At 61.7% G+C, this 113193-nt stretch carries 109 protein-coding genes and 3 tRNA genes (1 of these 112 only partly in view); 61 read left to right on the top strand and 51 right to left on the bottom strand.

What is annotated here, in order from left to right; translation table 11 throughout:
- On the top strand, positions 1-264 hold the end of the coding sequence (locus Q0743_RS13915; RefSeq protein WP_298242106.1) for an APC family permease. Its footprint begins 1098 nt before the window's first position; the window shows 264 of its 1362 coding nt (coding positions 1099-1362); its start codon lies off the left edge, out of view; it ends in the stop codon at positions 262-264.
- 2 nt (positions 265-266) lie between these two features.
- Positions 267-1481, top strand: coding sequence for a hypothetical protein (locus Q0743_RS13910; RefSeq protein WP_298242105.1), 1215 nt, complete (start codon positions 267-269; stop codon positions 1479-1481).
- On the opposite strand, the gene Q0743_RS13905 is transcribed toward Q0743_RS13910, so the two are convergent.
- Both Q0743_RS13905 and yidD read right to left on the bottom strand, forming a co-directional pair.
- Positions 1482-1610: a hypothetical protein gene (locus tag Q0743_RS13905; RefSeq protein WP_298242104.1), complete on the bottom strand. Its 129-nt coding sequence runs from the start codon at positions 1608-1610 to the stop codon at positions 1482-1484. It lies immediately after the preceding gene.
- Positions 1611-1783: 173 nt separating this feature from the next.
- A complete protein-coding gene (gene yidD, locus Q0743_RS13900; protein ID WP_298242103.1) occupies positions 1784-2122 on the bottom strand; it encodes a membrane protein insertion efficiency factor YidD in 339 nt (112 codons plus the stop codon).
- A 229-nt stretch (positions 2123-2351) separates the two neighbouring features.
- Between yidD and Q0743_RS13895 the strand changes: the two genes are divergently transcribed.
- Positions 2352-3245, top strand: coding sequence for a hypothetical protein (locus Q0743_RS13895; RefSeq protein ID WP_298242102.1), 894 nt, complete (start codon positions 2352-2354; stop codon positions 3243-3245).
- Positions 3246-3377: 132 nt separating this feature from the next.
- Here the strand turns inward: Q0743_RS13895 and Q0743_RS13890 are convergent, their stop codons facing one another.
- Positions 3378-3845 carry an iron-sulfur cluster assembly scaffold protein gene (locus Q0743_RS13890; protein ID WP_298242101.1) on the bottom strand — a complete coding sequence of 156 codons (468 nt, stop codon included), beginning with the start codon at positions 3843-3845 and terminating at the stop codon, positions 3378-3380.
- A 253-nt stretch (positions 3846-4098) separates the two neighbouring features.
- Here Q0743_RS13890 and folE point away from each other — a divergent pair, with 253 nt between their 5' ends.
- From folE to Q0743_RS13870, 4 genes are all read left to right on the top strand, one after another.
- Positions 4099-4779 (top strand): GTP cyclohydrolase I FolE, encoded by a 681-nt coding sequence (gene folE, locus Q0743_RS13885; protein WP_298242100.1) that lies wholly within the window; start codon positions 4099-4101, stop codon positions 4777-4779.
- Positions 4780-4807: 28 nt separating this feature from the next.
- A complete protein-coding gene (hisI, locus tag Q0743_RS13880) occupies positions 4808-5230 on the top strand; it encodes a phosphoribosyl-AMP cyclohydrolase (RefSeq protein WP_298242099.1) in 423 nt (140 codons plus the stop codon).
- A 160-nt stretch (positions 5231-5390) separates the two neighbouring features.
- Positions 5391-6416 (top strand): lytic transglycosylase domain-containing protein, encoded by a 1026-nt coding sequence (locus Q0743_RS13875; RefSeq protein ID WP_298242098.1) that lies wholly within the window; start codon positions 5391-5393, stop codon positions 6414-6416.
- Between the two features lie 320 nt (positions 6417-6736).
- Complete coding sequence (locus tag Q0743_RS13870; RefSeq protein ID WP_298242097.1) at positions 6737-7912, top strand: DUF2336 domain-containing protein; 1176 nt, start codon at positions 6737-6739, stop codon at positions 7910-7912.
- 203 nt (positions 7913-8115) lie between these two features.
- On the opposite strand, the gene Q0743_RS13865 is transcribed toward Q0743_RS13870, so the two are convergent.
- Together Q0743_RS13865 and Q0743_RS13860 are read right to left on the bottom strand one after the other, a co-directional pair.
- Positions 8116-8694 carry an Hpt domain-containing protein gene (locus Q0743_RS13865; RefSeq protein WP_298242096.1) on the bottom strand — a complete coding sequence of 193 codons (579 nt, stop codon included), beginning with the start codon at positions 8692-8694 and terminating at the stop codon, positions 8116-8118.
- Between the two features lie 29 nt (positions 8695-8723).
- Complete coding sequence (locus Q0743_RS13860; protein ID WP_011088265.1) at positions 8724-9269, bottom strand: response regulator; 546 nt, start codon at positions 9267-9269, stop codon at positions 8724-8726.
- 170 nt (positions 9270-9439) lie between these two features.
- Here Q0743_RS13860 and Q0743_RS13855 point away from each other — a divergent pair, with 170 nt between their 5' ends.
- Genes Q0743_RS13855 through Q0743_RS13845 form a run of 3 tightly spaced genes read left to right on the top strand, consistent with a single transcriptional unit; the run spans position 9440 to position 10892 of the window.
- On the top strand, positions 9440-10003 hold the full coding sequence (locus tag Q0743_RS13855) for a DUF2975 domain-containing protein (protein ID WP_298242095.1): 564 nt from the start codon (positions 9440-9442) through the stop codon (positions 10001-10003).
- Between the two features lie 2 nt (positions 10004-10005).
- Positions 10006-10260, top strand: coding sequence for a helix-turn-helix transcriptional regulator (locus Q0743_RS13850; RefSeq protein ID WP_298242094.1), 255 nt, complete (start codon positions 10006-10008; stop codon positions 10258-10260).
- A 47-nt stretch (positions 10261-10307) separates the two neighbouring features.
- The gene (locus Q0743_RS13845; RefSeq protein WP_298242093.1) at positions 10308-10892 is read left to right on the top strand and encodes a hypothetical protein; all 585 of its coding nucleotides are present in this window, start codon (positions 10308-10310) and stop codon (positions 10890-10892) included.
- On the opposite strand, the gene Q0743_RS13840 is transcribed toward Q0743_RS13845, so the two are convergent.
- Positions 10886-11665 carry an NAD kinase gene (locus tag Q0743_RS13840; protein ID WP_298242092.1) on the bottom strand — a complete coding sequence of 260 codons (780 nt, stop codon included), beginning with the start codon at positions 11663-11665 and terminating at the stop codon, positions 10886-10888. The genes Q0743_RS13845 and Q0743_RS13840 overlap by 7 nt on opposite strands.
- Before the next feature lie 243 nt (positions 11666-11908).
- Between Q0743_RS13840 and Q0743_RS13835 the strand changes: the two genes are divergently transcribed.
- Positions 11909-13474 (top strand): peptidase S10, encoded by a 1566-nt coding sequence (locus Q0743_RS13835; RefSeq protein ID WP_298242091.1) that lies wholly within the window; start codon positions 11909-11911, stop codon positions 13472-13474.
- On the opposite strand, the gene Q0743_RS13830 is transcribed toward Q0743_RS13835, so the two are convergent.
- On the bottom strand, positions 13464-14849 hold the full coding sequence (locus Q0743_RS13830) for a serine hydrolase (RefSeq protein WP_298242090.1): 1386 nt from the start codon (positions 14847-14849) through the stop codon (positions 13464-13466). The genes Q0743_RS13835 and Q0743_RS13830 overlap by 11 nt on opposite strands.
- A 111-nt stretch (positions 14850-14960) precedes the next feature.
- A complete protein-coding gene (locus Q0743_RS13825; RefSeq protein WP_298242089.1) occupies positions 14961-15503 on the bottom strand; it encodes a tetratricopeptide repeat protein in 543 nt (180 codons plus the stop codon).
- A gap of 244 nt (positions 15504-15747) precedes the next feature.
- Here Q0743_RS13825 and Q0743_RS13820 point away from each other — a divergent pair, with 244 nt between their 5' ends.
- The 4 genes from Q0743_RS13820 to Q0743_RS34275 all read left to right on the top strand — a co-directional run bounded on the left by Q0743_RS13820 (position 15748) and on the right by Q0743_RS34275 (position 18258).
- Entirely contained in the window at positions 15748-16116 is a 369-nt protein-coding gene (locus Q0743_RS13820; protein WP_298242088.1) for a hypothetical protein, read from the top strand.
- A 215-nt stretch (positions 16117-16331) separates the two neighbouring features.
- The gene (locus Q0743_RS13815; protein ID WP_298242087.1) at positions 16332-16766 is read left to right on the top strand and encodes a hypothetical protein; all 435 of its coding nucleotides are present in this window, start codon (positions 16332-16334) and stop codon (positions 16764-16766) included.
- Positions 16767-17053: 287 nt separating this feature from the next.
- A complete protein-coding gene (locus Q0743_RS13810) occupies positions 17054-17761 on the top strand; it encodes an outer membrane protein (RefSeq protein ID WP_298242086.1) in 708 nt (235 codons plus the stop codon).
- Positions 17762-18015: 254 nt separating this feature from the next.
- On the top strand, positions 18016-18258 hold the full coding sequence (locus tag Q0743_RS34275; RefSeq protein WP_367184898.1) for a hypothetical protein: 243 nt from the start codon (positions 18016-18018) through the stop codon (positions 18256-18258).
- A 28-nt stretch (positions 18259-18286) separates the two neighbouring features.
- On the opposite strand, the gene Q0743_RS13800 is transcribed toward Q0743_RS34275, so the two are convergent.
- Positions 18287-18541: a hypothetical protein gene (locus tag Q0743_RS13800; RefSeq protein ID WP_298242085.1), complete on the bottom strand. Its 255-nt coding sequence runs from the start codon at positions 18539-18541 to the stop codon at positions 18287-18289.
- A gap of 316 nt (positions 18542-18857) precedes the next feature.
- The gene (locus Q0743_RS13795) at positions 18858-19232 is read right to left on the bottom strand and encodes a hypothetical protein (protein ID WP_298242084.1); all 375 of its coding nucleotides are present in this window, start codon (positions 19230-19232) and stop codon (positions 18858-18860) included.
- Positions 19233-19986: 754 nt separating this feature from the next.
- On the opposite strand from Q0743_RS13795, the gene Q0743_RS13785 reads away from it, so the two are divergent.
- The 5 genes from Q0743_RS13785 (at position 19987) to Q0743_RS13765 (ending at position 25991) form a co-directional block, all read left to right on the top strand.
- On the top strand, positions 19987-21684 hold the full coding sequence (locus Q0743_RS13785; protein ID WP_298242082.1) for a methyl-accepting chemotaxis protein: 1698 nt from the start codon (positions 19987-19989) through the stop codon (positions 21682-21684).
- A 241-nt stretch (positions 21685-21925) separates the two neighbouring features.
- Positions 21926-22645 (top strand): bifunctional 2-polyprenyl-6-hydroxyphenol methylase/3-demethylubiquinol 3-O-methyltransferase UbiG, encoded by a 720-nt coding sequence (locus Q0743_RS13780; protein WP_298242081.1) that lies wholly within the window; start codon positions 21926-21928, stop codon positions 22643-22645.
- A gap of 59 nt (positions 22646-22704) precedes the next feature.
- Positions 22705-23418 carry a class I SAM-dependent methyltransferase gene (locus Q0743_RS13775; protein WP_298242080.1) on the top strand — a complete coding sequence of 238 codons (714 nt, stop codon included), beginning with the start codon at positions 22705-22707 and terminating at the stop codon, positions 23416-23418.
- A gap of 95 nt (positions 23419-23513) precedes the next feature.
- Positions 23514-25346: a PQQ-binding-like beta-propeller repeat protein gene (locus tag Q0743_RS13770; RefSeq protein WP_298242079.1), complete on the top strand. Its 1833-nt coding sequence runs from the start codon at positions 23514-23516 to the stop codon at positions 25344-25346.
- Positions 25347-25577: 231 nt separating this feature from the next.
- On the top strand, positions 25578-25991 hold the full coding sequence (locus Q0743_RS13765) for a GFA family protein (protein WP_298242078.1): 414 nt from the start codon (positions 25578-25580) through the stop codon (positions 25989-25991).
- Between the two features lie 13 nt (positions 25992-26004).
- On the opposite strand, the gene Q0743_RS13760 is transcribed toward Q0743_RS13765, so the two are convergent.
- Both Q0743_RS13760 and Q0743_RS13755 read right to left on the bottom strand, forming a co-directional pair.
- A tRNA-Thr gene (locus tag Q0743_RS13760) sits at positions 26005-26079 on the bottom strand.
- Between the two features lie 166 nt (positions 26080-26245).
- Positions 26246-26740 carry a hypothetical protein gene (locus tag Q0743_RS13755; RefSeq protein WP_298242077.1) on the bottom strand — a complete coding sequence of 165 codons (495 nt, stop codon included), beginning with the start codon at positions 26738-26740 and terminating at the stop codon, positions 26246-26248.
- A 283-nt stretch (positions 26741-27023) separates the two neighbouring features.
- On the opposite strand from Q0743_RS13755, the gene Q0743_RS13750 reads away from it, so the two are divergent.
- Both Q0743_RS13750 and Q0743_RS13745 read left to right on the top strand, forming a co-directional pair.
- The gene (locus Q0743_RS13750; RefSeq protein WP_298242076.1) at positions 27024-27509 is read left to right on the top strand and encodes a hypothetical protein; all 486 of its coding nucleotides are present in this window, start codon (positions 27024-27026) and stop codon (positions 27507-27509) included.
- Between the two features lie 43 nt (positions 27510-27552).
- Positions 27553-28026, top strand: coding sequence for a hypothetical protein (locus Q0743_RS13745; RefSeq protein WP_298242075.1), 474 nt, complete (start codon positions 27553-27555; stop codon positions 28024-28026).
- 68 nt (positions 28027-28094) lie between these two features.
- On the opposite strand, the gene rlmB is transcribed toward Q0743_RS13745, so the two are convergent.
- Positions 28095-28925, bottom strand: coding sequence for a 23S rRNA (guanosine(2251)-2'-O)-methyltransferase RlmB (gene rlmB, locus Q0743_RS13740; protein WP_298242074.1), 831 nt, complete (start codon positions 28923-28925; stop codon positions 28095-28097).
- 217 nt (positions 28926-29142) lie between these two features.
- Between rlmB and Q0743_RS13735 the strand changes: the two genes are divergently transcribed.
- A tRNA-Tyr gene (locus Q0743_RS13735) sits at positions 29143-29228 on the top strand.
- A gap of 95 nt (positions 29229-29323) precedes the next feature.
- Positions 29324-29566, top strand: coding sequence for a GIY-YIG nuclease family protein (locus Q0743_RS13730; protein ID WP_298242073.1), 243 nt, complete (start codon positions 29324-29326; stop codon positions 29564-29566).
- Between the two features lie 37 nt (positions 29567-29603).
- Here the strand turns inward: Q0743_RS13730 and ppk2 are convergent, their stop codons facing one another.
- From ppk2 to Q0743_RS13715, 3 genes are all read right to left on the bottom strand, one after another.
- Complete coding sequence (gene ppk2 / locus Q0743_RS13725; RefSeq protein WP_298242072.1) at positions 29604-30731, bottom strand: polyphosphate kinase 2; 1128 nt, start codon at positions 30729-30731, stop codon at positions 29604-29606.
- Between the two features lie 71 nt (positions 30732-30802).
- Entirely contained in the window at positions 30803-31855 is a 1053-nt protein-coding gene (locus Q0743_RS13720; protein WP_298242071.1) for an LLM class flavin-dependent oxidoreductase, read from the bottom strand.
- 96 nt (positions 31856-31951) lie between these two features.
- Positions 31952-32932: an NADPH:quinone oxidoreductase family protein gene (locus tag Q0743_RS13715; protein WP_298242179.1), complete on the bottom strand. Its 981-nt coding sequence runs from the start codon at positions 32930-32932 to the stop codon at positions 31952-31954.
- A gap of 134 nt (positions 32933-33066) precedes the next feature.
- On the opposite strand from Q0743_RS13715, the gene Q0743_RS13710 reads away from it, so the two are divergent.
- Together Q0743_RS13710 and Q0743_RS13705 are read left to right on the top strand one after the other, a co-directional pair.
- Positions 33067-34266, top strand: a complete 1200-nt coding sequence (locus Q0743_RS13710; protein ID WP_367184896.1) for a DNA cytosine methyltransferase — start codon at positions 33067-33069, stop codon at positions 34264-34266.
- Complete coding sequence (locus Q0743_RS13705) at positions 34263-34679, top strand: very short patch repair endonuclease (protein ID WP_298242069.1); 417 nt, start codon at positions 34263-34265, stop codon at positions 34677-34679. Before Q0743_RS13710 ends, Q0743_RS13705 begins: the two co-directional genes overlap by 4 nt.
- Here Q0743_RS13705 and Q0743_RS13700 read toward each other — a convergent pair.
- Entirely contained in the window at positions 34641-35483 is an 843-nt protein-coding gene (locus Q0743_RS13700) for a hypothetical protein (RefSeq protein WP_298242068.1), read from the bottom strand. The genes Q0743_RS13705 and Q0743_RS13700 overlap by 39 nt on opposite strands.
- 100 nt (positions 35484-35583) lie before the next feature.
- Positions 35584-37641, bottom strand: a complete 2058-nt coding sequence (locus tag Q0743_RS13695; RefSeq protein WP_298242067.1) for an ATP-dependent helicase — start codon at positions 37639-37641, stop codon at positions 35584-35586.
- 127 nt (positions 37642-37768) lie between these two features.
- Here Q0743_RS13695 and Q0743_RS13690 point away from each other — a divergent pair, with 127 nt between their 5' ends.
- Positions 37769-38353 carry a TMEM175 family protein gene (locus tag Q0743_RS13690; RefSeq protein ID WP_298242066.1) on the top strand — a complete coding sequence of 195 codons (585 nt, stop codon included), beginning with the start codon at positions 37769-37771 and terminating at the stop codon, positions 38351-38353.
- Positions 38354-38362: 9 nt separating this feature from the next.
- Here Q0743_RS13690 and Q0743_RS13685 read toward each other — a convergent pair whose 3' ends face one another.
- Positions 38363-38743: a YciI family protein gene (locus tag Q0743_RS13685; protein WP_298242065.1), complete on the bottom strand. Its 381-nt coding sequence runs from the start codon at positions 38741-38743 to the stop codon at positions 38363-38365.
- 211 nt (positions 38744-38954) lie between these two features.
- Here Q0743_RS13685 and Q0743_RS13680 point away from each other — a divergent pair, with 211 nt between their 5' ends.
- Both Q0743_RS13680 and Q0743_RS13675 read left to right on the top strand, forming a co-directional pair.
- Positions 38955-39152 (top strand): hypothetical protein, encoded by a 198-nt coding sequence (locus Q0743_RS13680; protein WP_298242064.1) that lies wholly within the window; start codon positions 38955-38957, stop codon positions 39150-39152.
- A 27-nt stretch (positions 39153-39179) separates the two neighbouring features.
- Positions 39180-39383 carry a hypothetical protein gene (locus Q0743_RS13675; RefSeq protein WP_298242063.1) on the top strand — a complete coding sequence of 68 codons (204 nt, stop codon included), beginning with the start codon at positions 39180-39182 and terminating at the stop codon, positions 39381-39383.
- A gap of 11 nt (positions 39384-39394) precedes the next feature.
- On the opposite strand, the gene Q0743_RS13670 is transcribed toward Q0743_RS13675, so the two are convergent.
- Positions 39395-40108, bottom strand: coding sequence for an ABC transporter substrate-binding protein (locus Q0743_RS13670; RefSeq protein ID WP_298242062.1), 714 nt, complete (start codon positions 40106-40108; stop codon positions 39395-39397).
- Positions 40109-40393: 285 nt separating this feature from the next.
- Between Q0743_RS13670 and Q0743_RS13665 the strand changes: the two genes are divergently transcribed.
- The 3 genes from Q0743_RS13665 (at position 40394) to Q0743_RS13655 (ending at position 44662) form a co-directional block, all read left to right on the top strand.
- Complete coding sequence (locus tag Q0743_RS13665; protein ID WP_298242061.1) at positions 40394-42826, top strand: ATP-binding protein; 2433 nt, start codon at positions 40394-40396, stop codon at positions 42824-42826.
- A gap of 330 nt (positions 42827-43156) precedes the next feature.
- A tRNA-Gly gene (locus Q0743_RS13660) sits at positions 43157-43230 on the top strand.
- Between the two features lie 121 nt (positions 43231-43351).
- The gene (locus Q0743_RS13655; protein ID WP_298242060.1) at positions 43352-44662 is read left to right on the top strand and encodes a tyrosine-type recombinase/integrase; all 1311 of its coding nucleotides are present in this window, start codon (positions 43352-43354) and stop codon (positions 44660-44662) included.
- Positions 44663-44878: 216 nt separating this feature from the next.
- Here the strand turns inward: Q0743_RS13655 and Q0743_RS13650 are convergent, their stop codons facing one another.
- The gene (locus tag Q0743_RS13650) at positions 44879-45367 is read right to left on the bottom strand and encodes a hypothetical protein (protein WP_298242059.1); all 489 of its coding nucleotides are present in this window, start codon (positions 45365-45367) and stop codon (positions 44879-44881) included.
- A 203-nt stretch (positions 45368-45570) separates the two neighbouring features.
- Between Q0743_RS13650 and Q0743_RS13645 the strand changes: the two genes are divergently transcribed.
- Positions 45571-46284, top strand: coding sequence for a hypothetical protein (locus Q0743_RS13645; RefSeq protein ID WP_298242058.1), 714 nt, complete (start codon positions 45571-45573; stop codon positions 46282-46284).
- Between the two features lie 329 nt (positions 46285-46613).
- On the opposite strand, the gene Q0743_RS13640 is transcribed toward Q0743_RS13645, so the two are convergent.
- The 5 genes from Q0743_RS13640 to Q0743_RS13620 all read right to left on the bottom strand — a co-directional run bounded on the left by Q0743_RS13640 (position 46614) and on the right by Q0743_RS13620 (position 48611).
- The gene (locus Q0743_RS13640) at positions 46614-46976 is read right to left on the bottom strand and encodes a hypothetical protein (RefSeq protein ID WP_298242057.1); all 363 of its coding nucleotides are present in this window, start codon (positions 46974-46976) and stop codon (positions 46614-46616) included.
- Positions 46973-47164, bottom strand: a complete 192-nt coding sequence (locus Q0743_RS13635) for a hypothetical protein (protein ID WP_298242056.1) — start codon at positions 47162-47164, stop codon at positions 46973-46975. Before Q0743_RS13635 ends, Q0743_RS13640 begins: the two co-directional genes overlap by 4 nt.
- A 201-nt stretch (positions 47165-47365) precedes the next feature.
- Positions 47366-48025, bottom strand: coding sequence for a hypothetical protein (locus Q0743_RS13630; protein WP_298242055.1), 660 nt, complete (start codon positions 48023-48025; stop codon positions 47366-47368).
- Positions 48022-48240 carry a hypothetical protein gene (locus Q0743_RS13625; protein ID WP_298242054.1) on the bottom strand — a complete coding sequence of 73 codons (219 nt, stop codon included), beginning with the start codon at positions 48238-48240 and terminating at the stop codon, positions 48022-48024. Before Q0743_RS13625 ends, Q0743_RS13630 begins: the two co-directional genes overlap by 4 nt.
- 11 nt (positions 48241-48251) lie before the next feature.
- The gene (locus Q0743_RS13620) at positions 48252-48611 is read right to left on the bottom strand and encodes a DUF2958 domain-containing protein (protein WP_298242053.1); all 360 of its coding nucleotides are present in this window, start codon (positions 48609-48611) and stop codon (positions 48252-48254) included.
- 456 nt (positions 48612-49067) lie between these two features.
- On the opposite strand from Q0743_RS13620, the gene Q0743_RS13615 reads away from it, so the two are divergent.
- Positions 49068-49286 carry a hypothetical protein gene (locus Q0743_RS13615; protein ID WP_298242052.1) on the top strand — a complete coding sequence of 73 codons (219 nt, stop codon included), beginning with the start codon at positions 49068-49070 and terminating at the stop codon, positions 49284-49286.
- Between the two features lie 14 nt (positions 49287-49300).
- On the opposite strand, the gene Q0743_RS13610 is transcribed toward Q0743_RS13615, so the two are convergent.
- The 3 genes from Q0743_RS13610 to Q0743_RS13600 all read right to left on the bottom strand — a co-directional run bounded on the left by Q0743_RS13610 (position 49301) and on the right by Q0743_RS13600 (position 51414).
- On the bottom strand, positions 49301-49768 hold the full coding sequence (locus Q0743_RS13610; protein WP_298242051.1) for a TspO/MBR family protein: 468 nt from the start codon (positions 49766-49768) through the stop codon (positions 49301-49303).
- Between the two features lie 182 nt (positions 49769-49950).
- The gene (locus Q0743_RS13605; protein ID WP_298242050.1) at positions 49951-50388 is read right to left on the bottom strand and encodes a hypothetical protein; all 438 of its coding nucleotides are present in this window, start codon (positions 50386-50388) and stop codon (positions 49951-49953) included.
- A gap of 123 nt (positions 50389-50511) precedes the next feature.
- Complete coding sequence (locus tag Q0743_RS13600) at positions 50512-51414, bottom strand: zincin-like metallopeptidase domain-containing protein (protein ID WP_298242049.1); 903 nt, start codon at positions 51412-51414, stop codon at positions 50512-50514.
- 318 nt (positions 51415-51732) lie between these two features.
- Here Q0743_RS13600 and Q0743_RS13595 point away from each other — a divergent pair, with 318 nt between their 5' ends.
- Positions 51733-52743: a hypothetical protein gene (locus tag Q0743_RS13595; RefSeq protein WP_298242048.1), complete on the top strand. Its 1011-nt coding sequence runs from the start codon at positions 51733-51735 to the stop codon at positions 52741-52743.
- 163 nt (positions 52744-52906) lie between these two features.
- On the top strand, positions 52907-53893 hold the full coding sequence (locus Q0743_RS13590; RefSeq protein WP_298242047.1) for a hypothetical protein: 987 nt from the start codon (positions 52907-52909) through the stop codon (positions 53891-53893).
- Here the strand turns inward: Q0743_RS13590 and Q0743_RS13585 are convergent.
- Entirely contained in the window at positions 53875-54387 is a 513-nt protein-coding gene (locus tag Q0743_RS13585; RefSeq protein WP_298242046.1) for a hypothetical protein, read from the bottom strand. The two genes, Q0743_RS13590 and Q0743_RS13585, sit on opposite strands and share 19 nt — an antisense overlap.
- Positions 54388-54831: 444 nt before the next feature.
- Between Q0743_RS13585 and Q0743_RS13580 the strand changes: the two genes are divergently transcribed.
- The 5 genes from Q0743_RS13580 to Q0743_RS13560 all read left to right on the top strand — a co-directional run bounded on the left by Q0743_RS13580 (position 54832) and on the right by Q0743_RS13560 (position 67469).
- Positions 54832-55911, top strand: a complete 1080-nt coding sequence (locus Q0743_RS13580; protein WP_298242045.1) for a hypothetical protein — start codon at positions 54832-54834, stop codon at positions 55909-55911.
- A gap of 438 nt (positions 55912-56349) precedes the next feature.
- Complete coding sequence (locus Q0743_RS13575) at positions 56350-60366, top strand: hypothetical protein (RefSeq protein WP_298242044.1); 4017 nt, start codon at positions 56350-56352, stop codon at positions 60364-60366.
- 88 nt (positions 60367-60454) lie between these two features.
- A complete protein-coding gene (locus Q0743_RS13570) occupies positions 60455-64342 on the top strand; it encodes a hypothetical protein (RefSeq protein WP_298242043.1) in 3888 nt (1295 codons plus the stop codon).
- An 18-nt stretch (positions 64343-64360) separates the two neighbouring features.
- Positions 64361-65896 carry a hypothetical protein gene (locus Q0743_RS13565; protein ID WP_298242042.1) on the top strand — a complete coding sequence of 512 codons (1536 nt, stop codon included), beginning with the start codon at positions 64361-64363 and terminating at the stop codon, positions 65894-65896.
- 145 nt (positions 65897-66041) lie between these two features.
- Positions 66042-67469 carry a HEPN domain-containing protein gene (locus Q0743_RS13560; protein ID WP_298242041.1) on the top strand — a complete coding sequence of 476 codons (1428 nt, stop codon included), beginning with the start codon at positions 66042-66044 and terminating at the stop codon, positions 67467-67469.
- Here the strand turns inward: Q0743_RS13560 and Q0743_RS13555 are convergent.
- From Q0743_RS13555 to Q0743_RS13545, 3 genes are read right to left on the bottom strand one after another with little or no spacing between them, the layout of a single operon-like run.
- On the bottom strand, positions 67437-67691 hold the full coding sequence (locus Q0743_RS13555) for a hypothetical protein (RefSeq protein ID WP_298242040.1): 255 nt from the start codon (positions 67689-67691) through the stop codon (positions 67437-67439). The genes Q0743_RS13560 and Q0743_RS13555 overlap by 33 nt on opposite strands.
- A 15-nt stretch (positions 67692-67706) precedes the next feature.
- Positions 67707-69410: a type I restriction enzyme HsdR N-terminal domain-containing protein gene (locus tag Q0743_RS13550; protein ID WP_298242039.1), complete on the bottom strand. Its 1704-nt coding sequence runs from the start codon at positions 69408-69410 to the stop codon at positions 67707-67709.
- 41 nt (positions 69411-69451) lie between these two features.
- Entirely contained in the window at positions 69452-69805 is a 354-nt protein-coding gene (locus Q0743_RS13545) for a hypothetical protein (protein WP_298242038.1), read from the bottom strand.
- 242 nt (positions 69806-70047) lie between these two features.
- On the opposite strand from Q0743_RS13545, the gene Q0743_RS13540 reads away from it, so the two are divergent.
- From Q0743_RS13540 to Q0743_RS13530, 3 genes are all read left to right on the top strand, one after another.
- Positions 70048-70629 (top strand): hypothetical protein, encoded by a 582-nt coding sequence (locus tag Q0743_RS13540; RefSeq protein WP_298242037.1) that lies wholly within the window; start codon positions 70048-70050, stop codon positions 70627-70629.
- Between the two features lie 96 nt (positions 70630-70725).
- Positions 70726-72474, top strand: coding sequence for an SIR2 family protein (locus Q0743_RS13535; protein ID WP_298242036.1), 1749 nt, complete (start codon positions 70726-70728; stop codon positions 72472-72474).
- A gap of 173 nt (positions 72475-72647) precedes the next feature.
- A complete protein-coding gene (locus tag Q0743_RS13530) occupies positions 72648-72929 on the top strand; it encodes a hypothetical protein (protein ID WP_298242035.1) in 282 nt (93 codons plus the stop codon).
- A gap of 466 nt (positions 72930-73395) precedes the next feature.
- Here the strand turns inward: Q0743_RS13530 and Q0743_RS13525 are convergent, their stop codons facing one another.
- The 8 genes from Q0743_RS13525 to Q0743_RS13490 form a co-directional block, all read right to left on the bottom strand.
- On the bottom strand, positions 73396-73977 hold the full coding sequence (locus tag Q0743_RS13525) for a hypothetical protein (RefSeq protein WP_298242034.1): 582 nt from the start codon (positions 73975-73977) through the stop codon (positions 73396-73398).
- A 6-nt stretch (positions 73978-73983) separates the two neighbouring features.
- Positions 73984-74625 (bottom strand): hypothetical protein, encoded by a 642-nt coding sequence (locus Q0743_RS13520; RefSeq protein ID WP_298242033.1) that lies wholly within the window; start codon positions 74623-74625, stop codon positions 73984-73986.
- A 125-nt stretch (positions 74626-74750) separates the two neighbouring features.
- Entirely contained in the window at positions 74751-81137 is a 6387-nt protein-coding gene (locus Q0743_RS13515; RefSeq protein WP_298242032.1) for a hypothetical protein, read from the bottom strand.
- Positions 81134-81796: a hypothetical protein gene (locus tag Q0743_RS13510; RefSeq protein WP_298242031.1), complete on the bottom strand. Its 663-nt coding sequence runs from the start codon at positions 81794-81796 to the stop codon at positions 81134-81136. The genes Q0743_RS13515 and Q0743_RS13510 overlap by 4 nt, the downstream gene beginning before the upstream one ends.
- 217 nt (positions 81797-82013) lie before the next feature.
- Positions 82014-83144 carry a hypothetical protein gene (locus tag Q0743_RS13505; protein WP_298242030.1) on the bottom strand — a complete coding sequence of 377 codons (1131 nt, stop codon included), beginning with the start codon at positions 83142-83144 and terminating at the stop codon, positions 82014-82016.
- A gap of 2 nt (positions 83145-83146) precedes the next feature.
- Complete coding sequence (locus Q0743_RS13500) at positions 83147-84586, bottom strand: MBOAT family O-acyltransferase (protein WP_298242029.1); 1440 nt, start codon at positions 84584-84586, stop codon at positions 83147-83149.
- 136 nt (positions 84587-84722) lie between these two features.
- A complete protein-coding gene (locus tag Q0743_RS13495; RefSeq protein WP_298242028.1) occupies positions 84723-85013 on the bottom strand; it encodes a helix-turn-helix transcriptional regulator in 291 nt (96 codons plus the stop codon).
- Complete coding sequence (locus tag Q0743_RS13490; protein ID WP_298242027.1) at positions 84991-85716, bottom strand: site-specific integrase; 726 nt, start codon at positions 85714-85716, stop codon at positions 84991-84993. Before Q0743_RS13490 ends, Q0743_RS13495 begins: the two co-directional genes overlap by 23 nt.
- Positions 85717-85857: 141 nt before the next feature.
- Here Q0743_RS13490 and Q0743_RS13485 point away from each other — a divergent pair, with 141 nt between their 5' ends.
- Positions 85858-86319, top strand: coding sequence for a hypothetical protein (locus tag Q0743_RS13485; RefSeq protein ID WP_298242026.1), 462 nt, complete (start codon positions 85858-85860; stop codon positions 86317-86319).
- A gap of 14 nt (positions 86320-86333) precedes the next feature.
- Here the strand turns inward: Q0743_RS13485 and Q0743_RS13480 are convergent, their stop codons facing one another.
- The 5 genes from Q0743_RS13480 to Q0743_RS13460 form a co-directional block, all read right to left on the bottom strand.
- Positions 86334-87560, bottom strand: coding sequence for a hypothetical protein (locus tag Q0743_RS13480; protein ID WP_298242025.1), 1227 nt, complete (start codon positions 87558-87560; stop codon positions 86334-86336).
- Entirely contained in the window at positions 87550-88131 is a 582-nt protein-coding gene (locus Q0743_RS13475; RefSeq protein WP_298242024.1) for a hypothetical protein, read from the bottom strand. The genes Q0743_RS13480 and Q0743_RS13475 overlap by 11 nt, the downstream gene beginning before the upstream one ends.
- Positions 88132-88275: 144 nt before the next feature.
- Positions 88276-89532 carry a relaxase/mobilization nuclease domain-containing protein gene (locus Q0743_RS13470; protein ID WP_298242023.1) on the bottom strand — a complete coding sequence of 419 codons (1257 nt, stop codon included), beginning with the start codon at positions 89530-89532 and terminating at the stop codon, positions 88276-88278.
- Positions 89529-89903: a hypothetical protein gene (locus Q0743_RS13465; RefSeq protein ID WP_298242022.1), complete on the bottom strand. Its 375-nt coding sequence runs from the start codon at positions 89901-89903 to the stop codon at positions 89529-89531. Before Q0743_RS13465 ends, Q0743_RS13470 begins: the two co-directional genes overlap by 4 nt.
- A 146-nt stretch (positions 89904-90049) precedes the next feature.
- Positions 90050-91333, bottom strand: a complete 1284-nt coding sequence (locus Q0743_RS13460; protein WP_298242021.1) for a MobA/MobL family protein — start codon at positions 91331-91333, stop codon at positions 90050-90052.
- 166 nt (positions 91334-91499) lie between these two features.
- On the opposite strand from Q0743_RS13460, the gene Q0743_RS13455 reads away from it, so the two are divergent.
- Complete coding sequence (locus Q0743_RS13455) at positions 91500-93941, top strand: type IV secretory system conjugative DNA transfer family protein (RefSeq protein ID WP_298242020.1); 2442 nt, start codon at positions 91500-91502, stop codon at positions 93939-93941.
- 42 nt (positions 93942-93983) lie between these two features.
- Positions 93984-94766, top strand: a complete 783-nt coding sequence (locus Q0743_RS13450) for a hypothetical protein (RefSeq protein WP_298242019.1) — start codon at positions 93984-93986, stop codon at positions 94764-94766.
- A 336-nt stretch (positions 94767-95102) separates the two neighbouring features.
- Here Q0743_RS13450 and Q0743_RS13445 read toward each other — a convergent pair whose 3' ends face one another.
- Positions 95103-95582 carry a Fic family protein gene (locus tag Q0743_RS13445; RefSeq protein WP_367184895.1) on the bottom strand — a complete coding sequence of 160 codons (480 nt, stop codon included), beginning with the start codon at positions 95580-95582 and terminating at the stop codon, positions 95103-95105.
- A 667-nt stretch (positions 95583-96249) separates the two neighbouring features.
- On the opposite strand from Q0743_RS13445, the gene Q0743_RS13440 reads away from it, so the two are divergent.
- The 5 genes from Q0743_RS13440 to Q0743_RS13420 all read left to right on the top strand — a co-directional run bounded on the left by Q0743_RS13440 (position 96250) and on the right by Q0743_RS13420 (position 99287).
- A complete protein-coding gene (locus Q0743_RS13440) occupies positions 96250-96627 on the top strand; it encodes a hypothetical protein (RefSeq protein ID WP_298242018.1) in 378 nt (125 codons plus the stop codon).
- 134 nt (positions 96628-96761) lie between these two features.
- Positions 96762-97091, top strand: a complete 330-nt coding sequence (locus Q0743_RS13435) for a hypothetical protein (protein WP_298242017.1) — start codon at positions 96762-96764, stop codon at positions 97089-97091.
- A gap of 150 nt (positions 97092-97241) precedes the next feature.
- Positions 97242-97694 (top strand): DUF2231 domain-containing protein, encoded by a 453-nt coding sequence (locus Q0743_RS13430; protein ID WP_298242016.1) that lies wholly within the window; start codon positions 97242-97244, stop codon positions 97692-97694.
- Entirely contained in the window at positions 97691-99025 is a 1335-nt protein-coding gene (locus tag Q0743_RS13425; protein WP_298242015.1) for a sorbosone dehydrogenase family protein, read from the top strand. Before Q0743_RS13430 ends, Q0743_RS13425 begins: the two co-directional genes overlap by 4 nt.
- A gap of 58 nt (positions 99026-99083) precedes the next feature.
- On the top strand, positions 99084-99287 hold the full coding sequence (locus Q0743_RS13420; protein WP_298242014.1) for a hypothetical protein: 204 nt from the start codon (positions 99084-99086) through the stop codon (positions 99285-99287).
- Positions 99288-99290: 3 nt separating this feature from the next.
- Here Q0743_RS13420 and Q0743_RS13415 read toward each other — a convergent pair whose 3' ends face one another.
- Positions 99291-100226 carry a sugar kinase gene (locus Q0743_RS13415; RefSeq protein WP_298242013.1) on the bottom strand — a complete coding sequence of 312 codons (936 nt, stop codon included), beginning with the start codon at positions 100224-100226 and terminating at the stop codon, positions 99291-99293.
- Positions 100210-101256, bottom strand: a complete 1047-nt coding sequence (locus Q0743_RS13410; RefSeq protein ID WP_298242012.1) for an SPFH domain-containing protein — start codon at positions 101254-101256, stop codon at positions 100210-100212. The genes Q0743_RS13415 and Q0743_RS13410 overlap by 17 nt, the downstream gene beginning before the upstream one ends.
- 102 nt (positions 101257-101358) lie before the next feature.
- Between Q0743_RS13410 and Q0743_RS13405 the strand changes: the two genes are divergently transcribed.
- The 7 genes from Q0743_RS13405 (at position 101359) to Q0743_RS13375 (ending at position 107934) form a co-directional block, all read left to right on the top strand.
- The gene (locus tag Q0743_RS13405; RefSeq protein ID WP_298242011.1) at positions 101359-102087 is read left to right on the top strand and encodes an NUDIX domain-containing protein; all 729 of its coding nucleotides are present in this window, start codon (positions 101359-101361) and stop codon (positions 102085-102087) included.
- Positions 102088-102413: 326 nt separating this feature from the next.
- On the top strand, positions 102414-103616 hold the full coding sequence (locus tag Q0743_RS13400) for an MFS transporter (RefSeq protein ID WP_298242010.1): 1203 nt from the start codon (positions 102414-102416) through the stop codon (positions 103614-103616).
- Between the two features lie 177 nt (positions 103617-103793).
- Entirely contained in the window at positions 103794-105023 is a 1230-nt protein-coding gene (locus Q0743_RS13395; protein ID WP_298242009.1) for a CaiB/BaiF CoA-transferase family protein, read from the top strand.
- Between the two features lie 215 nt (positions 105024-105238).
- On the top strand, positions 105239-106117 hold the full coding sequence (locus tag Q0743_RS13390) for a 3-keto-5-aminohexanoate cleavage protein (protein ID WP_298242008.1): 879 nt from the start codon (positions 105239-105241) through the stop codon (positions 106115-106117).
- A gap of 106 nt (positions 106118-106223) precedes the next feature.
- A complete protein-coding gene (locus tag Q0743_RS13385) occupies positions 106224-106439 on the top strand; it encodes a hypothetical protein (RefSeq protein WP_194402831.1) in 216 nt (71 codons plus the stop codon).
- A gap of 99 nt (positions 106440-106538) precedes the next feature.
- Positions 106539-106931, top strand: a complete 393-nt coding sequence (locus Q0743_RS13380; RefSeq protein WP_298242007.1) for a RidA family protein — start codon at positions 106539-106541, stop codon at positions 106929-106931.
- A 148-nt stretch (positions 106932-107079) separates the two neighbouring features.
- Positions 107080-107934 (top strand): outer membrane beta-barrel protein, encoded by an 855-nt coding sequence (locus Q0743_RS13375; RefSeq protein WP_298242006.1) that lies wholly within the window; start codon positions 107080-107082, stop codon positions 107932-107934.
- Between the two features lie 69 nt (positions 107935-108003).
- Here the strand turns inward: Q0743_RS13375 and Q0743_RS13370 are convergent, their stop codons facing one another.
- Positions 108004-108666 carry a TetR/AcrR family transcriptional regulator gene (locus Q0743_RS13370; protein WP_298242005.1) on the bottom strand — a complete coding sequence of 221 codons (663 nt, stop codon included), beginning with the start codon at positions 108664-108666 and terminating at the stop codon, positions 108004-108006.
- A 215-nt stretch (positions 108667-108881) separates the two neighbouring features.
- On the opposite strand from Q0743_RS13370, the gene Q0743_RS13365 reads away from it, so the two are divergent.
- Together Q0743_RS13365 and Q0743_RS13360 are read left to right on the top strand one after the other, a co-directional pair.
- Positions 108882-110117: an acyl-CoA dehydrogenase family protein gene (locus tag Q0743_RS13365; protein WP_298242004.1), complete on the top strand. Its 1236-nt coding sequence runs from the start codon at positions 108882-108884 to the stop codon at positions 110115-110117.
- Between the two features lie 144 nt (positions 110118-110261).
- On the top strand, positions 110262-111320 hold the full coding sequence (locus Q0743_RS13360) for a phosphotransferase family protein (RefSeq protein ID WP_298242003.1): 1059 nt from the start codon (positions 110262-110264) through the stop codon (positions 111318-111320).
- A gap of 123 nt (positions 111321-111443) precedes the next feature.
- On the opposite strand, the gene argE is transcribed toward Q0743_RS13360, so the two are convergent.
- Positions 111444-112631: an acetylornithine deacetylase gene (gene argE / locus Q0743_RS13355; protein ID WP_298242002.1), complete on the bottom strand. Its 1188-nt coding sequence runs from the start codon at positions 112629-112631 to the stop codon at positions 111444-111446.
- Positions 112632-113193 lie beyond the last annotated feature (562 nt).

Below are 113193 nucleotides of genomic sequence, written 5' to 3'. Positions count from 1 at the left end.
CTGTTCTGCTCGTTCTTCACGGTCGCCGGCGTCATCAAGCTGCGCATCACCGATCCGGATTTGCCGAGGCCCTATCGCGCCTGGGGATACCCGTTCACGCCGCTGGTTTTCCTGCTCGTGACCGGGTTCATGATGTACTACCTGTTGACCGAGCGGCCGGTGCAGTCGCTCTCGGGGATGCTGGTCATGCTCTCCGGCCTGTTGATTTATGCTGTTTTCCGCAGGCGGCCGGTCGCCGCTGATACGTCACACAATCGCGAATAGACATGGTCCGAGCCCTGAGAATTGCGGCCGCCGCCCTTGCCCTGCTGGCCGTGGCCGTTTCCTCCGCACGCGCCGCCGAAATCACCTTCGACGATACCGCGCGCTTCCTCGCAGGCATGCAGCCTTCGGCGGACTCGCCGCTGGTGCCGCTCACGAAGGATCCAGCCTGGCAGCGCCACGCAAAATTCTTCGATGGCGCCTTCGCCCAGCTCGAGCAGCGCCAGCTCGCGAAGATCCGCGATTGGGCCGACGTCAATCTGGCAGCGCCCCGGCCGACCATGTTCTACATGTTCAGCGGTCCCGATTTCCTCTACGCCAACGCGTTCTACTCCAAGGCCAGCACCTACGTGCTCGGCGCGCTGGAGCCGGTCGGCGCCGTGCCCGATTTGACGCGGCTGCCGCGCGGCTCGGTCGGCGCCGCGCTCTACAACGTCGAGCGCTCACTCGGCTCGATCCTGAGCTTCTCCTTCTTCATCACCAAGCAGATGAAGGTCGACCTGCACGCCAACCAGGTCAACGGCACCTTGCCGATCCTCTATGTCTTCCTGGCGCGCTCGGGCAAGACCATCCGCAACGTCGAGATGGTCGCGCTCGACGACAAGGGAGGGCTCCATGTCGGCGAGGACAATCCGGGGCGCAACGCGACGCGCGGCGTTCGCATCACCTTTGCCGGCTCCGACGGCGAAGCGCGCACGCTGTATTATTTTTCGACCGACCTCTCCAATGCCGGGGCGCGCAATACCGGCTTCCTGAAATTCTGCGAGACCCTGGGGCCCGGCAACAGCCTGCTCAAGAGCGCATCCTATCTGCTGCACAAGAGCGACTTCGCGGTGGTCCGCGACTGGCTGCTCGCCAACAGCGCCACCATCATCCAGGACGATTCCGGCATTCCGCTTGCCAACTACGGCGCAAGGCAGTGGCGGTTCTTCCCGTTCGGCCGTTATCTCGGGCCGATCGGCGAATTCCCGGGCCGCTACCAGGAGCGCTATGCCGAACTGTTCACGCGCGCCCAGCCGATCGATTTCGGCGTCGGCTACCGGTGGCGGATGCACGAGTCGAACTTGCTGCTTTCGGTGAGAGTGCCAGGCACCGAGACGGCCCCGGGTGGGGAGGCCACTTCGTCGGCCGAGCCGCCGCCGAGAGCGCCGCGTCCGAAACGGCTGCGGCCGCCCGAGCCAATCCCGCCGCCGCCCGGGCGCTTCTACTGGTTCCGCTGATTACCAGTGCACGCTCTGGCTCGGCACGATGAACGCAGTCGTGCTTGGCGCCGTCGCAAGGCTCGAAGCCAGATACCAGCCAGAACCCAGCACGAGCGTCAGCAAGGCGACGATCGCGAGCAGGTCCATGGTGCGGGGGTCGTGGTGCCGCCTGGGGCTCGGGGTGGGCCCAGGCTTGAGCTGCAGATGAGGGCTGATTTTCCAGCGCATTGTTGTTTCCTCCCGGGGGAGCACCGAAACAACGCGGGAGGAACCTCTAAGGTTCCGCAGAGCTCACCGAGGCGCAAGGCAACGCTACAATCTCAAGATGCGTTGACGCCGCGCCAGCGGCCGTAGCGCCAGGGCAGATACCAGCGCGCTTCTTTCGGTGCGGCGAGCGGTACATTGTCGATGCCCGAGGTGCCGAAAGGGTTGCAGCGCAATATCCGCGCGAGTGTCATCCAGCCGCCGGCCCAGAGGCCGAAGCGTTCGATCGCCTCGTCGCCGTATACCGAGCAAGTCGGTAGATGCCGGCAATTGTAGCCGACGAGGGGAGAGAGCGTGTGTCGGTAAAGCCAGATCAGCGCGCGGCCTAATCGGCGCGGGAGTCGAAGCGCCCCCTCGACTGAACCGGAACAATGCCCGCAGGCTGAATGCTTCATGTGCGCGGTGCCGCCAGGTTACGCGATGAGTTGCACGGTTCCGATGCAGGGAACTGTAAGGTGTTGTTTGCACGCCATATTTTGCATGCTTTTTGGGAGCAGTGCAGCAAGTACCTATGGACGATCTGTATTCCCCCGGATACCATTTTTGTGACGTCCATGTGTAGACTCAACGGACGCAAAACGGGGCTTGCCTGAATCGCCTCTGGGGCTTGGGGAAGGGACCAGTTTGAAAGTTCTGAAGTCGCTCAACCTTCGCGGCTGGTTGCTTGTGGGAACCGCCGTCTGTGGAGTCGTGCTGGCTGGCGCCGTCGCGACGTTCGGGTCATCGGCCCGCGCCGGCGGCGCGCTCGAAGAGCGCAAGCTTCCGATGAAGTTCAACTGGATTGCCTGCGAGCCGAATTGCCGCGGCTGGGTTAGCGCGGTCGGCATCATCACCGCCGATACCCCGAAAGACTTCGAAGAGTTTTCTCGCGGCCGTCAGCTCGGCGGCGCCACCGTGGTGCTGGATTCCAGCGGCGGTTCCGTCAATGACGCGATCACGCTCGGCCGGCGCTTCCGCAATCTCGGTCTCCTGACCACGGTCGGCGTCAGCCTGCGCGGTGGCCAGTCGGCCCGCCCGGCGGTCGCGCCCGAGGCCTATTGCGAATCCATGTGCGTGTTCCTGCTGCTGGCCGGCAAGAAGCGCTACGTGCCGGAAGCGGCCCATGTCCGCGTCCACCAGATCTGGATGGGTGACCGCGCCGACGATGCCAAGGCGGCGAGCTACAGCGCGCAGGATCTGATGATCGTGGAGCGCGACATCGGCCGGCTCGCCAAATACACCTTCGACATGGGCGGCGCCGGCGACCTGCTGTCGCTCGCGCTCAGCGTGCCGCCCTGGGAAGACCTGCACGAGCTCGATGTCGGCGAGCTCAAGCTCACCAATCTCGTGACGACGGATCTCGTCGCCGACGTGCTGCCGCACGTGGACATCTCCGCGCCGGCGATGGCCGAGCTCGCTCCGAAGACGCAGGCAAGGTTCGGCGTAGAACCGGAGCAGCCGGCCAAGTCGACCAAGACGGCGGAAGCCCTGGTGCCGACCGGCGGCGTGGCCACGCCGGCGGCGGCCGCTCAGAAGTAAGAATCCCCCACGGTCATTCCGGGGCATCGCAAAGCGATGAACCCGGACCCCACATGTCGGCGCGCGCGATTCCCAGGTGCGCAGTTGCGCACCCGGTTCGCGCCGGCGCGCGTTTCGGAATGACGGCGAGGTTCAGCCCTGCGCTGCGGCCGGCTGTTTTGTGTCGGACTTCGTCTTGGCCTCGATCTGGCCGATGGCGTCGACCACGGCATCGAACGTCAGCAGCGTCGAGGCATGGCGCGCCTTGTAGTCGCGGACCGGCTCGAGGAACTTGAGCTCCTCCCATTTACCTTGAGGAGGCGCACCATTCTCCTTCAGCATCTTGCGAACAGTTTCGCGTAACTCGCGGAGTTCGCTCGCAGTCGAACCGACAACCTGACTTGCCATGATGGATGAAGAGGCCTGTCCGAGTGCGCAGGCCTTCACGTCATGGGCGAAGTCGGTGACGGTGTCGCCGGTCATCTTGAGATCGACCTTGACGGTCGAGCCGCATAGCTTGGAGTGGGCCGTGGCGGTGGCATCGGGGTCGGACAGCCGTCCGAGACGCGGAATATTGCCCGCCAGCTCGATGATCCGCTTGTTATAAATGTCGTTCAGCATGTGATGGAGTCCAACACTTCCATACCCACTTCCGCCCCCGATCGGCCTTGGCGGGCGCCGTCCACGGTCCTATATAGGGTCGGAACTGGCGGAAAAACAGTCCAGCGGTGCGGCGGCAGCGATCCAGATCTGCGCGTCCGGCGTTTTACCCAAGGCCCTTTTTCGTCAAAACTGTTCTCTTCAGGCGTCCGGCGGCTTGCCGCCCCGTCTGCCGGTGACACTCCGGCCGTTGAGGCCGTCGAACGGAGTAGACATGGACGCGACCATCAAGCCGATCCGCCCCAACAAGCAGCCCGAGACCCGTCCGGCCGAGCTTGATCCCGCCGAATTCCTCGCGGCCGCCGTCCGCGCCGACCAGCCGCGCCCCGCGCGCGCCGAGGCCGAAGCGGCGGTGAAGACGCTGCTCGCCTATATCGGCGAGAATACCGAGCGCGAGGGCCTGCTCGACACGCCGCGCCGCGTGGTCGAGGCCTTCGACGAGCTCTATCAGGGCTATCACCAGTGCCCGGCCGAGGTGCTCGACCGCACCTTCGGCGAGACCGCCGGCTACGACGATTTCGTGCTGGTGCGCGACATCGAGTTCACCTCCCAGTGCGAGCATCACATGATGCCGTTCTACGGCAAGGCGCACATCGCCTACACGCCGGTGGAACGCGTCGTCGGCCTGTCCAAGCTCGCCCGCCTGACCGACATCTTCGCCCGCCGGCTCCAGACCCAGGAGCATCTGACGGCGCAGATCGCAGCCGCCATCGACGAGGTGCTCAAGCCCCGCGGCGTTGCCGTGCTGATCGAGGCCGAGCATACCTGCATGTCGGTGCGCGGCGTTGCCAAGCATGGCGCCTCCACCTTCACCAGCCGCTTCACCGGCATGTTCCGCGACAATCCGGCGGAGCAGGCCCGTTTCCTGTCCCTGGTGCGAGGCCTGCAGCGCTGACCTCGCGAATAGATCGGCGAGGTCGCCCGTGTCTGCTCACTCCCATGAGATCGAGGAAGGCTTGTCCTTCCTGCCGCGCTTCGATGCGAACGGCCTCGTGACTGTCGTCGCGACCGACGTCGCCAGCGGCGACGTGCTGATGGTTGCGCACATGAACGACGAGGCGCTGCGCAAGACGATCGCGACCGGCGAGGCCTGGTACTTCAGCCGCTCCCGCAATGCCTTGTGGCGAAAAGGTGAGACCTCAGGTCAAACCCAGCGCGTGGTCGAGATGCGCACCGATTGCGACCAGGACGCGGTCTGGCTTCGGGTCGAGCAGATCGGGGCCGCCTGCCACACCGGGCGGCGCTCGTGCTTCTACCGCAAGGTCGAGGCCGAAGGCGGAGGAGCGAAGCTGGTCTTCGCCGATGCCGAGCGGCTGTTTGATCCCAGTGACGTCTACAAGAAGTAGCTCGCTGTCGTTCCGGCTCATCACTTCGCGATGCCCCGGAATGACTCGTTGAGGGGTGCCCCGGGAATTAACCCCGCATTAACCATACCTGTCCCACGGTGAGACGACAGGCGCCGAATTGCCGGCGCCGCTCAACGCCGCGCGAGGCGGGCACTTCATCATGTCGGTCGACAATTCCAGTGCCACGCAGACGGCCGCTCTCGACCCGACGCGGGCGCGCGTCGCCGGTGCGATCAAGCAGGCCTCGAACGTCACCGGCGTCAGCTTCCACTACATGCTGACCACCGCCAAGATGGAATCGGATTTCGATCCGACGGCAGGGGCCTCCACCTCGTCCGCGCATGGGCTCTACCAGTTCATCGACCAGACCTGGCTCGGCACGGTGAAGGAGGCCGGCACCCAGCTCGGCTACGGCAACTATTCCGACGCCATCACCCGGACCTCGTCGGGCGGCTACACCGTCGACGATCCCGCGATGAAGCGCTCGATCATGAAGCTGCGCGACGATCCGGAAGCCGCGTCCAGCATGGCGGCCGCGCTGACGCAGTCGAACAGCTTCAAGCTCACCGGTCTGCTCGGGCGCCGGCCGAGCGACAGCGAACTCTACATGGCGCATTTCATGGGCGTCGGCGGCGCAGCCAAGCTGATCGCCAATGCCGAGGACAATCCGCAAGCGGTCGGCGCGCGGCTGTTTCCCAATGCGGCCTCCGCCAACCGCTCGATCTTCTACGCCAAGGACGGCCGCGCGCGCAGCGTCTCCGAGGTCTACTCCGTGCTGGACGCGCGCTATACCAGCGCGGCCAATTCGAAAGTCACCCGCAGCGCGATGGCGATGTATGGCGGCACGCCGTCGACGACGCAGGTGGCGAGCGCGAATGGCGTGCAGCCGACCGCACCTGTTGTCGACAACGCGGCTTATCTGCAGACTTTTCCCAACACCAACACCAACACTGTGACGCCGATCAGCGCGACGTCGTCGACGACGGTCGCCGACAATACGCCCGTCGCGCCGGCCTTCCGCTCGATCTACCAGCCCGGCGATGCCACGCAGCCGGTCTCGACCACGGTGCAGAAATTGTGGGGCAACAACGCCTCGCTCACTTCGGTCGCCTCGGCCACGCCCGACGTGCGTCCGCCGCAGCCGCTCGATCTCTTCAGCGATCGCAGCGGCACGTTCTCAAGCTAAGAACTCACTCTCGTGTCCCGGACGCACCGCAGCGCGTAGCGCTGCTGCGCAGAGCCGGGAACCATGCCGCAAGCACTGCTCTCGAACATGATGGGCCCCGGCTCTGCAGCGGATCACTCATCCATTGAAGACGCGCGTGAATGCGCTTTTGGTGCTGCGCAGCGTCCGGGGCACGCCATCTGAAACGGCTTTTCTCCCTTAACAAATCATCAATAAAACCAGCCAGTTATGGTGAACGCTTTGTTAAGCGTCGTGGTTTATTTTGTGTTGCAGGTGACGAGCCGTCACCATTTTCGTTTGTTGTGTAAGCCGGAAGCAGCATGATTGTTCGGCAGTTCATCAATTGGATCAGAACCGCGCCCGCAGGCGAGCGGGCCGAGGCGACACGGGCGTTGGCCCGGGCCTGGCTGATCTCGGATCTTTCGACAGACGACCGCATCGCCGCCGAAGGCGCGCTGCTGATGCTGCTCGACGATCCCTCGCCGCTGGTGCGCCAGGCGATGGCCGAGGCCTTTGCGCGCAGCGCGGAGGCGCCGGCGTCGATCGTGCGGGCGCTGTCGGCGGACCAGCCGACCGTCGCGCTGCCCGTGCTCGAACATTCTCCCTTGCTGATCGACGCCGATCTCGTCGACATCGTCGCCACCGGCAATGACGACGTGCAATGCGCGGTCGCCCGCCGCATCGCGCTGCCGGTCTCGGTCTGCGCCGCCATCGCCGAAGTCGGCTGCGCCGCCGCCGCGCTGGAGCTGATCGAAAATCCCTACGCCGAGTTGGCGCCGTTCTCCTGGAATCGCATCGTCGAGCGCCACGGGCATCTCGCCGCGATCCGCGAGGCGATGCTGGTGCTGGATGATCTGCCGTCCGCAACCCGCGCCGCGCTGGTGGCGAAGCTCTCCGAGACGCTGGCGCAATTCGTCGTGGCCCGCAACTGGCTGAGCGCCGATCGCGCCGATCGCATCACGATCGAGGCGCGCGACCGCTCCACCATCAACATCGCGGCGCGCTCGCGCGGCGAGGACATGCAGGGCCTGGTGCATCATTTGCGCGTCACGGGCCAGCTGACTGCGGGCCTGATCCTGCGCGCGCTGCTGTCGAGCAATCTCGACCTGTTCGACGCAGCGCTGGCCGAGCTTGCCGACCTGCCGCTGGCGCGTGTCACCGCGCTGCTGCACGACCGCGGCGGCAACAGCCTGCACGCGCTGCTTCGCCGCGCCGGGCTGCCCGAGGCGACGTTCGCGGCGTTCCAGGTCGCACTCGATGCCTGCCACGAGCAGGGCTTCGTCGGCAGCGACGACGGCGCGGCGCGGCTGCGCCGGCGCATGGTCGAGCGCGTGCTCACCCATTGCGAGACCGACCGCGGCGCCACCGAGCCGCTGATGGTCCTGCTGCGCCGCTTCGCCACGGAATCGGCGCGGGAAGAGGCAAGGATGTTCTGCGACGAGATCGCCGCGGACGAAGCGATCGATCCGCTTTACGACGATCTGATCGCGGCATAACGAGCTGCCGTAAGGTATGCAAAGGCGCGAAGCGCCGTGCCCACGATCTCGGCATGATCGAGAGAGGTGGTGGGCACGCTACGCTTTGCCCACCCTACAATTCCGATCGTGTTGATAGAGCCGGGCCTTCCAGCCCCGTCATTGCGAGCGCAGCGAAGCAATCCAGAAATCCCGCAGCGGGGACAGTCTGAGAGGAGAGGGCCTTACTCCGCCGGCGCGATGCTCGGCGCCAGGATCACCTCGAGATGTTCGGGGCGGTCGCGGTTGACCTGGGTCAGATAGTCGTCGGCGACCTTGCGCAGGCGGCGGCTGAGCTCGGCCGAGACGCTGATGGTGTCGAGCTTGGTGTTCTCGTGCACGATGGCGAGGATGGCGTTGATGTGGTGCGTGAACAGTTCGGCCGGGACTTTTTCCAGATCGGGCGCGTGTTCGATGACGCGGCACAGGCTCTCGGCGATTCCCGACGCTGCCGGATAGCCGAACGTCGCGGCGTCGCCCTTGATGTCGTGGGCGGCGTGAAACAGCTCGTCGCGTCGTTCTCTGGTGAAGCCGTCATTGCGGATGGCGACATAGGCGGCCGACAGGCGGTTGACCTCGATCGTCATCCAGTCCTTGAACTCGCCGGAGAGGCTAGCTAGCGCCTGCTCGGCGCGGCCGACCGGATCGTCCAGGTCCTTCTCGTCGACGCGGCGCAGGACTTTGCGCAGCGGGTTGGGCTGCGTGATGATCTGGTGCGTGGCGAAGGCCTTGACCTCGATGTCCTTTGCGCTGTTCTTCGCCATGATACCTGCCTCGTCTGAAGACGCCTGCGCTAGATGGTGGAGCGGGCCTTGTCGAGCAGCGAGGGCTGCTGCAGCACCTCGTGCTTTTCGCCGACGCGGCGCTCGGGGCCCATATAGGCGGAGTTGGTGTTGCGGCGCCGGTCCGGACCGAAATAAGTCTTGGTCTTGATGAAGGGCCGCGGATTGGCGACGACGTTGAGGATGCGCTGATAGAGCCCCTTGGCCGAGATCGGCTTGGCCAGGAATTCGGTGACGCCGGCATCGCGCGCGACCGTGACGCGGCGCTTCTCTGAATGACCTGTCAGCATGATGATCGGCGCGTAAGGGTTGCCCTTGGATTCCGGCTGCCGAATCATTTGCGCGAGCTCGAGCCCGTCGAAGATCGGCATCGCCCAGTCCGTGATGACGATGTCGGGCACGTAATGGCTGTACATCTCCAGCGCCGTGGCGCCGTCCTCGGCTTCATAGACCTCGCGCGCGCCGAACGAATGCAGCAGCGTGCGCAGGATGCGGCGCATGTGCGGATTGTCGTCGCAGACGAGGAAGCGCAGCTTGTTGAAGTCGATACGGAACATGACGCCCGGGCCAAAGCGGTCAACCTTCGTTAACCATATCGTGGCGGGGGTTAACGAAGGGTTGCTGCTGCCCTTGCGAGAGGTTTCGAAGTATCGACGATGAATATCGTAATTCCGCCATTTTTTATCGTAAAACAATAAAAATACTCAGCCGGACGGGAGCTAATCCGATGAGCGTGATCGCGTTTCCTTACCCCGCACCGGTCCAGCCGCGGCTGCGCCGCATCGGACGGATCGTGGCGATCGGCGCGCTTGTCTGCATCGCAGGGGCAGTGCTTGCCGTCCCGCTGCTCTGGTCGAGCGACGAGCTGCTGCGGCACTGGATCGCGACACAGTCCCCGCTTGGGGGGCGGCCGTTCACGCTTCACCTCGGCACGCGCTTCATCGGCGCGTTGATCAGCCTGATTGGCCTCGCGCCCGGTCTCTACGCCTTGTTGCAGCTCTCGATGCTGTTCTCGCACTTTGCGCGCGGCGAGGTGTTCGTGACCGAAAACGCCTGGCGGATCCGCCGCATGGGCCTTGCGCTGATCGCCAATGCGTTGCTCTCGCCGCTGGTCCAGATGCTCACCACGATCAACCTGACGCGGGCAAACGAGCCGGGGCAGATCGTGGTGATGTTCGGCATCGAGCAGGCACAGGTGCTGTCGGTGCTGAGCGGCCTCGCGCTCGTCGCCTTCGCCACCGTGATGGCCGATGCCGTCCGGCTCTGGCACGAGAACAGCGAGATCATCTGACCATGCCGATCATCGTCAATCTCGACGTCATGCTCGCCCGGCGCAAGATCAGGTCGCGCGAGCTTGCCGCGCGCATCGAGCTCACCGAGGCGAACGTCTCCCTGCTGAAGTCGGGCAAGGTGAGGGGCATCCGCTTCGACACGCTGGAGCGGATCTGCGCCGTGCTGGACTGCCAGCCCGGCGACATCCTGGAATATGTCCCCGAGAGCGCGGCCGACGCGCAGGATGCGCGCGCGGCCGGCCGCAAATCGGCCTAGCCGAACCCCTTCAACTCAAGCTCCTTGCAACTCTGGAGACGTCTGCGATGAACCGCCTCGTGCGCGTTCTTGTGAGCGCGGCTGCGCTCGCGCTTGCCGGTTGCAGCTCGGTGCCGCTGACATCGATCCCGCGGCTTGCCCGCATCGATGCCAAGACGACGGACCTGTCGCTGCTGCGCGTTGCCGTGCAACTGCCCGATGGGCTGCGGCCGCGTTCTGGCGGCGTCAAGCTCGATGTCGTCACCAAGGTGACGGGCGAGGCCGAGACGAAAACGAACTTCGCCATGATGGAGATGAGCGAGGCGCGGGATCGCGCCGGCCTGCCAGCACCGCCGCAGGGTTCGGCAACCTATGCTTATCGCTTGTCTCCAGCCGATGCGGCGCGCTTCGAGGCACTGCGCGCCGCCATGGTCGAGCAGGGCAGGCAAGGCAAGCGCGGGTCGATGGGGCTCGGCGTGGCGGCCAAGGAACTTTGTCGCGCCAACGCGGCGCCGCAGGCCTCGCTGCCCGTCACGATCTATCTGATGACCTCGGAGACGAAGAGCTTCGTCCCCGTCGTCAGGGATTTCGATATGCTCTCCGATCCCGCTTTAGCCGGCGGCCTGGACTCGATCCAGCCTTGCGCTCAGTAGCCGAACTGCTCGCGCAAAATACGCTCTTCCAGACTGTGGCCGGGGTCGAACATCATCCGCATCGAGATGGTCTTGTCGGAGAGCACCTCGACGCGGCGGACGTCGCGCACCTCGTCGTGGTCGGCGACCGCCGCCACGGGGCGCTTGTCGCCCTCCAGCACCTCGATCACGACATAGGCCGTGTTGGGCAGCAGCGCGCCGCGCCAGCGGCGCGGGCGGAAGGGGCTGATCGGGGTCAGCGCCAGCAGCGCTGCGTTGATCGGCAGGATCGGTCCCTGCGCCGACAGATTGTAGGCGGTCGAGCCGGCCGGCGTTGCCACCATGATCCCGTCGGCGATCAGCTCCGGCATGCGCTCGCGTTCGTCGATCATGATCCGCAGGCGCGCCGCCTGGTAGGTCTGCCGGAACAGGGCGACTTCGTTGATGGCGTGGTGCAGGTGGACGCGGTCGTTGACGTCGGTCGCGCGCATCAGAAGCGGATTGATCTCGGATTCATGCGCGGCTTCGAGCCGCGCGCGCAGATCGTGCGTCGAATATTCGTTCATCAGGAAGCCGACGGTGCCGCGATGCATGCCGTAGATCGGCTTTCCCGTGTGCATGTTCTGGTGCAGCGTCTGCAGCATCAACCCGTCGCCGCCGAGCGCGACCACAATGTCGGCCTCCTCGGGGGCGCAATTGCCGTAGTCCCGGGTGAGCTGGACATAGGCGGCCTGCGCTTCGCTGCTCGGGCTGGCGACGAAGGCGATCCGGTCGTATCGCGTGGGCTTGGTCATGGCTTGTCGGGCAGGGCCGCTGGCTGGAGAAAGTTCCGCCGGGCTCGTCTATACGAGGTGGGCCTCCATTGTCGAGGATGACCGCCTCTCAAGGCAAACGGGCGATTGTCGTCTTCGGAGAACAAAACGGGTTGATTTGAGCCAGCCGAGGCCGCGCCATCGACCAAGGATCCCGCAAACCGTCGCAATTCCTCGCTAGCTTCGCCGTGCATCGGCTATGACAGCCGGGCAGGGAGACCAATCATGCTCATGATCTTGCCGACGCTGCGACGAACCGGGCTCGTGCTGGCCGTGTCCGCGGTCGCGCTCGCGAGCGTCGCGCGCGCAGACGATCCGCAGCCGCGCGCCGAGGCGGCCTCGCCCGCGGGACAGAAAGGTGGGCGGGCCGGCAACGCGCAAAGCGCGGCGCAGGCTGCGCCGTCGGCGGCCGAGCTGCATCGTCTTCCGCCTGACACGACCACGCAGCAGACGCTGGATCTGCCCGGCCGTACCCTCAACTTCGCCGCGACCGCCGGCTCCATCCGCGTGTTCGACGGCAAGGGCGAGCCGCTCGCCGACATCGCCTATACGTCCTACCAGCTCGACGGCGCCGACCGCGCCACGCGGCCGGTCACGTTCCTGTTCAATGGCGGGCCCGGGGCGTCCTCGGCGTGGCTCCAGTTCGGCGCGGCAGGGCCTTGGCGGCTGCCGCTCGATGGCGATGGGCTGTCGCCGTCGGCTTCGCCCGAGGTGAAGCCGAACGCGGAGACCTGGCTCGACTTCACCGACCTCGTCTTCATCGATCCCGTCAGCACCGGCTACAGCCGTTTCGTCGCGAGCGGCGAGGAGGCGCGAAAATCGTTCTATTCCGTCGACGGCGACGTCAACACCATCGCGCTGGTGATCCGCCGCTGGCTCGAGAAGCACGATCGCCTGACCTCGCCGAAATACGTCGCGGGCGAGAGCTATGGCGGCATTCGCGGGCCGAAGGTCGTGCGCCAGTTGCAGATCCAGCATGGCGTCGGCATCAAGGGCCTGATCCTGGTGTCGCCGCTTCTGGACTTCCGCGAATTCACCGGCACCAGTCTCCTGCAATATGTCGCGACGCTGCCGAGCTATGTGGCGGTGGCGCGCGACGCCAAGGGTCCGGTCAAGCGCGCCGATCTCGCCGACGTCGAGGCTTACGCGCGTGGCGAATTCCTGGCCGACCTCGTCAAGGGCGAGGCGGACAAGGAGGCCACCAATCGTCTGGCTGACAAGGTCGCCGCGCTCACCGGCATCGACCAGGCGGTGAGCCGCAGGCTCGCCGGCCGTTTCGACGTCGGTGAATTCCGCCGGGAATTCGACCGCAAGAACGGCAAGGTGACGGGACGTTACGACGCTTCGGTGCGCGGCTTCGATCCCTATCCGGATTCCAGCAGCTCGCGGTTCGGCGATCCCTCGGGCGATGCGCTCCAGGCGCCGCTGACGAGCGCTGCCGTCGACGTGCTCACGCGCAAGCTCAATTGGCGGCCCGACGGCTCCTATGAAGTGCTGAACGGCACTGTCGAAGGCCACTGGGATTTCGGCCGCGGCATCAACCCGCCGCAATCGGTGTCCGAGCTGCGCCAGATCCTCGCGACCGACGCCAAGCTGAACGTCCTGGTCGCGCACGGCCTGTTCGATCTGGCCACGCCCTATTTCGGAACGAAGCGGGTGCTCGACCAGATGCCGGCCTTCGCGACGCAGCGCGTGAAGTTCGTCGTCTATCCTGGCGGCCACATGTTCTATTCGCAAGGGGGCTCGCGACAGGCGTTTCGCAGCGAGGTCGAAGCGCTGATCAGGGAGTAGGGCGGCGCTTGCGTGGCGGATAGCGGCGCGCGATTTCCTTCGCGACGACGCTTGCGGGCTTGATGTTGGCGCCGGCGATCCAGATGTCGCTGACCTTGCCGCGCTTGTCGCGGATGCGGCGCACGGGCTCGCCATGGCTGGAATAGCCGGCCGCCCAGGCGAGCTTGCCGGTGTCGCGGCCGGTGACCTCGATCTCTGCGGCATCCATGAACGGATTGATGAATTGCGGATTGGCGACGAGCACGCGGTTGCCCGCGGGGACGAGATCGGTCGCGCCCCAGATCGTCCACCAGCGGCCGGTCCAGTCGCGCACGCGGCGCTCGGGTGCGCCGCGTGTCTTGAAGACGCGCAGGATCTGCATCGCGCCGTCCATCCAGAACGGTGCACCGCCATCGATGGAGTTGCTGATGATGCTGATCGTGAGGTCGCAGGCCGGGATCGCGCAGGTCCGGGAGATGTAGCCCTGGAAGTGCCCGCCATGGCCGAACCAGTCCCAGCCGTCAGTCTTGCCGACGTTGATGCCGAGGCCATAATAGGCCTCGAAGCTCTGCGGGATGCGCCAGTGATGTCGCGTCATCTCGCGGCGGCTCGCCGCGGACAGCACACTCCGTCTGGCATTGGGCGCCAGCTGCGCGAAGAAGCGGGCGGTATCGCCGGCGGTAGCGGCGAAGCCCGTCGCCGATGCCATCGCGTTGGTGGGATTGTCGCCGGGGATCACGCAGCGCTCGCCCAGCGGGACTTTGCGCGTGTGGCCGCGCGCGAACCGCACGTCCTTTGGAAGCGGCGCGTCCGGTGCAGTCTCGCGAAGGCCCGCGGCCTCGACGATCTCGCGCTTGATCCAGACTGCGTAGGGCTCCCTGGTAACGGCCTCGATCACGAGGCCGAGCAGACCAAAGCCGTGATTGGAATATTTGAAGCGCGTGCCTGATGCGATCGCGGTCGGCAGCTTCAATTCCGCCAGCAGCTCCTTCGCGTTGAGATAGGGGCGCCGGTCGATGAACTGGCCGGAATCGGCGCCGTCGCGCGTCAGCCCTGCGCTGTGCGAGAGCACCTGCGCGATCGTCGCCTCGGCGACGCGCGGATGGAGGCCGCCGACGAATTGGCCGACTGCATCGTCGAGCCGAAGCTTGCGTTGCTCGCGCAGCTTCATGATGCCGGCCGCGGTAAAGCTCTTCGAGTGCGAGGCGATGCGGCAGAGATGGCGCGGGGTGAGCTTCTCGCCGGTGTCGAGATTGGCAAGACCGAACGCATGCTCGGCGACGATCTCGCCGCGATGGGCGAAGGCGACGATGACGCCAGGCTGCTGGATCGTCGTCAGTTGAAAGTCGATCCAGGAGCCGATGTAGTCGATCGCGGATCGCAGCCACTTGTCCATTGCGCACCAATTTGCGGGGGGGAGATTTGGTGCGCAAAGCTAGCCGAGAAAGCAGAACGGGCACAACCCCTGGGGGTGTGCCCGTTCGCGTCGTTCAAAGATGCGTTGTCGTCAGTAGACGAGTGTCGCGCCGGTCGGCTTGTCGAGCGCTGCGGCGAGCGAGCGATACTCGGAGCTGTCGGTGCCGGCGAGCGAGGCGATCTTGTTCAGGTGGTACTGCGCCTGTTCGCGGTTGCCCTGCTCGAGCTGCCAGAGGCCGTAATACTGCCAGGTACGGACGTGGTTCGGATCGTCCTTCAGCGCCAGCTCGTAATAGGCCTTCGACGACTGGTAGTCGCCGAGCTTGCGATAGGAGTAGCCGATCAGGTTGGCGACGTCGGCGACGTCGTCGCGCTTCAGCGATTTCAGCTGGCCGATCGCGCCGGTGTAGTCGTGGTTGTCGTAGATCGTGGTGTAGGCGGTGCGATAGGCAGCGAGGAATTTCGGATCGTTGACGGAAGAGCTCTTCTTCTTGCCCTTCTTGGACGAGGAGTCGGACTTCGGCGGCGAGGAGGGCTCGTCACTGCCGGCGGCATAGGCGCTGGACAGCACCGGTGCGACCGCCAGCGACATGGCGACGAGTCCCGGCACGACAAGCATTGAGAGTTTGCGCATCTAAGTTCTCCCGTATGGAACGTGGCGATCCTACACGATTGCCCGAAGACCGGAACACCCGTCCGGCAAAAACATTCCCGCATCGCACGATCCCCCGGCGCAGATGACAAACTTGTCATCGAGATGAACGGAAGCCAGCCGTCGGCTTCAGATCGGGTTCAGAGCCCGCCCCCTAGGCTCCCACCTACGATCGAAGAGGTAGCGAGAGGGCGCCGCCTCGAGATCCTTCCAAGAGGAGACCACCATGCTGAAGACCATTTCCGCAGCCTTGCTCGCCGCTTCCGTGATCGCAGCCCCGGCCTTCGCCGCCGAGGCTGGCAAGACCACCGCGACCGCCCCGGTGATCAAGGCGGACCAGAGCCAGACCAAGGCCTCGACCGCCGCCGCGAAATCCGAAGCCGGCGTCAAGGCCGATGCGAAGGCCGCCGACGTCAAGGCGGACGCCAAGGTGGATACCAAGTCGAAGGCGATGAATGCCAACGCGGCCGTGACGCCGGACGAGCACAAGACGGTGCGCAAGCATCGCCATCACCACAAGCATCTGTCGGCCAAGAAGTCGCTGAAGGCGCAGCCGGACCTGACCAAGCCGGCGACCATCGAGAAGCGCAGCTAACGACTGATCCGGCGCGGCGGCATCCCAAGCATTGCCCCGCCGCCGCGTCGGGATCTCAGGCCCGGCCCGCCGTCTCGGCACTTTCCGCGAGAGCGGAAGACGCCGGCGGCGCGTCGGTGCGCGCGTTGTAAAGTCTCCTTGAGGACGCGAATTCCCTTTGCGCAACCGAGCGGCTAGAACGGCTTTCGAGTCTGTTCGAGCGGAGCGCGTGACCTGTGGGGCGATTGGCGAAACAAACGGTACGCCTGGTGTTGATCCTGGCCTTGCCGCTGGCGCTTGCGGCCTGTTTCGGCAGCGACAGTGACCGTCCGACCTTCATGGGCGGGACCCAGGCCGGCGGGCCGCAGCCCTTTCCGGACAATTTCCGCAGCGACACGCTGGCGCTGATGCGCACCTATCTGAACAACCCGGTCGGTGTGCGCGAGGCCAGCATGGCCGAGCCGGTCCAGCGCGAGGTCGGCGGCCGGCAGTTCTATGTCAGCTGCCTGCATTTCACCCCGCGCGAGAGCGACGGCAGCTACAAGGCCATGCGCGAGCGCGCCGTCATCTTCGTCAACGGACGGGCGGACCGCGTCGTCGACCGGACCAACGAGCTCTGCGCCGGTGCGGTTTACGCACCCTTTCCGGAACTCGAAAAGATGGCGCGGTAGCACAAAGCCCGCCTTCATCGGCTGGTGCTAGAACGATCGGCGCCGGAGCTGCCGGATCACATTTCGGGGAGCTTTGAACGGGGCGATTTCGTCGTGCGACAAATCGTTACGGAGAGCCGCGCGCAGGCGACAAAAACAGCCGGCGCGGGGCAACGTGACGGAACAAAATCGCGATGTTGCCACTCCGTCACAGTAACGAACGATCAACGTTCCGGCATCGCCGCGAAGCAACCCAATTCACGCCACGTTGTTTCCTGAGTGTCGTAAATGAAAGAACGGGGATGATCATGAAGTCGATTTTGCTGGGTGCAGCCGCTCTGCTTGCGCTGGTCGCGCCGGCTGCAGCCGCGGACATGCAGCCGCGCACCTACGCCAAGGCTCCGGCCTATACGCCGCCGGCGGTGATTTATAACTGGACCGGTTTCTACATCGGCGGCCATGTCGGCGGCGCGTTTGCCGGCGACAGCAGCTTCCAGTCCAGCGACGCCCGCTTCCTGGGCGGCGTGCAGGGCGGCTTCGACTACCAGTTCGCGCCCAATTGGGTGATGGGTATCGAGGCCCAGTATTCCTGGCTGCCGACCAACAATAACGGTGTCACGTTCCCGCTGGGCACGCAGGTGACCTCCAACACCGACCAGCTCGGGTCGGTGACCGGCCGCATCGGCTACACCTGGGGTCCGACGCTGCTCTACGCCAAGGGCGGTTACGCCTGGCGCAATGGCGGCCTCGGCGTCAACGTTGCCGGGGTACCGCAGGCCTTCACCACCACCGGCAACAGCAAGGACGGCTACACCGTCGGCGCCGGCCTCGAGTACATGTTCGCGCCGAACTGGTCGGCCAAGGCCGAATACCAGTACTATAATTTCGGCAGCACCACCTTCACCTCCGGTCCGGCCGACATCGTCGGTGTCCGCGGCCGGGAGGACGAGCATACCGTCAAGGTCGGTGTGAACTACCGCTTCGGCTGGGGCGGTCCGGCAGCCTCGCGCTACTGACCCTCCATCGCGACCAAACTCTGACAAAGGCCGGCTTCCCGCCGGCCTTTCGTTTGTCCGCTGTCGCCCGCCAGCCCGCCTGCGTTTGCAATGCGTGAACCATCTGGCGCGTCATTTGCAGGCAAACATTCCGGCGCGCGCCTTCTCACGCGCGTCATGGGATCGGGGTAAAGCAAAAATAATTTTTGCCGCTTACGGAACTCGCGCTCCGGAAAGCGTTATATGAGAATTACCGGGCTGGTGGGACGACGGACATGCGTATCTTGGTGTCGGCAGTGGTGCTCTCGTGCTTCTTTTCCCTGCCGTGCTCTGCACAGACAATCCTCAAATCCGAGCCTCTGATGCTGGCCCCCTACGAGGTGGCCTTCGTCAAGGACGCATCCTGTCCGTCGGGCAAGGTGCTGAAGGTCACCGGCGCCATCCGCGGGCTGCATCGCCGCAAGGCCTGCGTGCCCATGCCGGGTGAGCAGGCCTCCCTCGCGGCTGCGACGCCCTGATCCTCTGTAGCGTCCACCGGCACCACCCTCACGAATTCAGCTGCAGCTCCACCCGGGACTGGCGCTCGGCCTCGGCCTTGTTCTTGGCGGGGTCCTCGCCCTGGGCGGCCCGGCAGGGTTTGATCTCGTAATCATTGTCGAGCACCCGGCGCGGCCCCGGACGGTCGTCGTCGGCGCTGACATCCACGACCAGGCCGCTGCGCTGGGCGACCTTCCAGACGTCGGACTCGCTCGGATAGGCCTTGCTGATCTGGGCGTCGTTACAGAACAAGGCGTAGGGCATTTCGTGCCGCTCCCGGAAAGCCCGTCAACGATCTCGCCGGCCGCCCGGTTCCAGGCTGTGACTGATCACGGGGGCGTGATCAAAGCCCTGATCGAGGCCATGAAAGTCGCCGGGCCCTGAGTCCTTAACGAGTCCTGAATCCCGGAAAAAAGAATCCCTGGGACTCGTTTGGCGGAATCAGCGGATGTTTCCGGCCATGACGAGCGACCTGAAAACCTCCTGCGGGCACATGCTCCTGCCGCTGACGCTGGCGCTATTCGGCGCCTGCACGGCCAATCTTTTGCTGGTCTGGTCCTGGCTGTAGAGGCCGGTCGGCCTATTTCTTGACCAATGGGCCCGAGGCGTCGCGGATGGCGGCGCGCAGTTTGGTCAGGGTTTCCGCACAATACTCCTCCCGCTCGCGCTCGAACCGCTCCTGGTGCTTGCGGAAATTGGCGATGCGGGCCTGCATCTCGGTGCGGAAGTCGCCGATCGCCCGTGGTGGCGGGAGAGGCGCGGGCGGCGGCGGCGGGGGAGCCTTCACGGGCTCCAGCTCGACGGTGACGGTCTCGACCGCAACAACCTCCGTCGTCACGGTCGACGCAGCCTGGGTGCCCTCCAGCAGAAGGACATCATCCTTTTTGCCGGTTACCGATTGGACGAAGGCCAGTGTCTGCGCGATCAGTGCGTCGCGTTCCCTGATCCATTTCATGATCCACCTCAGCCACCCCCATTCCAGCAAAGCGGCTGCGTCGAATCAAGACGGTTGACAAGGGATTGCATATTTTTCCCGGTCACCCGAAGGTAGGCAAATGGATTCCGGAACTGAACGTTCGGACGAAGTGGAGGGCCTGAGGCTCATCCGCGCGTTCCTGTCGCTACCGCCCGACAAGCGGGCGGAGGTGATCGCGTTCGTGGAGGAATTGGCGCGTGCGCAAAGCCGGCCCGAGGAGGGCACGGAGGCATCGCCAAGGTGAGCGCACGAGCCGTTCCGATTCCATCGGTACGGGAGAGACTCTAGCGCTGGCGCGGGTTGACGTTGGGCTCGAACGGGGCGCCCACCACCCGAACCGGCGTCAGGTCCGACGTCCGGGGGACGTCGGTCAGCGATCTCTCGGCGACCAGCCTTTCGGGCTGCGGTCGAAGCACTGGCTCAAGCAGTGTCAACGTGCCGGCCACGGCGCTACAGCACAGTGCCACCGTCGCCAGCAGAAACATGTTTCGGTTTTCTTCTCTGATCCGCATGGGCCGACAACGGCCGAAGGCTCGCCGCGGTTCCGCAGCCGCGAGGCTCCGGATTGCGTGAGCGTAAGCGGGCCAAGCTTACGCGAAGCTTACGTCGAGAGCGCATAAGGGTTATTTTTCCGTAAGAGGACGCATTCGATTTGCATTAAATCTTAACGACCGCGGGTTCCAATGCACGGTGCTGGGCTTATTGCTCGACAGGACATTGGTGGGCGGCGGAAATGAGCTTTTTGAACAATCTGAAGATCGTCTGGAAAGTGGCGCTGATCGTGGCAGTGATGGGCTGCGCGATGATCGCTGTCGCAGGCTTCGGCGCGCGCGAACTGTCCGCAACTGTCGACGGCTTCGGCGAACTCGCCGCCGCCCAATCCTCCTCGCTCAATCTCGCGCGCGCCCAGCGTCGCGCCGAGACTTATCATGCCGCGCTCTATGCGGTCCTCACCGAGGCAACCGAGGCCGGCAATGTCGCTCGCCTGAAGACCGCCAACCAGAATCGCGACGAGATCCGTCAATTCCTGGACGCGGCTGAGCAGGATGATCCGCAGCGCGCCAGCCAGATCAAGAGCATCGGCGACCAGCTCAAGGCAGCGTTCGCGGGCTGCGATCCCGTGCTGAAGGCGGGATCGCAGGCCAGCAGCACGGAAGAGAATGCCAAGGCCGCCGACCGGGCGCATAAGGAGTGCGATCCGCTGCTCGATGCGGCCTTGGCTCGCATTGCCCAATTCACCACCGAAACCGGTCAGGCCGTCGCCAAGCGCAAAGAGGCCATCAACCGCGACGCGCGCGCCGCGACCTGGACCGTGGCCGGCGTCAGCGCCGGCGGCCTGATCCTGGGCATTGCGATCGCGCTGTTCATCGGCCTCAAGGCGATGTCGCAGCCGATTGCCCGGCTCAAGCTCGCGATGGAGGGTCTCGCCCGCAACGATCTCAACACCGATGTGCCCGAGAAGGACCGTCGCGACGAGATCGGCGAGATGGCGAGAACGGTCGAGGTGTTCAAGACCAACGGTCTCGAGGTCGAACGCCTCAAGGCCGCGCAGCTCGAAGCGGAGAAGCAGGCCGCCGAGCAGCGCCGCCGGGACATGGTCAACCTCGCCGACGGCTTCGAGCGTGCGGTCGGCGAGATCATCGACACCGTCGGATCCGCGTCCACCGAGCTGGAAGCATCGTCCTCGACGCTGGCCACCACCGCGCAGCGCGCGCAGGAGCTGACCTCGGTCGTCGCGGTCGCCTCGGGCGAAGCCACCGGTAACGTTCAGTCGGTCGCGACCGCCACCGAAGAGCTGTCCTCGTCGGTCAACGAGATCAGCCGTCAGGTGCAGGAATCCGCAAGGATGGCGGGTGAAGCCGTCGCCCAGGCTCGCACCACGACCGAACGCGTCAGCGAGCTCTCGGTCGCGGCGACGCGGATCGGCGACGTCGTCGAGCTGATCAACACCATTGCCGGCCAGACCAACCTGCTGGCGCTGAACGCGACCATCGAGGCGGCGCGCGCTGGCGAAGCCGGCCGCGGCTTTGCCGTGGTTGCCTCCGAGGTGAAGACGCTGGCCGAGCAGACCGCGAAGGCGACCGGCGAGATCAGCCAGCAGATCACCGGCATCCAGACCGCGACGCAGGAATCCGTCAACGCGATCCGCGACATCTCCGTGACGATCGAGCGGCTGTCGGAAGTGTCGTCGACCATCGCTGCGGCCGTCGAGGAGCAGGGCGCCGCGACGCAGGAGATCTCGCGCAACGTGCAGCAGGCCGCGCACGGCACCCAGCAGGTCTCCACCAACATCACCGACGTGCAGCGCGGCGCGGCCGAGACCGGCTCGGCGTCCTCGCAGGTGCTCTCGACTGCCAAGATGCTGGCGAGCGACAGCAACCGGCTGAAGGACGAGGTCGGGAAATTCCTGCGCACCGTGCGCGCCGCCTGAGGCCCGCGCGGCGGCCTGTTCCGCCGCGCCCTCGGTCAGGCCAGCAGGAAGCCGAGCACAAACACGAACAGCATGGCCGTCATGACGACGGCCGTCAACGCGCCGGCGGCGATCCTGGCCTTGTCTCGGGGCGTGGTGGGGTGCATGACATGCGCACGTTACCCCGTGTTGAAATCCGATCCAATCTGTGGTTGTTGACCGTCCCCACGCGGGTGCGCGGCAGACACCACAGGTCCGGGACATGAATGAGGACGTCGGCGACGGCTGGGCCACCTCCGCGGCTGCATGGATCGCCGAGCAAGGCGAAGACGGCGACTATGGCCGCCGCTTCGTGCTGGATACGCCGATGCGGGCGCGGATCGAGGGCCGCGGATTCCGCAATGCGCTCGATGTCGGATGCGGGGAGGGGCGCTTCTGCCGTATCATGCAGCGCGCCGGCATCCGCACCACCGGCATCGATCCGACCGAGGCCCTGCTGGCGCGCGCCAGGGAGCTGGACCCGGACGGCGACTATCGGCTCGGCCGCGCCGAGACGATGGATTTTGGGGCCTCCCATGATCTCGTCGTCAGCTATCTCAGCCTGATCGACATGCCCGATCTCGGCGCGGCGATCGCCGGCATGGTGAGGGCGCTGCGGCCCGGCGGCACGCTGCTGATCGCCAACATGACCAGCTTCAACACCGCAGGTCCGCCCGAAGGCTGGACGCGCGACCACGACGGCACCCCGCGTTTCACCATCGATCACTACATGGAGGAACGCGCGACCTGGGTGAGCTGGCGCGACATGCGGATCCTGAACTGGCATCGGCCGCTCAGCACCTACATGACGCTGCTGCTCGATCACGGCCTCCAGCTGCGCCTGTTCAGCGAGCCCCAACCGACGGGCGGCACCCCCGAGCAGATCGCCCGGCATCGCCGCGTGCCCTACTTCCACATCATGGAGTGGCAGAAGCCGGATTGAGCGGTGGAGGTTCGCGGCTTGCTGTAGTGTGGTGGTGCGACTTGATGTGAGGCTTGCCGATGATCTCCAACCGTCCTCCCGTGCTCGCCCATGAACGCTTCGTCGCCGACCGCGACAATTTCACGGGGCTCGATCTGGCCGCGCGGTTCGAGCGGATCGAGCGGACCAACCTCTGGGGTGCGGCCAGCTCGGTCTCGGGCCTCGGCTCGGAGGACATGGCCACCGCCGCGATCCGGGACGCGCTTCCGCCGCTGTTGCAGCGGCTCGGCGTGCGCGCGCTGCTCGATGCGCCCTGCGGCGATGCCGGCTGGATCGGCCGGGCCAAGCTCGAGCTCAACTATATCGGCATCGACATCGTGCCCTCGCTGATCGCCGCCAACAACCGCCGCGTGGCGGACGGCGAGCTCGCGGGCCGATTCCTGCTGGCCGATCTCACGCGTGATGCGCTGCCGCGCGCCGATCTGATCCTGTGCCGGGACTGCCTGGTGCATCTGAGTTTTGACAACATCGCCCGTGTCATCAGCCGCTTTCGCGCGAGCGGCGCGCAATATCTCCTCGTCACGACGTTCCCCGAATGGGAGGGCAACAGCGATTGCGAGGATGGCGACTGGCGCGCGCTCAACATGACGAAGGCGCCGTTCGGCTGGCCCGCGCCGCGCGAGTTGATCGACGAGCGCTGCGAGGAGGGCGACGGCGGCTGGCGCGACAAGAGTCTCGGGTTGTGGCGGCTCGACGAGCTGCCGGATCCTGCTCGCGCGGCCACGGATGTGTGACGGCCGCAGGCACAACCTTCCATTGCGGACTCGATCGCGTCGGCGATAGACTTCGGCTTGTGTGAACGATCTCCCGTCGCATGCCGGAGACCACCATGAGCCTACGTGCCGTCCTGGCCGCGTTGTTGATCGGGTTCAGTTCGCCGGCGCTGGCGCAGCAGGACGGGGCTGCGCTCTACGCCGCGCATTGCGCGCAATGCCACGACACCGATGCGCAGACCCGCGTGCCCGGCCGCAGCGCCTTGCAGGCGATGTCGTTCGACCACGTGCTGGGGACGTTGACCACAGGCAGCATGACCGCGATGGCGAAGGACCGCAGCGACGCCGAACGCCGCGCGATCGCGTCCTTCGTCACCGGCAAGATGCCGACGGGCGGTGCCGCCGCCGAGGCGGACGGCCGCTGCGCGCAGCAGGCGAGCGGCTTCCCGCAAGCGCTCGACGGTCCGCGCTGGAACGGATGGGGCGTCGACGCTGCTAACAGCCGGTTCCAGCCGGCCGACATGGCCGGGCTGACGGCGGAGCAGGTGCCGCATCTGCGCTTGAAATGGGCCTATGCCTTCCCCGGCGCCTCGGTGTCGTTTGCGCCGCCGACGATCGTCGGCGGGATTCTGTTCATCGGCGGCACCGACCGCAAGGTACATGCGCTCGATGCGCGCAGCGGCTGCACGCTGTGGACGTTGGCGATCGATGCGGCGGTGCGTGCCGCGATCAGCTTTGCGAAGCTTCCGGGCTCCGATCAGGACGCGATCTTCTTCGGCGATCTGCGCGCCAACGCCTATGCGGTGAATGCGCTGACCGGCGCGCTGATCTGGAAGACGAAGGTGGAGGAGCATGCGGCCGCGCGCGTCACCGGTGCGCCGACGCTGCATGATGGCGTGCTCTACGTGCCGGTGTCCTCGCTCGAGGAGGCCGCCGGCTCGCAAGCCTCCTACGAATGCTGCACCTTTCGCGGCAGCGTGGTGGCGCTGGAGGCCGCGACCGGCAAGATCATCTGGCAGGCCTACACCATCCCCGAGATCCCGCACCCCACGACCAGGAATGCGAAGGGCACGCAGCTGTTCGGCCCGTCGGGCGCTGCGATCTGGTCGGCGCCGACGATCGATGCGAAGCGGGGCGCGCTCTATGTGGCGACCAGCAATTCCTATTCGAACCCGCCGGCTGCGACCGCCGATTCGATCCTGGCGTTCGAGCTCGGAACCGGGAAGCTGCTGTGGAAGCAGCAGGCAACGCCGAAGGACGCCTTCGTCGTGGCGTGCTTCATGGCAGACAGGACCAACTGTCCTGACGAGCCCGGGCCCGATCACGATTTCGGCCAGTCGCCGATCCTCGTCACCTTGCGGGATGGCAGGCGCATCCTGGCCATCGCGCAAAAGTCCGGCGTCGTGCACGCGCTCGATCCCGACGACGGCGGCAAGATCTTGTGGCAGACGAGGATCGGGAAGGGCGGTCCGCTCGGCGGCAGCGAGTGGGGCTCGGCCGCGGACGGCGAGCGCATCTATGTCGCCAACTCCGACGTGCGCTTTGCGCGCGATGGCACGCGTCAGCTCGATCCCACGCAAGGCGGCGGCCTGTTCGGCCTCGATCTCGCCAGCGGGAAAGTCGTGATGGAGGTGCCGCCCATCGCTTGCGGCGACCGTCTTCAGTGCAGCCCCGCGCTCTCGGCGGCGGTGAGCCTGATCCCGGGCGTCGTGTTCTCCGGCGGCGTCAGCGGTTTCCTGCGCGCCTTCGCCACTGACGGCAAGCTGCTCTGGGAGTTCGACACTGCGCGGGATTTCAAGGCCGTGAACGGCATCCCCGCCCATGGCGGCGCGATCGACGGTCCCGGCCCCGTCATCGCCGGCGGCATTCTCTACACCAATTCCGGCTACGGCCAATGGAGCGGCGTCGCCGGCAACGTGCTGCTGGCGTTCGAGGCCGGCACGGAGTGAGCCTCACGAGCGCGCGCTGGTGTCCCGGACGCGCTGCAACGCGTGTTGGCGGGCCCCGCTGCCTCCCCGTCACTGCGAGCGGAGCGAAGCAATCCAGAGTCTTTCCGTGGGGGCGGTCTGGATTGCTTCGTCGCATCAGCGCAAAATTGCTCCGCAATTTTGTCGCGAGCTCCTCGCAATGACGGAGGGCACCGCTCTTTTTCATCCCGCCAACGCGAGGAGTGCATTTCAATGATCGATGCCAGATGCCGCTGCGGCGCGCTTTCGCTGTCGCTGCCGGGACCATCGCAACTCGTCGTCGCCTGTCATTGCCTCGACTGCCAACGCCGCACCGGCGCGCCGTTCGGCGTCGGCGCGTTCTACCCGGTGGAAGCCGTCACGATTTCAGGGCCGTCAAAGCAGTACGTCCGGACGGCCGAGAGCGGCGGCCAGGTCCGCAGCCATTTTTGTCCCGACTGCGGCGCAACGGTCTATTGGCAGGCCGAGAACCTGCCCGGGATGATCGGCATCGCCGTCGGCGCGATCGCTGATCCCGATTTTCCGCGGCCGGTCAGATCGGTATTCGAGCAGTCGAAGCATGGCTGGGTGGAGGTGTCAGGCGCCGAGCATTTTCGGGAAGGCAGCGTGGTGAAGCGTTTGTGCTGACGGTGTCAGAAGCTGGTGCCGGCTGAGGGGATTGAACCCCCGACCTTCGGTTTACAAAACCGCTGCTCTACCGCTGAGCTAAGCCGGCGACGCCTGGGGAAGCGGAGCAGGGGCCCAGAGATGCACCGGGTTGTCCGCCCGCGCGTCGCAATATCAGACTTGGTGGGAAAGTGCCAGAACCCGCGATGATGGTTGCGGGCATGGATCAGGCGGCCCGAAGGCCGCCTGATCCGATGCGCTAGCTCTCGATCGCCTTACTGGCAGATGTGCCGGCGGCCGTCTTGCCCCTTGAACCAGGTGCCGGGCGTACAGACGAAGCCGTTGCGCTGGGCATAGGTGCGGGTGTCCCAGCCACGATTGTCCCAGCCGCGGTTGTCCCACGAATTGTCGTAGGCGTAGGAATTGTCCCAGGCGCGGAACGGTGCTGAGGCGATCGCACCGGCGGTGCCGATCGCGGCGCCGGCGACGCCGGCCGCAACGTCGGTTGGCCAGAAGCCGGTGCGGCTCCTGTTCCAGTCATTGTTCCAGCCGCCATTGGCCTGACGATAGGAATTGGTCTGGCGGTAGGACGCGCGATGATGACGGTAGCCGCGATCGGTGTAGGGATTGCCGGGACCGAGATTCTGGCAATTCGCGTTGGGGAATTGCGCCGCGCAGCGGCCGGGTTCGTTGACGACGGCCTGCGCCATGGCAGAGCCTGCCAGCATCGTCGCCGCAATTGCCGTGGCTCCAAAAAGTTTGATGTTCATGGTTGTTGGCTCCCAATTTGTTGACGGGGGCTAAACGCTTGCGGCGCCGGACGTTCCGAAAAAGCCCATGGATTTTCGCGAGGCGGCGCTCAAACCGCTGTGAGCGGAGCGCGGGTTCCGCGCGGTCGGCGCCACGCGCCGTTAACGCTTCGCTAGCTTGCCGTGCAGCATTTGAGCGGCGCGCAATCCCTACACATTAGGCTTACCGGAATTTGGTGAGCGGGCCTTAACCCTCTTCTCTCAGGGATCGGTTAGGTTGCGGCCGCATAACCGGGGTCCCCTCATGCGTGCTGTGGCGCTCGCTGCCTTTCTGATCGCACTGCCCGCGACGGCATTTGCCGGCAGCGGCTTCGATATCGTCGTGCCCGGCCGTCCCGGCGTGCCGATCATCATCAACAATATCGATGCGTCCTACGCCGCGGTCGAGGGCGTCTGGGGCCTCGGCAAGAACCAGCAGGTGCAGCCCACGATCTATGGCGGGCGCTATATCGCCGAGCGGCAGCCTGCCGACGTCGGCCATTATTATCCGACGCTGGGCCTGCGGCCCGGCTACGGCCGGCTCGAGGTCGAGCCGCCCGCGAACCGCAAATTGCCCAAGCCCGCCGAGAGCTACCATCAGAGCTGGGGCGCGCAATCGGCGCCGCTGCCGGCGCAAATGGATCCGCCCGTCGATCCGCCGCCGGTGATCTACGCGCCCGAGATCAACGATCGTCCGCGGCCGCCGCGACCGCGGCCGCATGTCCAAGTCCCCGGCAAGCCGCCGGGTTAAGAAACGTCAAAATCCAACAAACGGAAATCAACAGGAGAGAGTAATGCGTCAGATGATTTCGGGACTGGTCGCGGCGGCAGCCGTGATGTTCGTCGCCACGGCACCCGCCGCGGCGTGCGGCTTCAATCCGTGCCAGCCGGTCGCGCCGGTCTATTCCGGCTGCAACACCGGTTGCGGCGGTTACGGCTACGGCTATGGCGCCTATGAGCGTCTCGCCGAGCCCACCACGCAGTATTACTATGTCAACCAGGGCCCGACCTATACCGGCCCCGGCGCCTTCGCGCCCTATCCGACCTATCGTGAGGACGCGGTCGTTGCGCCCGCCAATTACGGCTATGGCTATCGCGCAGCCGTGGCGCCGTATCACCGCCCGTACTACCGTCCGTATCGCTACGGCTACGGCCCGCGCGTCGGCTATCTGCCGCGCGTGCATTACGGCTACGGTCCGCGCTATGGCTACGCCCACCGCCATGCGCCGTATTACGGCGGCCATCGTGTGCTGCGCCGCTACTACTGATCGCCTGATCGATTGAGTGACGAGACGCCCGTTCGCAAACATGCGGACGGGCGTTTTGCTTTGCGTGATTATCGCTTCATCAGCCCAAGCCGGCTGGCGCCGACATAGAGCGACAGCACGGCAGCGTTCGACACGTTGAGGCTCTTGATCTCGCCGGGCATGTCGAGCCGCGCCACGATGCTGCAGGTTTCGCGCGTCAACTGCCGGAGGCCTTTGCCTTCGGCTCCGAGCACCAGAGCGAGCGGCTCGCGCAGCGCGACGTCCGAGAGATCCTCGCTGCCTTCGCTATCGAGGCCGACGGTCTGGAAACCGCGGTCGTTGAGCGCCGTGAGCGCGCGGGCGAGGTTCTGCACGGTGATCATGGGCACCAGCTCCAGCGCGCCGGAGGCGGCCTTGGCCAGCACGCCGGTGGCCTCGGGGCTGTGGCGTGCGGTGGTGACGATCGCCTTGACCGCGAACGCCGCGGCCGAGCGCAGGATCGCGCCGACATTGTGGGGGTCTGTGATCTGGTCCAGCACCAGCACCATGCCCTCCTGCGTCAAGGTCTCGATGTCGGGCGAGGGCAGGGGATCGGCCTCCGCCAGCAGGCCCTGGTGCACGGCGTCGGGGGACAGCAGCCGGTCGATCTCCTGAGGCCGAACGATCTCGGGGGTGACGCGGGTTTTGATGTTCTCGTCTGCCAGTCGCTTGGCCGCGTTCTCGGTCAACGTCAGCTTGCGAATCCGTCGCTGGGGGTTGGCCAGCGCCATGGAAACGGAGTGCCAGCCATAGAGGATGACCGGCCCGTCGGTCGCCGAATTGCGGTCGCGCCGGGCCGGGCGGCCGGCCGATTTCTCGGCCTTCTTGAAGGGCTTACCGTCCCGGCGGCGGCCCTTGGGTGGGAATTTTCGATCGTTCATGGCTGCGCTTGTGTCACGGGTTCCGGAATATGGCAATTTGGCCGTCTCCTGAGGCCATTATGGGCCATTTTCCCCGAACGCGTCGGTTGACTTTGCCCCACCGCTTCGCCCATAAACGCGCCCGGTCGCGCCCCCATCCGGGCTGTCGCGGCCTTCACGTTCCATGGCCGTCTTCGGTCCGCCGGCAAGGTCCGGCCCGATTGTGCTGCCGTCGAACGGGGGAGTGTCCCGAGTGGCAAAGGGAGCTGACTGTAAATCAGCCGCCTCATGGCTTCGCAGGTTCGAGTCCTGCCTCCCCCACCATCCTGCTTCGCGCTGACGCGCTTCGCAGGATTTGCAGCCTCCAACTGCGCGAAGCAGGATGCCCTCCGAAGCCTTGGCGAAGGAGGGCAGCATCCATGCATTATGTCTATCTTCTGGAAAGCGAAGTGGTCGTCGGTCAGCGCTACATAGGCCTGACGACGGATCTTAAACAGCGCCTCCGGGATCACAACGCAGGAAAATCGTCGCATACATCCAAATACCGACCATGGCGCCTTGTCACGTATGTGGCCTTCTCAGACATCGAGAGGGCGCGAGCTTTCGAGCGCTACCTGAAATCTGGTTCAGGTAACGCTTTTGCGAAGAAGCGATTTTGGTAGCCGATACGACAGGTCGTCCGCTTCCTTTGCTCCCCTCCTACTTCCCGTGCTCCTCACGCTCGTGGATCACGTTCGCGCGCCCGACCAGGAGGTCGTCGACCATGCCGATGCGCTTGCTGTCCTTGCCCGCATAGGGCATCGCGTGCAGCACGTAGCGCATCGCGTTGAGGCGCGCGCGCTTCTTGTCGTCGGACTTGATGGTGATCCAGGGACAATCCGCGGTGTCGGTGTGGAAGAACATGCCTTCCTTGGCGCGCGTATAGTCATCCCACTTGTCGAGCGAGGCGAGGTCGATCGGTGACAGCTTCCACTGCTTCAGCGGATGGCCTTCACGCTCCTTGAAGCGCCGCCGCTGCTCTTCGCGGCTGACCGAGAACCAGAACTTGATGAGATGGAGCCCGCTGCGGGCGAGGTTGCGCTCGAATTCCGGGACCTGGCGCAGGAACTCGTCGTACTCGGCCTGCGAGCAGAAGTTCATGACGCGTTCGACGCCGGCGCGATTGTACCAGCTGCGGTCGAACAGCACGATCTCGCCTGCAGTCGGCAGGTGCTGGACGTAGCGCTGAAAATACCATTGCCCGCGCTCGACGTCGCTCGGCTTTTCCAGCGCGACGACCCGGGCGCCGCGCGGATTGAGATGCTCCATGAAGCGCTTGATCGCGCCGCCCTTGCCCGCGGCGTCGCGGCCCTCGAACAACAGGACGAGGCGTTGCCGGCTCTCCTTCATCCAGTTCTGCAGCTTCAAGAGCTCGGTCTGAAGAACGAATTTCTGCTCCTCGTAATCGCGGCGATACATCCGCGACTTGTAGGGATAGCCTCCGAACCGCCAGCCCTCCGCCAGCTCGTCGCTGGTGGTCCGTTTGGCGCGCTTGGCCGCCTTGCCGGTCAGCAGCGCCTGCATGTGCTTGGCATCGTCAGGCGCGGCCCCGGTGAGCATGGCCTGGACCGGCTCGCTGTCCGGGGCAAGCGCCGGCGTCCCGTTGAGGACGCTGTCGAGTGCCGCCATCTCGCTCTGCAGTGCGCCGGCGGACGATTGCTCGGCGAGCGAGCGTTCGACGGCAGTGAGCTCGACCGCACGAGCCCGCGCGTTCGCCCCTTTGCTCCGTCTGACCGGCTTTGCGCTACGCGTTCGGGTTTGCCTGGACTTCCGGGGAAGAGATGCCATTCGCTGCCTGTCCTGAAATGCGCCGAAAATTCAATTTTCGCGCGATTCAGCGCCATGCGACTTGACGCGGATCAAACCGAGACGGCGGACTCCTCAGAGAGTAAACGCTTAACCATCGGCACCACCTTGCGCCCGTAGAGCTCGATGCTCTTCATCAGCTTCGCGTGCGGCAAGGGCCCCGCCGAATACTTCAACTGAAACCGCGAAATACGAAGCGTCTTTGCCGTCTTGGCGATCTTGCGCGCCACCGTTTCCGGCGAGCCGACATAGAGCGAGCCGTGCTCGGCCTCATGGACGAACTCGTCGCGGCCCATCGGCGGCCAGCCGCGCTCCTTGCCGATGCGGTCGCGCATCGCCTTGTAGTCGGGCCACAGCTCCTCGCGCGCCTCTGCATCCGTCTCGGCGACATAGCCGGGCGAGTGCACGCCGATCGGCTGCGCGGGGCGGCCGAACTCCTTGGCGGCGCGGTGATGGAGATCGACGAAGGGCGCAAAGCGCGCGGGATCGCCGCCGATGATCGCGAGCATCAGGGGTAAATCGTAATGCGCGGCGCGCACCACCGATTGCGGGCTGCCGCCGACGCCGATCCAGGTCTTGAGCCGGCCGTTCTCGACGGGCGGATAGACCAGCTGATCCCGCAGCGGCGGACGCAGCTTGCCTTCCCAGCTCACCGGCAGCTGCGACAAGAGCGCGGCGAACAGATCGAGCTTCTCCTCGAACAGCTCTTCGTATTTGCGCAGGTCGAAGCCGAACAGCGGAAAGGATTCGGTGAACGAGCCGCGGCCGAGGATCACTTCGGCACGTCCGTTGGAGAGCGCATCGAGCGTCGCAAAACGCTGGAACACGCGGATCGGATCGTCCGAGGACAGCACCGTCACCGCCGAGCCGAGATGGATTTGCTTGGTGCGCGATGCGATCGCCGCGAGCACGGTCTCGGGCGATGAGATCGCAAAGTCGGCGCGGTGATGCTCGCCGAGGCCGATGAAGTCGAGGCCGAGCTCGTCGGCCAGCACGGCCTCGTCGACGACGTTGCGGATCACCTGCGCGTGGGGAAGCATGGCGCCGGAGCCGTCCCTGGTGACGTCGCCAAAGGTATCCAGTCCGAATTGAAGCGGTGCGGTCATTGATGGGGTCTCTGCGGGGAGGATCGGTCAGATTTAATGGACCGCGGCCGCGCGACAAGTCGACTTTCGGAAATGCTCGGTTTCCGATTGCGCGTCCTACTTCGCGATGCGCACGACCATCTTGCCGAGCGCCCCGCGCGTCTGCATGGTTCTGAACGCGTCCCGGAAATCCTCAAGCGCGAAGACACGCCCAACCACGGGCTTGAGCTGGCCGTCGGCGAGCCAGCCCGTCAATTGCGACATCAGGCGCTTCTGCACCTCGGGCTCGCGTGTTGGAATCTGCGCAAGGTCCACGCCAAGCAGGGCGCCGCCTTTCAGCAGCGGCAGGTTGAACGGCAGCGCGGGGATCGAGCCTGCGGCAAAGCCGACCACGAGATGACGGCCGCGCCAGGCGATGGAGCGAAAGGCCTGCACCGAGATCTCGCCGCCGACCGGATCGAAGATCACGTCGGCGCCGTGTCCGCTCGTCGCCTCCTTCAGCGTGTCGCGCCAGCCGGCCTGCGTGTAGTCGATCACCGCATCCGCTCCATGCGCCTGTGCGAATGCGCGCTTGTCCGGGGTCGATGCCGCCGCGATCACACGCGCGCCGAGCAGCTTGCCGATCTGGACGGCCGCGATGCCGGTGCCGCCGGCTGCTCCCAGCACCAGCAGCTGTTCGCCCGCGACGAGCGAGGCGCGTGCGCTCAGCGCATAGAGCGCCGTCAGATAATTGGCGCGGAACGAGGCCGCGACTTCGGCCGCGACGCCCTCGGGCGGAGGATGGAGCGCTTCGGGCCTGACGACGATCTCCTCGGCCAGCGCGCCCGACCGCGTCATGCCCATCACGCGCATGCCGGGCTGATAGCCGCCGGATGCGCCGGGCGCGTCCGTCACCACGCCCGCGAACTCCGTTCCCGGAATGAAGGGAAGGGGATCCTTGGTCTGATAGAGGCCTTGAATTTTCAAGCCGTCGACAAAGCCGATGCCGGCGGCTTCCACGCGGATGCGCAACTGGCCCGGCTCCATGGACGGCGGCGGGATATCCTTCAGTTCGATTTGATCGATGGGCGCATATTGCTCGACGACGACGGCTTTTATGTCGGATCCCTGTTGTTCCAGTCATCCTGACAGGTCCCGACACCCGATCGGATGAAACCTACATTTTCCCTGTGAGCTAACACAAATAGCGATTGAGAACAAAATAAGAACATGCTAGGCGTTTATCGTCTAGCGTGTTTCGAATCGTTTGGGGTTGGGAAGTGAAGGTCGCGGGCTTATTCGCTGGCATCGGAGGACTGGAGCAAGGATTGGCTGCGGCTGGACATCAGCCGAACTTGCTTTGTGAGATCTGGGAGCCGGCTCGCGCGGTTCTTGCTGCCAGAATGCCGGATGTTCCCTGCAAACGGGACATTCGCGAGCTCAAATCCCTTCCACGAGAAACCGAGCTGCTAACGGGTGGTTTTCCTTGCCAAGACCTGAGCCAAGCGGGTCGAACCGCGGGTATTGGTGGCGCGCGCTCCGGACTGGTCGGTGAGATCTTTCGATTGCTCGATCGTCGGCGAGTGCCTTGGGTTGTCTTGGAGAACGTGTCGTTCATGCTACAACTCGACAAGGGAAGCGGAATGCGAACCCTCGTCGAGGCATTTGAAGAGCTTGGCTATCGCTGGGCCTATCGAGTAGTGAATAGTCTCTCGTTTTTGCCCCAACGCCGAGAGCGGGTGCTTTTTGTCGCGACCACCACCGAGATTGACCCCGCATCGGTGGTTCTTACTGACGAGGCAGAGCCAGCGTTGGCACTGACCGATCTCAATGCTCATGCGCACGGATTTTACTGGACCGAAGGGATTCGTGGGCTTGGTTGGGCGCCAGATTCAATTCCCACCTTGAAGAACGGTTCTACCGTTGGGATCGCGTCACCCCCGGCTATCCTGCTTCCTACAGGGGACGTGATCACACCGGATATCCGAGACGCTGAGCGCCTCCAGGGCTTTCCGGAGAACTGGACCAGTCCGGCCGAAGGGGTCTCGCGGGCGTCGCTTCGTTGGTCTCTCGTGGGCAATGCAGTTACGGTGCCCGTCGCCAAATGGCTGGGTTCGCGCTTGGCTCGTCCAGGCGTTTACGAGCATGGTAGGGACGGGCAATTGCCGGCGAATGGCCGATGGCCCAAGGCCGCGCGCTTTGATGGTAAGCGGCGACATGCCGTTGAAATCAATGCTTACCCGAAGTGGGAACAGCGTTCGTCTCTGACCACATTTCTTCGATATGATGGAAAGCCCCTTTCAGTGCGAGCGACGCGTGGCTTTCTGTTGAGAACCGAAAGAGCCAAGCTTCGATTTGCAGATGGTTTTCAAGATCGGCTTCGCGAGCACCTTGCCCGAATGGAGCTTGATGTTAGTTCGAGCAGGGCCAACTTTTCTATCGCTGCGGAATGAAGATCAATCGTCCCGACGCCGAAACATCCGCGCGAATGGCGCGGATCAGACAAAAGGGTACGAAGATTGAGGTGGCGGTTGCGTTGGCGTTGCGTGATCTAGGCCTGCACTATCGCAAGAACGTCAGAAAGCTTCCTGGTAGTCCAGATTTTGCCAACAAATCGAAGCGGTGGGCGATATTTGTTCATGGTTGTTTTTGGCATCATCATACGGGCTGTCATCGGGCGACGGTCCCGAAGTCCAATCGCAGGTTTTGGCTCAACAAGTTCCGCGATAATATGCGCAGAGATGCTCGGAGCGTGCGGCTCCTCCGAAGGGAAGGATATCGAGTCGTCGTAATCTGGGAATGCCAGGAGCCGCGCATCCGAGACAAGCTAGCCAAGATCCTTGAATCGGGTAGCGTAAATTCCTGAGAGCCGGGCTATCATTCCCTCGTAATTGTAAATGTCGCCCTTCGGTGGTGCAGGTGGGATCTCGGTGAGTAGAACCGGACTGCCATCGTTTGCCATGTCGATAACGACGATGGAAATTGCATCATAACCGACGTCGCCCACTCTCGATCGGCGTGGCAGCTGCCTAATTTTGTCGATTGCAAGCTGAGCATCTCGTGGCTGTTTGTGCCGACTCCATTCCGGGTCGGATGCTCTGTTCTTCTTGTTTAGATCGGGGCTGAGATAGGTCTCTGCGACGTTCACCATCGTGAAGGCGACTGCGATGGCTTCGTCGGTCGCTCCGTGCACGGTGAGATGGGAAGAGTTGAGCTCGTCGTATAGTCGAGGAAGAGCTCGTTGATGAGCTGTCATGCAGGCCTTGGCTTCCAGAGCCATCAATACGGCACCGACTGGAGCCTGAGGAAGTAGCGGAAGTCTCTCGAACGTCGCTTGTTCTTGGGGCGTTAGGTCAATGCCGTATTCTGCTGAGATGCTGGCCAAGGTCTCTGAAGTTGCCGGCCCACCTGGTGTGCAGAGTACCAGATCGAGGTTCTTCTTGCGGTCATGGACGAAGTCGCGCATCTCGTGGTTGATGCCAAAGCAGACTGTCCCGTCTGCAACATGTCGCTTCAGAAGCGGCGTCGATGCCAATAAATCGAAAATCACTCCCCAGCAGGCAATCTTGGAATGACGGTCACTCCTAGAATGATACTGCCACGAGTTTTGGTAGCGATCGCTAATATTCGTCTTCGATAACGTTCGTACGAGGATTGTGGGCCCGTGCATTCACGCCTCGATTGTTCTGATTATCTACCTGTTTACACGTACGGCGAGGGAGATCACAAGGCCAACAGCGGCCGAAATACTTGGCGTTCTCTTTGTCGGTCTACCGCCACATCCCCCGCATCTTCGCCCCGATGTCGATCTTCGGCCCTTGTGCCGCGGAGCGCGCCGCGCCGGCCGCAGCCTTTGGCCAGGCGGTGCGCTCGAACAGATAGACGAGCGGCTCCGGGATGAAGCGGGTGCGCGAGGCGTAGACGTGACGGTCGCCCTTGGCAGCCTGGCCGTGGGTGAAGAAGCGCTGGGGAACGACGAGGTGCAGATCGTCCTTGGCCCGGGTCATCGCGACATAGAGCAGGCGGCGCTCTTCTTCGAGCTCGGCGGAGGTACCTGCGCCGAGATCGGACGGCATGCAGCCGTCGACGACGTTGAGCACGAACACCGATTTCCACTCCTGCCCCTTGGCGGAATGGATGGTCGAGAGGATCAGATAGTCCTCGTCGCGCAGAGGCGGGCCTGATTTGTCGCTGGTCGCATCGGGCGGATCGAGCGTGAGCTCGGTCAGGAATTTCTCGCGGCTGGCATAGCCGCTCGCGATCTGCTCGAGCTGCATCAGGTCGGCGCGCCGCGTCTCGGAATCCTCGTGGAGGCGATCCAGATGCGGCTCGTACCAGAGCCTTACGCGCTCGAGATCGACCGGCCATTCCGAATAGCGCAGGTTCTCGACCGTGCGGACGAAAGCGGTCCAGTCGTCGCCGGTGCGTGCCGGGACGGGAAGCTGGCCGAGCGCATGCAGCGGATCGGTGCTCTCCGCCATCTGGTCGAGCACGCGCTGCGCGGTTGCGGGGCCGATGCCGGGCAACAGATGCAGGATGCGGAAACCGGCGACGCGGTCGCGCGGGTTTTCCGCAAAGCGCAGCAAGGCCAGCACGTCCTTGACGTGGGCGGCGTCGAGGAATTTCAGCCCGCCGAACTTGACGAAGGGAATGTTGCGGCGGGTCAGCTCGATCTCGAGCGGGCCGGAATGCGAGGACGTCCGGAACAGCACCGCCTGATGCTTGAGCAGCGCGCCTTGCTCGCGGTTTGCCAGCACGGCCTCGACGATGTAGCGCGCCTGGTCGGCCTCGTCATGTACGGTGACGAGCTGCGGCTTATGCCCCGAGCTGCGGTCGGTCCAGAGATTTTTGGTGAAGCGTTCGCGGGCGAGGCCAATGACGCCGTTGGCCGCCGCCAGCACCGCTTGCGTCGAGCGGTAATTGCGGTCGAGCGTGATCATCTCCGCGCGGGGCGAGAAGCTCTGCGGAAACTCCAGGATGTTGCGCACGGTGGCGGCGCGGAACGAATAGATCGACTGCGCATCGTCCCCGACCACGGTGAGGCCGCGTCCGTCCGGCTTGAGCGCCAGCAGGATCGAGGATTGCAGGCGGTTGGTGTCCTGGTATTCGTCGACCAGGACGTGGTCGAAGCGGCCGCCGATCTCCTCGGCGATCAGCGCATCGCTCATCATCTGCGACCAGTACAGCAGCAGATCGTCGTAATCGAGCACGTGCTGGGCCTGCTTGGCCTCGACGTAAGCGGCGAACAGCCCCTTCAGCTCGGAGGCCCACCCGGCACACCAGGGATAGTGCGCGCCCAACACCTTCTCGATCTCCATCTCGGCGTTGACGCAGCGCGAGTAGATCGAGAGACACGTGCCCTTGGCGGGAAAGCGGCTCTCGGTCTTCGACAGGCCGCGCTCGTGCCGGACCAAATTCATCAGGTCGGCGGAATCCTCGCGGTCGTGAATGGTGAAGGCGGGATCGATGCCGATCCGCTCGGCATATTCGCGCAGCAGGCGCGCGCCGATGCCGTGGAAGGTGCCGGCCCAGGTCAGGGCGTCGCGCATGATCGTGGCGTTGTTCTCCCCCAACACCTTGCGGGCGATGCGCTCGACCCGGCCGGCCATCTCGGCTGCCGCGCGGCGGGAAAAGGTCATCAAGAGGATGCGGCGCGGGTCGCTGCCTGCGACGATCAGATGCGCGACGCGATGGGCCAGCGTGTTGGTCTTGCCGGAGCCGGCGCCGGCAATGACGAGCAGGGGGGCGCCCACGGTCGCACCATCGGCCACGCCATGCTCGACGGCGCGGCGCTGCTCCGCATTGAGCGTGTCCAGATATGTCGCCACGAATCGCCCCGGTGAAAGGGTGAGAGTCGGCGATCTCGCCGCGAATCGCAATGCGGCTGGACCGAACCGATGCTAAGACCTAGGGGGAAAGATGGTCCCAAGTTCCAGCCCAAAAAGTGCACCCGGCATGACCGAGCTCAAGCCCGACCAGTTCGAGATGCGGCGGCTGGAATCGCTCAGCAATACCATTTTCGGCGTCGCCATGACGCTTCTGGCCTACGACCTGCCGAAGGCAGCCGTGTTTACCGGCGCACCCGACTGGAACGATCTGGCCCGGGTCTATTCGGGCAAGTTGATCGGCTTTGCGCTCAGCTTCATCATTGCCGGCGTATTCTGGATCAGCCATCACCGCCGGCTGGCGCGCCAGCCGGTGGGCAGCCGCGGGGCGGTGATGCTCAATCTGTTTTTCCTGCTTTCGATCGTGCTGCTGCCGGTCACCAACGGCCTCTACACCAACTATCCCTCGAGCAGCGCGGTCGCGGTGCTCTATGGCCTGCATCTGAGCGCGATCGCCGGCCTCAATGCCTGGCTGTGGTGGAGGATATTGGGCGGCTGGAGCCATGAGATCATGGCTTCTTTGTTTCCGCTGCTCGTGTTCATTCCGGGCACGATCGTGGCGGCCTTCGCGCCGCACGCCGCGCCCTTCCTGTGGTTCATGGCCTTCGGCGGGCTCCTGATCCAGCGCTTCTACGGCGCGGGAAGCAAGGCGTGAGGTGAGGCTTCACCCGGACGTCGCGCCGAACCCATCGGCCGGCACGTAAAGCTTGACCGGGCGGATCTCGTAGACCGCGGTCGGATTGACCGCACGCAGCTTCCGCGCCGCCGCGATCGCTTCGTCCTCGCTGGCGCATTCCATCAAGTGGAAGCCGAGAAGCTGCTCCTTGGTCTCTGCAAACGGCCCGTCCAGCACCATGCCCGCGCCGGGGCCGCGCAAGGTGCGGGCCTTTCGGGTCTCATCCAGGCGGGCGGCTGGCCCGAACTGTCCGCTTGCCCGCAGGGGCGCCTGAACCTCGATGACTTTGGCCACGACCGCGGCGTCCTGCTCCGGCGTCCAGGACAGGATCTCGTCTTCCACGTGGTAGGCCAGGATCGCGTAAAGCATCGTTCCCTCGTTGTTTTTCTGCACAGATCCAAAGGACGTAGCAGCACGGGCGGTACCGACAATCCCCGGGAAGAGATTCCAGCACAAAATATTGCGTGCTCCGGCCGCGACGAAACCGTCCTGAAACCCGATTGCGCCCTTGCCGTGTGAACGCCGCCGAAAGCGGTTGCGACTGATGACCACAACAACAAGATGTCTGCTGGAGGCGGCTATGTCGGGTCACATCATCAAGTCCGTTTGCAAGATCATCTGCGACGCGCGTCGGACCGGACAATCGGAGACGGCCGATCTGCACGACCAGAGCGGCCATCACCGCTATTACGGCAGCTCGGCCGAGAACGGCGGCGAGCGCATCGTGGAAACCAGGCGCGGCAAGCGCCCCCGCGCCACCAATGTCTGCGGCTTCTGAAGCCTTCAAGCCGAACGTCGAGTCGACATGAATGTCCTGCAAATATCGATTGCGGCGATGCCGTTCCTGCTCGCGCTGACGAGCCGGATGGGCAAGGCCATCGTGCCTTGTCTGCTGACGAGTATCGTCACGGTGCTGCTCGGCGCGGAGCCTCACCGCGCCGTCGTGGCCTGGTGCGTCGGCATGCTGATTGCGGCCGTTGCGCTACGCGAGCGGCTTCGCGCGGGCTGACACGGCGGTCGTCACTTCCCGCTCAAGACCTGCTTGACCAGGGCCTCGCGCAGCGCCGCCAGCTCGCCGCTCGCCTCCATCTGAGCGATCACCTTGCCGACTTTCGGCACCAGATCGCGATGGCGTTCGTGCAGGTAATGGTAGATGTAAATGCGCTCCAGCGGCGGCGAGAGCGGGTAGATCCTGTCCTGCAGATTGAGCTTCCTCACCGCGGCGAGCCCGCTGAAGAGGTCCGTGACCATCACGTCGAAACGGTCGGCGTCGAGCATCTCGACCATGTTGTCGAGGCCAGTGGTGGCCGTGACGCGGGCCATGCCGCGCGTGCCCGCTTCCGAGGAGCCGACGCCGCGGACGATGCCGATGCTGTAGTCCTTGATCGAATCCCAGCCTGCGACCTCGAACCGGAGCCTGGTCGCGAACACTGCCGGCTCGATGTAGTTGATCGCCGGCGTGACCTGGACCAGCGTCGGGTAGTCCCGCGAGAGCGTGCCGATCCGCTGGATCTCGCCATCGACCTCGCCGGCGCTCGACAGCGCGAGCGCGCGCTTGCCGGGGACGTCCTCGAACTCCAGCCTGATGTTCAGCTTGGCATAGACGGCGCGCAGCATCTCGCCGCCGACATATTGATCGGGGATGTCGGCGATCCGCGCCAGCCGGATCGTGTCCTGCGCCTGGGTTGGACCGGCTGCGAGCAGCGACAGGCAGGCGACGACTAGCCGCCACATCAGGCGTCTCCCTCGGTCGTGCATTGCTACCCCTGGATTCGGACTCCGGCGCGATCTACCGGAAGTTGGCGCCTCAAGCGCTGGCCGCAACGAACCCGCTCGCTCGTCCTGCGAGTCACACCGGACTTTCACCGATGTCATTCTAGCACGCGCGGTGCTAGTTTGCGCGGGAATCCTGCTGCCGGGCGGAAGACATGACCGGTTGACCTCAAGCCGCCTGCGGGCCGGCAGGGTGATTGCGCATCGGGCCGGAGCAGAGAGCCGCCATTTCGGGGGACGTGGTGCATGGCCAACGCAGGTGACGAGGACCCCAAGCGCAGCCGCGTCGTTGCGCCGGCGGCTGCGAAGCCGGGCCTGGCCGGCATCGGCGCCGCGCTTGCGCCTCCGATGTCCGCATCTCTGCTGGCGCGGCTGTTCAACTGGACGCGCAGCGGCGTCGGGCCACGGCTTCTCGCCGCCGTGCTGCTGTTCTCCTCGGTCGTGACGCTGACGCTGACTGCGCTCCAGCTCTATCTCGATTATGATCGCGAGGTCGGGCTGATCGAGACGCGGCTCGACGAGATCGGCCGCAGCACGACCGGCAGTCTCGGCGAGAGCCTGTGGAATCTCGACCAGAACCAGCTCAAGCTCCAGCTCGACGGCATCCTGCGGCTGCCCGACATCCGCGCCGCCGAGGTGCGCGAGATTGCCGATCGTCCCAATCCGATCCGCATCGCGGTCGGCGAGCCGGGCACCCGCTCGATTGTGACGCGCGACTATCCCTTGAATTACGGCGTGCAGGGAAGCGTACGCGAGATCGGCGTGCTCCACGTCGAGGCCACGCTGACCGACGTTTATCAGCATCTGCTCAACCGGGCCCTGGTCATTCTGGCGAGCCAGGCAGCAAAGACGTTCCTCGTCTCCTTGTTCATCATCTACATGGTCCATCTGCTGGTGACGCGGCATCTGGTCGCCATCGCCGAGTTCGTCAGCAAGTACAACCTGGCGCGGCCGCCGCCGCCTTTGCGCCTGGAGCGCCGGCCGCCCTACGACGCCGACGAGCTGGACAAGGTGATCGAGGCCTTCAACGCCATGTGCGCGAACCTCGAGCGGGCCTATGGCGAGCTGCGCGAAGCCAATGCCAATCTCGAACGCGACCTGACCATCCGCCGGCGCGCCGAAGCGGACGCACGGGCGAGCGAAGAGCGTTTCCGCGACTATGCCGAGACCGCCTCCGACTGGTTCTGGGAGACCGGGCCGGACCACCGGTTCACCTACCTCTCCGACCGGGTGGTCGCCTTCGGCATGGATCCCAAGGTGCGGCTCGGCACGCGCCGCATCGATACCGCGCTCGACCGCGAGACCGAGGCGGAGAAATGGCGCGCGCATTTGGCGACGCTGGACCGTCACGAGCCGTTTCGCAAGTTCGAATACCGCGGGCGCGACACTACCGGGCGGACGCATCATTTCAGCGTCAACGGCAAGCCGGTCTTCGACGCCGACGGACGCTTCACAGGCTACCGCGGCTCCGCGACCGACCTCACGGAGCAGCACGAGACCGAGGAGCGGCTGCGCCAATCCCAGAAGATGGACGCGATCGGCCAGCTCACCGGTGGCGTCGCGCACGACTTCAACAACGTGCTCACGGTCATCACCGGCACCATCGAGATCATCCAGGACGGGCTTGTGGACAAGCCCGAGTTCGCTGCGATCGCGCAGCTGATCGACGATGCGGCCGCGCGCGGCGCGGAGATCACCTCGCAGCTCCTGACCTTCGCGCGCCGCCAGCCGCTGGAGCCGCGCGAGATCGACGTCAACGCCCTCGTGGTCGAGACGGCGAAGCTGCTCAAGCCGATCCTCGGCGAGCATATCGAGATCGAGACCCGGCTTGCCGACGACGTCTGGTCCGCGATGGCCGATCCCTCGCAACTGTCCTCCGCGATCGTCAACCTCGCGGTCAATGCGCGCGACGCGATGCCGGGCGGCGGCAGGCTCACCCTGGAGACGGCGAACCGCGAGCTCGACGGCACGAGCAGCTCCGGCGACGGCGTGGGCCGCGCCGGCGATGGCGATGTCCTGCGCGGCGCCTTCGTGATGGTCGCAGTCAGCGACACCGGTCACGGCATTCCGGCCGACATCCGCGAGCGTGTGTTCGAGCCGTTCTTCACCACCAAGGGTGTCGGTCGCGGCACCGGGCTCGGGCTCAGCATGGTCTACGGCTTTGCCCGCCAGACCGGCGGCACCGTCGCCATCGAGAGCGAGGAGGGGCAGGGCACGGCGATGCGCCTGTTCCTGCCGCGGTCGAAAGGCGAGGCGCCGACGAGGACAGTCCCGGTCCAGCCGCTCGCCACGACACGCGGACACGAGACGATCCTCGTGGTCGAGGACGATCCGCTGGTGCAGGGCTATGTCATCGCCCAGCTCGGCAGCCTCGGCTATCGCACGCTGGTGGCCGGGGACGGCGCGTCCGCGCTGGCGCTGGTCGACCAGGGCGCCAGGTTCGATCTGCTGTTCACGGACATCATCATGCCCGGCGGCATGAACGGGCGGGCATTGGCCGATGCGGTCAGGCAGCGCCGGCCGGGCGTGCGCGTGCTCTTCACCTCCGGCTACACCGACAACGCCATCGTCCACGAAGGGCATCTGGATCCCGGCGTGGCGCTGCTCGGCAAGCCCTACCGGAAGTCGGAGCTGTCGGAGAAAATTCGCGAGGTGCTGGCGGGCGAGCCGCCGGGTTGAGCTGCGCGAGCAACAAAAAGGCGCGGCGGGGAGGCCCCGTCGCGCCCGATTCTTGCTCGCTGGTCCAGGGCTGAGAGCGCCCCGATGCCAGGCCCTTATTCAGAGCTTAGCGGGCGATCCCAGCGAGGTGACAGCGCTTGGTAAAAGACACTGGATCACCTCCTTTCGTTGGTTTCGGAAGACCTCAATATAGGCGGCATTGCCGCCGCTGTTAAGGGGCAGTGGCTTTCCGGAGGAACCAGGCCGTCCGCAAAGGCCGCCGATGACGCCGGAAAGCTGTGTCCTGAACAGTTGAGACCGCCGCCCGGCCGTGTTAGGGAGCCCCCTGACGCGGGTGTAGCTCAATGGTAGAGCAGCAGCCTTCCAAGCTGAATACGAGGGTTCGATTCCCTTCACCCGCTCCACTTCTAAGAGTGAATTCTTAGAAAAACGCAGAAATATCTGCTATTCTAGGCGATGTGCAGTGTCGACGTACGGAAAGCGTGCAACTTTTCGTCCAACAAAACGTCCAACACGGTCGCCCAAATGCCCGATTTTCTCACCCGCCGCCACAACACCTGGCACTTCGTCCGCCGCGTGCCGATTGAGTACGCTGCCCTTGATCCACGCCGCATAATCAAGCACTCGACAAAGGTCCGAATAGCCGAGGATCGTGCCGGTCGACGGGCGACGCGCGTGGCGATGAAGCTCAATGAAGAGCTGGAGGCTTACTGGCGCACCCTGTCCGAAGGGAAGTCCAAATCCAAGTCCGACGCCTATGACGAGGCCAAGCGCCGAGCCCGCGCCTTGGGCCTCGATTTCCTCGACAACTCTCAGATCGTCGTGATGCCGCTCGCCGGCCAGGTCGAGCGGGTCGAAACCCTCGTCGGCAAAGGAGGCATGAAAGACGACGGCGTAACCGCGGCCGTCCTTGGAACTCAACAGCGTCCGGTGCTGATGCTCTCGGAGATATTCAGGGAATACGAAGCGGTCACCAAGGACGAGGTGCAAGACTACTCTCCACACCAACTGCGCATATGGCGGAACGCGCGCGATCGCGCGGTCAAGCGTTTCGTCGACCTCATCGGAGACAAACCCGTCACCCAGCTCACGGACGAAGACGCCATGACCTATACTGATGATTGGCGTGATCGGGTCGTTGCCGGCGAAGTGACGGCCAAGACCGCGAACAGGGATATTGGTCAGCTCAGCGGCATGCTGAAAACACTTAACAGGCGGCGCCGGCTCAAGCTGCGGAACCTGTTTGAGGGTCTGAAACTGCGCAACGAGATCGAGCGATCCCGTAAACCATTCGACCCGGAATTCATTCAAAAGAAGCTGCTCGCCACAGGCGCGCTGGACGAACTCAATGAGGACGCCCGCCACATCTTCTACATCATGGTCGAGACCGGCCTACGCCTGTCGGAGATCGCCAACCTTCGCGCGAAGACTATTCATCTCGATGCCAAAATTCCGTACGTCAGCGTGGAGGCAGACGAACGCAGGCTGAAGACCAAGGATTCACAACGCGAGATACCGTTGGTCGGTGTTGCGCTGATGGCGATGCGAAAGCATCCGGATGGCTTTCGGAGATACCGCGACAACACGTCTAGCCTTTCAGCTAATGTCAACAAATACCTCAAGAACCATGGCTTGCGTCCTAGTCCGCAGAATACGGTCTACTCATTGCGACACAGCTTCAAGGATCGTCTCGTCGCAGCGGAAGTGCAGGATAGCATGATCGATGCGCTGATGGGTCACAAGCCGCGTGGTTCTAAATATGGTGACGGGCCCACGCTATCGCTCAAGCTCAAGGTGTTGGAGCAAATCGCTTTCAAGCCGCCTTCGCGGGTATAGGCCAGCAGTCGCTTCCTCGCTCGGGACTTGGTGTCTTCTTTTTTCTTGAGCTCTTCTAGATTCCGCTCAAGGCTTTCGTAGAGCGGAAGATGCACGTCACCGTCGCGTTCAATCAAAAAAGCAAGCACGAGCAACGCGCGCTCGGCGCGTTCTATCATAGAGAGTTGCTCGTGCTCGCGTTCTGACATGGTGGGTGTCGGGACAGATCGACAGAACTCAGGATGGGTCTGCGGGTGGTTGACGCAGGCGGCGCGACCTTTGATTGCGGCGACGTCTCGGAGTGATCTGAGCCGTCTCGCCGTCTGCGTCGGCGGTCTGGCCTCGCACTACCAATGCAAGCAGCGGCTCTGGCGCGGTCAGCATAAGCTTGCTCTGGTTGTTTCCCTCATCGTCGTTCCAGGCCATCCGACTGAGAAACTGCTTGCTTGGTTTGAAGCTCTCCGTTGGCGCGAAGAGCTCGACCCGGAAGGCGATGTTTGGATTGACACCGACCCGGTCAGCCTCGATCCACCGGAAGCCATGGGCCTTCGTTAGATCCTCCGGTGTTTCTTCGGACAAGACGCTTACGCGGTCGCGCAGGACGATCCGGGTCTTGAATTCTTTCTGCGTATTGAGTGGTTCGCCCGATGATGGTGCAAAGGGTTCGAACAATGTGATGCGCTCGATGGGCAGTAGGTGCTTCGAGACGCGAACGACGTTTTCCATGCTTGGCCTCCTTGAGTGATATCCGCAATCACACCTCGGCGAAGGCATCGCGAGCAACTGAACGCTTTCTTGCAAAAGTTTTTTCTGATGAAGAATGTCGATGCCGGCGACGATGTTGCTTTTGCAAAGCTGAGTAATTGCCGTAGGCTGTAAGAGAGAAAGTGTTTCGGCGAGAAGTCGCTTACAGAGATCGAGGTGCGTGCGTGGCAAAGCCAGCAACGTCGGGCCGATCAACTGACGCGTTCGCTGCTGATGTGCGGACGGTCTATGAGGCGCTCATTGCGAGCCGTAACCGGCTTGCCGATCTTCCGCCGCTGACGACACAGGACCTTGAAGACGTCGCCCTGGCCATGAACGAACTTGTCTGGCTGGTGATGACGCCGCCGGGCAGGGCAAAGCCAGCTCTTGATGTCGGCGGTTCGGTGCTCGCCAACCTCACGGAAGCTGCCCGGGATCGTGACCTCGATCTCTATGCCACGACGGTCGCGGTCGTTGCCCGGAAGCTCGGTCAGAGGAGCCGGTCCGGACCCTTGAAGGTGGACCAGCTGGCCGTCGTCGGAGAAGCGCTCGACGCCCTGACCTTTGACTTTGCGGAGCCCAAGAAGGCGACCCTCTCGGCGCTCCGCGAACTCCGATCCGACCTCGATGCCCGCATCGCCTACGTCACTGCCTTTCGGGAGAAGGGTTACCGGTTTCAGGCGAGGCCGGAACTATACGCCGACCGCAAGGACAAGTCGGAGGGACCGGACCGCTTCTTCCGGCGGGTGTACGGCGACCACGCCCGGCGGGGCCTGACCCAGGCGGATGTCAGGGGCGTTGACCCGGCCTACTACAACGTCCTCCACGTCTGGTGTACTCGCCACAAGCGGAAGCTTTCAACGTTCCTCGCGCCCAGCCGGCGGTCGCGAGGCCGTTGAGGCGGCGGCGCGAAACGGCCCGAAATCGAGCCCAAACCCCCGGTTTTCCCAAACCCATAAGTGCGCCTACCCGGATTTTTCCCAATCCATCCCGGATTGGCCGTTTTCCCCCGCGCCGCCGCTCCCCCCCGCTTTCACCCGCCGCTATTCCGCCTGCTGCCACCCTGATGGTTTGCCGTTTTGCGGTGTCCGTTCACCGGATCGTGGCGCTTGTGAGCTTTGACCCCGGACGGTTGTTGCGCGAGGCAGGAATGGCCAGCCCCGCCTTGGTGAGCGGGCACAAAAAAACCCGCGACGTTGCCGCCGCGGGGTTGAGGTGGGTGGCGGTATCAGGCCGCCATCTGGTCCAGCGGATAGGGCTGGAACTGCATGTCGTCGGTGACCGCGATGAACAGCGGCTTGAACGTCATGTGCTCGCCTTCGCCTTCGCTGAGGGCGATCAGCGAGCAGGACTTGCCGTCCTTCAGGCAATTGATGAGGACGAAGGGTTCGCCGGTCTCGCTGGCGTGCTTGACGCCGCGGAAGGCCTCCACGACCCACGGCTCGAACGGCTTGGCGGACCCGTCGGCTTCGACCGGAACGAGGACGCTATGCGCCTTGATCGCCGGCCTATCGCCACGCCTTGAGGTTGGCCGGTTGAGGAACCGGCAGGTTGCTTCCATCTGGCGGAGGAGGTCGTGCAGCGAGATCATGACGCGTCTCCGTCGCTTTCAGATGGCGGCAGAAGCACGAGCCTGCCGGTGGTCGGCAGTGCATCGAGCTCGATCGACAAGCCGCCGTCGCGATGATGCGACCAAGCGGCGCCGATGCGCGTCCAGACCGCTTTTTGCTGCCCGTCGCGCTGACGCACGGCATAGGCGATGAGTGTTGGTTTCTTCATGAGAGTTTCCTTTTCGGTTTGCGCCGCGCAGGGATTGCGTGGCGACTGAAAGTCGATTGGCCGGGGCGCGCCCTTAAGGCGGGCTCAAGGCTGGCGTCAGCCACCCGCGCCAGCGGGTTGCCTTGAACCCGCCTTAGCGCTCCGGCACGATCTTTCAGTGCAGCCACGCCCGAACGCCGCCGCGAACCGAAAAGGAAACGATCATGTCGAGCCCCGCGCAGGTCCTGACCGCGCACGGCGTGACATGCGGTACTCGGGCTTGATTGCGACGAGCTTGCCTTTCATCGCGCGCTTGATGTGCTGCTCCACGACCGCGCGCGCAAACGCATCGGGCGTGAGGCCAGGCACAAGATCGCCGCCAAGCCCGAGAAAACTCCTGTAGCCGGTCTCGCTGATGAAGGGCTCGTCGCGGCGAACGGCATGCGCGAACAGACCCGGCCAGACGCAACAGCTTCCCGCGATCCCGTACAGGCCCTCCATGTCGATCCGCACGCGCGTGGTACCGATGGTGATCTCGAAGGAGCCGCTTTGTCCCCAGAGCGGGACAGTGTCTTTCGGGGCGCGCGTCAGCCGGTCGAGCATGCAGCCGGATGAATCAACATCGGCAAGGTAGCCGTACTCAAAACCGTTGAGCTTGAGCGCGAGAAGCTCCGCTTCGTCCTTGATGGCGGTAATGGATGCCAGATCAGCCGCCAGCATCGCAGCATGATGCCGCTTGAGCAGGCCCCGGAAGAACGGCACGCCTTCATGCATTGATGTGGGAAGATGGGCGGCCTTTCTCTCAAGCGTGCGGACGCTGTTGGCTTCGTCGGTTTTGACGAGCAAGGCTTCGAAGTCGAGCTGTGCGGACGCGCGCTTCATGTCTGCTCTCCCGCCCGTTCGAACAGGCGCACCGTGCCGACAAGGCCGCAGCCGGTGCAGATGGCAGGGCTTTGCGGGCAGAACTCGTGGTCACCGTTGGTGGCAAGATCGGTATCGGTGCCGTCTTCGGTCACGCGGGCCCAGACATGCATCGCAATTTCAATGCGGTCATCTGCCCCGCATTTGGGGCAGATGAGATCGAAGAAATTAGACATGGCGCCTCCTTCTACGTGACAATTTGCTGATGGATGCGTGCCAGTTCGGCGTATTCGGAGAGCGTCTTGTCCGGGTCGAAATGCAGATCGCGCTCGATGCCGATGCTGAGGGGCCCTGTGTATTCTTCAAGCTCGGAAATCCGCACTGGCCCTAGTTCTGGCGATCCCATGCCGAGATCGCAGAGGCCGAATGCGATGTCATTGTCTTCGGGATCAAGTTCGGTGAGCAGCCACGTTGCCGCGCCGCACGGGTTGAAGAGCTTGACCACCGGCTTGTAATCGACGGTGTCTTGATCCTTGGCGGACAGCTCCCAGTTCGTGCGCCCGTTCTCAAGCATGATGCGCTTGAGCTCTTCAGGAATGAGGGACATGGTTTTTCCTTTCGTCTATGGTTTTGAGCGCGAGCAAGGCCGCGCTTAAAACCATGGACAGCCCCTTGCGGAGGAACGCCGCACGGGCTCAAGCCTTCGCGGGGGTGGGTCCGCACGAGGGGCCCCATTCGAAAGAAACAAAAAAACAAGCATGGGGATGCGTGTGGATGCCCTCGCGAACTTCAGCGAAGGGCTTGAACCCGTGCGGGGTTTCCCGCTTGTTTCATCGAAGCACACCAGCGCAACAGGCGAGGATCGATACCCGAAGGGCCGAGACGCCAAAGGCGGCTCGGTGAGCGAAGCGAAGAGAGCCGTGCGGCCCGAGGACTTCGGCCGAGGGCTGTCGCCCCCTTAAAAGAAACCATCAAACCGCAAAGGCATTATAGATCGAATAGACCCTTGATCCTGAGGGCGCGCAGGTTTGCGGGATCGCGGAATGGAATGAAGGAGAGAATGATGGCGGTTGTGTTTATCGAGCCAAGGCCCAAGGGGAAGCCTGAGGGCAGTAAGATCGAGGACTACGTGGTCGAGGATCACGCCGACCATGCGCTTGGTACGTTCCCGACGCAGGAAGCAGCGATCAAATGGTCGCGGGAGCACGGGCACACGCCGCATGTGGCGCGGGTCCGGCACCTCAACGACAAGAAGAAACCTGATCAGTGGCGTACGGCTTAGCGGGCCGGCTGCAATCAGCCACCCGGTCCATTGAGCTGGAGGATCGCCGAGTTCAGTGTCAGCGCGAACGTGATCCATGCAGCGTAAGGGACAAATAGCAGGGCCGCGAGGCGGTCGCGGCGAAGCCCCACTCCGATGAATGCCAGGATGCAAACAAGCATCAGCGCGATGATGATGAGCGCTGCGCGAATCGCGTGCAGCGAGAAGAAGGTCGGCGACCAGAGAAAATTGAGGACGAGCTGCGCGATCCAGACTACGGCCATCCGGTCGTTCCAGCCATTCCGCGTCACGCGCCATCCTGCAATCGCGATCACGATATAAAGGACCGTCCAGGCCGGGCCGAATACCCAGTTCGGCGGATTGAAGGACGGCTTGGCGAGAGCTGCGTACCACGGCCCCGGAATATTGAGCACGCCAATGAGAAGACCGCCGCCGACGGTGACAATAAGAAACAGGACAAGACGAAGAGTGTTGCGGTTCACGCGTGATGGCTTTCCGGGACAAGCAGCTTTGGTAAGGATGACTCTACGGTAAGTCACATCAAGCGGCGATGGTTTCCTGAAGCGGCGGCCGCGCGTCCCGTTTCCGGTTCATCGGGTTCAGGAGCTGCCTCGCTACCCGCGCATCGCATACTCGGACCGTCGATATCCTGACCGTTAGCGCATCAAGACATTTTAGGGTCACGGCACTTCAGAAACTTGTCCGTGGTCTCAGGAATCGTGCCGGGCTTTGGCTGCTTCCTGAAGGCATCATCGGGCGGGCTCGCTTGGCCGGTTTCAAGATTTTGCTGACCGGCAGTGAGCGCGTCTATAACGGTCTTCTCCCCGCTTTCCGAGATCTGAAACTGCTTGCGCTCGGTCGGCTTTTCCTTGTCGTCGCTCTGGTGAGCATCCGCCGCCCAGACCCAGACGCGCTTGCCATTCTCGGCCTCGTACTCGAAGGTGGTGCCGTCAATCTGCGGCACGCCGGGACGCGGGAGCGCGTCGCGTTCTCCTACGTATGTTCCGGCCTTGATCTTCGGCAGCAGATCGCCCACCCCGGAGTTGGAAGCGGCCTCAACGAGGCATTCGTATTTCGATCTTGGCTTGTCGTCGTCCGGCATAAAGTCCGATCAGGCTGAAGACCGCTAATATAAAGCAAAGGCTTGAAAGCGCCGTTAATCCGCGCTTTTTCAAGCAAAACAACGTATTAGCAGGCGCCCTTGATCATGAATCGTGGGGCGGCCTTAGCCTCCGCCCTGGAGGCCGTGCAGGTAATCCGCGGCCCGCTGGGCATGCGCCGCAGCGGTGAAGATCGCGCGCTTGTCGTGCAGCAGCACTTCCAGCCAGGTGTCGATATACGAGGCATGATTGGGCATCACCTCCGGCGTCAGCTCCAGAGCCGAGCAGAGGAAAGCCGCACCGAGCTCCGCAACGAGCTCTTCCATCGCATAGCCTTCATCGCCGAAGCGCTTGCGGTCGAAGGTCCGGTCGAGCCGGGATTTGTGCGACGTCCAGTGCACCGTCTCGTGTGCGCGCGTCGCATAATAGCTGAGAGCATCGCGGAATATTTCGAAGGGCGGCATCTGGATATAATCGTCTCCGCCTGCGTAGTAGGCCTTATCACCACCGTGCCGGACCTCGGCCTTCACCGCATCAAGAAAGCTCTCGGCCTTCGCAATGCGTTCCGGAGCCTCGGGCAGGGCGGTTGCCTGCGGCCGGTATTGCTCCGGCAGGCCATCGATCTGGTCGGCATTGAACACGACGTAGCCACGCAGGTAGTGGATCTCGCGTGGGTCATCCTCGCCGCCTTCGCCTTCCGAAGGCTTGTTCAGAGTGCCAGCATAGACGACAAGCTCGCCCGTCTCGCCTCGTCTCACCTGTCCGCCCAGCTCATGAGCCTGGCGGTACGTCATCCAGCTTGGCGATGAATAGCCACGCCCGACCGAAGCCATCCAGAGCGCAATCACGTTGATGCCTTTGTAGGGCAAGCCGTTGTGACGCAGGGGCATCTGCACGCGGCCGTTAAGATGCGATGCATGCCAGGGCTTGATCCATGGCAGCACACCGCGCTCCAGCTCGGCCACGATCTGGTTCGTGACGCGTGCATAGATGTCGCGGCGCGGCGTTGAGGAATTTTCGGGATTCATGGGCTGTCCTTCCGTTGAAGTCCGCACGCCAATCGTGCGGATCGTGGTTCGGAAAGCCGGAGCGGATTGGCGGGGCTGTCGGGACTGCGTCTTCGCACCGCCGGAGGCGGCGCGAGCTGCACAAGCCGCCGGCACAGCCGGCGCGCGCGGAAGCGAGCGGTCTCGACAGCACCGGCCCGCTCTGGCCCGCTCCCACGATTGATCGCACGATGTGCGGGCTGCAAGGTTTGACAGCCCATCCCGAATGAACCGCCGGGCAAGCAACTCTGCTCGATCCGGGGCTTGCGAAAGCTTCATCGGGTGCTGTCTAGTGCGCCCATGGCACCCAAACCTCCACCCGGCTGGATCAGCGACGGCGAGAAGTACGCGCTTCTCGGCCTGAACATAAAGGTCACGGACCCTAAGGTCGGGCACCTCGATCTTGAGCCCAATTTCCAGATCATCGGCGGCGCGGACTTCAAGGTGCCGGATGAATGGCGCGAATGGCTGGGAAGCATCCGCGTCGAGGAAGTCGAAGCCTGCGATCTCTTCATCGCCTGCAAGCTTCGCTCGGCGACGCCCGACATTCTGGACGGCGAGAATATCCTGCTCGCCAACCGGCTATGGGCCTTCTACCGGGGCCTGCTCCTCAGCAGCACCTTCGCAACCGCCCACAAGCCGGTCATCCTGACAGGATCATGCCGCGATGGCGAAGTGGGCTTGAGGCAACAGCAGGATCTCGACCCTCCGGTCCCGAACGACTTCCGTCCATACCCCGATGTCACGGCGGAGCAGTTCGAGGCGGCGGCGGCGACCGCCGGGCAATATGAGCGGATGTTGGCCACACGGCAGGGCAGCAATCGCTGGCGCTTCAATCGCGTGCTTCACCTCTACTGCCATACGCGGACAGAAGCGGACCTCCTTAAGCGTATCCACCAGTACGCCCGCTGCATCGACGGCTTCGTCACCACGGGCCCCGGCCAGGGCCGGAAGGATTTCAGGAGCCGCACGCAGCTATTCATCGGTCCGCGCCATCAGGACCTCATGGGTGAGATTTACGACGTGCGCAGCTCGGTCGAGCACCTGCATGAGGACCGCTATCTCGATCCGCTGACGCGGCCTACACAGGTCAACCTCACCAAGAAGGAAGCCATCATCGAGCACATCGCCCGCACGACGCTCGCCCGCATCGTACTGAACGATCGCCTCTGGCCGTACTTCACGAGCAAGACCGCTCTCGGCGACTTCTGGAATAAACCGGCCGATGAGCGTCAGGCGATCTGGGGACAGCCGATTGATCCCATGGATGCTCTGGCGGAGTTTGACGAGCGATATTTGCCGGATCTCTGAAGGGCGGCGCCGGTAGTTCGAGCCAGGAAGCACCGCCAACCAGCTTTTTGTGCCAATTAACAAAGGAAAATATGCGTATTTCTGGTTGCAAGACAGAAAGTTACGTGTAGAACCGACAAAAAGACGTTTTTTCGCGTTCCTTTGGGGGAGGAAAACGCTTTTCATGAAGGCATTTTTTGTTGCGGCCTGGAGGCTCCTATCGCGTCGAATGACGCTAACCCTCGGCCTGGCGACGGTGATCGCGGCAGGGGCCATTGTGTATTACGACTACACGCACCCAGGCTCCGAATCCCACGAGCGGGATCACATCATCCTGGTGGCCATTCTCACCCTTGTACTCCCGATCGCCGTCGCGATTGTGATTCTCTGCGACACAGCGGCGGACTGGCTTAGAGAGTCCCCCGAACCCTTTGCCAAGCGGATCACGGATGAAGTCGGAAAAGCAGTCTGGGCGGACAGCGCTTCCTCCGATTCCTTCGCGCGAAGCATCGCGCGGGAGACCGTATCGCTTCTTCCGTCTAACTTCGAGATAAAGAAATTCGGGAATGCGGTGGAGTTTGCGGAATTCCGATTGCGGCTTGTCTCCGACCTTCAAAGCGCGAGCCTCCTTGATCCGATCTATTGCACGTCGCACCTGAACCTGTTCGCGAAACCGGACGGCGGATCGCAGCCGACGCGGGACCGGGTTGCTCAGATCAATCGGCCATTCTTCGAAAGGCTTTCGGAGCTTGCGCTTGAAGGTAGGCGCGGTGGATTGCGCTTGATCTTGCAGTACACCGACGACGAAGTGGATCTCTTGGAAAAGGAGCTAACGGACCGCCTGGCAATTTTCTGGAAGATCGCGCGGGAGCGCGAGAAACTGGACTGGGCTGATCGCGAGTTCGACGTGACGCGCATGGTGGCGACCATGTCGAAGGACTACTTCGTGATCGGCGATCACATCTTCAAGACGATTCGAAAGACAGAGCGATCCAGGCAGGCGGCGTCGCATATGTATATACGCAACGCAGATATTGCAGCTTCCTATCGCGAGTGGATGGAAGACTTATTCTACTACGGCCATCAGGGTGGGAAGAATCCATCGACCGATAAATACGGGATTGCCGCGCTTTTTGAGAAGATCAAGCAGTCTCAGAGCGCCGGCAAGTAACCTTGCTCCAGCTCGCGCCGCGCCTTGCGATAGTTCGGGTTCGGCCGCATCATAAAAAGGATTTCAGGGTGTTCGATCACATAGCCGATGTCTTCTGAGCGGCCAGTGATCTTACCAATCATCGCGGCGCGGTCATCCCTTGGGACGGACAGGAACAGCCGGAGCCCGAAATCGTCCGGATCAATGTAGGCAAAGCGATTGGGGGTGTAGTGAAGGTCGAGCCTGTCGATCGCTGCTGGCACATCATAAAAATCGGAATTGAAGAAGGCTGCCAGAGCCGATGGCAAATTGATGCCGTGGCGGAACTTGATCGCCAGCGCATCGAGGTTGGTATCGAGCGGGTGAGGCCCAACGGAAAGATCGCTCCCGGCGACGCCGAACGTCGTCGCGAGAACGTGAATTTCACGGTCATCGAGGGGCGCGCTGGCGCGCTGCTCGGCGGTGATGGTAACTTCCGGAGGGGTCATGGCGGCGTTGCGTGAGACCGAAACCATTTCGGCGAACTCCGGGAAGTTTGAGGGAAACTCGCTCCGAAAGCGTCAAAAACAATGGTTAACGATAGCTGATTCAACTCAGGGTTTGGAACTCGGTTCAGGGAAGCCAGTGGCGAATTGGCCGGGAGTGTTGCTTCGGGGTCACAGAACCAGGCTTCGCAGATAATGCGGGCCTCAAGGCGGCGCCAGACGGCCGCCAGGATGAACTTCCTGTGAAATTCAGGATAGCACGTTAAAAATGCATTCTCGGCGAGTGGAGCAAAATAGTCGTGGCTCATTTTGGTCGATGTTTGCTGACGCTTGGTTCAACGTACGGGATGGCATGACCATCGGGATCATGTATCCCGCAAGCTGCGGTTCGAGCTTCTCTCGAATTTCGCTTGGCGACTGTGAAGTAGGTCACCGAAGCGCGATGCCTCGCCGATTTGTTCGGGAGTGTCTAGGATGGAATTGAACGTCGAATTGTTGATCGAACTCGAGAGGAAACAGAAGCAGCGCGAGGTGGCAGCCCGCGAGATGCTTTGTCTCGACATAGCGGCCAGCGATGTTCCCTTGCCAGAGGAACTTGCCGCAGCGATCGAGCGTGTATTCATCACCGAGCTCGGTGACGTAATGCGGCATCATCGCGGTTATCCGCTCGCCGAGCGCCGTGACTCCTACCGTACGAGCCTTTCCATCCTTCAGCACTGCTTTGACGACCTGCAAGCGGCGATCGACAGCTTCCAGGCTTTCGCACTGTCCGATGGATGGGCCGCGCCAAATCATCGCGATCGGGCGGAAGAATTCGAGAAGATCATTCAAAAAGAGCTGTTCGCGACCGCGAACGCCGCGCTTTCATTGGTCGAGCATGCGCGCCGCGTGACAAAGCGGCACGCACTTCCCGACTACGCCGCCAAGCGTGCGGAAATCTTCGGCAACGACGGCTTGCATGAGTTTGTTACAGGGCTTCGTATCCTCCTGCACCATCTTCATATGGTCGAAGCCGGTTGGACCATCATCGGGGCTTCGAAGACCAAAAGCGCATCAGCAACGTTCATGCTGGATCGCGCCGAGCTGGAGCGCCTTATCGAAGAGCATCGGGACGGCTTCAAAGCGCAATACAAGCCGATGAAATCTTATGTGGAGGCGCAGCCGAAGAAGATCGATATCCGTAAAGTCTTTGCAGCCTATCGGGCTCGAACCGAACAGTTTCATGCGTGGATGACGGCTGAACTGGATGCGCCGAGCCTTGTTGCACTCCGCGACTACGATGCCTTGTATGTGCGCAAGAAGAAAGCCGACAAGCGCATGTCGTGGAATGCCTTGCTTGGCAACTGGCTGCGGAATTGGGAAGTGCCTCCGAATCCGCACAATCACCTGCACCGCTTTCTCACGCCGGGAGAGCTGTCCGAAGTGAATGCCTTGCCGCGCAATTCTCAGGTACAAGCCGACCGTGTTATCGCGTTCCTCGACCCCGAGGGAGCTGCCGACGATCGCTTGCGCGAGCAAGTATATGAGCTGTTCCGGCGAGCGCCCCAAGCATGACCGCGGCGGATGAAGGCCGATCAGCTTGGCCTGTATTGGCAAGCAGGTCAGACCCGCACCGCCAGAGCGAAGCGGCGGCGGGAAAGATGGCACCCGCTTTCGGGGCAGTGATAGCGACGCCGGCATGCAATGACGGCGGGACCCGATAGCGAGTGCTGTCGCGAGACCGGTCGTGCAGGCACCCGCGCGACGGGCAGTGATAGCGGTGCCGCGAAGCGGCAGCCCTTCGTGCGAGTGCCTCCGGCGAGCGACTCACGAACGATTTCGACGAGTGATGCCGAAGCTCAAATGCGTCTTAGCGAATTTTGGTTGAAACTCATCCCCTCTACAGCCAAAAGTACGGTCGTCACACTTTCGCAACGGCATTCGTGAAACTTGACTAAGGAACCAGAAGACCAAGGCCCCTTTACGCCCGGCACCGCGCGGGACAGCGCTCCCGTGGGAGATACCGCACGGCAGGCTGTAGCCTCGCTGAGAGGTTACGCCTACCAGATCGCGGTGGCCGCGCTCGCCTGGATCGACCTTGATGCATCGGCGGCGCTCTATTTGGAGGTTGCGGAGGATTACGCCACGGTTGCGGGCGATGCCCTCAAAGCGGTGCAGGTGAAGGACACGGCAGCTTCCGGCTCAGTCACGTTGAATACGGGGGCCGTGCGCGATGCCATCGCAGCTTTTGTTGATCTTAAATCGAAGAATCCCAGCCTTGATGTCCAACTGCATTATCTGACCACCTCCGCCATCGGGACGGAACAGAAGCTACAAGATCGCCCGGGAGGTGAAGCAGGCCTTGCTTATTGGCGGAAAGCGGCTGCGGGCGCCGAGATCGAGCCCTTACGGCGAGCCTTGACGGGTAGCAGCTTCGCGAAAGAGGTCGCGGGCTTTGTTGGCGGGCGAGACGATGAGGCTTTGCGCCACGAGTTAATTCAGAAGATTCACTGGGATTGTAGCCAGCCTGATTTAGGTGGCGTGTTGCGTGAGCTTGAAGAGCGCCTAATCGTTATTGGGCGCGAGAAATTTAGCCTGGCCTCGATGGTGGCGCGGCGTTTAGCAGACACGATACTGTATCGCGTTCTTCAAAAGAGCATCTTGCCAGAGATGTCGCAGCGCGTGTTGCGACGAGCAGACTTTTACGAGGTGGTAGACGCGGCAACACAGACAGTTGTGTCGCACCAAGTGGCGCAGGCGATTTTTCAAGCCGTGCCGGGGCTGTTGGACGTTGCTGGGGTGCATGGAGGTAAGGTTCCTATTTCAACGAGCGATACCGATTGGCTCGCTGCGTTGGGAGAGTTGCCGAAGCCAGCGGGGACAATTCCGCGACCCGAATTGTCAACGGCCGTTCGTCAAGCGTTGGCCTCGGCGGGCCACGCATTTCTCATCGGCGGCAGCGGCTTGGGCAAGTCGCTCGTCGCTCGCGACGTTGCGAGTGGAGAAAACTATGCCTTGCTCGATCTTCGGGAAGTCGCGCCGGATGAGGCGGCGCGTAGGCTCGATATGCTGCTTGGACGGCTTGGTGGCTTGGACGTCAAGGGCATCATCTTTGATGATTTGAACTGCCTTGAGAACACCTACGCCCGTGTCGCCTTTGGGCGCTGTTTGGAAGCTCTTCGGCGACGCGATCGCACCGCAATTGTTACGGCCTATCGCACCCCATCCCAAAAGACGCTCACCGAGCTTGGCTCCAGTGCAGTGGCGGTCTTAAACGTTCCTTATTTCTCGGAAGCGGATGCCGGCCGCATTGTTGAAGCCGCCGGTGGAAGCCCCGGGCAGTGGGGTGCAATAGCCTTCGCGGCGGGTGCACAAGGCCATCCTCAGTTGGTCCATGCATTTGTAATGGGTATGGCCGTCCGGGGTTGGCGCGCTGAGGAATTTCAAAAGATTGTCATCCAGGGATTCTCGTCGGACGACGTTGAAGCTGAACGAGAGGCGGCGCGGCGTGGTATGGCTATCGCACTCTCGGCGGAGGCCCGGGCGCTCCTGTACCGTCTCACGCTCGTGATCGGGCGGTTCACTCGCGATATTGCCCTCAGCTTAGGTTCGTTGGAGCCGCGTGTGCCCCATGCGGGCGAAGAACTCGACAGGTTGGTCGGACCATGGATTGAGGTCGTGGCTCCCGGGCAATACCGGGTCTCTCCCTTGGCCACGAATGCCGGGCAGGGAATGCTCACCGCCATCGAACAAACCGATGTTCACGCGCTGATTGTCGATCGATTGTTGGCGCGCAGGGTTATCGATCCCTTTGGCGCCAACATGATTCTAACACATGCCTTCATCGCAAGATCAGCGCATGGATTGATGGCGATGGCGCACGCGGTGCTTGAGGCGGACGAAAAGACGACAGAGTTGCTTGCAGAGCATTTCTTCATGCTCCCGATTCTGAGGACGGATCAACCAATTTTCGATGAGAACCGGGCGATTTCCGTGATGCTTCGACTTGCGCAATTCAAGCTTGCGGCGATCAAGGAGGATGGCCCGGCGATGAAGGCCTGCGCGATCGCACTGCAGAGCGAAATCGCAGCCGAAAGCGACGAGGAAATCAAGAATGCTCTGGAGTCCATGAGCCTCGGTATCGTGCTCAATACCATCGGGATTGCCGCGCACCTTCCGAATTGGTTTACGCTGTTGAGGCGCTTCAAGGTTCTTGCAGAGACCACTCCAGCCCTTGAGGAAGTGACCGAGAATTTCCATCGGAAGCACCGTGAGGACGGAAACCTATTTGGAAACCTGTTCAGTGTTGGCTCGGCAAGTCTTCCGACGGTCGAGCGTCTTCAGGAAATCATCGACGCTTTGGACGGTGTATCAAAGGAAGAACGGGCGTTTTGGCTATCAAGTTTCGAGCGCCCCGATCACGACGTCGCAATTTTGGTGAACGGTCCTTGGAGCAGGGAACAAAGCAGCGGCGCGTTCGACGCTAGAAGCGCTGCCGAACGTTTCAAGCATATGGCTGAACTGGCTCATGAATGGGGTATGCGTGACCTTGCCATCCAATGCGTCGTCGCGCGTGTTGTTATGCTCGATGAATACATGGACGACCTCGCAGGCGCGCATGCTGTGCTCGACGAAGGGAGCTCTCTTTTGGGCAGCGATGTCGTCCTTGAGCGGGCGCGCGCCAAGCTCTATTGGCGCCACAAGGATAACGCGCGTGCGGTCGAGATATTCCGGCGGATTGGCGACCGCATTGGACTGACAAGCGCCGTCGATCGAGCCTTCGTGATGCGCGAAGCGGCTATCAGCGCGGCCAATATCGGCGACTGGAAACAGGCAGAGGTATGGTTTGGCGAGGCACAGAAAGCGGCTGCAAAGCTTGACATGGACGGCATGCAGGCAATGGCCGTCGGCCTGATAGCCGATGGAGCGGTTGCCGCTTATGAGGCGGGCAATATCGATGATGCGCTCATGGGAATGTCAAAATGCCTGGATGAGCTTCGGAAGCTTGATCCGGATGCTAGCCGTCGAGCAGCGTACTGTCATCGGGTCGCGCGCCACACGGTATTGTGGCTCGACACTCAGACTGACGGTCGGGTCACATTGATCGATGGAAAACCCATCATGATGCTGCCGGGCTCGTGCAGCAATCCAGAGCCGCCTGCTTCGATTGTCGAGTTACCGTGTGGTCCTCTTGATCTTGCGTGGTACATGCTTGCCGAAGCCGAGATCTCATCAGGTCGGCAAATGGGAATCTCAGCATCGTTGCGATCAAAGCTGGAGCTTGGGCCGATTCTTTTCATGGAAATCACGATCGGCAATCGAAGGTTGGCGTACCACATTCGCAATGGCGATGCTGGCGGCTTTGCCAAACATCTGGAAGGCTATTTGGCTGGCCTTGCTGTCGTGGAGGCGGATGGCCCATCTTGGCGAGAGACATTTGATATCATGGCGCCGCCTCGCGGTGAGATTCCGGCTCTCAACAGGCCGTTCAGCGTCTCCGCCGAGGCGCAGGCTGCGGACGCCATCGTGGCGTTCGAGTTGGCGGCGTTTCTGACGGGGCGTTCTGACTCGGCCACGGAGCTTCAATCAGCGCTGCAAGCAACGTTTGGTACGTCGTTTCCTGGAAAAGCGGTGTTCGAGAAGCGCGACGGTAACCCAAACGGCACCCTCGATATGGTGGTGCTGAGTTCAATGAAGCAGCTCCGGACTGGAGAACACGTCGAGCCTAGGCGCATTTGGGAAATTGGCTTGCGCTTTTTCGAGCGCGCCCGCCAGTCCGGCTTCAAAGGTATCCTCGTTCCTCTCGTCGCCACGTGGATGCGGATACAGTGGGAAAGGATCGTTGAGCACGAGAGCTTTAGGCTCTCTCGTCCAATAATCAGCATACCGGATATTCGAAGCGTGCTGACCAAGCCGGGCAATGACGAGGCGTTTGCTGCCGCCTTGATATTGAGGACGGCAGAGGCCATCGGCTCGCCGCTCGCCGCAGCCTACATAGAGTTGCTCCGAGGGATCGCCGATCCAAAGTAGTCTTTGGTCTATTGGTCTTGATGATTTGGCGATGGACGGGGCAGTCGCTAGCCAGGGCCGGTGGGAATCAAGGAACAAATTCAGGCGGATGACGAAGCGGCCTGTGGAGAATTGCTCCAATCCCGCAGGGCTGTTTGACGTAGTTTCAGGTCCTTCTTATTTTCAACCTATGTTTGAAATCACGCGCGATGACATCGCAGCACTCGATGACGAGGACCTGCGGACGCTGATCGGCCTCTTGTGCGAGGCGGAACTGCGACGCGCAAACCTGCCTGTTTCTGCCGTCACCTGGGGCGGCAATCAGACGGCCAAGGATGGCGGGCTCGATGTGCGGGTGTCCTTGGCCCCCGGAACGGCCATCGCGGGCTTCGTCCCGAGAGCGGCTACAGGCTTTCAGGTCAAGAAGCCGGATATGCCAGCCTCTGAAATTACAAAGGAGATGCGGCCAGGTGGCGATCTGCGCCCGGTGATCGCCGAGCTGGCGACGGCGGAGGGGGCTTATGTTATTGTGAGCGCGACCGGGTCGACGGCGGATGCAGCGCTCAGCAGTCGGCGACAGGCAATGGCGGAGGCCGTGAAAGATTGCCCGGACGCCACCAAGCTTCATCTAGAGTTTTATGACCGGAACCGGGTCGCCAGCTGGGTGCGCGATCATGCTGGTCTTATCCCTTGGGCGCGTTCCAAAGTCGGAAAATCGGTGCCCGGCTGGCGTTCCTATGGCGGCTGGTCACGTGTGCCCGCAGGAGCGGACAAGACCTACTTCGTTGATGACAAAGCGCGGATAAAAACCGGCAACAAGGATGACGGCGACGGCTTGTCAGCCGTTGCGGGCATCAACCGGATTCGGGATGCGCTGAGACGCCCCGGGCAAGTCGTGCGGCTGGTTGGCCTTTCGGGCGTTGGAAAGACCCGCCTCGTAGAAGCGCTCTTTGAATCCGGGATTGGCGCGAATGCACTCGATCCGTCGTTGGCCATCTATACCGACATCGCCGATGGCCCCGATCCTCAACCTCGCGGCCTTGCATCGGATCTCATCGCTTCGGGAACGCGCGCGATCCTCGTGATCGACAACTGCCCGCCCGAGATTCACAAGCAGCTTTCCGACGTCGCTCAAGCCTCCGGAACGACGATCAGTGTCATCACGGTTGAATACGACATCCGCGAAGATCAGCCGGAAGGCACGGATGTCTTTTCCTTGGAGACATCGTCGCCTGAACTCATCGAAAAGCTCGTACGCGCGCGATTTGCGGATGTATCGCAGATCAACGCGCGAACGATTGCAGAGTTCTCGGGCGGAAATGCGCGCATCGCGCTAGCGGTTGCCAGCACCGTGAAGAAGTCCGAGACGATTTCGAGCCTCAACAGCGCCGAGCTGTTTACGCGCCTCTTCCAGCAGCGCCACCAACATGACGCTGATCTCCAGAAAATCGCTGAGGCCTGTTCACTGGTCTATTCATTTCAGGGCGAGCTTCTGTCGGGCGAAGAAGCTGAGCTACCGGTGCTGGGCGGTGTGATTGGAAAAAGCGCCCAGGACGTGTTCACGGCAGTCGCCGAACTCAAGCGCCGCGATCTTTTGCAGCAGCGCGGGCCGTGGCGGGCCATCTTGCCCCACGCCATCGCGAATCGCCTTGCGGAGAGGGCGCTCCAGAATATTCCCTACAGCGTGATCGAAGGCGCGCTTGTTAATGGATCGGCACGTTTGCTCCGCTCCTTCTCACGACGCTTGGGATATTTGAGCGGCAGTAAGCAGGCGCAAGCAATCGTACAGGGGTGGCTTGGTCCCGGCGGCATGCTCGCCAATATCGTAAACCTAAACGAGCTCGGCCGTGGCGTGTTCACGAATGTCGCGCCCGTCTTTCCCGAGGCGACGCTGGCGGCGCTCGAAGCGGTATTCGGCAATGCCAGCAAGGAAGAGCTTCTCGTTGGCGGGAATTACATTCGGCTCGTTCATGCGTTGGCTTATGACTCTGCATTGTTTGAACGGGCGGCGAAATTGTTGTGCAAGTTTGCCGAGGTGCTTGATGAGAACAATGTCGACGGGGAGGCCGTTCGTGCCTTCACGCCCCTCTTCTCCATTGTGCTTTCGGGAACCCACGCACCGCTCGCGATGCGTTTGAAGGTGCTGTATGGGTTGCTGAAGTCGGATAAAAGTGTCGAACGCCAGCTTGGCCTGAAAGGCCTAGAAGCGGCGATGAAAACGCAACATTTCACTCCATACGCGCCATTTGAGTTCGGTGGCCGTTCGCGCGATTTCGGGCACCACCCGAAAGACGGTGCGGAAGTCGGAGATTGGTTTGAGCAGGTGCTGACCTTTGCCGAGCCATTTGCGCTTGGCAATAGCGCTATGGCGGCTCCCGTTCGGAAAGCAATTGCTGGAAAGTTTCGTGGGCTTTGGACGCATGTCAGCAGGTACGATGCCCTTGAGCGTATTGCGAAGGCGGCGGCGGGCGACGGTTTCTGGCGCGATGGCTGGGTAGCCGCGCGTCAGACTCGGCAATCCAACGGGAATACCCTGAAGGAAGCAGGCCGCGACCGGTTGACGGCGCTAGAAGCCTATTTGCGTCCAAAGAACCTCGTGAACAGTGTGCGCGGAATGGTTCTTGGGCAAAGGAACGGAAACCTCGACCTCGAAGACTTCGAAGATGAGGACGATGACGAAGCCTCCACGACCGAGCGAATGGCGCGCGCTGCCGCAACCATCGAAGAGCTGGGAAAAAGTGTCGCGACGGACGATGAAGCATTGTCAACCTTGCTGTCAGAGCTAATTAGCGGGTCAGGCAAATTATCGAGTTTCGGGCGTGGCCTCGGTCTCGGCGCGTCCTCACCAAGAGCGATTTGGGACAAGCTTGCGGGCGCGCTCAAAGATGCCGAAAAACCGAACATGCAGGTTTTGCAAGGGTTTTTGCACGGCCTCGCCGGGATCGACTTAACAACAACGAATGCGTTTCTTGATGAGGCTGTCACTCACCCCGTATTGTGCGAATGGTTCCCCGACCTTCAGGCGAGTATACCAATCGATGCAGTCGGAGCGCGTCGGTTGCTGGCGGCACTGGCGCTCGGGAAGGCTCCGGTTGGCAATTTCTTCGTGCTGGTCTACGGCGCCGTGTGCGAGCCGATCCCGGGACCTGACTTCCGGGATCTGATGCTCGCCATTGGAGCGAAGCCGGACGGCAACCGGATTGCCCTCGAAATATTATCGATGCGGCTCCACTCAGATGGGAATGCCAAACGTGAGCCGCTACCGGAAACCGTCGAGGCCGGCCGCATCTTGCTTGAGCAATATACCTTCAAGAGACGCGGCAACCAAGCCGACCACGATGACTACAAGCTCGGGGTCGTCTCATCGAAGTGCTTGGTCGGGCCGGCCGGCGCTCCTGTCGCGCAAAAACTGTGGCGGGACATGAAAGCGGCGGTGGACAGCTATGATGCCTATGGCTGGGAACAAGACGATTTATTGAAGGCCTTGTTCAAGCGGCACCCCGTGGCCATGCTCGACGAGCTTGCTAGTGGCGATGACAAGGATCGGCGAAAAAGCATCGCATTGATTCACGAGACGATGGAGCATGGGCGCCATCCATTGAGTGTGCTCGACGACGCAACGTTGCTCGAATGGGCCGAAAAAGACCCAAAGGTGCGGTTTCCTTTTGCGGCTGGCATTGCGCTCCTGTTTGATCGTGTGAACGAGCAGGCACAGCACGAGTGGCGCCCCATCGCCGCGCAGCTCTTGGCGCGCGCGCCCGATCCGGTCTTGATCTTTAACGAAATCAAGTCACGCCTCTGGCCTCGGAGCTGGAGCGGATCGCTCGCTTCGAAATTTGAATCCCGGCTGCAATTGCTGGAAAAGCTGGAGATCGGCACCCGACCAGAGCTGCTGGTTGCATTTCAAGAGCTTCGGGCGGAACTGGTCGAGACTATCGCCAAGCAGCGTGAGCGAGAGCTGCAGGAAGATCGAGCTGAGAGTGAGCGGTTTGAATGAGCGGCACCCATCCTTCCCATGCGATCTAAATTCGCAAAACTTCCCAAGACCCGCGCCGAGGCCATCCGGCTCGGCATCGACCGGTTTTTCACGGGCAAGCCCTGCCGCAGGGGCCATCTTGCTCCCCGGTATGTAAGCAGCCCGAATTGCGCGACATGCCTTGTCGAGCATGCTCGTAAGAATGGAGGATGGAAAGCGCGGCCGGATAAGAGCGCGTTCCTGAATTTGATAGCGGAACGCGTCGAGAAACGCGGTGGTATGCTGCTGTCGAAGAAATACGTATCCGCCAAGACCAAAATCCGCGTTCGGTGTGATCGAGGCCACTTCTTCGCGGTGACAGCGGATAATCTCCGGCAAGGGCGTTGGTGTCCAAAGTGCAAATTCGAAGACCACGCGGAACGCCAACAGGAAAAATTCTTGACGCTCGCCCAGTTGAACAACATCGCGCGCGAGCGATTTGGCGGCTCCTGCCTCGCGGAGAAGTCGGTTTCCTCGCACACACGGGTAGCGTGGAAGTGCAGCATCGCGGCGCATAAGCCGTTTCGCGCAGCCATTTCAAACGTGGTGCACCAAAATAACTGGTGCCCGGCATGTGACGCGGTGCGGCGAAAGCTGTACCCGCCCAAGCCAGCCGTCCCGCGAGCCGTTGTCGAAGGGCGCATCGCTGCGCGCGGCGGCCGTATTGTTAAGATCGTGGGGCGCAACAAATGGCAAGGCCTTGGAACGCGTCTGCGCGTCGCATGTGCCAATGCACATGAGTGGGAAGTCGACGCGAACAGCTTAATCCATTCCGGTAGCTGGTGCCCATATTGCGGGCCAAAAGGTGAGCGGATTGTTCGGGGTATTTTCGAAGCAACGTTCAGCGACGTGTTCCCCAAGGCCCGGCCACCGTGGCTTGCGCATGCAACAGGACGCAAGCTCGAACTAGACGGATATTCGGAGAAGCGTGGGCTCGCCTTCGAGTATCAGGGGCCGCATCACGATGAACAAGCGAGCGTACGCGCGACTGACGCGCTCAAGCGGGCGGCATGTCTTGCGAACGGCGTGACCCTGATTGAGGTGGCGGCGGTTAAGCGGCCGTTCCCGCCAGAGAACGTGCTCGCGAGCGTCGCGCGTTCCTTGCTGGCGGCCGGGCTGAATGAGACCGCGCGATTGCCGAAGGCTGAACTCTTCGGTGCTGAACTCGATGACTTGCGGGCAATCGCGGTTGATCGTGGCGGCCTGCTTGTTTCGAAGCGCTATCTGGGAGGCGAGCGGCATGAATGGAAATGCGCCGTGCCAGGACATCCCACATGGCTGGCAGAGCCATGGCGAATTCGGAACGGGGCGTGGTGTCCCTCCTGCGCAGGCAACCGAAGGCTGGATATTGGCGAACTTCGTCGCTGGGGAGAGGAGCACGGACTTGGTTTGTTGGACAAGAAGTACACTGGAACCCAAACGGTGTACGCTTGGCGCTGTATGAGTCGCAGCCACGTTACTCGCCGCACCAAGGGTAACATCGTCGCTTCGATCCGAAAGGGCCAACTGGCCTGCTCATCGTGTAACCGGCGGTGATAGCGATGGAGAAGCAAACAAGCCTATCGATGGCGCGGAGGTCGACCTGATCGACGTACGCAGCATCCTTAAGGAGATACTTGGGTGGTTTTGTTGGTCCCGACGCAAGGCTGATGGCGCACCGGGCAACGAGAGGTCTCGAAAAGTGCCGAAGCCGAATAAGAAAGCTGCCTGGGTCGAAGACTTGTCCTTCGTTTTTGAAGAGTGCGAGCGCGTTCATAAGCTGATCTCGAATACCCCGCCCGGGGAATTCAAGAACCTATCCCGGAGCGATGTCGGGGGAGATTTGCCGCACCCTGCTGGCCGCGGAAACATGACCTGTAGCACCGCGGGTGTCCGCCGTGTCAGGCATCTCGCCGAGCAAGCGCTCCTCAACAGTGACGCTGGGGGAACGCTTGAGCTGGACCGTGTTTACCGCGCTTTTCGGCAGATCATCGTGGATCGTTTTGTTAAAGACGGTTTGCCGATCGACGAGCGCAACGTCGAGAAAGCGATGTCCTCAGCGGTCAAGGCCGCCAAGCGCGACCGGGCCGACACGATCCACTATCTGCCATGCCGACTCATGTATGCGGCCAAGCCCGACAGCTTTTCGGTTGGGCCCGTGACATTCTTGACTACGAAGCAGTTCAACGAGCGCATGAGTGAGAAGTTGGACGCTTATGCGCGCGGGGACGGCTCCAAAAGTATGAAAGTCGAGGAAGGGTTGCTGGAGGACGCCCGGTACTATTATGACGGGTTCACGTGGGTCGGCCAGGTCGAGATCCTCAATTGTGACGCCGGCGTTTCCAAAATGCGCGGCCAGCTCGCGGTTACCGCCGCGCTCAATTTTATCCATGTCATCTTCGGGTCTTACCACACCGACCGCATGATGGTCGGCGGTCCGCGCATGGAAAATGATCGGCGCGCCCATATTACGCTCAGACTAGACGGCAGTGTTGATGTTTCGACCTCATGGAGCGCCACGTCTGCGGTCGGATTTCATGAAGGGTGGAATGCTTTGCTCGAACGAGAGACTGCCCCACTCCTGATAAGCGCGGCCGGCAAGGCGATCGAACCGATGACGAATCCGGCCGTCAAGCGCCCATTGGCAACGCGGCTAACCGATGCGGTAGGCTGGTTTGGTGATGCAGTACGGGAAGAGTCACCCGCTGCGCAAATAGTCAAGGCGGTCACGGCCCTCGAAGCGCTCGTCATGACAGGCGAACACATCGATATTGCGAGCGAGGTCTCGACCCGAGCCGCCGCTTTGTGCTTCGACCCGGAGCGAGACGGTACCTTCGAAGAAGTGAACAAAGAGATGCTACATGCGTACGACATGCGGTCTAAGCTCGCGCATGGTTCGCTCTCGCCCTTCGATGCCGAGGTGACCCAGTACGCGCCGCAGTGTCTCTATTGGGCTGAGCGCGTGATTGGAGGCGCCTTGGTGCTGTTCGAAAGCCACGGGCTTTTGGATCGCGATCTATCCACCAGGCAGCTCAAAGAGGGAATGACGCGTCTCATCGAGGCGGCCAAGCAGCTTAGCGATGAGAAATCGTTGGCCTTAAAGAACCCCCAGCACGGCGGCACCAGCTGATAGAACGGCGGCAATCCCGGTCCATACCGCGGCATAGGCATTAAGCCGAGAAGACTCATTGAACGCAACTTGCGTGCTTTGGATATAGAGTTCGGGAACATCCGAGATCGATGCCGCGCTGTTGCGGATGGCCACGCGGCTGGCTTTCCACCAATACGCCGCCGCGATGATCGCCGCGGCCAGTCCGAGCAGGGCGGCAGCTATGCTCAAATACCTCGTCATGGTCGCGCTCCTCGCCTACGCCGTTTTCCGGTCGTACCTGTCACGAAGTTCGGCAAATGTCGCTTCGTCGCCCAGAAAGAAACGGTCCGCCAGGAAGCGGTCAGAAGGCCAATCTAGCGTGACATGCGCCTCAATCCCCAACAGGGCCTTCGCTTTGTGTGAGCCAAGTGTTGCGAGAATCTCCACCTCTGCGCGATGTTCTCGAAGAACATAGTCTGTCCATTCCGGCAGCGGGTGAAGAAGACATAATGTCAGATGACCAAGGCAATCGTAACGAACGGAAATGATGCCGGAAGTACGCATGTCGCTGAAATCACGCTCGCGGTAGAGCTTTTGGAAATCCGGGATGCCCCGCAGCAATGTCTTTTCAACATTCCACAATTCGCGGAGCTTGATTTTCGCCACTTCGGGCTTGAATTCGCGCTGTTCTGACAGGCAATCTTTCACAAAGCGATCAATCCCGTTAAGGGCCCAGCCGTCGATAAGCCCGAGAAGTTGACCGGCCGGCGTGGAAACGACTTGCCTGAACGACAATTCATTGCCGTTGTACCGCTCCATGAAGTGACGCATCTCGCCCATCCGCCATTGCGTTTCGTTAGCGAGCGCAGATGCTCTCAAGATACGCCGGATTGCCGAGGCCGCCATGAGAATGATGCGATGCGGTTCGTCATTACGAAAATAGGTCAGGCAAAGCCTCAACAACAAGCGAACGGCGCCTGCGGTGTCGGCGTCCTGATGCTGTCCCTGATTGAGCCACGACGGCAACCCGTTGACATGCGGACGCTGTTTGGCGAGGAAGGCTAGGAAGACGGTCGCCTGTGCGATGTAGGTATCGTTGATCTCGCGTGGCCAGTGCGGGAAGACTTTCGGAAGGACGTAGAACGGGTTCTGCACGGCCCGTGACACGAGATTCCTGAACATGGCGCTCGTTTCAGGGATGCTATGCTCGAAGAATAAATGAACCCAGACGAGATCCTCGAGCGGGGCGGTCTCAAAAAGCTTCTTTCGCTCTTCGCTATCCGAGGGGATGTTTTTGCGATAGTTTTCGATGACGATCGATCGCTTGCCTGCCAAGCGGCCTTCGATCAACGCCTTGAATTCATCGACGCGTTGATAGTTAAATTCCTTGTCGAAAACCTTGTCGATAAGACGTACGACCCGCCGCTTTTGGAAGAACCAAACCTGCATCGGCTCAAGAAGCCGGCGTAGCTTGTCGAATTCGGCTGTGAGGTTTGCTTTGTCGATGTGAAGAACGGGCGCGGTAAGGCTCGCTTCGCGATCAAAGACTTCGATTTTCAAGCCGTCGCATAGGACGACAAGGGCCGCGTTGATTTCGGGGTGGATGGCGTACTCGACCGCCTGGGCCAAATCGTCGTAACCGAAGGCTGCATTGCCGAGGCGTGGACGCTTCGCCTCGACGATCCAGAAATTTTCTTGCCAGAGATGAAAGCGATAGTCCGGAAACTTGTTCTTGTCGAGAAATTCGATCTTGTGGCCCAGGTCGACCGAGAAGTCGGCCCCCTTGTCGTATCCTAGAATCCGAATGATCGGATCTATGATGAATGCCCGGACCTCTGCCTCATTGTAGGCGTCGACGTTGCTATCCTCGATCTTTTTGAGGTTCGCAATGGCGTCTGCGGGGAGCGGCTCCAGCGCCTTGAAGAATTGGCCGAAGTATTCGAACGAGATCGGTTGAGAGTAAGGGTCGTAAATTGGCATCGGATATCGAGAATGGTTGTGATGTGGTAAGGGGCCCACATTCAGTCGTCGAAACCAAAGTCGTCGGCGTTGATCTTGAATGAGCGCGGCTTCACTGATTGGCCAGGTAATCCAAGCCTGACGTCGACTTTAAGTTTCTTGGGTGAGCGAAGGTCGCCTTGCTTGTCGAAATTGAATGTGCCGTCCAGTATGTAGTCGGTCGCTTTGTTGAGCCCGCGCTTCAAACCCATCAGGTAGTAAGACTCCGCGAGCTTGCGGGGATCGCGCACGTCTTTCAGCAACTGATCAAAGTCTGCGCGCGGGCTCCGCGTGTGCTTGACAGCCTGCCCAAGTCTCCTTCCGAGGCGATTGCTCGCGCCTCTCAGGGCCTTTGAAGCTCCTCTTGCATCCGACATGTGGCCTCCTCGATTTACGTGCCGCTTGCAATCTGGAACCAGAGACCGACACGGTCAAACCATTATCCTGAGGGAGTTTCATCAATGAATTCAATGCCAAAAAGGAGCGATTGACTTCGGCCTCCTTAGGAATGTTCTATATTTGTTCCTTTCTTGTCAAGGTTCTCGCCCATGCGCGCACCAGCGGATCGCTCCTCGCGTTATCGGTATCTTGCTGAGTTGGCTGCAGCGGTCCGGCACGCTTGGTCGCCTCGTCGCTGATGGGGCAGCCAGAGCAAAGGCGATTCCCCCCGCCTTGGCGGATTGAGCAAAACCAGGACGCTTTTCGTGTCTTCGACGCGAACGGCATTCTGCTTGCCGTGATCTACTGCCGCGATGATTTGAAGCAATGGTCATTCGGGCACGGGCATCTATCGTCCGACGAAGCACGGCGGATTGCCGGAGCCATCGTGCGATTGCCCGAACTGCTCATGCCGCGGCAAGGCTTCATTCCGCGTGGAGGTGGTCATCCACAATGGAGAAAGAGCCGTCCGTATCACGTTGCGCTTGAAGATGGATACATACGAAAGCACTGGGCGGCGATCGGCGCGATTTGCAGGCTCAATAGCCTTCCGTTCAATGCAACAGGAGAACGTATTCGGGAAGGGGGGCTGTGGTGCGTCTATGAATTTGAGTGGCAGCTCGACGCGGTCCTGTTCTGGACACGGTTTGACGGACGTTGGCTGCGCGGCACCGAGTTCATTTATCCGGAGCCGCCGCAAAATTTGCCGAAGCTAAGAGAACCCCACGGCATGAAGCCGTTTCATCCGCGCGATGCGCGCTGACACAAGAGAAAACTGTTCGGGCCGGCTTTCGTGGCGCAACGAAAGGTTGTATCATCGGGAATATTTCATTAGCGGGCGGGTATTCTGGAAATGTCATTGGACGGGCTGATTGCGCGTGCCGACAAGCGCGTCGTGTCTTTGTCAGACAAGGATGCCATTTCACAGTTGGTAGATATTCTCGAAGACGGCGACGTCACATTCGTTGTTGGTAGTGGCGTTTCGCTCTTTCCTCCAGCGTCCATCGTGAATGGCCAACGCGTTACCGAGGCTATCGCGGCGCACCTTTCCGACGGGCTGCCGAAACAAGAGGTTTTGCGCAAGTACCTTGCCAAGGCTGCATTCGAAGTCATCTTCCAGTATAATGACAACGATGCTGCGGTTCGGAAATGGCTTCTAAAGCTGTTCGCGTCAGACGATCCGAAGAAGCCGAATTCCGTACACCATGCTATTGCGGCTTCCGTGGCACGCAAACCGGCGCACGTCATCACAACCAACTACGATCGCTTTATCGAACGTGCCCTTGTTGAAGCGGATGTATCGGCGAACACGATCCTCACGGAAAGAGACGCGAATTCCACGACGTCGGCGATTCAGTATTTCAAGATTCACGGCTGTACGAGTGATCCGGCCTCGTTGGTTTTCAAACTGGAGCAGGAACGCCCACTCCAAGGCTGGAAGGCGCGGACGTTTCGATCGCTCGTCGAGGGGCGGATTGTTATCGTCATCGGCTATTCGGGAAAGGACTTCGAGATCTGTCCGGCGCTCCTGGAGGGTGGCGCCAAGGCGGTTCTCTGGAATGCCTTCAGTCTCAATCTTGATCAGGGAGAGTTCCCTTCCGAGAACGCGGAACATCTGTTCAGGCACCTTCCGCAGATGTTGTTCTTGAAGGGGGACATGCACGACATCTTCCGCATCAAATCGCAGCGGCCGAGCAATGTGGATGAAGAAATCCTGGAAGAGTTTCTGGCTGATATGACCCCCGGCGGGGTAGCACGCTGGCGAGCTGCGGTGCTCGACGTAATCGGGGCGCCACGTCAAACAAGACAGGTTCTTCGGAACGGAAGGCATAGCTTCGATCCCAAGAGCCGGTTCGAACGTTTGACAGGCGTCGCCTACCGTCGCGGAAAGTATCGGACCGCAATCTACTACGGTGCACGCCTCGCCGCAGCGCGTTCGCATGGCGAGGGCATACATGCATTTGGACTGCGGGCGGGGCTGGACGCCGCTTTCAAGCTGCGTAACCGAGGCAACCATCGTCTTGCAAAGCTTGCCTATGGCGTCGCTGGATGGGGCTGGAGCCGAAGCGAATTCAAGTTACGCCGCGAATACGCAATGAACATGGCGTGGTTCGAAATTCTTGATCTGCTGCGATTTGTCCGGCTTGAACGACGCTTAAGGAGACGTGTCGGCCAGATGGAATCCATCAGCCTGAAGCAAGGACTCTGGGGCTCGTATTATTTGGTGCGGGATGTTGCCGAGGAGATCGGGCTGTCGCCGGAGCCAGGTTCGAAGGCCGTACCGGCAATGCCGTCACAACTCGGTTTCAAGCATATCGGGAGTATTCCGGGCCAACTTGATGCGTTCAAGAACGGGAGGCTCAGGACCGGGGTCTCGTGGTCTCAGTTGGAAGAGGAAATTCAACTCGCGCGTGACACGGAGTTGCATCCCGAACGATGGAAATGTGCCCTGGCCGCGCTTGAGGCTGGCGGATGGTCCGCAAGACAAGACATGGTGCTCCTGGGACACGTGTTCGTGGGCCTTTGGAAGTGCGAGTACACCTCATCATATGAGGCGCGCGTCTTGTGGAGGGCCGTGCGTGCGGTCTCCCGCCGATATTCAAGATAGCCGCCTGACGGAGCGATCGTTGACGATGTGGTTGGTGCGAACTGAAGCATGAGATCAGCATGCATCCGTATGCCGCTTGCTAAAAACAAAGCTGCTTGTCGAAACGTAAACGGGCGACCGGCTATACCTCACGCCGGTCAGGACTCCCACTACCTCTTCGACAAGGAGCAATCATGAAATGCATCGCTGAACAGGGCGGAAGCTCGCCCGCAATGGTTTTATGCAGCATTACGCAACGTGAAATGCCGCCGCCTGCACCGGAATCCCTCGACCAGAAGGGAGCGATGGAATTGGCCAAGCGTCTTGAAGCTTACTGGCACAGAGAGGGCTATCCAGCGGCGCGCTTTTGGGCCGAACCGATTGTCGAGCGGTTCGAGAAAGTTGGGACATACGAACTCTATCGGGTGGTCTGCAACCTGAAGAACGGCCTTCCGCCCCGCTATCGCGACGAATAGGAGCGCTTGAAGCGCCAGGGACCGGCCGGTGAGCGCAAACCATGCGCTCGTGTCTTCGGAATGAAGCGCGTTTCACCGTTGCCGCCGCTGTAAAGCGACCGGCCGGACGTCCTGGCTCACGCTTACGAATACAGCCGCTTATGTGGTTAAAACCGCCATCTCCCATTACTTTCAGGGTTGAGGCGTAGAATGGTCCCAGCAACACGACGGGAGGACCATGAAGAGTTACGGCCAATGGCTTTTAGAGCAGCACCGCGCAGGTCTGCCGACGAACGTACCGCCGCCTCCAACAGTCGAGCCCTACGAAGTCTGGTTCAAGCGCATGCGCGGTCTCGGCGAAGCTGCTCCGGCGCCCAGTACTGAGCCGCCTCGCGCAATCTCGCATGCGGCCCCCACTACACCAGTCGCTTCACGGCAGCCGTCACCGTTTCGGGGGATGCCTGCGAACCGTCTTGGCTAGCTAGGCTCAAAGCAGCTTCTCCTGCCAGAGCACGCAGATCTCCTGGAAGTCGGCGGAGTACTTGGCTTTGATCGCGGCAATCTTGGCCTCCGTCTCTTTCTGTAGGACGCCGTAGTTGCTCATATTTAGATAGATCACCAGCTTGCACTTCTTGCCGTAGCCCTTTTGTTTTTTCCGTTTGATGGCCTTCTCAAGCTGCACCGGAATATCGAGGGCACGGCGCCGCCAGTCTTCATTACCACCATCGAGAGGCTTCCCGCCTTCTTTGTATTCGTCGCCCCGCTTGCGGCCTTCTTCCATCACCTCTGTCGCCTCGATGTTGATGGGTTGCTCGGGCGTGCCGGTCTGGCCATCCGGCCATTGCTCGGTGGACTTCGCTAACCGGACCTTTTCCGTCGGGCGATACCGCGTAAAGGTCTCGATCGTCATGGCGTCACGTAGGAATTGTGTTTCGTTTCGATTGAACAGCGCTTCGCTATCGACCGCATCTGCAAGCTCGTCGATCCTGGCCTTGAATTGCTCGGGCGTTTGCCAGGCCTCAAGCGCCTTCCGGCCTTCCGCCAGTTTGACAAGGTCGAGCTCTGCCATATCCGTCTAGTCCGCCTGTTTCTCGTTTTGGCGGACGTCTCCGAAGGCTTCTTTTATGTAGTTCTGCACAACGATCGCGGTGAACACCGTCGACGGTCCCTTGAACCAGTCGAACCACATGTACAACGGCCCAGCCACAAAGTTGGCAACAGTGGCGTTCCACAGGCTTTCGGACCAGTCATGGGCACCCCATTCCTGATTGAGGACGCCCCACGCGTGCCACCATACGGCGAGCATTGCCAAAACGGCCATGGTGGAGCCGAGCATCTCCAGCCGCTCCGCCCGCAGCGCCACATCGAACTCCGCGTCTTCGTACTTGCCGATAAATCTGCCGAAGACCGAGCCGAGTACGGCGGTGGCCACGATCGCCCCGGCAGCAAGGGCCGCGCCACCTTCCCAAGGCCAACGGTACAGATGAGTGCCGATCTTGCCCCAGAAATAGATCAGGGCAGCAGCGCCGCCGCCCGCAACGACGAGACTAATATTCCGCTCCCAGCCTGAGGCTTCGCGAGGCGATCCCTGCGTCAGCGGGCGCTTGTCCTCAACGGGGACGAAAAGCCCGATAAACCTAACGAAGGCGCCGCCCAATATCCAGAAACCGATCCCGGTCCCAAGCGTCCCGGCCACGAGCTCAAACAAAATCGTCATAGCTGCTGCTCCCCATGCCACAGCGCTCCTGCAATGACGGGCAGCTTATCAGCTCTTACCGCTCCGGCAATCCGAAGGTGCGGCAAGATTTCCTGTCTACCCCTCGTAGACCGGGAGGGTGGTGCTTAGGCGTGCAGGTCCCAGTGGGAAATGCCGTGCCCTTGGTGCGGATGGTCCGGCGTAAGTGGCTCACTCGGTGAGGTCGTCTCCGCAGCCGCACCATGCAACGCATCCCACATAAGATCAGCGGCCTGAACGGCGGGCATTTCTGGTGGCGGATGGTTGAGAACATCGGAGGCGAGACCGCTGAAATCAAATCCATGTTCGTTCACGCCGACCTGGCCGGGGGCGCCGCCTACGGCATGTGCGATCGCGTTCTGAAACTCGCCGCTGCGGAACTGGAAATGATCCGGATGATAGGCCGCGCCCTGGCTATCGACGGGCGGATCGACGATCAGCGTCCCGCCATTGCCATCCGATCGGGCCGTGAAACCTCCGACATTCGTGGCCGAGGCAACGTTGATGGTCGCCACCGTGTTTCCGTGATCGGTTACAACGATTTGGCCGCCGCCCGACCCGTTCGGAACAGGCGTCGCCGCAATCGATGAGTCAAACGCCAGCGATGGCAGGTCGAGTATGTCACTCACACCATTGTATGTTGCCAGCGTGTCGCCGTCATGGGTCGTGACGACATTATCCGTGATGATCGTCTCGTCCGTGCCGGTGAGCGTATAAGTCGCGCCCGCGCGAACGTGGACAACATCGTCGTTGCCCTGAATATTGACGTTCGTCGCGTCGGAATTCAGGTAAATGGTGATGCCGGAGCCGAGAACGCCGCTGCCCGAACCGGACAGATTGAAGCTCGCTCCGGCGTTGGCGTAAATGTTGTCGGCATCCCCCGCTACGCTGGTGTTGTGCGTGCTCCCGTCGAGTTCGACGGTCGCGTCCGATGCATGAAGAATATTGCCGTTGCCGGACTTCACCCAGGCGAAGCCGTTCGTGCCAAGGCTGCCCGAGTTGTTGTCGCCGTTAAACACGACGCCATCATACGATCCCCCAGTGAGAGCGTTGTCATGTCCGTTCACGGTCACTGACGATGCGTCGTCGAGATGCACGGCAAGCTTCGAGCCGGTCAGGGTTTCATTCACGTCCCACTGGCCATTGCCGGCGATCGAGATGCTATCTCCATTGTTCGCAGCAATAGCATTTCCGCTGCCGACGATGCGGGCGGTCACGTTGTCATAGGCGTAGACCCATCCGTTCGAGAGATTCACGGTCTCGCCCGCTACGCTGGTCAGCCAAGCCGTGCCCCAGCTCGAATAGCTGAGCGTGTTGTTGACGCCGCCGGTATCCGCGACGCTTGAGCCCTGGCCAGCGGAAATGCTGGCATGATCGGCGTTGGTGAGGCTTATCGTCTCAGCGGCGCCGCCCGTAACGGTATCGTTTGATCCGCCATTAACGGTGACCCAGCCGTTGCTGCCCGCGCTCACGGTGTTGCTGCTTGAGCCATTCAAAGTGACCGCGCTGTAGTCTCCGGCCGTGGATGTATTTCCGTCGCCGGCCATGGTGAGGTTGTCGTATGAGCCGGCATGGACGGCGTTGTGCCCACCGAGCACGTCCATGCGCGACCAGTCCGCCATGGCAGCAGTACCGTAGTTGATGTGGGCCGTATTCGTGACGCCGAACGGACCGTTGCCTCCGGTCGAGATGCTCGCACCATTGTCGGACGCGATGCTGTTACCTGCACCATTGACGCTGACGCCGACGTCGCCACCCGTCTGGATGGCTGCACCGGAACCGTTCACGGTGATGCCGTGGCCCTTGAATATCGTGAGGCCATCATTGGTGCCCAGCGAGACGCTGTCATCCGATCCAAGCAAGGACGGATTGAGGTTGTCGGCTACCGTGATGCTGTCGCCATTGCCAAGGATCGTCGCGGGCGAGTTGGCAGCTGTGACCGCAATGCTCGCATTGGACTGAAGAACGACCGGATCATTCGGGCCCAGTGAGAGCTCCTGAACGGCTCCGGGTATTGCGACGCCTGCCGCGGTAAAGCCATAGACAACCGTATGGCCATCACTCCGCTCAATGACGAGGTCGTGGTCGCCTGAGCCAAGCAGGCTTTGCTGAGCACCTGTGACACTCGCTCCGACAGGAAGCGTGAACACGCTGCCGTCTGCATTCGTGAGCACGGTGCTGGCCAACGCCCGAGGCGCATCGCTGGGCGAAAACTCTAGCACTTGCACCGAGCCATCCTGATTGCCGATGAACAAGTCCTTGTGGCCCGCGGAGAAGAAGCCTTGTGAGTCCTTGAGGATCGTCGCACCAGATGGCAGATAAAAATGACCGCCATCGGGCAGATAAAGCGGCGTGCTGCTGACCGCGCGCGGCGCGTCGGTCGCGCTGAATTCCGTCACCTGAACGGTGCCGTCCGGGTTCAGCCAGAAGATATCATTGCGGCCGCTGCCAAGGAACTGCGACGTGCTGTAGAGCATCGAGGCGCCCTCGGGCAGGTAGAAGTGTCCGCCGTCCGCGTTGTAGAGCGGCGAACTCGCCGTCTCCAGCACACGGTTATTGGGATCGAACTCGATCACCTGAACGGTGCGATCTGGATTGAGAACGAACAGGTCCTGATGGCCTGCCGAGGAGAACCCTTCCGACTGCTTGAGGAATGTCGATCCTGCCGCCAGCGTCAGGTGGCCACCGTCAGCCGAATAGAGTGAGGTATCGGTCTCGCCATTATAGAAAATGGCCTTGCCGGTCGGGTCGATCTCCACCATGTGCAATTGCCCGTTCGGCTCAATCACCGCAAGGTCAGCGCCGCCGGTACCAAGGAAGTTCTTTCCTGCGACGGTGATCTGCGCACCGACAGCCGGGACAAAGGAACTGCCGTCAAAATTGGTGATGGCGTGGTTGACAACCGCCCGCACGGGATCGGCGGGAGCAAAGGTCATGAGCTGGATAGTGCCATCGGCATTGCGGAACAAGAGATCGCGATCGGTGCCATCCGCCATGCCATAGCCGGACGCAAGGTACGTCGAGCCAGCCGGTAGATAGAAGTGGCCACCATCCGGCACATAGAGCGGAATATTCGTTCCGCTGAGCAGCTTACCCGAAGCGTCGAACTCGGCCATGGAAACCTGGCCAGAAGCATCGACGAGCATGAGGTCGCGGCCATTATGACCGAAGAAGCTGCTGCCCGCCGAGAGCACCGACGAGCCTGCGGGAAGAGCAAATGCAGTGCCGTCAACATTCGAAAGGTTTTGCTGGGTGACCAGCGTTCCGGTTGAACTGAAAACGCTGAGGGCCAGATGCCCGTTGTTGTCTTCGACAAGAAGATCGAGATTGCCGTTCCCGGACGGGTCACGGTTCACGCCGACGAGGTGCGGGTTTTGCTCAGCAAGCCGCTGCAGCAGATTTTGAATGGCAATCGCGTCGGTGGCGCCAAGATACGAAGAATACTTGTCTTGATACCAGGCTGCGGCCGAGTGACCGTCATCAAAGTTGCCTGTATAACCCAGCTCCCGGAACGTGTTTTGCCACAGCGTCCAATAAGCATCGGAGTCAATCGGTGGTATCTCCTGGGCCACGTATGTAAATGGCGAACCACTCGGATAGGTTAGTTTAAGCTGCTGGACCGATTGGCCTGACGAATTGAACTCATTGATGAAGATATGCCCGGCGTTGTCCTGCGACACGACGTCATAAAGGCCTAATCCCAGCGCGCTTGGCGTCGCCGAAAGAAACTGTGCGTCCGGCGGCAGGCGGTTGGGCAAATGGGAGAGCAACTGGCGCATACCAGTCTCATCGGCCGTATCAAGGGTTTCGCCAAACGTGCTTTGAAACCAGCTTTCCGGCGTCGAGCCATCGAAGGGGCCTGCATAGCCGAGCGCCCGGAAGGTACTCGTCCACATGGTCGAGTAATCTGCCGTTCCGAAAGCCGGAATGGTTGGCGCAAGATAGGTGAACTGCGACCCGTCGGCATAGGTGAGCGGTGTGGACCCCGTCTCGGCACCCTGGCTGTTGAATTTGATCAGCCGGACCGTACCAGTCGCATCCGTCGCGAATAGATCGGACTCACCTGTCCCAGCGAGACCCTGCGCCGCACCAAGGACCTTCTCTCCGCTGCCCAATGTAAAGGGCGCGTTGCTGCCATTGGTCAGCGCCAGCTTGCTTGTGACGAGCCCGTTGCTGTCGAAGTGATATGCCGTGATGCCGGAGCCGGTATCGACAAAATAGTCCTTCGTTCCCTGTGCAAGGAAGTTCGAGCCCGAGCCAATGACCGCACCGAACTGCGATAGGTTCTCAGGAGTTAAGTAGCCGTATTGATGCAGGGCCGACAGCTCGGGCGCGGTCAGTTTGTCGAGCCCCATGGCCTGAGCCCGGGCCAGTTCCTGCTGCCACGTGGCAAAAAGCGTTGGATCATTTGCCGCTGCGAGCGCGACATCGAAGCTTACGGGGTCTGTAGCGTATGCGCTATACGCTTGCGCAGCACTAAGGTCTGAATAGAAGTCAGTGAGGTTCGCCGCGGTTGATTGCTTTGCCACATAAGCCATGTATGGATCGCCGCCAGCGATCGTAAGCGAACTCATCCATTTGACTGCGGCCGCCTCGATCGCCGCGTTGGGTGTATCGAAAACGTCCGGATACCACTGCGCGTAGTGATTTCCGAATGCGTAAAAGTACTTGTTCTGAAATATGATGAGCGACATTGGCATTTGGTCGTCAGCGACCGTTCCGCCTGTCGCATTCACAAGGTTAGTCATAATCGCATTGAGCGCGTCACCCATGGATTTAGCGGCTTGGATGGGGCCATCATTGTCTTGACCCAATGCAATCTGCTCGAATTTCTGCGTCGAGGAATTCCATGCACCAGCAACGTTGGCATTCGGTCCAACGCTGGGATGACCTCCAAATAGACCGCCGAAGAGAGAGCCAAGGAATTCGCCTACGAACGTGCCGACCCCAGGGATTGGAATCAGTTCGGTGCCTATCACCGCTCCAATCGCTCCGCCGATCTCAGAGCCGGGTCCCACGCGATTGGTGAATAAGAGCTGTTCGAGGGAAGATGCTGCCAACGCAGCACCGGCATTTAGGAACGCCCCGCCTAACAGGTCGCCGAATTGCGACGTCGTCAATGAGCCATTCAGGATTGATGGCCCGATATTGTTTAATACTGTTGCTGAATCTATTCCGAGAAAGTCCGTGGCGATGTATGCCGCCACTTGCTGTGCGGCTACTCCACTCAGAGTCCCGCCGACAAGCGAGCCGAGTTGCGGGGGAAGCCCGATTGTATTGAATAAGTCCGCGCCTTCCTCGCTTCCAAGTATGCCGCCTGCCATGCTTGCCAGAGTGCCGGCCAAGTCTGCATTGAAATCCTGGGGATTGAGCGGATTGGCAGGATGGAGATAGTCGATGCTCGCTTTCGCGAACGCTTCGGCTGCCAACGAAAGTGGGAGATCGTTCTTGATTAAAAACTGCGTGATAATTTGGTCTGCAAGTGTGTTCAGGACAACATTGGTAAATTGCCGTTGTGATATGCCGTTTGCATCGACTTGGGCAATTAGATTGCCCTTTGCATCCATTTGTCTGGTGCCAAGCCACGCATGTGAGACGGGATCGTAGTATTGGGTCGTCGAGATGCCGGCAGGATCGATGGTTTTGTCCGCAATGACGGCCTGCGTCTCTTTGTCATAAACGAGGGTCTCGGTGCTGCTATCCGTCTTCTCGATGACTTTCGATGATAGACTGCCATCGTCATCATAGTTCGTCGTCGCCTTTCCAGTAGACGATTGTTCTATCAGCTGTTTGAGGTTGCCGTTTGGGTCGGAGACAAGTTGTTGCTCAGGAACGCCGTTGGTATCAAGCGGACCAAGATAGACGTGAAGGTTGCCATTGCTATCTACGCTTGTTTGTATACTGCTCGTAGCGCCAAGGCCGTTTTCGTTGGAGAGGGTTTGATATCCGGCGACGAGAAAATCCTTTAGCCAACTACGGGCCTGCATTGCAGCGACAAAGTCATCATTCTGAAGATATGTGTTGTAGACTCCAAGAACCACGCGAGCCTCGCCGACTATTCCGTCAGAAACGATCGCGTTCCATGCGTCCTCACCACCTAATTGGTATGGTACTTCTGCAGTCCATCCGTTGATGCTTAATCCGTAAAAATCGAATACCTGCTTATGGTATGCTTCGATTTGTGCTCCAGTAAGTGTTTGGCCGAAATTCTGCTCGCGAGCGTTGAGGTCAGCTTGCGCGAGACTAAGTTTGATAGACGTTGGATCGATAAATACGTCGTTGCTGTTAGCGTAATTGGCCAAAAAGTTATCGGCGACTAGTCCATCTCCCGTGCCAGACACAACCTTGGCAGCTAAGTTGCCGTAATCCACGCCGTACGAAGCGAGGGTTTGATAATACGTGAGCAGACGTAAGTCTGGCGACCAATCCGTATTGTTGAGGATTGAAGAGAGATTTGAGAGTTGTTGTGAGGAAAGGACGGTCAGCAGGCTCATTTCTCTGCTCCTGCAACGGTGCAAAGTGTGTCAACAAGACGTCGAACTGAAGTCGTTATCCTCGACCATCCGCTTACGAGGTCTTTTCGAAAGTACACATCGTACAGTACTTCATCATGACTAAAGATCGCGTGGCATCCCGGATGAACGTTTGCGTTAGCGTTATCGGCGTCGCACGTGATGTATAAATTGGTAGGCTTAAGCGGCAGGTATAGTTCTGCTTCGCCTGGAGCGACGCGACCTTTCGCCGCCATGGCCTTATAGCGGGAAAGCCCGTGTTCCTTGTGCACGTATTCGAATGGTCCAAATAGAGTTTTGTAGATACGTAAACGGGCGCCTACTTGTTGTTTCGGGGTGAGTATTTCCCGCAAATATATGAGCAACGTCGGAGTGTGGTCGTCTACCGATGCATAACCCATCGCCGGCCACGTCGCGCCGAGCAAGATATCGGTGTCATTCTGCTTCGCACCAAACTCGAGGTACGGTCTTGGAATGGAGCAGTGCCTACCAGCGAGGTCGATCTCGACGGGATGCGCTGACGCGCTCGCGAAAGTCGGCGCAACAGATAGCACGAAGCCGAAGGCGGCTGATGCGGCGAATTGAATAGCCGTCCTGCGGAGTAACCGCTTGTGCTGATGTGATCGGGGAAAGCCAACCAACAACCGCCTCCATCGATAAAAGAATTAGCTAGATGCAATACCACTATAGGTAGAAATATTCCGCGGACGAAAGCAACATAAATCTGTGTTAACGCGAGAGCATACACAGCGATGTCAGCGCGTTAAGTTTCGCCACCTCTGGTGTCGAAAGCCGACAAGGCGCCCATCTCCAATTACAGGCGAGCACCCCGACCCGTCGTCATACAAAGGGCTCTCTCTAGTTCTTTAGAGGCCACATACCGGAACCGAGATTGCGTTCAACAATCTCCATCACGACAACATCCGGCTTCGTTCTGTTGAGCAACTCCGCTGAGGGAAAATCAATCTCCGTCAGCATGTAAATGATCTTGGAAAAATGTGGGATCAGAAACGGGATGAGTGCGTCGCTGAATGAATCTCGGATAAGCAAGAGCACGGGGCCCGGATACCCCGTAACATACGAATGGATCTCCGGGGTCTTGGTCTCCAGAGGAACTCCCGGCGGTCCCTTCTTCGCAGTGAACAGCGGAAAATTCGGATGAATGTATTCGCCAATGCCCAGCATGTTTGCGAGATCGCGCGATCCGAGATGCGGGCGGCTCGGCGAGTACGCATATGTCGGCTCAAAGGCATCGAGCGGGAACGGTTTGACGTGCGGCAGGTTGAGCGCCTCTAGCAAAGCCCGGTAGGCAATGTACGCTCCGTTACCGGTCCAGTGGGTGTCCCAGGGCGTATAATACTCGGACGCTGCATCGTGGTTGCGAAGGGGCTCCCTGACGTCAACGATGTTTTTGAAGCCGTGTGCCCGGGCAAGATCGAGATAAGTGTCTGTCTGGGTCCGCGAGACTGCCGTTAGCCCCTTCGGGAGTTCTTCGGGATATTCGGACTGCTTGTCTGGCGGGACGAAAAGAAAGAGCGGAATACCTGCCTGACGCACGCGATTGATGCGCTGCATCAGCCCGCTAAGCCAAAAGTTCTTCATATCGTCAGTCGGCGGCAATACGCCTCTCACGATACGAAGGCTTGAGCCGCCGTCGTAAAATATCCAACCGTCCTTGCCTTCGACGAGCTGTGAGTTTCCGGAATAGCCCAAGCGGTAGCGAAGATAATTGATCGCACTGATCAGTATCGCGCGGCCCGGCAACTGATCCTGCGCGGCCTTATCGAACTTTGATGGAAACTCGCTCGCTTCCAACCAGTTGCGAGGCAGCGAGGGATACTCTGCCAGTACCCGGTTCTCGGCAAGCTGGATAGGCGGCAGCGGCAGGAAGGGCAAAATGTGGATCAAAGCGATGAACGCAATGACGACAACGATCAACGCACGAGCCTGTTTGAGGAAGCGATCCGATAACTGAATGGCGGGCATCATGGCTAGAACCGGAAGTAGAGAAAGGGATTCAACGTCCCGCTGACGAGAAGTATGACGGAAATGACCATTAGGACTGCCAGGACGACGAGCGGCAATGCATGCACGTAATATGTATCCAGCCGCGGCTCGATTACCGTCGGGTCCCGTCCAATGCGCGGGCGGCCCAGGTGGTCTAAGAGTGAAGGCAGGAATGGCTGCGAGAGGATGAGCCCGAGGATCAACGCCGCCATGGCTTCCGGCGAAAGCCAGAAAATGGGTGGCTCATGGAGTGACCATGTCGGAGGAACGATCAACGCGCGAAGATAGCGCCATGCTTCCTTGATTGTGCTGGCCCGGAAGAAGACCCATCCTACCATCACCACTAGGAGAACATAGAGCCGCTGGAAGAGCGGACTCATTCTGGCAAGCAACCTGCCGATGCAGAACCGCTCTAGGAGCAAGATCATGCCGTGATAGAGGCCCCAGACAACAAATGTCCACGCAGCGCCGTGCCAGAGGCCGGTCAGGAGAAATACGATCACGAGGTTTCGGACAGTCGATAGGGTTGATCCCCGGTTTCCTCCAAGAGGGATGTAGACGTAGTCGCGAAACCAGAACGAGAGAGACATGTTCCAGCGCCGCCAAAAATCCGTGAGACTGCTTGCGGCATAGGGATAGTCAAAATTCTTCGGAAAGCGAAAGCCGAGCATGAATGCAAGGCCGATCGCCATATTGGAGTAACCGCAAAAGTCGAAGAATATCTGCAAAGTGTAGCTTAAGAGTCCGATCCACGCAGAGGCGCCGGTCAGTTGCTCGTGCGGAAGCGCGAACACGGTATCCGCCGGGCCCGCAAGTGTGTTGGCAATCAACACCTTTTGCGCAAGACCGACGATGAAATACTGCAAGCCGAGCCCGAAATGCCCCACGCTAAGTGCGCGGGCATGGAGTTCCTTTCGAATGTCCGCGAACCGCACAATGGGTCCAGCAATAAGGTGCGGAAACATCAAAATATATATTGCGAAGGACGTCGGGGTTTTCTCGGGCTCGACACGCTTTGTGTAGATGTCGGCAAGATAAGAGATCAGCTGAAACGTGAAAAACGAAATGCCCAATATGAGATGCGGATTGAAGGCGGTTACGCTTGGGCGCAGATGCACAATCCCGCTCAGCGCCGTGAGGAAGAAATGAAGGTATTTGAAGTATGCCAATACGGCGACGTTGCCGGATACGCCTGCTATCAGAAGCCATAAGCGCCTGCGGTCCGTGCTGCGCGCGATGGCCAATCCGAGCCAGTAATTAACGCCGATGCTCGCAATCAAGAGAAGGACGTAGAGCTGCTCTCCCCATGTATAGAAAATGACGCTACCCAGCAGCAGCACGGTGTCGCGGACCCGCAGACCGTAATAAGCGGCAAGTAGGATTGGCGCGAAATAAAAGAGAAACGTGATTGAACTGAAGAGCATTGTCGACGTGAAGAAAGGCAGACCGGTGCTGCCTCCGACTTCGAAGACATGAAACGCACCCTTATTTTGATACGAAAGATTCGAGCGTTCTCAAAAGAAGATGTGCCGTTCCTACAAGGGGGCGCGAGTACCTATATTAGGTGTCATCGCCTGGGTTCGCGCCAACGAGTCGACCATTCCTGGGTCGCCAGCGGAAGCGTGGCCATGGCTTTATAACCTCTCCGACCGACATTCCCAGAAACTCGCAGATTTTCACCAGCCGCCCGATCGTGACGCGGTTGGTGGCGTTCTCGTATTTCTGATACTGCGTGACCGACCGCTTGACGTGGTCCGCGATATCCCGCTGCGAATAACCGAGCTGAATGCGTCGCCGCCGAATGTTCTGCGCAACCAGAAGATCGATTTCAGTACGAGAGCGCTGGCCCATGGTGTCCTTGGGCAGGGGGAGACGCACGGTGGTGCCAAAACCGTTCGGCAAAACCAAACTCCTCTGGACCACAGACATTCATGTAGATCGCGGTGGTCGAGAGCCGCGCATGTCCCATCCAGCGTTGGATAAGGTGCAGTGGAACACCGCTCTGCAGGGCGCCCACACCAAACCCATGGCGCAACCCGCGTGGGCACGCTTGTTTACCTGCCACGTGCGCCAGAGCCATGGCGTGCTTGATGTGACGCCATGCGGTCACACGATGCCAGGTCCAAAGACGCTGTTGGGCTGAATGCTCGCCACGTTGCAATCGTCGCAGTCCAAAATGCTGATCCAAGCGCTTGATGAGGCTTGGCGGAATCGGCACCTCACGAACCGTAAACTTGCGCCGTTTGAGCGTGACGATCGTGACCACCCCAGTGTCGATCTGAAAGGACGAGGGCGTCAGCGCGAGCAATTCGCTGACCCTGGCTCCGGTCCACGCCATCAGGATCGCGAAAAGTGACGGTCCAGGTTCCAGGCCATTGGCCGCCGCCAGGAATCGGGCCCTCTCTTCCCGGTTGAGGTATTTCCGCTCGCCGGTAGACCCGTAGAGTTCGCGGTCGCCGGTCGCCCAGCCGGTCCGTGCAACAGTATTCGTCAGACTGTCACAGGCCGATTTGCGACTAGATTCAAGTGCGTGGCCGAGTTGAGGTGGTGTCATTAAGTAAAGCGAAGATAGTTAAAGCCCTTGTACATCAAAAATCTATAGGGCGCAACGTAATGACGAAGAATGTTGCAGTGAAAGTAATGTAAGTAGAAGCACTTAGGCCGGTTTGTGCTATATCTATAGGTGTACTGCACCATGATGTACCGGCCTTCATCATTCAAAAAATCTGCGATCGCGCTGACGACCGGCGCGGTGATTGCCGCTGCTGCGGCATTCCCTGCAGCCGCCCAGCAAGCTTCGAACGTCCAAGGCTCTCCTGCCTGCGAGAACATTTCGAGCGCCTCGGGAGCCATCAAATGCGAGATCAGGGAATCTGAACGCCGTACTCAAGTTTTGAAAGAGCGCGGAATTGCTGCTGATGCCCGTGCTGCTGCTGCCGATGCGCGCGCCGCCGAAGCGGACAAGCAGTTAGCCAAGGTTGACGCCGCCAAAGCCTGCTTCGAGTTCGTGAAGAAGGGCGTCGCAGAGAAGTCCTTCACCAAAGAAGACGTTCTGGCTTCAGTCGGTGGCCGGATTACAATTGAAAATGCATGCGCTGCGGCGAACAAATTTGGGTTTGACCGCCGCGCGGCCAATGCGCAACCCGTTGTTCGCTAGACTAGCTCCAGCGATTAGCCATTCATCGTCGGAGCAGATTGCTTTTTCGCTGATGTTGGTTGCGCAGGCTTCGACTTGTCGTCCGGCTTCTTTTCGCTCTTCGCTTCCGCATTCCGGACGGGTGACTTTTCGTCCTTTTTAGGCTCGCTGGCCTGGGCCGTGCGCGGCACACCGCTGAAGTCGTCCATATCGTTTTGAGTGGAAGCCGTTATGACCTCGACTTTCTCTACTTTCTTGTCAGCGTTCTCATCCTTGGCATCTGCGCGCACATCTTTCGCACCGGTCTTTAACCTCTCCTTGAGTTCCGCTTCCTTCCTCGTCCCAAGCGACTGTTGTAGTTGCTCGAATTGTTGCGCCTTATCAGGATGTTTCGTCTTGAGACGTTCGACCTTCGAGTTAAGTTCCGTCTTGCACTGCGCCTCTTCCTCTGGCTTGCAATGGAAAAGCTTCTTAACGCCGCCCACCAGATCTTTCTTTTCCTCGGACGGAAGACCATCGACTGCCTTATCGGTCGATGTGGTGATCTCATTGTAGTCGAGGTGATGCCGGTTTGAGTAACGCGCGCCCGCAACGACATCCCTGTCGCTGAATTCAAGCCGGTTCTTCAAGACCTTGTAATTCTCTTCTTTCAGGTGTGACTGCGCCAACGTCTGGATAGCGGCAGGGCCAAGGCGTAACAAGTCTGGATTGTTGGCGGCCCAACCAATGCCGCTCTTGATCGCTAATTCACGCATCTGCGCCTGACCGGCAGGTGAACTCCAGTCACCGCTCGACCCAATTCCGTCATAGCGGGCGCTCGATCCTTCCGCGCTGCGCGAGAAGCCGCCCGCGCCACCAATCTGGTTGAGGGCGGCGTTGGATTTCAGCATCGCCACCGGATCAAGCGGATTGACGCCGACCTTTGCTGCCTCGCGTTGCGCTGGCGTGAGCATGCCGAGATACTGTTCCACACCAGCCGACGCCGCTGTCGCGAGAACGCCGCTGCCCGGAGTCATGTTCGCAACCTGGCTCAAGGGAAGAGCCTTGATGGCGCTCTTGACTTGGTTCGTGATGAGAGCTGCGACTTCAGCAGGCGGCGTTGGGACGCGTTCGGCCAAGAATGCCGCCATCACGGATTCCGATGCTTTGAGATTGCGGATAGCGTCTTCACTTTCCGTGACCGGGGCGCGCTCGGTGGTACGTCCCGATGTCGCTCGGTTCATCGGCGTGCGATTACCTGTTTCAAGTGGGCTATCGGCCATCGGCGGCCTCCTGCGCGAAACGGACTGGAAGCTTCAAAAGCACGCGGCGTATCGCATCCTCGGGCAGGGCGATTGGATAAGTTTGCCGATCAGCCGCTGCGGCCTGAAGTGCGTAGTCCCGGACCATCGTGTCCATGTCTGGCCAAACCATCATCGACGGCGTGCGGTCGTTGGCTGAGGTGTCCTGAAGCATCCGGGAAGCCACCGCGATCGGTCCCTCCAGATCGGGTTGCCTACGTCCCATCAAGGAGAGGATGCGATCGATGAACTTTGCGAGGCAGATGATATCGAGGAAGTGACTGATGCTGTCCTGGATATCGTGAACAATCGCTTGATCCATACGCAAGATCGCGCGGCGGTCACTTGGTGACGAGACCTTCACGACGTGCAGCGCAACGGAAATGATTTCTTGCTCGTTGGCAGGAACGTTCTTTGCGAGGGCGAAGCTTTCGACTGCGGGTAGGAGTATGGCCGCCGCGGAGTTGAGATCGTCCTCGGTCGGAAAGCGCGCAACACTCGCGCTGTCTCCAGCCGCGGCCGCTTCGCGAAATGGCGATGCTTCAAACGTCATAAAAACCCGTCCAAAAAATTCGTTTTGCGCATATGTCTTTGCCCGCGGATAAGGCGGGGAAATAAGCCTCAGACTACGAAAATGGCGCTGAAAAACCCTTAATTTACGGCGATCGCATTGAAATGAAACGATTTTGGCCGCGGGCTATTTTAAGCCGAATGGTTTCCTGCGTATGCGGTAGGCGGTGAGCCGGCGTAGGCGCCGCGGCTGCCTCGCGGTGCCTTCCCGCTTCTTCCGCCAAGGCTGGAGCTCCTGGAGGCGGTCGAGCGCAACGTTGCGTTCTGCCTGTAGAGCAACGATGGCGGCAATGAGTTGATCCCCTCGGAGAAAACGCCGCGCCGCGGCCAATCTGGTTGCGAAGTCGGCGAATAGTGCCGCGCGAGCGGAACGGTAGACGATGATGGACAGCGGTGTGCCGGACCAACGCCGCCGGGCCGGTGTCTGAACGAAGCCATCGGTTTTGACGGAAATCATGCCTTCCATATTCGGTCGGAAGTATCGATGCGCTCGATCAGACGTTGTCCGCTTGCCGATCCTCCGTTGCGTGGTCTCACGGGAGGCGAGGGCGAATTTATGCTTTCTGTCCCCCACTACGCGTCGCTCGCGCTGATCTTCGCGTACAGCGGAAACCGAGGGAAGATCGCTCAACGGGACGTCGGCCATCCGCTTCCGGAGCGCGGCCGTGCTCCCACCTTGAATACGCCGTGCAAGAGAATGCACATTGCCGGCGCGATCGATGATGACAAAAACCCGCCTGTCGCCGCGGGCGAGCGTGTAGCCTGCTTCTTCCAGCTTCCGTTTGAAGACCGCACCGTTGCTCGACCCACTCCAGAGCGCGGTCACTTCGAACGTTACTGCCGAGGGTGCCACACCAGAACGTGCCTGCTGGCGGAGCTCGTAACCGGCTTCGGATCTGCGTCTGCGCCGCTCCACCCGCTTCTCGCGAGAACCGGGTATGCGCCGGTGGCCGAATGCCGCTTCCAGCTCGCGTGCGGCGCTCTCGTGCAGCCGGTAATTCCACGAATACGCAATCGCTGTCCCGGATTCTGAATCAATCCGCGACCAGACGACGTGAACGTGGTCGCGACCTTTCTTGCGATGCGTAACCACGAGGCGTGTTTGACCTCGCAATCCCAGCTTTTCTTCGAGGGTGTCGACGGCATGCCTGATCTGCCGGTCATCGAGCGGGCGGCTGGCTTCGGGGCTGATGGATGCATGGTAGAGCGGCCGTTTTGTCTTGGCGGCCAATCCGCGCACCTCCATTTCGACAAGTGCGCCTTTGACGTCCCGCGCGAGGGTGCCCCGCACGTCAAACAGGCGAATACGCTCGTTTTCGTCGGCGGCAAGGAGGTGCGCTGCAAGTTGGGCGGCTCGTCCCCGCGCCTGGCCCTTGATAATCACGTGGCAGGAGGGCGCTTGCCAAGCGCCGCGAGTAGCTCCGGCCGTAACTTGCGCAACTCGACTAAGCTGCGAGACAAATCTCGTTCAACGACGGGCATGGCTTGCCCGGACTGGGCAGAGAAGATCAGAGAAAGAGCGCGTATGGTTGAGGCAATTTTGCCAAGACGGTCGAGAACCTTCACGAGGAGGGCGGTTTCAACCGAAGGCTTGCGTGCCGAACGTAACGGCTTGGAGTCAAGAACCGTGGCGCGCACGTAGCTCGATACTTCGAGACCGGCGCGATCGGCGGCGTCGCGCACCGCACGATCCTCAATCGCCGAGAGGCGAAACGTGATGCGAAACCGGCGGCTCGTAGTGTTCGCATGAAGCATGCGATGGACCGTCAAAGGGGATGCAACGGGGCGCCAGCCCCTTGCCAAGCGCGCTGTCCGTCAGACAGCGCATGGCTTGCCTGTTACATTTTCAAGCTATCAAAGATTTGGTCACGCCGCCTTCAGGCGCTTGCTTCCAAGAATTTTTAGCGGCCACGTCCACGATCCATTCCTCGGGCCTCGGCCCGCTGCTGCAAGTATGCTTCCATTTCGGCTTTGCGCGCCTGAGCCTGCTCCATTTCCTCGCGCCGCTGCTGCTGCTCGACGTGTCTAACAGGATCGATCTTCCGTTCTTCCGCCATTTCGCGTTCCTCGCCTTTCTTCCGGTGATTGGGTCCGTCAATCAGCGTCTCAAGGGACTCTGAGATACGGCCCAATATCTTCAGTCCTCCGCCGCCCATCAGATCGAAGCCATCGCGGCGAGGCCCTTTCTCGCCTCGTCCGGGCAATCCAATTTCGCTACCGCGTGAGACTTCCGTATCCCATTCCCGGAATTGATGATGTTCTCGGTAGTGCTCCAACGCCGTTTCGAAGAGCGCGTCGGTCGCCAACGGGGAGATGTCGGCGTCATCGGACACCATCATCTGATAGAGGTACTCAAGCTTCAGGTCGTTTTGGTGGATGGCATCGAGCTTAGCCTGCCGCTCTTGGTACGGATCGCCATAGGGCAGATTCTCGGGGCCCATATTGCGCTCGTAAAGTTCACGCTCTTCGTTGCGCGCCTTACGCGCCTCGTTAGCCTCGAAACGGGTCAATCCCTGATCGATAGCCGGATAGTTGACGGTGACGGTTTCCCGTCGCCCGTCGATAATCCGGGTAACTTCCTTCTGATTGCTGTGGAACTCGTGGCTTTTTTCGGCGAGCTTACCGGCTCCCGCGCCCACATGAAGCTCTGGTTCGCGATCGATGCCTTGGCCGGCCAGGCTTCGCCGGTCGATCCGGACGTCATGGCCGGCCCGTTCAAGTGAAATGTTCGCTTCCTGCTCCCAACCCTCCCGGAAGCGTTCGGTACTGCCACGCTCGGTGGTCAGCATGACCCGCTTGCCGGTTTCCGGGTCGCGGTCCCGGAAGATAATGTGAGCGTGCGGGTTATCGTGATCCTTGGGACCGTCGTGGATAGCCGCCGCCCATGAGGCCCGGCCTTCTGTCATTCTTTCGCAGAAGTTCTGGAGAAGACTGAGGTTTTCGTCGTGGGACAGTTCCAGGGGCAGGGCCACCACGACCTTATCGATCACGCGAGCGTTCTTTCGGTCGCCTTGCTCCTGCTGGTCCAGCCACTTCATCATGCTGGCGCGCTCGTCCGGCATGCGCTGGCTGATAATCTCGGTGCAGCGGTCCTGGCCAGTGGCGTAGCGCGCGTAAAGGCTGGCGGCGCCCGCAGGATGGGTGCTGCGGCCGATAAAACTATGATTGAGGCTGAAGATCGCCACCTCGGCGGCTCCAGAAAATCACCATCCAAAATATGTGCGGCAGTCTTTCACGGCGTGCTGTGCGGCGCAACCGCCGGCTGCAAATTTCTATAGCGATGCAGTTGCCGTGCTGCCAATCTACGCCCCAGGGCAATGGGGGAGACGCCGCAGGCGGCGTTGATCAGGCATGTCGGTGCATGGGACCGCCCGGTGGGCGACCCGGTCGGAGGCCAACGACGCTGGCCTCTTTTCAGATTCCGGAATGTATGTCGGACTGTGGTGGGAGAATAAGCACAACTTCGAGCCCATCCGGTACAATGGCGACCTCCACCAGTTGATCGTCGCGGGTACGGGCGGAGGCAAGTTCACCACGGCGATCGCGCCATTTTTGATAGCGAGCGATCCCGAGAGCTCCATCGTCGTCATCGATCCCAAGGGCGAGATCGCGCAAGCGATTGGTCCAGTGCTCCAGCCGGCATTTGCATCGAAGCAAAAGGTATTTCTGCTCGATCCTTGGGATGAAGTCGGGACTGGCAATACCGCGTCGCTCAACTTTCTCGATCTGATTACAGCGGATAACCCCAACTATGTTGACGATGCCCGCGCACTGGCTGACGCCATGGTGCTTTCGTCCGGGGCCGACAATCAGCATTGGGACAACGCCGCACGAAACTATCTGACTGCCGTCCTCTTGTTTGTTGCGCTCGATCCCCGGGAAGCATCACGGCGCGATCTGATCCGCGTTCGCGAGATCGTGACCTTGCCCTTTGAAATGCCGAAGGCATACAAAGGCAAAAAGCAGGAAACGCTGGCCGAGCTCCTCTTCGGCTCCATGGAAAGCGAATTGGCGGGCGGCGCCATCAAGCGCGGCTTCCGCGCCATTCTGAACCGCGAAGAGCGCGAGCAGTCCGGAATCATCAGCAGTGTTGAACGCGACACGGCATGGATCGATAGCCCGCAGATGGCCAAAGTGCTCCGCGGGAAGAGCCTCGACATGCGTGAAGCCGCGCTCGGCGGAAACAAGTATTTCGTTGTTATTCCGCCGGACTTTTTCATGACGCACCGCTTTTGGCTGCGCCTCTGTGTGACCGCATTCGCAAAAAGTTTCAGACGCTATCGCCCAAATACTGCGCGTGGCGGCGCCAGACGGTGGCGCCATATCGTGATCGACGAGTTTGCCAATCTTGGCGAGATGACGTTCGTTCTCAACGACATCGCCGTATCGCGCGGCTACGACGTCAAATACACCCTAGCGGTCCAGGATTTCAGCCAGCTTGCCCGCGTTTATAATCAGGGCTGGGAATCGTTTATCAACAACTCATTCCAGCGCTTCTTCGCCGTCAGTGACATGTTTACGGCCGAGTACGTCTCGGCCATGTCAGGCAGTGCGACCGTGGAAACGATATCGGACGGTGTGTCAGAAAATAACGGGCAAAGCTTTGCCGATAACGTCGGCAATACGTGGTCGAAAGGTTCATCAGCACCAACTGGCCCGGGTCCTAGTTCCTCCACGAAGGGGTTCACAAGAACCCAGGGCGGTACCCACACTGAGACTTTCGGCGACTCGCGCACTACAACGTTTGGTAAAACTGAGCGCAAATTGCTTACGGCCGACGAGGTCCGGCGCTTCGCGCCCAACAGCCAGTTGCTCTTCTTTCGCGGCCTTCACGCTATCTCCTCGTGGCGGCCTGCGTATTGGGAAGCATTCGTACACTTACCGAAATTCACGCTCAACGAAGTTCTCGAAACTGTTGGGCGAAGGCCTCGAAGTGATGCCGAGAGAGGGAAATTCCTGAATTGGTCGGCTGAACTCATCACGCCTGATCCATACGAAGCTGGTCAAGCCCTGCCGTCGACGTCGCCGGCTGTTGCTTCTCAACCGGCGGCCCGGGCAGCGCTTCGCCTCGACATTATCTATCGAGTGCTGGTCGGGATTGGCGTCCTAGGGGCGGCTTGGTGGGCATGGTCGTCGTGGTTTGCCCCAGCGCCACCGCCGCGGCAGATCAACCCTATTTTTCCGGAGATCCGGCCCGCGCCTGTCGCGCCGCCGATCTCCGGTGACACGACACCCGCTCCACCGGTTGCACCGCCAATATCAGGACCTGTCGCACCGCCAATCTCGGGTATCCCTTCCGCTAGTCCGTCACCGGTATGGCAGCCCGCAAGACCGGTTCGACCCACGCTTCCGAACCGAACCATGTTCTTGGCGATGGGCAAGGGGCCGTCTGTTCGTGACGCCATGATCCAGTTGATGCGCGATCAGGTGAATTATTGTGCTGTCGGCGAAGGAGCCTCCGAGCGGGCCATGATGACGCATCTGGCGCAATGGGCGCGCGAGGCGGGTCTCACTCGCGAAACTTTGATGGACATGGCCACGATCAAACAATACCAGACGAAATTGGACCCCTACTTTGCTCGCTCGGCCTCTTGGACCCGTCGCGACCGGAATGAAGTGTTCAACATCCTGCTCGATGCACTTCACAAAAATGGCTATGCGTTTGGAGTCCAGACAGACGCAATGATTGGGCATTTTTACGAGAACGGCGGTTGCCCGTTCGATACGGTATCGAAGGCAGATTATCAGCCGCCGCTCTATGGGACCGGGGCAACCCTTGCAAAGCTTCCCTGACCTCGCGATCGATTTTCTATGATGGTTTCTAAGGGCGACGGCATGCCGAACGAATTCCCGATCAGTAAGAGAATAATGTCCGTGACAACCAATCTGGTACGAAGGATGTTCCGGAGGACCTGGCGGCAGGTGCGCATCGTTTTTAAGATCGTTTGGCGATCGTTCTTGGAGGCGTTGTTTGTGCCTCATATGGTTGGTGCAACACGACGATACGTGTATCCATTTGTTCTGGCGCGCTCCCCCTCTGAGTATCGCGAAGAACTCGGCGAGGCTGAGCAAAAGGCCGCCAAGGCGACCCAGTGGAAGGAGCCGGAACCTAATGACTTCTCGAAAGCGATCTTCGATGTAATCAACAAACGTGAGCAATATTACATCGAAGCCGTCGAGCGCGCGGAATACAACGCCGAGGCCTTTGTGGTGCTGAGCAGCACGGGCACTGTGGTCGCGTGGCTCGGCTTGCTGTACAGAATTCCTGCTCTGGCAGCTTCGTTTGGAACGACGATCGGCCTCCCGCTGCTGTTTGTATCCATAATCTCTGTGAGCTTTGTAAAGCTCATGCGGATCGCCCGAACTTATGCCTACAAGGGAAAGTGGCAAAAGGGCAGCAGAGCGTTTCTCGATGGCCGGATGTCGTACGAGCAACTTCTCAGCGAAGATTACCGGGTTTGGCGGTATCCAATGCGGATGATTGTGCCGGCGTGGTTGTCGATCACGTCGCTAGTAGCGGGCGCAGGGTTCGCGGGTGGTTCCCTTCTCAATTGGGCGATCCACGGTGCGGTCGTGGCCGGTGGTCGTACATCTTTGCTTCCGCTTTTAGGCGATTGAGCCCCCGGGCTAGGGCCGTCAAAACGTCCAACACGAACGTCCAACAATCTGTCCAACTACCGGAAATTGGACGACAACTATTTTCGTGCAAAGACCAAATAACGCTGATAGATTCAATACGTTATCCGTACCCGATGGAGCGCATCACCCGCTCCATTGGAGCACTTCACCCGCTCCAGCCGCCCCTAAGGAAGCAGGTGATGCGGTCCAAAATAAACTCATCCTCAACGTGATGCCTCAACCGTCGAAGGGAACACGCGGTGCGGCTTCCGGGGCAATCTGATTGGAAATTACAAGGCGGTGCTGGAACGGTTTTGTTGGTCTGAGACCCAATGGTCAAGCGCGTTTGCTATGCTCGTCCCGTTTGCGCTGTTGCTGCTTGTACTCGGCTTGCACCGCCGGATCTTCGTTGCTTCCACGAACGGTGTCCTGCTCACCCCTGCCGCCGTCGAGCCCCTTGGCAGCGTTGATGTGCTCTTTGAGATCAATCACCGCCGGACGGATATAGGGTTCGAGATATTTGTCGAGGATGCCTTTGCCGGGATCGTCGAGTTCCTTGGTGAGTGCCTGAAGGCATTCAGTCTTGTCCGTCGAAGCCCAATCGACGCTGAAGCCGGCACGTTGCGCCAGTATGGAGTGGACCACCATGATTGTTCGCCCATTGCCATCCAAGAACGGATGGCCGTGGGCCAGATATCCCATGACCTCGCCCGGCTTTTCGCGCATGGTCTTGGGATCGTTGCCCAGCTTCAAAGCATGCTCGATCGCGTTCCGAATGTCCTTGGGATGCGCGAACAAAACGCCACCGCGGCTCACGGCGATATCCGGTGCCGTCGTCGCGCGATCCTGACCCCGCCCACGGGTACATGACGTCGAAGAGCGTCTTGTGGGTGCTTGTAACGTCCGCGTAGGTCAGGGCCTTCTTCCTCTGAAGGCCGCGAACGCATCGTCGATGCCGGTCGTGAAGGAGGCGTGTTCGAGCCTCCGTATAATTGCCGGATCTTTCTCTTGGGCAAGGTTGCGCAGGTATCCGCGCGTCTCGAAGTCGCCGAACGGATCAAACGTCACGGCTGGGCTTCACGCAAATAGGCAGCTTGAAGCAAGATCATTTCCGGGCGTGTAATCCGGCCCGCTCGCACGAGACCAATGAGTAGCCGCTCAATCTCGTCCAGCTCGACCCTATCCCCGGCCAAGCGCGAAATATGGTGGGCCAAGCGGTCGTTGGGACCCTCCGAGTAGGTAACCTGGTGCGTCCGGGCTAGCGTTCGGATGTGCTCTGCGGTCGAAGGGGCGGTTACCCTATCCATATCAATAATGTAGCATTTTTCGACTGAGATTCCATTAGCGAATAGATCCCTGAAATCAGTAAGTTGCTAAGATCCGTTCCCGCGCAAGCTGCGCCTGGCACTCATGTGGCGTGTCAAGGAGGCGCAGAGGTCGGAGGATCGGAGAGGGCAGAGGAGGATCTGCCTACAAGTGGATCATGACCACGAATTTCCTTTTCATGGACGAGAAGTTCGCAGACCAAGGTGCGCCGCTGCACGCTCGTGCCATATCGCTGACTGGCATTCTGATCCCTGCGGATGCGCATAAGGCGTTTAGGGAGAGCTTCTATGATCTCGTGCATCAGGCGATTGGAGACAAGCAGAACGTCATATCTCCAATGCCAGTCAGATTTTTGAGATCAATCGGGCAACCGCTAACGCCTTTCAAATCTGGGCTGGCTGAGATCGCCTCTAGTCTCGAACCTACGATTGCGTTCGACGAGGTAATCGAAATGAAGATAGAGATGCCGCCGGCGGGGCATCGACCCAACGGGCCAATCCGGTTTGTGTGTCCGATCGTTCCGCAAGACGGTTGAAGTAGGTTGACACTTCTCGAGAAGTAGTCGTGCAGAGTTTGCTGCGTCCAGAATCGCCCGCCGCAAGCCTGATCCAGGTCAATGTCCCTCGTGTCGGATGGTCTATCCATTGGTCGCAGCTTCGGGACATACACATGACCAACAAGCCTATCGACTGGACGCCGGACCTTTCCCTACCGACCTCCAAATCCACCGTCCAGCACTTCATCGCAAAGGCCGGCGGCGACCGCCTGGAGATCGACACCACGCCGTGGGGCGAGGCCGATCTCACGGTCAACGGTCAGTCGATTGCTCACCTTGACGCCGCAGCCAGCGCGGGCGATGCGTTTCGAACGCTCGAGACGATCGCGGCAGATCTCGAGGCCGGCAAGGACGCCGGCAAGGACGCCGGAAAGGATGCGCGCCTCGATCAGTTGATCGAGGATGACGAGGTCCGCGAACGGCTCGGACTGACGCGCATCTAGGGCCATCGCGGTCGGGGAGATCGCCGATATCGCCACCGCGATGAGTGCCGTCCACGCGCGTCGGAACGGGGCGGCGCGGATTCGCTAGGAACCATCGCACCACGCACGAGTTGGCCGGTCGGGCAGGACCGATAGTCACGAGGCCAAACCGTGCAACAAGACGTGCGCGTGCGCACCACCGCGCAGATCGCGGGTCATCCGATTCATCCGATGCTGGTGCCGATCCCGATCGCGTGCTTCATCGGCGCGCTCTTCACCGACATCGCTTATGTCGCCAGTGCCGAGATCATGTGGGCGGATTTTTCCGCCTGGCTGCTGCTCGCAGGCGTCGTCTTCGGCGTGCTGGCCGCGATCGCGGGCCTGACCGATTTCCTCGGCAATCGCCTGGTACGGGCGCAGACGCCGGCCTGGCCGCACCTGATCGGCAACGCCGTCGCGCTGATGCTCGCCATCGTCAATGCGTTGATCCACACCCGCGACGCCTGGACCTCGGTGTGGCCGACCGGGCTGGTTCTGTCCGTGATCACCGTCCTGATCCTGCCGGTCACCGGCTGGCTCGGCTGGGCGCTGGTCTATCGCCACGGCGTGGGAGTTGCGCGATGACATTCTCGATTGGACGCGCGCTGCTGTGCTGCTCGTTGCTGCTTCTGGCTGGCTGCGATGACGGCAGCGGCGATCCCAAGGCGCAGATCGGCGCCAACCCGAAGCTCCCGGACATTCAGCAGTACCTGCTGCCGCCCATGCACATCGCGCGCATCGTCGGCTGGAAGAAGGACGAGACGCCTGGTGTGGCCGACGGCCTGCAGATCAGGGCCTTCGCGACCGGCCTGCAGCATCCGCGCTTCATCTACGTGCTGCCCAACGGCGACGTGCTGGTGGCGGAATCCAAGGCGCCGAAGGGGGCGGGGATCAAGCGGCCGAAGGAAATCGTCATGGGATATATCGAGTCCTGGGCGACCTCGGGCGGCGACGACACCGGCCCCGGCAATCGCATCACGCTGCTGCGCGACAGCAATGGCGACGGCGTGCCGGAGACGCAAAGCGTCTTCCTCGACCATCTCAATTCGCCGTTCGGCATCGCGCTGGTCGGCAACGAGCTCTACGTCGCCAACACCGATGCGATCGTCCGATATCCCTACACGGAAGGCGATACCAAGATCACCGCAGCGGGTACAGTGCTGACGGAGCTGCCGGGCGGGCCGATCAACCATCACTGGACCAAGAGCCTGGTTGCCAGTCCTGACGGCTCGAAGCTCTACGCCGGCGTCGGCTCCAACAGCAACATCACCGAGAACGGCATGGAGGCCGAGCACAACCGCGCCGCCATCCTCGAGGTCGACCGCGCCAGCGGCCGCTGGCGCGTGTTCGCGAGCGGCCTGCGCAATCCCAACGGGCTGAGCTTCGAGCCGCAGACCGGCGCGCTGTGGACGGTGGTGAACGAGCGCGACGAACTCGGTCCCGATCTCGTGCCTGACTACATGACCTCGGTGAAGGACGGCTTCTACGGCTGGCCCTACAGCTATTACGGCCAGCACGTCGATCCCCGCGTCAAGCCGCAGCGGCCGGATCTCGTCGCCAAGGCGATCGCGCCGGACTATGCCCTGAGCTCGCATGTCGCGCCGCTCGGGATGGCCTTCAACACCGGCACTGGCCTGCCGGCGGCCTATCGCGGCGGCGCCTTCGTTGGCGAGCATGGCAGCTGGAACAGGCAGGTGCTCAACGGTTACAAGGTTGTGTTCGTGCCCTTCACTGATGGCAAGCCGAGCGGACCGGCGCAGGACGTCGTGACAGGCTTCCTCAACAGCGACAACAAGGCGCGCGGCAGGCCCGTCGGCGTTGCCATCGACAAGTCGGGCGCACTGCTGGTCGCCGACGACAGCGGCAACACGGTCTGGCGCGTCACCGCCGCACATCCGCAACTGACGCAACGTTGAGCCCGCGCGCGCGTTGTCGAACGGACGTTCTTCTGAAGCTCAAAGCCAGGAGTGGACAATGGGCCTTGCTCAATATGCCATCGTGCCGGTGCGGGACCAATGGGGCGTGCTGCACGACGGCGATGTCAGGAATACCCATGCCACCAAGGAAGCTGCGTTCGAGTCGGCCGTCGCCGCCGCATCTCTCGCGCTTCGTGAAGGACATGAAGTCCAGGTCAGCGTGCCCGGCCGCGAAGCCGGCGAGAACGCGCTCGGCATCTAGCCATCACTGGATCAGCCGGCCGCGCCGTGCGGCAATCCCGATCGCAACCTCGGCGCCCGCATTGAAATCGAGCCGGTCGGCCTCGATGCCGTCGCTGAAGATGACGCCGTTTTCCGGCATCAAGGAGCGGATGCGCAATTGTTCGGTCGGAGCAAGCCGGCCGCAGACGAGATTGGTCTGCGAATGGCGGCTGGGGAAGGGCTCGCGCACGGCAAAGCGCAGCTCCGGCGCATCCCAGGGCAGCGCCTCGTAACCGGTCAGCGGGGGAGGCCGGCCAAGGCTGCCGGCAATGGCCAGCGAGCCCGTGACGATGCTTTTGAACCAGGCGGTTGACCCGAGGCCGGTCGAGACGATCAGGCCGCTCGAGGATTGCCGTTCCGTGGCGTCGCCGGTGGCAAGCTCATAGATCGCCGAGACATGCGTGCGCGCGCCGATGAAGAGGTCGTTGACGGCGTAGAGCACCTGGCCGTCACTGAGCCGCGCTTCCGCCATCGTCACGGCCTGGCTGCCCCGCTTGTCGGCGGCGACTTCCGGCAGCAGCTTTGCGAGGTCGCGCGGCGCGAAGGGCAGCAGAATGCCGTCGTGGCGCGCGGGGTCCGGGTTGAGCCCGATCAGCGGATGGTCGTTCAGATATTTCACGGTGTTGGCGACGACGCCGTCCTGGCCGAGCGCGACCACGATGTCATCAGGCGCGAAGATGAAGTTCGGTAGAAAAGCGCGGTCGATCACCTGATAGCGCCCCCATTGCTCCAGCACTTGCACCGTGGTGTGACGCTGCGCCCTGTAGACCTCGTGCTCGCGCTCGTAGTCGGAGAAGTCGGCGCCGAGATGTTCGACATAGAAGCGCGCCTGCGACGCCGTGAGGTGGCGCGCGATCAGGTCTTCCAGCCTGGTCTTGCGCGTCACCAGCACGATCTTGCGGTCATTGGCGGCGGGCATTGGCGGCCTCCGTCGGCTTCGGCTTCTCCAGGAGCTGGCTGAGCAGGTCGGGCGAGACGTTGAGCTGGCCGATCTTCTCGGCCTTTTCGGCGATGCCGGAGAAGGCCTGCGCGATCAGCTGGCCCGGCTGCATGCCGGCTGCGGCGAGCGCCTGGATCACGCGGGTGTCGACGCCCTCGAAGATCTTCATCAGCGCGCCGACGCGATAGGCCTCGGCGTCGGCCAGCGTCCTGGTGTTCTCGGCATTGAGGCCGACGAAATCCTTGCGCTTGCCTTCCAGCACGATGTCCGCGGCCATGCCGGCCTCGCGCAGCTCGTTGCGCTTGGCGGCGACGCTCGCCTCGGCGTCCATCTGGGTCTCGCGGATCGACCGCTTCTTCTGCTCGACCGCGATCTCGGTGTCGAGCTCGCTCTCGCGGATCGCGCGCTCCTGCTCGACGGCGAAATTGCGCCGGGCGAAGATGGCCTCGTCCGCGTTCTTCAGGATCGCTTCGCGCGCTTGCGCCTCCAGCGCCTTTGCGGTGTCCGGCGTCGGCCTGATGCCGCGAACCGACACGCCCAGAATTTCGAGGCCCAGCGAAGCAATGTCGGCGCGCGCCCTCAATCCGCTCGCGATGATGTCGGCGATGCGGTCGGACGCCTGCAACGCCTCCCTCAGCGTCAGCTCCTTCACCGCCTGCTGGGCGAGCACCTCGACCGTGCCGAGGATCCGTTCCGGCAATTTCTCCGGATCGTCGCTCTCATAGGTCTTGCCGTCCGCCTTCAGCGTGAAGTCGAGCATCGATGCCGCCTTCTTGGGGTCGCTGACGCGATAGGTCACCTGACCCTGCACGGTCAGCGTCTGAAAGTCGCGCGCGGTCTGCTCGAAGATGAAAGAGGCGTCGCGGCTGCCGATCGGCACGGCGACCAGCATGGTCACTGGCGCGTAGTAGAGCGCGGACAGGCCGGCGCCCTCGGCGACGACGGCGCCGGCGCGGTACTTCATCAGATAGGTGGTGGGCTGAGCCTTGATGAACCTGACGCCGAACATGGCCTTCTCCGATCGCTGTCTATAAGTGTGTCTGGGCAACTAAGTAAGTTGGACTGTACAACTAACTGTGCTACTGTCAAGGCCGGACAAGGGAGGTGGGCGATGGCAGGGGAGGCGACTGGCAAAAGCGTTGGAAAATCTGGAGATTTGGACTTTCCGCGCCCCCTGACCACGGTCGACGTGGTGATCTTCGCGATCAGGGATGACAGCCTTCAGGTGCTGCTGGTGCGGCGGCCGGCCGGCGAGGGCGAGCCGTTTCCGGAAAGCTTGGCGCTGCCGGGCGGCTTCGTCGATGTCGCGAAGGACCGCGATCTCGCGGCCTGCGCCGCCCGCAAGCTCCGCGAGAAGACCGGCGTCACCAGCCCTTATCTCGAGCAGCTCGGAAGCTGGGGAAGCGCGACGCGCGATCCGCGCGGCTGGTCGGCGACGCACGCCTATTTCGCGCTGATCCCGGAGAAGGCGGGCGAGCTCGCTGCGGATGCACGCTGGTTTCTGTTCTCCGGCGGCAGGCTGAAGGAGAAGCTCGCCTTCGACCATGGCGAGATTCTCGCAACCGCCATCCAGCGCCTGCGCAACAAGGTGGAGTACACCTCGCTGCCGGCCTATCTGATGCCGGCCGAGTTCACCCTGCCGGATCTGCAGCGGGTCTACGAGATCGTGCTCGACCGTCCGCTGGAGAAGAGCGCTTTCCGCACGCGCATCCTGTCGGCCGACATGATCGAGCCGGTGGCGAAGATGCGCCGCGGCCCCAACCGTCCGGCGCAGCTTTATCGGCTGAAGAAGGGTCGCGAGCCCGTCTATTTCGTGCGGACGTTCAATCCGCCGGAGTGAGCGCTGATCGGCAGGATGATCGCGCGCGCCTCGTCCTTCGAGACGCGCGCAAGGGCGCGCTCCTCAGGATGAGGCTAAGCCGCACCGGTGCTCGTCGAAACGACTGCCCCGCACCCGGTCCTCATCCTGAGGGCCCGCCAAGTGCGGGCGTCTCGAAGGATGGCTACGGAGGGATAGCTCCGCTTGCGATTCCGGACCCAATCGAACGCCGCCCTGCGGCCAGCGCTGCCTTGCCATTCAGAACCGACATGTCCCCAGGCTGAGTCTCCGGCTAAGACTGATCGTGCCGGCGCGATCTGCGCCTGCCGGGCAGGCGAACGTTTGGAATGCGGTTCTTGAAATCTGACAGCAGGCTGATTGGCGTCCTGCTGGTGCTCGCCATCACCCAACTCATCGGATGGGGTACGATCGGTCTTCCGGCCGTGGTGGGGCGCGAGCTTGCGGACGGTCTCGGCATGAGCCTGCCGGGCGTGTTCGCGGGCAGTTCGGTGCTTTATGTCACGATGGGGCTGTGCGCACCGTGGCTCGCCAGGGCCTTTGCCCGGCATGGCGCGCGCAAGGTCATGATGGTGGGCACGATCGTGTCCGCGCCCGGCTATATCGTGCTGTTCTTCGCGCGCGAGCCGCTGCTCTATTTCGCCGGCTGGGTCATTCTCGGCATGGGCGGCAGCGCCACGCTCTCGACCGGCGCGTACATCATGCTCAACGAGGTCGCCGGGCGCGGGGCCAAGAATGCCATCGGCGGGCTGATGCTGGTGACGGGGCTCTCCAGCAGCATTTTCTGGCCGACCACTTCTTTCCTGAGCGGGCATCTCGGCTGGCGCGGCACCTGTCTCGTCTATGCGGCGATGATGCTCCTCATCAACCTTCCGCTCTATGCGATCCTCGCGCCCCGTCGGAAAATTGCGCCTGACGACGACGGTGCGTCGGCCAGGGCCACACCGCCGCCTGCGGTTCCGAGAAGCACTTTCGGTCTCGTCGTCTGCGTGATCACGCTGAACGCCTTCGTCAATTTCGGCATCAGCGCCATCCTGATCGAGCTGCTCCGGGCCGAGGGACTGGCGCCGGCGCAGGCGCTCGCCTTCGGCTCCATGCTGGGCGTGATCCAGGTCAGCGCCCGCGGGCTGGATTTTCTTGGCGGCGGGCGGTGGGACGGCATCACGACCGGGCTCGTCGCAGGCACGGCGCTGCCCGTGGCCATGCTGCTCTTGATGCTGAGCGAAGGCGCGACCTGGGCGGTTGCGGCCTTCATCCTGCTCTATGGCGCCGGCAGCGGCGCGATGGCGGTGGCGCGCGCCACCATTCCGCTGGTGTTCTACGACCAGGCCGAATTCGCCAAGGCGATGTCGATGATCGCGCTGCCGCTCAATCTCGCCTCCGCGATCTCGCCGCCGCTTCTCGTCGGCCTGCTCACCGAATTCGGCAGCCGCGGCGCGCTCGGTCTCACCTTCGTATGCTCCTGCGCGACGGTGCTGATCCTGGTTCTGCTCGGCCGCCGCCGGCCGCGAGTGGTGGCTGCCGTGACTTGAGCCGGCCGGGGGGAATATCGCGGCGCGGAAAGTTGCGGACGGCGACCGCCTCTGAGCCGGCAGGAGATAGCCGTATGCCGCCAGTGCAGTGCTCAGAACCCCAAAATGGTGTATCCGCAGGGAGCGCGGCTTGGCTGGAGCCGCCGCGCCAACACCAGTTCCCCGGAGGAAACCGATATGTCGGCCTTGCCGCTCTCAGGCATCAAGATCCTTGACCTCACGCGCGTCCTTGCCGGGCCTTTGTCGGCGCAGATGCTGGGCGATCTCGGCGCGGACGTGATCAAGATCGAGCGGCCGGGCACCGGCGACGACGCGCGCGCCTTCGGCCCGCCCTACCTGAGCGATCCCGAGGGCAAGGCCAACAACAACAATTCCTTCTACCTCTGCGCCAACCGCAACAAGAAGTCGGTCACGGTCAACATCGCAAAGCCCGAGGGACAGGCGATCATCCGCGAGCTCGCCAAGGACGTCGACGTCTTCATGGAGAACTACAAGGTCGGCGATCTCAAGCGCTACGGCCTCGACTACGAGACCATCAAGGCGATCAATCCCGGCATCATCTATTGCTCGGTGACCGGCTTCGGCCAGACCGGTCCCTACGCGCCGCGCGCCGGCTACGACGCCATCCTGCAGGCGATGGGCGGCCTCATGAGCGTCACCGGCCATATGGACGGCGAGCCGGGCGAGGGCCCGATGAAGGTCGGCCCGTCGATCGTCGACTACATGACCGGCATGAACACTTCGATCGGTATTCTCTCCGCGCTCTATCATCGCGACGCCAACAACGGAGAGGGGCAGCACATCGACGTCTGCCTGTTCGACACCGTCATCGCCTCGCTGTCGCACTGGCTGCAGATCTATCTCGTCAACGGCAAGACGCCGCCGCGGCGCGGCACCTGGGGCAATGGCGGCATGCCGGCCGGCGTGTTCCGCTGCACCGACGGCGAGCTGATGCTGGTGGTCGGCAATGACGGCCAGTTTCGGAAGACCTGTGCCGTGCTCGGCGAGCCCGAGCTGGCCAACGATCCGCGCTTCATCAAGAACAACGACCGTGTCGTGCACGGCAAGGAGATCATGGCGATCTTCGCCGGCCTGTTCCTGAAGCAGAAGGTATCCTACTGGCTGGAGAAGCTGGAAGAGGCCGGCGTGCCCTCGGGCCCCATCAACAATTTCGAGCAGGTGTTTTCCGACCCGCACGTCCAGTCGCGCGGCATGCGGGTGAAGACCGAGCACAAGTTCGAGCCCGAGCTGTCGCTGATCCGCAACGCGCTGACCCTCTCGGGCACCCCCATCACCGAATATCGCGCCCCGCCGCTGCTCGGCGAGCACACGCAGGAGGTGCTCGGCGGCAAGCTCGGCTATGATGCGGCGAAGATCGAGGAGTTGAAGGCGCAGGGGATTATCTAGGTTTGTCTTCGCCTCTCCCCGCGTGCGGGGAGAGGCCGGATTCGAGCGGAGCTCGAATCCGGGTGAGGGGGACTCTCCACGAGTCCAACTCGCACCGTACTTGCGGAGAGTCCCCCTCACCCCAACCCTCTCCCCGCAAGCGGGGCGAGGGGGCGCAGCTACTCTGCGGCAACGCATTCAGCTAGACTCATTGAGTTGCGAAGCGGAGGAATTCCATGACATCAGGCAAAACCATCATCACCTGCGCCATCACGGGCAACCTCACCAAACCCGAGCAGTCGCCCTACCTCCCCATCACGCCCGAGCAGATCGCAACCTCCGCGCTGGAGGCGGCGGAAGCGGGCGCTGCGATCGCCCACATCCATGTGCGCGATCCCGCGACGGGGCGTCCCTCGATGGAGATCGATCTCTACCGCGATGTCGTGGACCGCATCCGCGCCCGCAACAAGGGTCTCGTCATCAATCTCACCACCGGTCCCGGCGGGCGCTTCGTGCCCTCGATCGAGGATCCCCGCGTCGCTGGCCCCGGCACCACGCTGCTGCAACCCGAAAAGCGCGTCGAGCACATCGAGCTGCTCAAGCCCGACATCTGCACGCTCGATCTCAACACCATGAATTCCGGCGGCGAGGTCGTGATCAACACGCCGCGCAACGTCCGCATCATGGCCGAGCGGATGAAGGCGGCCAGCGTGCTGCCCGAGATCGAGCTGTTCGACAGCGGCGACTGCCATCTGGCGCGCGACCTGTTCGCCGACGGCACGCTGAAGGGGCCGGGCTTGTTCTCGCTCGTGCTCGGGGTCAAGTACGGCTTCTCGGCGACGCCGGAAACCATGTTCTACGCCCGCAGCCTGCTGCCGCCGGGCGCGATCTGGTCCGGCTTCGGCATCGGCCGCGCCGAATTCCCGATGGTGGCGCAGGCCTATTTGCTCGGCGGCCACGTCCGCGTCGGCATGGAGGACAATCTCTATATGTCCAGGGGCGTGCTGGCGAAGACCAATGCCGAGCTGGTCACCCATGCCGCGGGCATCTTGAAGAGCCTTGGCGCGAGCGTTGCGAGCGCGGAGGATGCGCGGGCGATGCTGGGCCTTGCCTGAGGCTTGCGGGCAATCCCCAGATAACTCCGGTCCGTAGTCGCACAGGCTTCCGCTTCGCCTCCGACTCTGATTCGATCTCCCCACTTGAGTTCGGGGAGGGAAGTGAATGTCCTACACGATCGGGTTCCAGGCCAAGAACCAGAAGTCCATTCTGGCGACCGAGGCGGCCACCGCCAACCAGGCCGTCGCCATCGTTGCCGCGCTGCGGCAGAGCGCCGACGAAATAAAGTTCATCCGCTCCCCCCAGGAAGGCGAGATGGGCATCGAGATGCTGCTGCTGCTCGCCAAGGAAGAGGCCGAAGAGATGCCGCAGCGGGCTTGAGCCCGTCGCCACGACTACACTTCGATCAGAAGCGAAGCATGCCGGCTGCAGGATGATGTAGTCAGGCTTCAGTCTCGCTCGAGCCGAAGGTGGTCGTCCATGAAACGTGAAGCGCTCCGCGTCGAGCCGATCTCGACCTTTCTCGACCGCGTGAAGGCGCCGACATCGCCGGTGACGCGCGCCGGCAACATGATCTTCGTCGCAGGCCTGCCGCCCTTCGACCCCGACACGGGCGAGATCGGCGGGATGGCCATCGAGCGGCAGAGCGAGATCGTCATGCAGCAGATGAAGCGGTGCCTTCAGGCGGCCGGCGCCTCGCTCGACAATGTCATGAAGTGCAACGTCTATTGCACCTCGACCAGGCACTTCGCCGCCTTCAACGCAGTCTACGCCCGCTACTTCCCGGTCGATCCGCCGGCGCGGATCTTCGTCTGCACGCCGGAATGGTTCGGCCCCTTCGACGTCGAGATCGACTGCATCGCGATGCTGTGAGGCCGGAGCTATTGCAGGCCGGCAACACTCCGGCTCAAAGCGGCAGCGTCATCCGGTCGAATGACGCGCACCCTGCGTATTCTCTTTAGGCCACTTCCATCCATTGCCGGCCCGCAAGCAGCGCGGGCCGATTGGGGGAAGGGGCACGATGTCCAATTGGAGTTCTTTGAAGCCATTGCTCGCCGGGACCATTGCGGTTGCGGGCATTCTCTGCACCGGGCTCGCCGGCGCCCACCCGACGGAGCCTGCGCCACGCCATACAAGGGCGGCGGCGAGTGCGGCCTGGGACTGGTCGGGATTCTATCTCGGCGCCGATGTTGGTGGCGTCGGCCAGAGCACGTCATCCGGACGTTCGGAGTTCTTCGAGAACGAGGACGACAGTCCGACGGTAGGGGCACAGGCGCCGTCGTCCTCCGCCGCCATTGGCGGCGTTCATCTCGGCTATAATTGGCAGATCTCGCGGGTGGTTCTGGGCCTGGAAGGCGACTGGCAATGGACCAGGTCCGGCTACTCGTTCTGCCGCGAGACGGATCGCTTCGGCGTCCCCTGTAGCGACAACGGTTTCGGTTTCGTCACGGTCCAAAGCGAAACGCGGGGCATCGGAACGTTGCGGGGGCGCCTCGGTTACGCGTTCGACCGCGTTCTGCTGTATGGCACCGGCGGTCTCGCCTTGGCCGATCTGCGCGATACGATCACGATCGATTGCCGGGTCCACGGATGTGGGCATGACGGGACCAATAACCTGAGCGCTCAGAGTTTCTCGAACCTCAGCACCGGGTGGGTCGCAGGTGTCGGCGCCGAGCTGATGCTGTCGCCGAACCTGATCGTGCGGTCCGAGTACCTGCACGTCGATGTCGGTTCGGTGTCCGACAAGCTCAATCTCGCTTTGGTGAATTGCTCCAGCGGGGGACCGTGCGGCGCCTCGTGGTCGCGCAACCAGCGCTACGACATCGGGCGGATCGGCTTCAGCTACAAGTTCGGCGGCACCGGCCGCGTGAATTGATCAGACCAGCCTTTCATGATGCGCGAGACCCGGCCTGGGGCCGGGTTCTTGCGTTGCGCCTGCGGTACGCTAACGCGCCGCCACCCGCGACGGCGCCTTCGCCTCGGCGCGTCCCGCCGTCAGCGCCATCGTCGCCACGCTGACCACGCGCGCGACGACGTCCTCGACATCATCGAGGTCGCATTTGCCTTCCGACAGCTTCGTCAGCCGCTCGCTCTCGCGGATGGTATGGTGCGCCATGGCGAGCGCGAAATTCAGGCCCCAATAGATATCGACGTCGCTGCGCTCGGGCAGGGCGCGGCGCATCGCGCCGGCGAATTTCCTGAGATGGTCGATCTCGCGGTTCTTGATGCGGCGGATCGGCGGCACGGATTCGATCGAGGCGCGGATCATGAAGCGCGCCGCGGTCGAGCGCTGGTTCTCGGGGCCGAGGCAGCCGCGCAGGGTCGGCCCGACCAGCGCGCGCAGGATCACCTCGATCGGCGCGTGGCCGCCGCCTTGCTCCTCCGCCGCCTTCAATTCGCGGAGGCGCTCGCGGTTGGTCGCGATCGAGCGCGTGACAAATAATTCCGCGATCAGCTCGTCCTTCGAGCCGAAATGGTAGTTCACCGCCGCGAGGTTGACGTTGGCCTCCGCGACGATGTCGCGCAGCGTCACGTCGCCGAAGCCGCGATCGGCATAGAGCCGTTCGGCGGCGGCGAGAATGGCAGACCTCGTATGATCGCTGGCCATGGATGCCCCCAGGGGAGGGAGTTGCAATTCAAACACTTGTATGAAACTATCGTTTGAAGGCCGGAGAAAGTCAATCCGCAATCGAGACTCGTTCGCAACTCGCGGGCCAGCTCGAACCGCCCCGCAACGCGCGTGTTCGTGCTTGCGGGGCCCGCCATGCGGGAGGACAGTCCGGCGCAAAACGAGATCGCAAAGAGAGAGACGAGGAGCGTCCCATGGACTTCGATATGTCGCCCAAGCAGAAGGAATGGCTTGATCGCGTGCGGTCCTTCATGGCCAAGCATGTGCGTCCGGCGGTGCCGATCTACGACCAGCAGGATCACAGCGGCGAGCGCTGGAAGGTGATCCCGGTCCTGGAGGACCTCAAGAAGAAGGCGAAGGCCGAAGGCCTCTGGAACATGTTCATGCCGCCGAACGAGCATGAGGATGACGAATTCCGCGGCGCGGGATTGACCAATCTCGAATACGCACTGCTGTCGGAAGAGATGGGCCGCATCACCTGGGCTTCGGAAGTGTTCAACTGTTCCGCGCCCGACACCGGCAACATGGAAGTGTTCATGCGCTACGGCTCCAAGGAGCAGAAGCGCAAATGGCTGCGTCCGCTGATGGATGGCGAGATCCGCTCGGCCTTCCTGATGACGGAACCGGCGGTCGCCTCGTCCGACGCCACCAACATCGAGACCAGCATCAAGAAGGATGGCGATCACTACGTCATCAACGGCCGCAAATGGTGGTCGTCCGGCGTCGGCGATCCCCGCTGCAAGATCGCGATCCTGATGGGCAAGACCGATTTCAACGCGGCCAAGCACCAGCAGCAGTCGCAAATCCTGGTTCCGCTCGATACACCCGGCATCAAGGTCGAGAAGATGCTCCCCGTCTTCGGCTTCGACGACGCGCCGCACGGCCACGCCCAGGTGCTGCTCGACAATGTGCGGGTGCCCAAGGAGAACATCCTGCTCGGCGAAGGCCGCGGCTTCGAGATCGCGCAGGGCCGGCTCGGTCCGGGCCGCATCCATCACTGCATGCGCACCATCGGCAAGGCCGAGGAGGCGCTGGAGAAGATGGTGAAGCGGCTGTCCTCGCGCACCGCCTTCGGCAAGAAGATCGTCGAGCACTCGGTGTGGGAGCAGCGCATCGGCGAGGCCCGCACCAACATCGACATGACGCGCCTGCTCTGCCTCAAGGCCGCCGACATGATGGACAAGGTCGGCAACAAGACCGCGCAGGCCGAGATCGCCATGATCAAGGTCGCAGCGCCCAACATGGCGCTGAAGATCATCGACGAGGCGATCCAGGCTTTCGGCGGCGCCGGCGTGTCGGACGAGGCGGGCCTTGCCAAGGACTACGCCCACATCCGCACGCTCCGTCTCGCCGACGGTCCGGACGAGGTGCACAATCGCGCCATTGCCAGGCTCGAGGTTCGGAAGTATGCCAACTCGCCCAAGCATTAAGAGGGAGAGCCGGGCGGCGCTCCCGGCTTGAAGAAACGACAGGGCATGGTCCCATTCGCAATGACCGCTTGACGCAAGTGCGTCAGCGGTTACCGATTAGGATCATGCTCGACCTGAAAAGGTCAGGACTGAAGAGGGAGCGTCATGGCCGACGGCGTCAGGAAAGACGAGGAGTTCTCGGGCACCAAGCCGGTCGAGGAGCGGCATCGCTTCGACGAGATGCGGCTCGAGGCCTGGATGCGCGATAACGTCGAAGGCTTCGAGGGCCCGCTGGTCGTCCTGCAATTCAAGGGCGGCCAGTCCAACCCGACCTATCGCCTCAACACGCCGAAGCGCTCCTACGTGATGCGCAGGAAGCCGTTCGGCAAATTGCTGCCGTCGGCGCACGCGGTCGACCGCGAGTATCGCGTCATCGCGGCCCTTGGCAAGCAGGGCTTTCCGGTCGCGCATGCCTATGCGCTGTGCCAGGACGATGGCGTGATTGGAGCTGCCTTCTACATCATGTCGATGGAGGAGGGCCGAGTATTCTGGGATCCGACGCTGCCGAGCCAGGACAACGATGCGCGGCGCAAGATCTTCACCAGCAAGATCGAGACGCTGGCGAAGCTCCACATGTACGATCCCAATGCGATCGGGCTCGGCGACTTCGGCAAGCCCGGCAATTATTTCGCGCGCCAGATCGACCGCTGGACCAAGCAGTATCGGGCGTCCGAGACCCAGCACATTCCGGAGTTCGAGAAGGTTGCCGAATGGCTGCCGAAGACCGTGCCGGAGCAGGCGCGCGTCTCGATCGTCCACGGCGACTACCGCCTCGACAACATGATTTTCCATCCGACGGAACCGCGCGTGCTGGCCGTGCTGGACTGGGAGCTGTCGACGCTCGGCGATCCCATGGCCGACTTCACCTATCTGTTGATGCAGTGGGTCATGCCGGGCCTCGAGGGCGCCGACCTCAAGGCGCTCAATATCCCGAGCGTGGAGGAAGCCGCGCAGATCTATTGCAACGTCACCAAGATGACGGTGCCCGATCTCAACTGGTACTTCGCCTACAATCTGTTCCGCCTCGCCGGCATCACGCAAGGAATCGCCGGCCGCGTCCGCGACGGCACCGCCGCCAACGCCAAGGCGCTGGAGTCAGCCAAGCGCACCGTGCCGCTGTCGAAGGCGTCATGGGAATACGCGCAGAAGGCGGGCGCGGTGTAGGTATGATGAAGGCGCGGCAGATGGCCGCGCCTTTTGTCTGATGCACGTCTCTCGTGTCCCGGACGCGGCGCAGCACGAAGTGCTGCTCCGCAGAGCCGGGACCAAGGAACTTGGGGGCGCCAACTACCCCTTCGCGCAATGCGCGATCAGCTTCTCCACGAACCCCGCGCATTTCTCCAGCTCGGCCATCTCCACGAACTCGTCCGGCGTATGCGCCTGCGCGATCGCGCCGGGGCCGATCACCACGGAGGGGACGTCGGCGATGCTGGCGAACAGGCTCGCCTCGGTGCCGAAGGCGACCTTGGCGTGGTCATTGCGCCCGGCAAGGCTTTTTGCGAGCGTGACGATCGCCGCATCGGCTTTCGTGTCGAGGGCGGGGTAGTCCAAAATCTCCTCGAAATCGATGCCGCAGTCCGGATGCCGCGCCTTCATCGCCGGCTCGATCTCGGCCCTGGCCCAGGCCACGATGGCATCGGTGACCTCGCGCGACTCGGTGATGCCGATGCCGCGGCATTCGAAATCCAACGTGCAGGTATCCGGCACGATGTTTAGCGCGGCGCCGCCATGCACGATGCTGGTGAGCAGCGTCGAATGCGGCACGTCGTAGAGGCTGTTGCGTTCAGCCTCGGCCGCAAGCGCCACGGCGCGGCGGCGGATCTCGACGATCAGCTCGGCCGCATATTCGATCGCGTTGACGCCGTCGGGCGCGATCGAGGAATGGCGGGCGAGGCCGCGGAAGGTCGCGCGCACGCCGTGCTTGCCCTTGTGGCCGATGATCACCTTCATCTCGGTCGGCTCGCCGATGAAGGCGCCGAGCGGCCTGACCTTCTTCTTCGCGACCTCGCGCAGCATCGGCCGTACGCCGACGCAGCCGATCTCCTCGTCATAGGAGATCGCCAGATGAATCGGCGTTGCGAGCTTTGCCTCCACCATCTCCGGCACCATGGCGAGGCACACCGCGACAAACCCCTTCATGTCGGTGGTACCGCGGCCGTAGAGCTTGCCGTCGCGCTCGACGAGCTTGAACGGGTCGTGGCTCCAGTCCTGGCCCACGACGGGCACGACGTCGGTATGGCCCGACAGCACGAGGCCCGGCCGGTCCTGCGGCCCGATCGTGACCCACAGCGAGGCCTTTTGCCCCGTCGTGTCGACGACGCGCTCGCCCTGGATGCCGAACGCGGCGAGGTAACTCTCGATATGGGCAATCAGCGGCAGGTTGGTGCGATCGCTGACGGTGTCGAACGAGACGAGGTCGGCGAGAAGCTTGCGTATGCGATCGGGTCGGGAGTTCGGGAAGATCGGGTTCGGCATTGTTACTTCTTGTTGGAGACTACAGAGGCTTGGATTGCGTGCAGGAACCATACCAATGTGGCGGGTTGTCGGGCAAATCAACACCTGTCCGTGGCGCGGATTGCGCTGTGCTGTATCCCGGCTACCAGAGCTACAATCCCTTGCATTGCCTGGCGGGCAAAACACGCGAGCCGTAGGTCAACCCACCACGCACAAAATATTCCACTTTGCCGAATTTCGGAAAGAGCGTATGTATCGCGTCAACCTGGCCCATCGAAAAGGGGCGTATCGCGATCGTCACGAACGCGGGCCGGGCGGCGGTGGACGTGGGTCACATCGGCGCGAAGGGTTTTGCAGGGCGGGCAACCGTGAGCAAGGTCATCGCGCGCACGACCGGTGTGATCGGCGTACGGCGAAATCGTGTGGTCCTGGCGCCCGGGGTCTGTGCGCCAAGTCTTGCGGTGATGCGTGTCGTCCAACCGGACGCGCGCGTCAGCTATCCGAAAGGCGACGGGGGCAATAGTGCAACGCTCCCCGGGGAGAGCACGACATAAGCCGTAAAGCCACTGCGCAGGGAAGGCCG

Origin of the sequence: uncultured Bradyrhizobium sp. (assembly GCF_936943645.1) — a bacterium.
In the GTDB taxonomy this organism is placed as follows: Bacteria; Pseudomonadota; Alphaproteobacteria; order Rhizobiales; family Xanthobacteraceae; genus Bradyrhizobium.
Note: the sequence above shows the minus strand (reverse complement) of the source record. Positions and strands in the feature narration are given on the sequence as shown.

Bases quoted from the DNA above. Each gene is read 5' to 3' on its own strand.
- Q0743_RS13595 (WP_298242048.1), top strand. From the start codon at position 51,733: ATGGCACCCAAACCTCCACCCGGCTGGATCAGCGACGGCGAGAAGTAC.
- Q0743_RS13675 (WP_298242063.1), top strand. From the start codon at position 39,180: ATGAATGTCCTGCAAATATCGATTGCGGCGATGCCGTTCCTGCTCGCG.
- Q0743_RS13730 (WP_298242073.1), top strand. From the start codon at position 29,324: ATGCATTATGTCTATCTTCTGGAAAGCGAAGTGGTCGTCGGTCAGCGC.
- Q0743_RS13420 (WP_298242014.1), top strand. From the start codon at position 99,084: ATGGGCCTTGCTCAATATGCCATCGTGCCGGTGCGGGACCAATGGGGC.
- Q0743_RS13665 (WP_298242061.1), top strand. From the start codon at position 40,394: ATGGCCAACGCAGGTGACGAGGACCCCAAGCGCAGCCGCGTCGTTGCG.
- Q0743_RS13700 (WP_298242068.1), bottom strand. From the start codon at position 35,483: ATGCACGGGCCCACAATCCTCGTACGAACGTTATCGAAGACGAATATT.
- Q0743_RS13905 (WP_298242104.1), bottom strand. From the start codon at position 1,610: ATGGACCTGCTCGCGATCGTCGCCTTGCTGACGCTCGTGCTGGGTTCT.
- Q0743_RS13600 (WP_298242049.1), bottom strand. From the start codon at position 51,414: ATGAATCCCGAAAATTCCTCAACGCCGCGCCGCGACATCTATGCACGC.
- ppk2 (WP_298242072.1), bottom strand. From the start codon at position 30,731: ATGGCATCTCTTCCCCGGAAGTCCAGGCAAACCCGAACGCGTAGCGCA.
- Q0743_RS13455 (WP_298242020.1), top strand. From the start codon at position 91,500: ATGTCGGTGCATGGGACCGCCCGGTGGGCGACCCGGTCGGAGGCCAAC.
- Q0743_RS13825 (WP_298242089.1), bottom strand. From the start codon at position 15,503: ATGCGCAAACTCTCAATGCTTGTCGTGCCGGGACTCGTCGCCATGTCG.
- Q0743_RS13475 (WP_298242024.1), bottom strand. From the start codon at position 88,131: ATGACGTTTGAAGCATCGCCATTTCGCGAAGCGGCCGCGGCTGGAGAC.
- Q0743_RS13590 (WP_298242047.1), top strand. From the start codon at position 52,907: ATGAAGGCATTTTTTGTTGCGGCCTGGAGGCTCCTATCGCGTCGAATG.
- Q0743_RS13750 (WP_298242076.1), top strand. From the start codon at position 27,024: ATGCGTGCTGTGGCGCTCGCTGCCTTTCTGATCGCACTGCCCGCGACG.
- Q0743_RS13775 (WP_298242080.1), top strand. From the start codon at position 22,705: ATGATCTCCAACCGTCCTCCCGTGCTCGCCCATGAACGCTTCGTCGCC.
- Q0743_RS13410 (WP_298242012.1), bottom strand. From the start codon at position 101,256: ATGTTCGGCGTCAGGTTCATCAAGGCTCAGCCCACCACCTATCTGATG.
- folE (WP_298242100.1), top strand. From the start codon at position 4,099: ATGGACGCGACCATCAAGCCGATCCGCCCCAACAAGCAGCCCGAGACC.
- argE (WP_298242002.1), bottom strand. From the start codon at position 112,631: ATGCCGAACCCGATCTTCCCGAACTCCCGACCCGATCGCATACGCAAG.
- Q0743_RS13795 (WP_298242084.1), bottom strand. From the start codon at position 19,232: ATGAAATGGATCAGGGAACGCGACGCACTGATCGCGCAGACACTGGCC.
- Q0743_RS13550 (WP_298242039.1), bottom strand. From the start codon at position 69,410: ATGCCAATTTACGACCCTTACTCTCAACCGATCTCGTTCGAATACTTC.
- Q0743_RS13365 (WP_298242004.1), top strand. From the start codon at position 108,882: ATGGACTTCGATATGTCGCCCAAGCAGAAGGAATGGCTTGATCGCGTG.
- Q0743_RS13435 (WP_298242017.1), top strand. From the start codon at position 96,762: ATGACCAACAAGCCTATCGACTGGACGCCGGACCTTTCCCTACCGACC.
- Q0743_RS13525 (WP_298242034.1), bottom strand. From the start codon at position 73,977: ATGGCAGAGCTCGACCTTGTCAAACTGGCGGAAGGCCGGAAGGCGCTT.
- Q0743_RS13615 (WP_298242052.1), top strand. From the start codon at position 49,068: ATGGCGGTTGTGTTTATCGAGCCAAGGCCCAAGGGGAAGCCTGAGGGC.
- Q0743_RS13380 (WP_298242007.1), top strand. From the start codon at position 106,539: ATGAAACGTGAAGCGCTCCGCGTCGAGCCGATCTCGACCTTTCTCGAC.
- Q0743_RS13505 (WP_298242030.1), bottom strand. From the start codon at position 83,144: ATGATGCCCGCCATTCAGTTATCGGATCGCTTCCTCAAACAGGCTCGT.
- Q0743_RS13580 (WP_298242045.1), top strand. From the start codon at position 54,832: ATGGAATTGAACGTCGAATTGTTGATCGAACTCGAGAGGAAACAGAAG.
- Q0743_RS13440 (WP_298242018.1), top strand. From the start codon at position 96,250: ATGACCACGAATTTCCTTTTCATGGACGAGAAGTTCGCAGACCAAGGT.
- Q0743_RS13530 (WP_298242035.1), top strand. From the start codon at position 72,648: ATGAAATGCATCGCTGAACAGGGCGGAAGCTCGCCCGCAATGGTTTTA.
- Q0743_RS13850 (WP_298242094.1), top strand. From the start codon at position 10,006: ATGCCGATCATCGTCAATCTCGACGTCATGCTCGCCCGGCGCAAGATC.
- Q0743_RS13855 (WP_298242095.1), top strand. From the start codon at position 9,440: ATGAGCGTGATCGCGTTTCCTTACCCCGCACCGGTCCAGCCGCGGCTG.
- Q0743_RS13480 (WP_298242025.1), bottom strand. From the start codon at position 87,560: ATGGCCGATAGCCCACTTGAAACAGGTAATCGCACGCCGATGAACCGA.
- Q0743_RS13385 (WP_194402831.1), top strand. From the start codon at position 106,224: ATGTCCTACACGATCGGGTTCCAGGCCAAGAACCAGAAGTCCATTCTG.
- Q0743_RS13370 (WP_298242005.1), bottom strand. From the start codon at position 108,666: ATGGCCAGCGATCATACGAGGTCTGCCATTCTCGCCGCCGCCGAACGG.
- Q0743_RS13545 (WP_298242038.1), bottom strand. From the start codon at position 69,805: ATGTCGGATGCAAGAGGAGCTTCAAAGGCCCTGAGAGGCGCGAGCAAT.
- yidD (WP_298242103.1), bottom strand. From the start codon at position 2,122: ATGAAGCATTCAGCCTGCGGGCATTGTTCCGGTTCAGTCGAGGGGGCG.
- Q0743_RS13820 (WP_298242088.1), top strand. From the start codon at position 15,748: ATGCTGAAGACCATTTCCGCAGCCTTGCTCGCCGCTTCCGTGATCGCA.
- Q0743_RS13765 (WP_298242078.1), top strand. From the start codon at position 25,578: ATGATCGATGCCAGATGCCGCTGCGGCGCGCTTTCGCTGTCGCTGCCG.
- Q0743_RS13840 (WP_298242092.1), bottom strand. From the start codon at position 11,665: ATGACCAAGCCCACGCGATACGACCGGATCGCCTTCGTCGCCAGCCCG.
- Q0743_RS13500 (WP_298242029.1), bottom strand. From the start codon at position 84,586: ATGCTCTTCAGTTCAATCACGTTTCTCTTTTATTTCGCGCCAATCCTA.
- Q0743_RS13800 (WP_298242085.1), bottom strand. From the start codon at position 18,541: ATGCCCTACGCCTTGTTCTGTAACGACGCCCAGATCAGCAAGGCCTAT.
- Q0743_RS13690 (WP_298242066.1), top strand. From the start codon at position 37,769: ATGACCGAGCTCAAGCCCGACCAGTTCGAGATGCGGCGGCTGGAATCG.
- Q0743_RS13390 (WP_298242008.1), top strand. From the start codon at position 105,239: ATGACATCAGGCAAAACCATCATCACCTGCGCCATCACGGGCAACCTC.
- Q0743_RS13845 (WP_298242093.1), top strand. From the start codon at position 10,308: ATGAACCGCCTCGTGCGCGTTCTTGTGAGCGCGGCTGCGCTCGCGCTT.
- Q0743_RS13705 (WP_298242069.1), top strand. From the start codon at position 34,263: ATGAAGATCAATCGTCCCGACGCCGAAACATCCGCGCGAATGGCGCGG.
- Q0743_RS13360 (WP_298242003.1), top strand. From the start codon at position 110,262: ATGGCCGACGGCGTCAGGAAAGACGAGGAGTTCTCGGGCACCAAGCCG.
- Q0743_RS13490 (WP_298242027.1), bottom strand. From the start codon at position 85,716: ATGACACCACCTCAACTCGGCCACGCACTTGAATCTAGTCGCAAATCG.
- Q0743_RS13890 (WP_298242101.1), bottom strand. From the start codon at position 3,845: ATGCTGAACGACATTTATAACAAGCGGATCATCGAGCTGGCGGGCAAT.
- Q0743_RS13450 (WP_298242019.1), top strand. From the start codon at position 93,984: ATGCCGAACGAATTCCCGATCAGTAAGAGAATAATGTCCGTGACAACC.
- Q0743_RS13415 (WP_298242013.1), bottom strand. From the start codon at position 100,226: ATGCCCGCCGCCAATGACCGCAAGATCGTGCTGGTGACGCGCAAGACC.
- Q0743_RS13395 (WP_298242009.1), top strand. From the start codon at position 103,794: ATGTCGGCCTTGCCGCTCTCAGGCATCAAGATCCTTGACCTCACGCGC.
- Q0743_RS13405 (WP_298242011.1), top strand. From the start codon at position 101,359: ATGGCAGGGGAGGCGACTGGCAAAAGCGTTGGAAAATCTGGAGATTTG.
- Q0743_RS13865 (WP_298242096.1), bottom strand. From the start codon at position 8,694: ATGGCGAAGAACAGCGCAAAGGACATCGAGGTCAAGGCCTTCGCCACG.
- Q0743_RS13870 (WP_298242097.1), top strand. From the start codon at position 6,737: ATGATTGTTCGGCAGTTCATCAATTGGATCAGAACCGCGCCCGCAGGC.
- Q0743_RS13465 (WP_298242022.1), bottom strand. From the start codon at position 89,903: ATGCTTCATGCGAACACTACGAGCCGCCGGTTTCGCATCACGTTTCGC.
- Q0743_RS13630 (WP_298242055.1), bottom strand. From the start codon at position 48,025: ATGAAGCGCGCGTCCGCACAGCTCGACTTCGAAGCCTTGCTCGTCAAA.
- Q0743_RS13375 (WP_298242006.1), top strand. From the start codon at position 107,080: ATGTCCAATTGGAGTTCTTTGAAGCCATTGCTCGCCGGGACCATTGCG.
- Q0743_RS13655 (WP_298242060.1), top strand. From the start codon at position 43,352: ATGCCCGATTTTCTCACCCGCCGCCACAACACCTGGCACTTCGTCCGC.
- Q0743_RS13785 (WP_298242082.1), top strand. From the start codon at position 19,987: ATGAGCTTTTTGAACAATCTGAAGATCGTCTGGAAAGTGGCGCTGATC.
- Q0743_RS13780 (WP_298242081.1), top strand. From the start codon at position 21,926: ATGAATGAGGACGTCGGCGACGGCTGGGCCACCTCCGCGGCTGCATGG.
- Q0743_RS13745 (WP_298242075.1), top strand. From the start codon at position 27,553: ATGCGTCAGATGATTTCGGGACTGGTCGCGGCGGCAGCCGTGATGTTC.
- Q0743_RS13770 (WP_298242079.1), top strand. From the start codon at position 23,514: ATGAGCCTACGTGCCGTCCTGGCCGCGTTGTTGATCGGGTTCAGTTCG.
- Q0743_RS13860 (WP_011088265.1), bottom strand. From the start codon at position 9,269: ATGTTCCGTATCGACTTCAACAAGCTGCGCTTCCTCGTCTGCGACGAC.
- Q0743_RS13830 (WP_298242090.1), bottom strand. From the start codon at position 14,849: ATGGACAAGTGGCTGCGATCCGCGATCGACTACATCGGCTCCTGGATC.
- Q0743_RS13670 (WP_298242062.1), bottom strand. From the start codon at position 40,108: ATGTGGCGGCTAGTCGTCGCCTGCCTGTCGCTGCTCGCAGCCGGTCCA.
- Q0743_RS13485 (WP_298242026.1), top strand. From the start codon at position 85,858: ATGATGTACCGGCCTTCATCATTCAAAAAATCTGCGATCGCGCTGACG.
- Q0743_RS13585 (WP_298242046.1), bottom strand. From the start codon at position 54,387: ATGGTTTCGGTCTCACGCAACGCCGCCATGACCCCTCCGGAAGTTACC.
- Q0743_RS13620 (WP_298242053.1), bottom strand. From the start codon at position 48,611: ATGTCCCTCATTCCTGAAGAGCTCAAGCGCATCATGCTTGAGAACGGG.
- Q0743_RS13835 (WP_298242091.1), top strand. From the start codon at position 11,909: ATGCTCATGATCTTGCCGACGCTGCGACGAACCGGGCTCGTGCTGGCC.
- Q0743_RS13910 (WP_298242105.1), top strand. From the start codon at position 267: ATGGTCCGAGCCCTGAGAATTGCGGCCGCCGCCCTTGCCCTGCTGGCC.
- Q0743_RS13555 (WP_298242040.1), bottom strand. From the start codon at position 67,691: ATGACGAGGTATTTGAGCATAGCTGCCGCCCTGCTCGGACTGGCCGCG.
- Q0743_RS13425 (WP_298242015.1), top strand. From the start codon at position 97,691: ATGACATTCTCGATTGGACGCGCGCTGCTGTGCTGCTCGTTGCTGCTT.
- rlmB (WP_298242074.1), bottom strand. From the start codon at position 28,925: ATGAACGATCGAAAATTCCCACCCAAGGGCCGCCGCCGGGACGGTAAG.
- Q0743_RS13720 (WP_298242071.1), bottom strand. From the start codon at position 31,855: ATGACCGCACCGCTTCAATTCGGACTGGATACCTTTGGCGACGTCACC.
- Q0743_RS13400 (WP_298242010.1), top strand. From the start codon at position 102,414: ATGCGGTTCTTGAAATCTGACAGCAGGCTGATTGGCGTCCTGCTGGTG.
- Q0743_RS34275 (WP_367184898.1), top strand. From the start codon at position 18,016: ATGCGTATCTTGGTGTCGGCAGTGGTGCTCTCGTGCTTCTTTTCCCTG.
- Q0743_RS13680 (WP_298242064.1), top strand. From the start codon at position 38,955: ATGTCGGGTCACATCATCAAGTCCGTTTGCAAGATCATCTGCGACGCG.
- Q0743_RS13520 (WP_298242033.1), bottom strand. From the start codon at position 74,625: ATGACGATTTTGTTTGAGCTCGTGGCCGGGACGCTTGGGACCGGGATC.
- Q0743_RS13650 (WP_298242059.1), bottom strand. From the start codon at position 45,367: ATGGAAAACGTCGTTCGCGTCTCGAAGCACCTACTGCCCATCGAGCGC.
- Q0743_RS13515 (WP_298242032.1), bottom strand. From the start codon at position 81,137: ATGAGCCTGCTGACCGTCCTTTCCTCACAACAACTCTCAAATCTCTCT.
- Q0743_RS13875 (WP_298242098.1), top strand. From the start codon at position 5,391: ATGTCGGTCGACAATTCCAGTGCCACGCAGACGGCCGCTCTCGACCCG.
- Q0743_RS13635 (WP_298242056.1), bottom strand. From the start codon at position 47,164: ATGAAGAAACCAACACTCATCGCCTATGCCGTGCGTCAGCGCGACGGG.
- Q0743_RS13810 (WP_298242086.1), top strand. From the start codon at position 17,054: ATGAAGTCGATTTTGCTGGGTGCAGCCGCTCTGCTTGCGCTGGTCGCG.
- Q0743_RS13565 (WP_298242042.1), top strand. From the start codon at position 64,361: ATGCGATCTAAATTCGCAAAACTTCCCAAGACCCGCGCCGAGGCCATC.
- Q0743_RS13605 (WP_298242050.1), bottom strand. From the start codon at position 50,388: ATGCCGGACGACGACAAGCCAAGATCGAAATACGAATGCCTCGTTGAG.
- Q0743_RS13625 (WP_298242054.1), bottom strand. From the start codon at position 48,240: ATGTCTAATTTCTTCGATCTCATCTGCCCCAAATGCGGGGCAGATGAC.
- Q0743_RS13495 (WP_298242028.1), bottom strand. From the start codon at position 85,013: ATGGGCCAGCGCTCTCGTACTGAAATCGATCTTCTGGTTGCGCAGAAC.
- Q0743_RS13755 (WP_298242077.1), bottom strand. From the start codon at position 26,740: ATGAACATCAAACTTTTTGGAGCCACGGCAATTGCGGCGACGATGCTG.
- Q0743_RS13570 (WP_298242043.1), top strand. From the start codon at position 60,455: ATGACGAAGCGGCCTGTGGAGAATTGCTCCAATCCCGCAGGGCTGTTT.
- Q0743_RS13685 (WP_298242065.1), bottom strand. From the start codon at position 38,743: ATGCTTTACGCGATCCTGGCCTACCACGTGGAAGACGAGATCCTGTCC.
- Q0743_RS13640 (WP_298242057.1), bottom strand. From the start codon at position 46,976: ATGATCTCGCTGCACGACCTCCTCCGCCAGATGGAAGCAACCTGCCGG.